Annotated in this window: 107 protein-coding genes, 3 tRNA genes and 1 pseudogene (2 of these 111 running past the window's edge); 52 read left to right on the top strand and 59 right to left on the bottom strand. The window is 66.7% G+C overall.

The genetic code is table 11. The features are described from left to right. From ACN22W_RS10400 to ACN22W_RS10435, 8 genes are all read right to left on the bottom strand, one after another. On the bottom strand, positions 1-674 hold the 5' end (the start) of the coding sequence (locus ACN22W_RS10400) for a replicative DNA helicase (RefSeq protein ID WP_193098530.1). 709 nt of this gene lie to the left of the window's left edge; 674 of the gene's 1,383 nt are visible here — the first part of the coding sequence; the start codon lies at positions 672-674; the stop codon falls past the left edge of the window. Positions 675-813: 139 nt separating this feature from the next. Then, the gene (rplI, locus tag ACN22W_RS10405; protein ID WP_129512309.1) at positions 814-1,266 is read right to left on the bottom strand and encodes a 50S ribosomal protein L9; all 453 of its coding nucleotides are present in this window, start codon (positions 1,264-1,266) and stop codon (positions 814-816) included. A gap of 27 nt (positions 1,267-1,293) precedes the next feature. Next, complete coding sequence (gene rpsR, locus ACN22W_RS10410) at positions 1,294-1,569, bottom strand: 30S ribosomal protein S18 (protein ID WP_047900883.1); 276 nt, start codon at positions 1,567-1,569, stop codon at positions 1,294-1,296. A 4-nt stretch (positions 1,570-1,573) separates the two neighbouring features. Further along, complete coding sequence (gene priB, locus ACN22W_RS10415) at positions 1,574-1,873, bottom strand: primosomal replication protein N (RefSeq protein WP_006486250.1); 300 nt, start codon at positions 1,871-1,873, stop codon at positions 1,574-1,576. A gap of 40 nt (positions 1,874-1,913) precedes the next feature. Then, positions 1,914-2,288 carry a 30S ribosomal protein S6 gene (gene rpsF / locus ACN22W_RS10420; RefSeq protein WP_006402295.1) on the bottom strand — a complete coding sequence of 125 codons (375 nt, stop codon included), beginning with the start codon at positions 2,286-2,288 and terminating at the stop codon, positions 1,914-1,916. Positions 2,289-2,518: 230 nt separating this feature from the next. Continuing rightward, positions 2,519-3,418, bottom strand: coding sequence for a zf-HC2 domain-containing protein (locus tag ACN22W_RS10425; protein ID WP_419684060.1), 900 nt, complete (start codon positions 3,416-3,418; stop codon positions 2,519-2,521). After that, positions 3,408-4,049, bottom strand: coding sequence for an RNA polymerase sigma factor (locus tag ACN22W_RS10430; protein ID WP_048246832.1), 642 nt, complete (start codon positions 4,047-4,049; stop codon positions 3,408-3,410). The genes ACN22W_RS10425 and ACN22W_RS10430 overlap by 11 nt, the downstream gene beginning before the upstream one ends. A 177-nt stretch (positions 4,050-4,226) precedes the next feature. Beyond that, positions 4,227-5,138: a LysR family transcriptional regulator gene (locus ACN22W_RS10435; RefSeq protein ID WP_048246830.1), complete on the bottom strand. Its 912-nt coding sequence runs from the start codon at positions 5,136-5,138 to the stop codon at positions 4,227-4,229. 172 nt (positions 5,139-5,310) lie between these two features. Between ACN22W_RS10435 and gcl the strand changes: the two genes are divergently transcribed. The 4 genes from gcl to lysM all read left to right on the top strand — a co-directional run bounded on the left by gcl (position 5,311) and on the right by lysM (position 9,805). Further along, on the top strand, positions 5,311-7,086 hold the full coding sequence (gene gcl, locus ACN22W_RS10440; protein WP_129512311.1) for a glyoxylate carboligase: 1,776 nt from the start codon (positions 5,311-5,313) through the stop codon (positions 7,084-7,086). Positions 7,087-7,129: 43 nt separating this feature from the next. Continuing rightward, on the top strand, positions 7,130-7,939 hold the full coding sequence (gene hyi / locus ACN22W_RS10445) for a hydroxypyruvate isomerase (protein ID WP_419684063.1): 810 nt from the start codon (positions 7,130-7,132) through the stop codon (positions 7,937-7,939). A 42-nt stretch (positions 7,940-7,981) separates the two neighbouring features. Beyond that, the gene (locus ACN22W_RS10450; RefSeq protein ID WP_048246825.1) at positions 7,982-8,875 is read left to right on the top strand and encodes a 2-hydroxy-3-oxopropionate reductase; all 894 of its coding nucleotides are present in this window, start codon (positions 7,982-7,984) and stop codon (positions 8,873-8,875) included. 459 nt (positions 8,876-9,334) lie between these two features. After that, entirely contained in the window at positions 9,335-9,805 is a 471-nt protein-coding gene (gene lysM, locus ACN22W_RS10455; RefSeq protein ID WP_034181228.1) for a peptidoglycan-binding protein LysM, read from the top strand. Between the two features lie 104 nt (positions 9,806-9,909). Here the strand turns inward: lysM and ACN22W_RS10460 are convergent, their stop codons facing one another. Continuing rightward, positions 9,910-10,932 (bottom strand): asparaginase, encoded by a 1,023-nt coding sequence (locus ACN22W_RS10460; protein ID WP_419684066.1) that lies wholly within the window; start codon positions 10,930-10,932, stop codon positions 9,910-9,912. A 271-nt stretch (positions 10,933-11,203) separates the two neighbouring features. Between ACN22W_RS10460 and ACN22W_RS10465 the strand changes: the two genes are divergently transcribed. The 3 genes from ACN22W_RS10465 (at position 11,204) to ACN22W_RS10475 (ending at position 13,017) form a co-directional block, all read left to right on the top strand. Next, positions 11,204-11,494 carry a PsiF family protein gene (locus ACN22W_RS10465; RefSeq protein WP_048246821.1) on the top strand — a complete coding sequence of 97 codons (291 nt, stop codon included), beginning with the start codon at positions 11,204-11,206 and terminating at the stop codon, positions 11,492-11,494. A gap of 258 nt (positions 11,495-11,752) precedes the next feature. Then, positions 11,753-12,202 carry a hypothetical protein gene (locus ACN22W_RS10470; protein ID WP_193098535.1) on the top strand — a complete coding sequence of 150 codons (450 nt, stop codon included), beginning with the start codon at positions 11,753-11,755 and terminating at the stop codon, positions 12,200-12,202. Between the two features lie 227 nt (positions 12,203-12,429). Further along, a complete protein-coding gene (locus ACN22W_RS10475; protein WP_129512313.1) occupies positions 12,430-13,017 on the top strand; it encodes a YSC84-related protein in 588 nt (195 codons plus the stop codon). A gap of 96 nt (positions 13,018-13,113) precedes the next feature. On the opposite strand, the gene ACN22W_RS10480 is transcribed toward ACN22W_RS10475, so the two are convergent. The 9 genes from ACN22W_RS10480 to mltG all read right to left on the bottom strand — a co-directional run bounded on the left by ACN22W_RS10480 (position 13,114) and on the right by mltG (position 21,775). After that, the gene (locus ACN22W_RS10480) at positions 13,114-14,178 is read right to left on the bottom strand and encodes a glycosyltransferase family 4 protein (RefSeq protein ID WP_129512314.1); all 1,065 of its coding nucleotides are present in this window, start codon (positions 14,176-14,178) and stop codon (positions 13,114-13,116) included. Between the two features lie 282 nt (positions 14,179-14,460). Beyond that, a complete protein-coding gene (locus tag ACN22W_RS10485; RefSeq protein ID WP_419684070.1) occupies positions 14,461-15,636 on the bottom strand; it encodes an AAA family ATPase in 1,176 nt (391 codons plus the stop codon). A gap of 34 nt (positions 15,637-15,670) precedes the next feature. Then, on the bottom strand, positions 15,671-16,843 hold the full coding sequence (locus tag ACN22W_RS10490) for a mechanosensitive ion channel family protein (protein ID WP_419684072.1): 1,173 nt from the start codon (positions 16,841-16,843) through the stop codon (positions 15,671-15,673). A gap of 96 nt (positions 16,844-16,939) precedes the next feature. Next, positions 16,940-17,296 (bottom strand): Rap1a/Tai family immunity protein, encoded by a 357-nt coding sequence (locus ACN22W_RS10495; protein WP_048246810.1) that lies wholly within the window; start codon positions 17,294-17,296, stop codon positions 16,940-16,942. A gap of 119 nt (positions 17,297-17,415) precedes the next feature. Next, the gene (locus ACN22W_RS10500; RefSeq protein ID WP_419684074.1) at positions 17,416-18,123 is read right to left on the bottom strand and encodes an ankyrin repeat domain-containing protein; all 708 of its coding nucleotides are present in this window, start codon (positions 18,121-18,123) and stop codon (positions 17,416-17,418) included. Between the two features lie 43 nt (positions 18,124-18,166). Next, the gene (locus ACN22W_RS10505) at positions 18,167-18,946 is read right to left on the bottom strand and encodes a TatD family hydrolase (RefSeq protein WP_193098538.1); all 780 of its coding nucleotides are present in this window, start codon (positions 18,944-18,946) and stop codon (positions 18,167-18,169) included. A 141-nt stretch (positions 18,947-19,087) separates the two neighbouring features. Next, positions 19,088-20,116, bottom strand: a complete 1,029-nt coding sequence (locus ACN22W_RS10510) for a DNA polymerase III subunit delta' (protein ID WP_048246805.1) — start codon at positions 20,114-20,116, stop codon at positions 19,088-19,090. A gap of 19 nt (positions 20,117-20,135) precedes the next feature. Then, positions 20,136-20,756 carry a dTMP kinase gene (gene tmk, locus ACN22W_RS10515; protein ID WP_129512319.1) on the bottom strand — a complete coding sequence of 207 codons (621 nt, stop codon included), beginning with the start codon at positions 20,754-20,756 and terminating at the stop codon, positions 20,136-20,138. Continuing rightward, positions 20,756-21,775: an endolytic transglycosylase MltG gene (gene mltG / locus ACN22W_RS10520; RefSeq protein ID WP_419684077.1), complete on the bottom strand. Its 1,020-nt coding sequence runs from the start codon at positions 21,773-21,775 to the stop codon at positions 20,756-20,758. The genes tmk and mltG overlap by 1 nt, the downstream gene beginning before the upstream one ends. A 77-nt stretch (positions 21,776-21,852) precedes the next feature. On the opposite strand from mltG, the gene ACN22W_RS10525 reads away from it, so the two are divergent. After that, positions 21,853-22,887 (top strand): YgfZ/GcvT domain-containing protein, encoded by a 1,035-nt coding sequence (locus tag ACN22W_RS10525; protein ID WP_193098539.1) that lies wholly within the window; start codon positions 21,853-21,855, stop codon positions 22,885-22,887. A gap of 73 nt (positions 22,888-22,960) precedes the next feature. Then, positions 22,961-23,806, top strand: a complete 846-nt coding sequence (locus ACN22W_RS10530; protein WP_419684079.1) for an NRDE family protein — start codon at positions 22,961-22,963, stop codon at positions 23,804-23,806. A gap of 14 nt (positions 23,807-23,820) precedes the next feature. Here the strand turns inward: ACN22W_RS10530 and ACN22W_RS10535 are convergent, their stop codons facing one another. The 4 genes from ACN22W_RS10535 to ACN22W_RS10550 all read right to left on the bottom strand — a co-directional run bounded on the left by ACN22W_RS10535 (position 23,821) and on the right by ACN22W_RS10550 (position 26,251). Beyond that, on the bottom strand, positions 23,821-24,261 hold the full coding sequence (locus tag ACN22W_RS10535; protein WP_419684081.1) for a GNAT family N-acetyltransferase: 441 nt from the start codon (positions 24,259-24,261) through the stop codon (positions 23,821-23,823). 42 nt (positions 24,262-24,303) lie between these two features. Next, positions 24,304-25,263, bottom strand: a complete 960-nt coding sequence (locus ACN22W_RS10540) for an alpha/beta hydrolase (protein ID WP_419684083.1) — start codon at positions 25,261-25,263, stop codon at positions 24,304-24,306. Between the two features lie 197 nt (positions 25,264-25,460). Beyond that, positions 25,461-25,940 (bottom strand): PaaI family thioesterase, encoded by a 480-nt coding sequence (locus ACN22W_RS10545; protein ID WP_343492216.1) that lies wholly within the window; start codon positions 25,938-25,940, stop codon positions 25,461-25,463. Continuing rightward, positions 25,937-26,251 (bottom strand): Dabb family protein, encoded by a 315-nt coding sequence (locus ACN22W_RS10550; RefSeq protein ID WP_047900905.1) that lies wholly within the window; start codon positions 26,249-26,251, stop codon positions 25,937-25,939. Before ACN22W_RS10550 ends, ACN22W_RS10545 begins: the two co-directional genes overlap by 4 nt. A gap of 266 nt (positions 26,252-26,517) precedes the next feature. Between ACN22W_RS10550 and ACN22W_RS10555 the strand changes: the two genes are divergently transcribed. Then, positions 26,518-26,583: a hypothetical protein gene (locus ACN22W_RS10555; RefSeq protein WP_419687407.1), complete on the top strand. Its 66-nt coding sequence runs from the start codon at positions 26,518-26,520 to the stop codon at positions 26,581-26,583. Positions 26,584-26,666: 83 nt separating this feature from the next. Here the strand turns inward: ACN22W_RS10555 and ACN22W_RS10560 are convergent, their stop codons facing one another. Together ACN22W_RS10560 and ACN22W_RS10565 are read right to left on the bottom strand one after the other, a co-directional pair. Further along, positions 26,667-27,029, bottom strand: coding sequence for a hypothetical protein (locus ACN22W_RS10560; protein WP_419684086.1), 363 nt, complete (start codon positions 27,027-27,029; stop codon positions 26,667-26,669). Between the two features lie 179 nt (positions 27,030-27,208). Then, positions 27,209-27,646 (bottom strand): hypothetical protein, encoded by a 438-nt coding sequence (locus ACN22W_RS10565; RefSeq protein WP_419684088.1) that lies wholly within the window; start codon positions 27,644-27,646, stop codon positions 27,209-27,211. Positions 27,647-28,508: 862 nt separating this feature from the next. Between ACN22W_RS10565 and ACN22W_RS10570 the strand changes: the two are divergent. After that, positions 28,509-28,922: pseudogene (locus ACN22W_RS10570) on the top strand (IS66 family transposase); the annotation flags it as partial. A 263-nt stretch (positions 28,923-29,185) separates the two neighbouring features. On the opposite strand, the gene ACN22W_RS10575 reads toward ACN22W_RS10570, so the two are convergent. Beyond that, the gene (locus tag ACN22W_RS10575) at positions 29,186-29,563 is read right to left on the bottom strand and encodes a hypothetical protein (RefSeq protein WP_419684090.1); all 378 of its coding nucleotides are present in this window, start codon (positions 29,561-29,563) and stop codon (positions 29,186-29,188) included. A 483-nt stretch (positions 29,564-30,046) separates the two neighbouring features. Between ACN22W_RS10575 and ACN22W_RS10580 the strand changes: the two genes are divergently transcribed. Then, positions 30,047-30,340: a hypothetical protein gene (locus ACN22W_RS10580; protein WP_419684092.1), complete on the top strand. Its 294-nt coding sequence runs from the start codon at positions 30,047-30,049 to the stop codon at positions 30,338-30,340. Between the two features lie 188 nt (positions 30,341-30,528). Here ACN22W_RS10580 and ACN22W_RS10585 read toward each other — a convergent pair whose 3' ends face one another. After that, the gene (locus ACN22W_RS10585; RefSeq protein ID WP_419684094.1) at positions 30,529-30,753 is read right to left on the bottom strand and encodes a hypothetical protein; all 225 of its coding nucleotides are present in this window, start codon (positions 30,751-30,753) and stop codon (positions 30,529-30,531) included. A 648-nt stretch (positions 30,754-31,401) separates the two neighbouring features. Between ACN22W_RS10585 and ACN22W_RS10590 the strand changes: the two genes are divergently transcribed. Next, positions 31,402-33,546, top strand: coding sequence for a hypothetical protein (locus tag ACN22W_RS10590; RefSeq protein WP_419684096.1), 2,145 nt, complete (start codon positions 31,402-31,404; stop codon positions 33,544-33,546). A 70-nt stretch (positions 33,547-33,616) separates the two neighbouring features. Here ACN22W_RS10590 and ACN22W_RS10595 read toward each other — a convergent pair whose 3' ends face one another. Continuing rightward, complete coding sequence (locus ACN22W_RS10595; RefSeq protein ID WP_419684098.1) at positions 33,617-34,630, bottom strand: zinc-dependent alcohol dehydrogenase family protein; 1,014 nt, start codon at positions 34,628-34,630, stop codon at positions 33,617-33,619. A gap of 92 nt (positions 34,631-34,722) precedes the next feature. Here ACN22W_RS10595 and ACN22W_RS10600 point away from each other — a divergent pair, with 92 nt between their 5' ends. Continuing rightward, on the top strand, positions 34,723-35,640 hold the full coding sequence (locus ACN22W_RS10600; protein ID WP_419684100.1) for a LysR substrate-binding domain-containing protein: 918 nt from the start codon (positions 34,723-34,725) through the stop codon (positions 35,638-35,640). A gap of 57 nt (positions 35,641-35,697) precedes the next feature. Here ACN22W_RS10600 and ACN22W_RS10605 read toward each other — a convergent pair whose 3' ends face one another. The 5 genes from ACN22W_RS10605 to ACN22W_RS10625 form a co-directional block, all read right to left on the bottom strand. Beyond that, positions 35,698-37,101, bottom strand: coding sequence for a GGDEF domain-containing protein (locus tag ACN22W_RS10605; protein WP_419684102.1), 1,404 nt, complete (start codon positions 37,099-37,101; stop codon positions 35,698-35,700). Positions 37,102-37,362: 261 nt separating this feature from the next. Then, complete coding sequence (locus ACN22W_RS10610; protein WP_048248469.1) at positions 37,363-38,541, bottom strand: acetyl-CoA C-acyltransferase; 1,179 nt, start codon at positions 38,539-38,541, stop codon at positions 37,363-37,365. Between the two features lie 50 nt (positions 38,542-38,591). Next, positions 38,592-39,224, bottom strand: a complete 633-nt coding sequence (gene pncA, locus ACN22W_RS10615; protein ID WP_048248471.1) for a bifunctional nicotinamidase/pyrazinamidase — start codon at positions 39,222-39,224, stop codon at positions 38,592-38,594. A 35-nt stretch (positions 39,225-39,259) separates the two neighbouring features. Further along, positions 39,260-41,344 (bottom strand): 3-hydroxyacyl-CoA dehydrogenase NAD-binding domain-containing protein, encoded by a 2,085-nt coding sequence (locus tag ACN22W_RS10620; protein ID WP_419684105.1) that lies wholly within the window; start codon positions 41,342-41,344, stop codon positions 39,260-39,262. Between the two features lie 168 nt (positions 41,345-41,512). Further along, complete coding sequence (locus tag ACN22W_RS10625; RefSeq protein WP_419684107.1) at positions 41,513-43,156, bottom strand: 3-(methylthio)propionyl-CoA ligase; 1,644 nt, start codon at positions 43,154-43,156, stop codon at positions 41,513-41,515. Positions 43,157-43,311: 155 nt separating this feature from the next. Between ACN22W_RS10625 and ACN22W_RS10630 the strand changes: the two genes are divergently transcribed. From ACN22W_RS10630 to ACN22W_RS10650, 5 genes are all read left to right on the top strand, one after another. After that, positions 43,312-44,880 (top strand): protein adenylyltransferase SelO, encoded by a 1,569-nt coding sequence (locus ACN22W_RS10630; RefSeq protein WP_419684109.1) that lies wholly within the window; start codon positions 43,312-43,314, stop codon positions 44,878-44,880. Positions 44,881-44,924: 44 nt separating this feature from the next. Beyond that, a complete protein-coding gene (msrB, locus tag ACN22W_RS10635; RefSeq protein WP_129512339.1) occupies positions 44,925-45,356 on the top strand; it encodes a peptide-methionine (R)-S-oxide reductase MsrB in 432 nt (143 codons plus the stop codon). 130 nt (positions 45,357-45,486) lie between these two features. Then, positions 45,487-46,017, top strand: coding sequence for a septation protein A (locus ACN22W_RS10640; protein ID WP_011352350.1), 531 nt, complete (start codon positions 45,487-45,489; stop codon positions 46,015-46,017). Position 46,018: 1 nt separating this feature from the next. Further along, a complete protein-coding gene (locus ACN22W_RS10645; protein WP_048248478.1) occupies positions 46,019-46,327 on the top strand; it encodes a BolA family protein in 309 nt (102 codons plus the stop codon). Positions 46,328-46,345: 18 nt separating this feature from the next. Next, positions 46,346-47,128, top strand: coding sequence for a peptidylprolyl isomerase (locus tag ACN22W_RS10650; RefSeq protein WP_129512340.1), 783 nt, complete (start codon positions 46,346-46,348; stop codon positions 47,126-47,128). Positions 47,129-47,277: 149 nt separating this feature from the next. Here ACN22W_RS10650 and ACN22W_RS10655 read toward each other — a convergent pair whose 3' ends face one another. Further along, positions 47,278-47,823: a GNAT family N-acetyltransferase gene (locus ACN22W_RS10655; protein WP_419684114.1), complete on the bottom strand. Its 546-nt coding sequence runs from the start codon at positions 47,821-47,823 to the stop codon at positions 47,278-47,280. Between the two features lie 5 nt (positions 47,824-47,828). Further along, positions 47,829-51,893 carry a phosphoribosylformylglycinamidine synthase gene (gene purL / locus ACN22W_RS10660; protein WP_419684116.1) on the bottom strand — a complete coding sequence of 1,355 codons (4,065 nt, stop codon included), beginning with the start codon at positions 51,891-51,893 and terminating at the stop codon, positions 47,829-47,831. Between the two features lie 328 nt (positions 51,894-52,221). Between purL and ACN22W_RS10665 the strand changes: the two genes are divergently transcribed. From ACN22W_RS10665 to pgi, 3 genes are all read left to right on the top strand, one after another. Next, the gene (locus ACN22W_RS10665) at positions 52,222-53,523 is read left to right on the top strand and encodes an FAD-dependent oxidoreductase (RefSeq protein WP_419684118.1); all 1,302 of its coding nucleotides are present in this window, start codon (positions 52,222-52,224) and stop codon (positions 53,521-53,523) included. A 53-nt stretch (positions 53,524-53,576) separates the two neighbouring features. After that, complete coding sequence (locus ACN22W_RS10670; protein WP_419684120.1) at positions 53,577-55,121, top strand: NAD(P)H-hydrate dehydratase; 1,545 nt, start codon at positions 53,577-53,579, stop codon at positions 55,119-55,121. A 111-nt stretch (positions 55,122-55,232) separates the two neighbouring features. Then, positions 55,233-56,855, top strand: coding sequence for a glucose-6-phosphate isomerase (gene pgi / locus ACN22W_RS10675; RefSeq protein ID WP_419684122.1), 1,623 nt, complete (start codon positions 55,233-55,235; stop codon positions 56,853-56,855). A 60-nt stretch (positions 56,856-56,915) separates the two neighbouring features. On the opposite strand, the gene ACN22W_RS10680 is transcribed toward pgi, so the two are convergent. After that, positions 56,916-57,629: an ABC transporter ATP-binding protein gene (locus tag ACN22W_RS10680; RefSeq protein WP_419684124.1), complete on the bottom strand. Its 714-nt coding sequence runs from the start codon at positions 57,627-57,629 to the stop codon at positions 56,916-56,918. On the opposite strand from ACN22W_RS10680, the gene ACN22W_RS10685 reads away from it, so the two are divergent. Then, positions 57,628-58,302, top strand: coding sequence for an arylesterase (locus tag ACN22W_RS10685; protein WP_419684126.1), 675 nt, complete (start codon positions 57,628-57,630; stop codon positions 58,300-58,302). The genes ACN22W_RS10680 and ACN22W_RS10685 overlap by 2 nt on opposite strands. A 73-nt stretch (positions 58,303-58,375) precedes the next feature. On the opposite strand, the gene ACN22W_RS10690 is transcribed toward ACN22W_RS10685, so the two are convergent. The 7 genes from ACN22W_RS10690 to tig form a co-directional block, all read right to left on the bottom strand. Further along, positions 58,376-60,310 carry a SurA N-terminal domain-containing protein gene (locus ACN22W_RS10690; protein ID WP_419684128.1) on the bottom strand — a complete coding sequence of 645 codons (1,935 nt, stop codon included), beginning with the start codon at positions 60,308-60,310 and terminating at the stop codon, positions 58,376-58,378. A 322-nt stretch (positions 60,311-60,632) separates the two neighbouring features. Beyond that, positions 60,633-60,709 (bottom strand) — tRNA-Asp (locus ACN22W_RS10695). Positions 60,710-60,732: 23 nt separating this feature from the next. Then, positions 60,733-60,808: transfer RNA gene (locus tag ACN22W_RS10700), tRNA-Val, on the bottom strand. Between the two features lie 207 nt (positions 60,809-61,015). Beyond that, the gene (lon, locus tag ACN22W_RS10705) at positions 61,016-63,439 is read right to left on the bottom strand and encodes an endopeptidase La (RefSeq protein ID WP_048248492.1); all 2,424 of its coding nucleotides are present in this window, start codon (positions 63,437-63,439) and stop codon (positions 61,016-61,018) included. A gap of 197 nt (positions 63,440-63,636) precedes the next feature. After that, the gene (gene clpX / locus ACN22W_RS10710; protein WP_048248493.1) at positions 63,637-64,908 is read right to left on the bottom strand and encodes an ATP-dependent Clp protease ATP-binding subunit ClpX; all 1,272 of its coding nucleotides are present in this window, start codon (positions 64,906-64,908) and stop codon (positions 63,637-63,639) included. 164 nt (positions 64,909-65,072) lie between these two features. Beyond that, positions 65,073-65,726 carry an ATP-dependent Clp endopeptidase proteolytic subunit ClpP gene (gene clpP / locus ACN22W_RS10715; RefSeq protein ID WP_010092137.1) on the bottom strand — a complete coding sequence of 218 codons (654 nt, stop codon included), beginning with the start codon at positions 65,724-65,726 and terminating at the stop codon, positions 65,073-65,075. A 140-nt stretch (positions 65,727-65,866) separates the two neighbouring features. Beyond that, on the bottom strand, positions 65,867-67,213 hold the full coding sequence (gene tig, locus ACN22W_RS10720) for a trigger factor (RefSeq protein WP_129512348.1): 1,347 nt from the start codon (positions 67,211-67,213) through the stop codon (positions 65,867-65,869). 375 nt (positions 67,214-67,588) lie between these two features. On the opposite strand from tig, the gene ACN22W_RS10725 reads away from it, so the two are divergent. Both ACN22W_RS10725 and ACN22W_RS10730 read left to right on the top strand, forming a co-directional pair. Continuing rightward, positions 67,589-68,734: a glycerate kinase gene (locus tag ACN22W_RS10725; RefSeq protein ID WP_419684137.1), complete on the top strand. Its 1,146-nt coding sequence runs from the start codon at positions 67,589-67,591 to the stop codon at positions 68,732-68,734. A gap of 62 nt (positions 68,735-68,796) precedes the next feature. Continuing rightward, positions 68,797-69,246 carry a MarR family winged helix-turn-helix transcriptional regulator gene (locus ACN22W_RS10730; RefSeq protein WP_129512350.1) on the top strand — a complete coding sequence of 150 codons (450 nt, stop codon included), beginning with the start codon at positions 68,797-68,799 and terminating at the stop codon, positions 69,244-69,246. A gap of 188 nt (positions 69,247-69,434) precedes the next feature. Here the strand turns inward: ACN22W_RS10730 and ACN22W_RS10735 are convergent, their stop codons facing one another. Continuing rightward, a complete protein-coding gene (locus ACN22W_RS10735; RefSeq protein ID WP_419684139.1) occupies positions 69,435-70,433 on the bottom strand; it encodes a 2-dehydropantoate 2-reductase in 999 nt (332 codons plus the stop codon). A gap of 91 nt (positions 70,434-70,524) precedes the next feature. Further along, a complete protein-coding gene (locus tag ACN22W_RS10740) occupies positions 70,525-71,679 on the bottom strand; it encodes a response regulator transcription factor (protein WP_419684141.1) in 1,155 nt (384 codons plus the stop codon). 120 nt (positions 71,680-71,799) lie between these two features. On the opposite strand from ACN22W_RS10740, the gene ACN22W_RS10745 reads away from it, so the two are divergent. The 5 genes from ACN22W_RS10745 (at position 71,800) to ACN22W_RS10765 (ending at position 75,726) form a co-directional block, all read left to right on the top strand. Further along, on the top strand, positions 71,800-71,985 hold the full coding sequence (locus tag ACN22W_RS10745) for a hypothetical protein (RefSeq protein WP_419684143.1): 186 nt from the start codon (positions 71,800-71,802) through the stop codon (positions 71,983-71,985). Beyond that, positions 71,982-73,028, top strand: coding sequence for a porin (locus ACN22W_RS10750; protein ID WP_419684145.1), 1,047 nt, complete (start codon positions 71,982-71,984; stop codon positions 73,026-73,028). The genes ACN22W_RS10745 and ACN22W_RS10750 overlap by 4 nt, the downstream gene beginning before the upstream one ends. Before the next feature lie 21 nt (positions 73,029-73,049). Further along, a complete protein-coding gene (locus tag ACN22W_RS10755; RefSeq protein ID WP_419684147.1) occupies positions 73,050-74,258 on the top strand; it encodes an MFS transporter in 1,209 nt (402 codons plus the stop codon). Between the two features lie 16 nt (positions 74,259-74,274). Then, positions 74,275-75,384 (top strand): class II histone deacetylase, encoded by a 1,110-nt coding sequence (locus ACN22W_RS10760; protein WP_419684149.1) that lies wholly within the window; start codon positions 74,275-74,277, stop codon positions 75,382-75,384. Between the two features lie 111 nt (positions 75,385-75,495). Next, positions 75,496-75,726: a hypothetical protein gene (locus ACN22W_RS10765; protein ID WP_048248508.1), complete on the top strand. Its 231-nt coding sequence runs from the start codon at positions 75,496-75,498 to the stop codon at positions 75,724-75,726. 104 nt (positions 75,727-75,830) lie between these two features. On the opposite strand, the gene ACN22W_RS10770 is transcribed toward ACN22W_RS10765, so the two are convergent. Continuing rightward, a complete protein-coding gene (locus tag ACN22W_RS10770; RefSeq protein ID WP_419684151.1) occupies positions 75,831-76,019 on the bottom strand; it encodes a hypothetical protein in 189 nt (62 codons plus the stop codon). Between ACN22W_RS10770 and ACN22W_RS10775 the strand changes: the two genes are divergently transcribed. After that, positions 76,018-76,158 (top strand): hypothetical protein, encoded by a 141-nt coding sequence (locus ACN22W_RS10775; RefSeq protein WP_419684153.1) that lies wholly within the window; start codon positions 76,018-76,020, stop codon positions 76,156-76,158. The genes ACN22W_RS10770 and ACN22W_RS10775 overlap by 2 nt on opposite strands. A 159-nt stretch (positions 76,159-76,317) precedes the next feature. Here the strand turns inward: ACN22W_RS10775 and ACN22W_RS10780 are convergent. Further along, positions 76,318-76,404: transfer RNA gene (locus ACN22W_RS10780), tRNA-Leu, on the bottom strand. Positions 76,405-76,643: 239 nt separating this feature from the next. Between ACN22W_RS10780 and hpnD the strand changes: the two genes are divergently transcribed. Further along, positions 76,644-77,477, top strand: coding sequence for a presqualene diphosphate synthase HpnD (hpnD, locus tag ACN22W_RS10785; RefSeq protein WP_419684155.1), 834 nt, complete (start codon positions 76,644-76,646; stop codon positions 77,475-77,477). 10 nt (positions 77,478-77,487) lie between these two features. Here hpnD and ACN22W_RS10790 read toward each other — a convergent pair whose 3' ends face one another. From ACN22W_RS10790 to ACN22W_RS10800, 3 genes are all read right to left on the bottom strand, one after another. Next, positions 77,488-78,702 (bottom strand): DUF1501 domain-containing protein, encoded by a 1,215-nt coding sequence (locus ACN22W_RS10790; protein ID WP_419684157.1) that lies wholly within the window; start codon positions 78,700-78,702, stop codon positions 77,488-77,490. A gap of 67 nt (positions 78,703-78,769) precedes the next feature. Next, complete coding sequence (locus ACN22W_RS10795; RefSeq protein ID WP_419684159.1) at positions 78,770-80,269, bottom strand: DUF1800 domain-containing protein; 1,500 nt, start codon at positions 80,267-80,269, stop codon at positions 78,770-78,772. Positions 80,270-80,403: 134 nt separating this feature from the next. After that, on the bottom strand, positions 80,404-80,682 hold the full coding sequence (locus ACN22W_RS10800; protein WP_419687408.1) for a hypothetical protein: 279 nt from the start codon (positions 80,680-80,682) through the stop codon (positions 80,404-80,406). Positions 80,683-80,940: 258 nt separating this feature from the next. On the opposite strand from ACN22W_RS10800, the gene ompR reads away from it, so the two are divergent. The 4 genes from ompR (at position 80,941) to ACN22W_RS10820 (ending at position 84,418) form a co-directional block, all read left to right on the top strand. Next, positions 80,941-81,675 carry a two-component system response regulator OmpR gene (gene ompR, locus ACN22W_RS10805; RefSeq protein ID WP_006478565.1) on the top strand — a complete coding sequence of 245 codons (735 nt, stop codon included), beginning with the start codon at positions 80,941-80,943 and terminating at the stop codon, positions 81,673-81,675. Between the two features lie 39 nt (positions 81,676-81,714). Beyond that, positions 81,715-83,076 (top strand): ATP-binding protein, encoded by a 1,362-nt coding sequence (locus ACN22W_RS10810; protein WP_129512361.1) that lies wholly within the window; start codon positions 81,715-81,717, stop codon positions 83,074-83,076. Between the two features lie 189 nt (positions 83,077-83,265). Then, on the top strand, positions 83,266-83,814 hold the full coding sequence (locus ACN22W_RS10815) for a peroxiredoxin (protein ID WP_193098573.1): 549 nt from the start codon (positions 83,266-83,268) through the stop codon (positions 83,812-83,814). Positions 83,815-83,890: 76 nt separating this feature from the next. Continuing rightward, entirely contained in the window at positions 83,891-84,418 is a 528-nt protein-coding gene (locus ACN22W_RS10820; protein WP_048248515.1) for a carboxymuconolactone decarboxylase family protein, read from the top strand. 125 nt (positions 84,419-84,543) lie between these two features. On the opposite strand, the gene ispF is transcribed toward ACN22W_RS10820, so the two are convergent. Beyond that, positions 84,544-85,029: a 2-C-methyl-D-erythritol 2,4-cyclodiphosphate synthase gene (ispF, locus tag ACN22W_RS10825; protein ID WP_419684164.1), complete on the bottom strand. Its 486-nt coding sequence runs from the start codon at positions 85,027-85,029 to the stop codon at positions 84,544-84,546. A gap of 28 nt (positions 85,030-85,057) precedes the next feature. Continuing rightward, entirely contained in the window at positions 85,058-85,768 is a 711-nt protein-coding gene (gene ispD / locus ACN22W_RS10830) for a 2-C-methyl-D-erythritol 4-phosphate cytidylyltransferase (RefSeq protein WP_129512364.1), read from the bottom strand. Between the two features lie 108 nt (positions 85,769-85,876). Here ispD and mfd point away from each other — a divergent pair, with 108 nt between their 5' ends. From mfd to ACN22W_RS10855, 5 genes are all read left to right on the top strand, one after another. Continuing rightward, positions 85,877-89,347, top strand: a complete 3,471-nt coding sequence (mfd, locus tag ACN22W_RS10835) for a transcription-repair coupling factor (protein WP_419684167.1) — start codon at positions 85,877-85,879, stop codon at positions 89,345-89,347. Positions 89,348-89,441: 94 nt separating this feature from the next. Continuing rightward, a complete protein-coding gene (gene argE / locus ACN22W_RS10840; RefSeq protein WP_193098575.1) occupies positions 89,442-90,662 on the top strand; it encodes an acetylornithine deacetylase in 1,221 nt (406 codons plus the stop codon). Between the two features lie 60 nt (positions 90,663-90,722). Further along, on the top strand, positions 90,723-91,742 hold the full coding sequence (locus tag ACN22W_RS10845) for a threonine/serine dehydratase (protein WP_129512367.1): 1,020 nt from the start codon (positions 90,723-90,725) through the stop codon (positions 91,740-91,742). A gap of 153 nt (positions 91,743-91,895) precedes the next feature. Next, the gene (locus tag ACN22W_RS10850; RefSeq protein WP_419684170.1) at positions 91,896-92,366 is read left to right on the top strand and encodes a DUF3574 domain-containing protein; all 471 of its coding nucleotides are present in this window, start codon (positions 91,896-91,898) and stop codon (positions 92,364-92,366) included. Between the two features lie 822 nt (positions 92,367-93,188). Then, positions 93,189-93,566: a hypothetical protein gene (locus tag ACN22W_RS10855; RefSeq protein ID WP_419684171.1), complete on the top strand. Its 378-nt coding sequence runs from the start codon at positions 93,189-93,191 to the stop codon at positions 93,564-93,566. Positions 93,567-93,731: 165 nt separating this feature from the next. On the opposite strand, the gene ACN22W_RS10860 is transcribed toward ACN22W_RS10855, so the two are convergent. Further along, positions 93,732-96,257: a penicillin-binding protein 1A gene (locus ACN22W_RS10860; protein ID WP_193098577.1), complete on the bottom strand. Its 2,526-nt coding sequence runs from the start codon at positions 96,255-96,257 to the stop codon at positions 93,732-93,734. A 443-nt stretch (positions 96,258-96,700) separates the two neighbouring features. Between ACN22W_RS10860 and ACN22W_RS10865 the strand changes: the two genes are divergently transcribed. From ACN22W_RS10865 to ACN22W_RS10880, 4 genes are all read left to right on the top strand, one after another. After that, complete coding sequence (locus tag ACN22W_RS10865; protein WP_048248525.1) at positions 96,701-97,381, top strand: PspA/IM30 family protein; 681 nt, start codon at positions 96,701-96,703, stop codon at positions 97,379-97,381. Between the two features lie 80 nt (positions 97,382-97,461). Continuing rightward, the gene (locus tag ACN22W_RS10870) at positions 97,462-98,619 is read left to right on the top strand and encodes a tetratricopeptide repeat protein (RefSeq protein WP_419684174.1); all 1,158 of its coding nucleotides are present in this window, start codon (positions 97,462-97,464) and stop codon (positions 98,617-98,619) included. 233 nt (positions 98,620-98,852) lie between these two features. Beyond that, positions 98,853-99,284 (top strand): large conductance mechanosensitive channel protein MscL, encoded by a 432-nt coding sequence (mscL, locus tag ACN22W_RS10875; RefSeq protein ID WP_193098579.1) that lies wholly within the window; start codon positions 98,853-98,855, stop codon positions 99,282-99,284. A 333-nt stretch (positions 99,285-99,617) separates the two neighbouring features. Beyond that, positions 99,618-100,064, top strand: a complete 447-nt coding sequence (locus ACN22W_RS10880) for a hypothetical protein (protein WP_419687409.1) — start codon at positions 99,618-99,620, stop codon at positions 100,062-100,064. A 66-nt stretch (positions 100,065-100,130) separates the two neighbouring features. Here ACN22W_RS10880 and ACN22W_RS10885 read toward each other — a convergent pair whose 3' ends face one another. Continuing rightward, entirely contained in the window at positions 100,131-101,024 is an 894-nt protein-coding gene (locus ACN22W_RS10885) for an NAD(P)-dependent oxidoreductase (protein ID WP_419684176.1), read from the bottom strand. A 135-nt stretch (positions 101,025-101,159) separates the two neighbouring features. Here ACN22W_RS10885 and ACN22W_RS10890 point away from each other — a divergent pair, with 135 nt between their 5' ends. Both ACN22W_RS10890 and ACN22W_RS10895 read left to right on the top strand, forming a co-directional pair. After that, entirely contained in the window at positions 101,160-101,369 is a 210-nt protein-coding gene (locus ACN22W_RS10890) for a dodecin (RefSeq protein WP_006493215.1), read from the top strand. A 223-nt stretch (positions 101,370-101,592) separates the two neighbouring features. After that, a complete protein-coding gene (locus ACN22W_RS10895) occupies positions 101,593-102,522 on the top strand; it encodes a LysR substrate-binding domain-containing protein (RefSeq protein ID WP_006762467.1) in 930 nt (309 codons plus the stop codon). Between the two features lie 82 nt (positions 102,523-102,604). Here the strand turns inward: ACN22W_RS10895 and ACN22W_RS10900 are convergent, their stop codons facing one another. Then, a complete protein-coding gene (locus ACN22W_RS10900) occupies positions 102,605-104,017 on the bottom strand; it encodes an 8-oxoguanine deaminase (RefSeq protein WP_048248531.1) in 1,413 nt (470 codons plus the stop codon). Positions 104,018-104,528: 511 nt separating this feature from the next. On the opposite strand from ACN22W_RS10900, the gene uraH reads away from it, so the two are divergent. The 3 genes from uraH to ACN22W_RS10915 all read left to right on the top strand — a co-directional run bounded on the left by uraH (position 104,529) and on the right by ACN22W_RS10915 (position 107,499). Continuing rightward, on the top strand, positions 104,529-104,882 hold the full coding sequence (uraH, locus tag ACN22W_RS10905) for a hydroxyisourate hydrolase (RefSeq protein ID WP_011352401.1): 354 nt from the start codon (positions 104,529-104,531) through the stop codon (positions 104,880-104,882). Between the two features lie 54 nt (positions 104,883-104,936). Continuing rightward, positions 104,937-106,130, top strand: a complete 1,194-nt coding sequence (locus ACN22W_RS10910; protein WP_069745119.1) for a urate hydroxylase PuuD — start codon at positions 104,937-104,939, stop codon at positions 106,128-106,130. A gap of 148 nt (positions 106,131-106,278) precedes the next feature. Next, positions 106,279-107,499 carry an ISL3 family transposase gene (locus tag ACN22W_RS10915; protein WP_419684184.1) on the top strand — a complete coding sequence of 407 codons (1,221 nt, stop codon included), beginning with the start codon at positions 106,279-106,281 and terminating at the stop codon, positions 107,497-107,499. Positions 107,500-107,534: 35 nt separating this feature from the next. Here the strand turns inward: ACN22W_RS10915 and ACN22W_RS10920 are convergent, their stop codons facing one another. Next, positions 107,535-107,945 carry an ACT domain-containing protein gene (locus ACN22W_RS10920; RefSeq protein ID WP_419684186.1) on the bottom strand — a complete coding sequence of 137 codons (411 nt, stop codon included), beginning with the start codon at positions 107,943-107,945 and terminating at the stop codon, positions 107,535-107,537. A gap of 71 nt (positions 107,946-108,016) precedes the next feature. Continuing rightward, the gene (locus ACN22W_RS10925; protein WP_419684188.1) at positions 108,017-108,937 is read right to left on the bottom strand and encodes a LysR substrate-binding domain-containing protein; all 921 of its coding nucleotides are present in this window, start codon (positions 108,935-108,937) and stop codon (positions 108,017-108,019) included. Positions 108,938-109,071: 134 nt separating this feature from the next. Between ACN22W_RS10925 and ACN22W_RS10930 the strand changes: the two genes are divergently transcribed. Then, positions 109,072-109,887, top strand: coding sequence for an aminotransferase class IV family protein (locus tag ACN22W_RS10930; protein ID WP_419684190.1), 816 nt, complete (start codon positions 109,072-109,074; stop codon positions 109,885-109,887). Between the two features lie 42 nt (positions 109,888-109,929). Here the strand turns inward: ACN22W_RS10930 and ACN22W_RS10935 are convergent, their stop codons facing one another. Beyond that, positions 109,930-110,334, bottom strand: a complete 405-nt coding sequence (locus tag ACN22W_RS10935) for a RidA family protein (RefSeq protein WP_419684192.1) — start codon at positions 110,332-110,334, stop codon at positions 109,930-109,932. Between the two features lie 152 nt (positions 110,335-110,486). On the opposite strand from ACN22W_RS10935, the gene ACN22W_RS10940 reads away from it, so the two are divergent. Then, complete coding sequence (locus ACN22W_RS10940; protein WP_419684194.1) at positions 110,487-111,452, top strand: LysR substrate-binding domain-containing protein; 966 nt, start codon at positions 110,487-110,489, stop codon at positions 111,450-111,452. A gap of 82 nt (positions 111,453-111,534) precedes the next feature. Here the strand turns inward: ACN22W_RS10940 and ACN22W_RS10945 are convergent, their stop codons facing one another. Both ACN22W_RS10945 and alc read right to left on the bottom strand, forming a co-directional pair. Next, complete coding sequence (locus ACN22W_RS10945; RefSeq protein WP_412021640.1) at positions 111,535-112,047, bottom strand: ureidoglycolate lyase; 513 nt, start codon at positions 112,045-112,047, stop codon at positions 111,535-111,537. Next, positions 112,044-112,883: the 3' portion of an allantoicase gene (gene alc, locus ACN22W_RS10950; RefSeq protein ID WP_048248546.1), read on the bottom strand. 174 nt of this gene lie beyond the right edge of the window; 840 of the gene's 1,014 nt are visible here — the last part of the coding sequence; its start codon lies off the right edge, out of view; the stop codon is at positions 112,044-112,046. Before alc ends, ACN22W_RS10945 begins: the two co-directional genes overlap by 4 nt.

The raw sequence follows: 112,883 nt of genomic DNA on the forward strand, positions 1-112,883 counted from the left end.
CCCATCGACGGACGCCCCGCGACGATGATCAGCTCGCCGCCGTGCATCCCGGAAGTCATCCGGTCGAGGTCGACGAAGCCCGTCGGCGTGCCCGTGACGTCGCTCGGGTTCGCGGTGTGGTACAGCGTGTCGATGCGCTCGACGACCTGCGTGAGCAGCGGGCCGACCTCGAGGAAGCCCTGGTTGCCGCGCGCGCCCTCTTCGGCGATCGAGAACACCTTCGACTCGGCTTCGTCGAGCAGCTGACGCACTTCCTTGCCCTGCGGATTGAATGCGTCCGCCGAGATTTCGTCGGCGACCGACACGAGCCGGCGCAGCACCGCGCGGTCGCGCACGATTTCCGCATAACGGCGGATGTTCGCCGCGCTCGGCGTGTTCTGCGCGAGCGCGTTCAGGTACGCGAGCCCGCCGACGTCGTCGGCCTTGCCGGACGTGACCATCGCTTCGTACACGGTCACGACGTCGGCCGGGCGCGTCGACGCGATCAGCCGGCCGATGTGCTCGTAGATGATCCGGTGGTCGTAGCGATAGAAATCGCCCTGCGACAGGAAGTCGGCAATCCGGTCCCATGCCGCGTTGTCGAGCAACAGGCCGCCGAGCACCGACTGTTCGGCTTCGACCGAATGCGGCGGGACTTTCAGCGATTCGATTTGGGGATCTTGCGGCGCGTTCATGGGTTGGGATTATCGCGAATTACACAGGACGGCGCCATACCGGCCACCAGCGAACGGGCAATAAAAAAGGCAGGCCCCGGTTGCCCGGGCGCCTGCCCTTGTCCGGACAGCGGAAGCCGCCCGGGAAGCTTGCGTACGCTTACGCGTGGTCGCCGATCACGTTGACCGTGACGTCAACGATGACGTCCGTGTGCAGTGCGATCTGGACGTTGTGCTCGCCGATCATCTTCAGCGGGCCTTCCGGCATACGAACTTGCAGCTTCTCGACTTCGAAACCTGCCTTCTTCAGCAGTTCCGCGACGTCGCCGTTCGTGACCGAGCCGAACAGACGGCCGTCAACGCCCGACTTCTGCGTGATTTCGAACGATTGGCCGTTCAGCTTTTCGCCGACTGCCTGCGATGCTGCCAGCTTTTCAGCGGCGATCTTTTCGAGTTCCGCGCGGCGGACTTCGAATTCAGCGATCGCTTCCTTCGTTGCACGACGAGCCTTGCGGTTCGGGATCAGGAAGTTGCGAGCGTAACCGTCCTTGACCTTGACGATGTCGCCGAGGTTGCCCAGGTTGGCGACTTTTTCCAACAGAATGATTTGCATTCGAATTCTCCTTATTGCGTCGCCTGATTACGCCTTGTGCTGATCGGTGTACGGCATCAGCGCGAGGAAACGCGCGCGCTTGATTGCCGTGTCCAGCTGACGCTGATAGTGCGCCTTCGTACCCGTCAGACGAGCCGGCGTGATCTTGCCGTTTTCGCCGATGAAGTCCTTCAGCGTTTCCGTGTCCTTGTAGTCGATCTGCTCGACGCCGGCAGCCGTGAAACGGCAGAACTTCTTGCGCTTGAAGAGCGGGTTTTGTTGCTGACGACGCTTGTCGAATTTCTTACCAGTCGGGCGGGGCATGATTTCAGTCCTTTCCAATGTCCTGCAATGCTGTGATGTGAAACACCAAGGTTCTCGCGTTGCGGCTTTTCTTTGCCAGGAAGCCCGTGAACAGCGTTTCGACGCCCATTTCACGACTTTCCAGCTTGCCGCTCGCCTCACCGGCCGCCACCGCCTCGATCGTCATTTCGACCTGACGGGGAATGCCTGCTTCGACGACTTCCGTGCGGTGGTGCAACGTGGCGCTTGCGATCGGAACACCTGCCGGCGTATATCGCACCGGTGCGCGTTCGACGACGCTCGCCGTCAATTGCAACCTGTTCACGTGAGTAGCGCGCTCCTTGATGGCTTAATGAATGACGAACTTAAGCCTGCGCTTCGGTCGGCTGAGCTGCAGCCGCCTTCTTGGCTTCTTCGCGCTGAACTTCCTTCATCATCGGCGACGGGCCGGTTTCGGCCTTCTTCATCTTGACGATGAGGTGGCGCAGCACGGCGTCGTTGAACTTGAACGCGTGTTCGAGTTCGTCGAGCGTCGTCTGGTCGCACTCGATGTTCATGCAGACGTAGTGAGCCTTCGCGAGTTTCTCGATCATGTAGGCCAGTTGGCGACGGCCCCAGTCTTCGACGCGGTGGATCTGACCGCCGTGCGACGTGATCGTGGTCTTGTAACGCTCGATCATCGCGGGCACTTGCTCGCTCTGATCGGGGTGCACGATGAATACGATTTCGTAATGACGCATTACACACTCCTTGTGGATTAAAGCCACCCGGGCGTCTGAACCGGTGTGGCAAGTGAGAAGCCGAAGATTCTAACCCGGATACGGGGCTCGTGCAAGGCCAATCGACGGCTCGCGGCTGGATTCAGCCGTGTTTTCAAAGACTTGAAGGGCCGGGCTCGCGTTATCGGCTGCGTTGCGGCCTTTTTGAGATCGGGGCCGGATCCCGGGCGGACCCGTGCCCCGTCGCGCCGTCACTCGGTGTGCGTGCCGGCGAGCCGCGTGTCGAGCGCCGTCCTGAACGCCGCGAGCGCCGACGGCTCCGCGTCGGTCACGGCCCACCACGTCATCCCGGCCGCGTCCCAGCGGTCGAGCGCATAACCCTGCGACACGGTCGTGTACGGCGCGTTTGCCTGCCCTTCTCCGGCCGGCCGCACGTAGACGTCGATCACGTGCTGCCGGTAGCGGTACACGAGCACCGCGACGCGGCGACGCCCGACATAGTCGAGCCGGCCGCCGACCAGCGCGAAGCCGCTCGCCGCGAGATCCTCGACCGGCGGCGCATAGTCGAGCCGGCCGTTGAACCACGGCTTGACCGTGTGCCGGTCAGTCGAGATCACGTCGATGTCGCGCGCCGACAGGTCGGCCCGCACGTGGCTCGAGACCAGTTCGTCGACCGTGCGGTCGGTGTCGGCGTGGCGCGCGGACAGCGCCATCCCGGCCGCCGCGGCGAGCGCCACCAGCAGCGCGACGCCCCAGCCGAGCCCGGGCAGCGCGGCGACGCGCGGCCCCGTGCCGGCAGGCGCCGGGCGTAGCGGCACGCCGCTGCCGGTCGGCCAGAAGAACCAGCGGCGGCCGCGCGGCGGCGCTTTGGGTTGCGCTTGCGGCGCGGGCCGCGGTTCCGCCCGCGAAGGTTCGCTGGCCCGCCCGACGTCCGCCACCGGCAACGCCGCGAGGATGCTCGCCCGCAGCGCATCCGGCGCGCGGTGATAGTCGGCCTGCCGCACCGCCTGCACCAGCGTGACGATCCGCGCACGTTCGCGGCGGCACGCGTCGCACCCTTCGACATGCTGCTGGACCCGCAACGCATCGGGCGCCGACAGCTCGCGGTCGACGTCCGCGTCCAGCAACGCTCGCGCTTCGTTACAGTCCATCGATAGCCTCCGATGCATTTCCACCCGCCGGCGTACGGCCCGGCTTGCCGCCGGCCGCCGGCGCCGGCGCGCCGCCCAGCAGCGCGGCCAACCTGCGGCGGCCACGCGCGAGCCGCGACATCACCGTGCCGACCGGCACGTCCGCGATCGCCGCGATCTCGCGGTAGCTCAAATCCTCCATCTCGCGCAGCACGAGCACCTCGCGGTATTCGGGCGGCAGCTTCGCGAGCGCCGCATTCACGAGCCGCACATTCTCGCCGCGCAGCAGCTGCGCGAGCGGATCCTCGGTCGCGGGCTGCCAGTCGTCGAGCGCCTCGGTGTCGTCGAGCGTGTCGGGCAGCGCGACCTCGTGCGCATGCGTGCGGCGGCGCCATTCGGTGTACCAGGTGTGGCGCACGATCGTCAGCAGCCACGGCCGCGCGTTGTCGCCGCGACACGAATCGACGAAGCGCAGCGCGCGCATGCACGCGTCCTGGACGACATCGTCCGCATCGCTGGCGCTGCCGCTCAGCCAGCGCGCGAGGTTGTACGCGGCGTCAAGATGCGGCAGCACGAGCGTGCGAAACCGCTCGCCGCGCGCTACCGCGTCGTCCGCCACCTGCTCATCGACCGCCTGTCCGGCTTGCCCCACATGGCCTCCCTGGTCCCGGCGGCCGACGCCGCGCCCGTTCCGCGCACGATGCCCGGACAGACCGGCAACGTGCACGCTCGATGACCTTACCGTCGTTGCGTCGAGTTTATTCCCGCGCCGCGCGCACGAAGCGTAAAAAAATCGCCGGACGGCCTTGCGGCCCGGCCGCCCGCCCCGCTACGGCGTGGTGCTCCAGTAGCCCGGAAGCGCGTATGCGGCGCGCAGGTAGTCGATGAAATAGCGCACGCGCGCCGGCACGTAGCGCTGCTGCGGGTAGACCGCCAGGATGTCGTAGTCGGGCAGCGCATACTCGTCGAGCACGGTCTCGAGCTCGCCCGTTTCGAGCTGCGCGGCGATTTCCCAGGTCGAGCGCCAGCCGAGCCCGAGGCCCTCGGCCACCCAGCGGTGCAGCAGCTCGCCGTCGTTGCAGTCGAGATTGCCGGCCACGCGCATCGTCGCGATCTTGCCGTGGCGCTGGAAATACCAGCCGCGGTTCTGCCCGCCCTGCAGGTTGAAGGCCAGGCAGTTGTGCTTGAGCAGGTCGTCGAGCGACTTCGGCCGGCCGTGCCGGCGGAAATAGTCGGGCGTACCGCACACGACGCGCCGGTTCGACGCGAGCTTCACCGCGACGAAGTTCGGATCCACGGCGCCGCCGATCCGGATCGACAGGTCATAGCCTTCGCGCACGAGATCGACGACCCGGTCGGTCAGGTTGAACGACAGCTGCATCTCGGGCTTGTCGGCGAGAAAGCCGGGCGCGTGCGGCGCGACGTGCTTGCGCCCGAACGCGGCCGGCGCGGACACGATCAGGTGCCCGCTGACCGCGCGCCGCCCGGCGGCCAGTTCGTTTTCGGCCTGGTCCCATTCGGACAGCAGCCCGCGGCAGCGCTCGAGGAACGCGGCGCCCTCCTCGCTGACCACCAGGCGCCGCGTCGAGCGGTACATCAGCTTCACGCCGAGGCGCTTCTCGAGCGCGTCGATGCGCCGCCCGAGCACCACCGGCGACACACCCTCCTCGAGCGCCGCGGCCGCGAGGCTGCCGGCATCCGCGACCCGCACGAACGTCTCGATCTGCTTGAAGCGATCCATCTCCCGTCTCCGTCTCGGTTCCGACACCGGCGGGAAACCCCGTCCGGCCGTCATTCCATACTTTTAGTTTCGAAATAAGCGACTCCGGCTGATCTTATCAAACCTTTCCTGCATCCCTAAAGTGTTCCCAACAGACCCATTTGCAAGATCCACCCCATTCAAGGAGACATTCATGGCCAAGATGAGAGCCGTCGACGCAGCTGTGCTCGTGCTCGAGAAAGAAGGCATCCAGACCGCGTTCGGCGTGCCGGGTGCAGCCATCAACCCGTTCTACTCCGCCATGCGCAAGTCGGGTGGCATCAGCCACGTGCTGGCGCGCCACGTCGAAGGCGCATCGCACATGGCCGAAGGCTTCACGCGTGCCGCGCCGGGCAACATCGGCGTGTGTATCGGCACGTCGGGCCCCGCCGGCACCGACATGATCACGGGCCTCTACTCCGCGTCGGCCGACTCGATTCCGATCCTCGCGATCACGGGCCAGGCACCGCGTGCCCGCCTGTACAAGGAAGACTTCCAGGCCGTCGACATCGAGTCGATCGCGAAGCCCGTCACCAAGTGGGCCGTCACCGTGCGCGAGCCGGCGCTCGTGCCGCGCGTGTTCCAGCAGGCTTTCCACCTGATGCGCTCGGGTCGTCCGGGTCCGGTGCTGGTCGACCTGCCGATCGACGTGCAGCTCGCCGAAATCGAATTCGATATCGACACGTATGAACCGCTGCCGATCTACAAGCCCGCGGCATCCCGCGCGCAGATCGAGAAGGCGCTCACGATGCTCAACGACGCGGACAAGCCGCTGATCGTGTCGGGCGGCGGCGTGCTCAACGCAGCGGCCGAAGACCTGCTGGTCCAGTTCGCCGAAACGATCGGCGTGCCGGTGATCCCGACGCTGATGTCGTGGGGCGCGATTCCGGACGACCATCCGCTGATGGCCGGCATGGTCGGCCTGCAGACGTCGCACCGCTACGGCAACGCGACGATGCTCGCGTCCGACTTCGTGCTCGGCATCGGCAACCGCTGGGCGAACCGCCACACGGGCAGCGTCGAGGTCTATACGAAGGGCCGCAAGTTCGTGCACGTCGACATCGAGCCGACGCAGATCGGCCGCGTGTTCGGCCCGGATCTCGGCATCGTGTCCGACGCGAAGGCGGCACTCGAGCTGTTCGTCGCGGTCGCGCAGGAATGGAAGGCCGCCGGCAAGCTGAAGGATCGCAGCGCATGGGTGGCCGACTGCCAGGAACGCAAGCGCACGCTGCAGCGCAAGACGCACTTCGACAACGTGCCGGTCAAGCCGCAGCGCGTGTACGAAGAGATGAACAAGGTGTTCGGCCGCGATACCTGCTACGTCAGCACGATCGGCCTGTCGCAGATCGCCGCCGCGCAGTTCCTGCACGTGTTCAAGGCACGCAACTGGATCAACTGCGGCCAGGCCGGCCCGCTCGGCTGGACGATCCCCGCCGCGCTCGGCGTGCGTGCCGCCGATCCGAGCCGTCCGATCGTCGCGCTGTCCGGCGACTACGACTTCCAGTTCATGATCGAGGAACTGGCAGCGGGCGCGCAGTTCAAGCTGCCGTACGTGCACGTCGTCGTGAACAACTCGTACCTCGGGCTGATCCGCCAGGCACAGCGTGCGTTCGACATGGACTACTGCGTGCAGCTCGCGTTCGACAACGTGAACGCACCGGAGCTGAACGGTTATGGCGTCGATCACGTGGCCGTTGCGGAAGGCCTCGGCTGCAAGGCGCTGCGCGTGTTCAAGCCGGAAGAGATCGAGCCGGCCCTGCGCCAGGCGCAGACGCTCGCGGAAGAGTTCAGCGTGCCGGTGGTCGTCGAAGTGATTCTCGAGCGCGTGACGAACATCTCGATGGGCACCGAAATCGACGCGATCAACGAGTTCGAGGATCTCGCCGAAAAGGCCGAGCACGCACCGACCGCCATCTCGATGCTCGACTGATCCGCAACACATTCCAGACTGACCGACCGAAGAGGCTTAGCTCATGCCGAAGTTTGCTGCAAACCTGACCATGCTGTTCAACGAAGTGCCGTTCCTCGACCGCTTCAAGGCGGCCGCGGACGCGGGCTTCGACGCCGTCGAGTTCCTGTTCCCGTATCCGTACGCGAAAGAGGAACTCGCCGAGCAACTCGAGACGCACCGCCTGCGCCTCGTGCTGCACAACCTGCCTGCCGGCAACTGGGACCAGGGCGAGCGCGGCATCGCGTGCCTGCCCGATCGCGTCGGCGAGTTCCAGGAAGGTGTGGGCCGCGCGATCGAGTACGCAAAGGCACTGAAGGTACCGCAGCTGAACTGCCTGGTCGGCATCCCGTCGGCCAGCACGGCGCGCGACAAGACGTTCGTCACGATCGTCGACAACCTGCGCTTTGCCGCCGATGCACTGAAGCGCGAAGGCATCCGCCTGCTCGTCGAGCCGTGCAACAGCTTCGACATCCCGGGCTTCGCGCTGAACCGCTCGTCCGAAGGGCTCGACGTGATCCGCGCGGTCGGCTCGGACAACCTGTTCCTGCAGTACGACATCTATCACATGCAGCGCATGGAAGGCGAACTGGCCGCGACGATCGAACGCAACCTCGCATCGATCGGCCACGTCCAGCTCGCGGACAACCCGGGCCGTAACGAGCCGGGCACGGGCGAGATCAACTACGCGTTCCTGTTCGCGCTGCTCGACCGGCTCGGTTATGCCGGCCACGTCGGCTGCGAATACAAGCCCCGTACCACCACGACGGAAGGCCTCGGCTGGCTGCAAAGCGTCGCCGGCTGCGCACCGGGCTCGGCGCGCCGCGCCGCCTGAGATCCGCCCTTCCCGTTTTCGCCCCTATAGGAGACATTCAACATGGCAACCATCGGTTTCATCGGCCTCGGCATCATGGGCGCGCACATGGCGCGCAACCTGCTCAAGGGCGACCACCAGCTCGTCGTGAACGGTGCGTTCCCGATTCCGGACGACCTGCGCACCAGCGCGAAGGTCGTCGCGAACTCGACCGAAGTCGCGCAGAACGCGGACGTCATCGTCGTGATGGTGCCGGACACGCCCGACGTGCGTAACGTGCTGTTCGCCGACGACGGCGTCGCCAAGGGCCTCACGGCCGGCAAGCTCGTGATCGACATGAGCTCGATCTCGCCGCTCGACACGCAGGAATTCGCGAAGCAGATCAATGCACTCGGTTGCGACTACCTCGACGCGCCGGTGTCCGGCGGCGAAGTCGGTGCCCGCGAAGCCTCGCTGACGATCATGGTCGGCGGCCCGGAGCAGGCATTCGAGCGCGCGAAGCCGCTGTTCGAGAAGATGGGCAAGAACATCACGCTCGTCGGCGACAACGGCGCGGGCCAGACCTGCAAGGTCGCGAACCAGATCATCGTCGCGCTGAACATCGAAGCCGTCGGCGAAGCGCTGCTGTTCGCCGCACGCTCGGGCGCGGACCCGGAGCGCGTTCGCCAGGCGCTGATGGGCGGCTTCGCCGCGTCGCGCATCCTCGAAGTGCACGGCGCGCGGATGACCAAGCGCACGTTCGATCCGGGCTTCCGCATCGAGCTGCACCAGAAGGACCTGAACCTCGCGCTCGACGGCGCACGCAAGCTCGGCCTCGCGCTGCCGCACACCGCGAGCGCGCAGCAGCTGTTCAGCGTGTGCGCGTCGCACGGCGGCAAGGCATGGGATCACTCGGCACTCGTGCGCGCGCTCGAAATCATGTCGAACTTCGAAATCGGCCAGACGCCGGCCGCGTAACGCGGATGCAACAACGCGCGTTTCCGCTGCAATGGCGGAAACGCGCGACAGACACGCGCGATTCGGCCACGGCCGGTCGCATCGATGCGCGACGTGCTCGCGCATCACGGTGGGGCGCCCCGCCACGCATCGCCAACGGCATGCGGGACGGGGCGAAAAACGCCGCTCTGGGCTGAGAGCGGCGTGGTGGGGTCCGCAGCGGCACCCGGCGGCGCCGGGGAAGCCTTGGTCGGTCAGACGTCGTCGTCGGGTGTCCGCCTGTCGGATTTCGCGTATTACATTTCTTTACGTTCGAGCGTGCGATTTTTCATGCAATCGTCGCGTTGAACGCCTACACTTTCGCCACGCCTTTCGAGAAAACCGCCGCGCTTGCGCTCACCCCGGTGAACGCGCCCAGCGCGGTGTTTTTTTCGCCACTTCACGGCGCGTTTTCTTTTCAACCACCTAAGGAGTGCAACGATGGGTCTTCTTTCGTTTATCAAAGAGGCGGGTGAAAAACTGCTGGGTCATGCCGACGCGCAAGCGGCGGAAGATCCGAATGCCGCAAACCAGACCGCGGCCGATGCCATCAAGAACTACATCAGCACGCAAGGTCTCGACACGTCGAACCTGACCGTCGCATTCGACGGCGCATCGCGCACCGTCACGCTGTCGGGCAGCGTCGCCGACCTCGACACGAAGGCCAAGGTCAAGGTCGCGGCCGGCAACGTGCAGGGCGTCGCGGGCGTCAACGACGACGACCTCCAGCCGGACGATCCGGAAGTGCAGTACCACGACGTGAAGCCGGGCGACACGCTGTCGGCGATCGCCAAGGAAGTGTATGGCGACGCGAACAAGTACCCGGCGATCTTCGAAGCGAACAAGCCGATGCTGTCGAGCCCGGACCGGATCTACCCGGGCCAGAAGCTCGTGATTCCGCCGCAGTCCTGAGCATTCTTGCCGGATTGACGCAAAAAAGGCAGGCCGATGGCCTGCCTTTTTTCATGGGTGACGCGCCCGCCCGATCGGCGCGTATCGGTCACCGCATCACTGCATCACTGCGTATCGAACAGGCGCTGCAGTTCGTCGCGTGCCCGGATACCGTTTGCCAGCGCGAGCATCAGCAGCACGCGCGCCTTGAACGGATTCAGCGAACCCGCGCTCACGAAGCCGAGCACATCGTCGTTCGCGGCGCCGTTGCGCATCACGTGCCCCGAACCGACGCGCGACGCGCGAACCACGGCGACACCCGCGTTCGCCGCATCGGCCAGCGCCGCCTGCAGCGTCGCATGGATCGAGCCGTTGCCCGTGCCCGCGACAACGAGACCGCGCACGCCGGCCGCGACCAGCGCGTCGACGGCCGTGCGCGTCACGCCCGCATAACTCACGACGACTTCGACGGACGGCCAGGTTGCCGCAATCGCCAGTGGCGTGTCGCGCGACCGCGTGACGCGGCGCGCGAATTCGACGCGGCCGTCCTGCACCCAGCCGAGTGCGCCGAGTTCCGGCGACTGGAATGCGTCGACCGCATAGGTGCTCGTCTTCACGACGTCGCGCGCGCCATGGATCCGGTTGTTGAACGCGACGAGCACGCCCTGCCCGCGCGCCAACGGCTGCGCGGCCACCGTCACCGCGTTCAGCAGGTTCAGCGGGCCGTCCGACGACAGCGCGGTCGCCGGACGCATCGCGGCCGTCAGCACGACCGGCTTGTCGCCCCGGACGACCAGATGCAGCGCGTACGCGGTTTCCTCGAGCGTGTCGGTGCCGTGCGTGATCACGATGCCGTCGATCGCCGGATCGGCCATCAACGCGTCGATCCGCGCGGCGAGCGTGTTCCACAGCGGCAGCGCGAGATCCTTGCTGTCGATGCTGGCGATCTGCTCGGCATCGATGCGCGCGACCGACGCGAGCGCCGGCACCGCGTCGACCAGGAAATTGACGCCGAGCGCGCCGGCCTGGTAGCCGGCCGTGCTGGCCGCGTCGGGTGCGGCGCCGGCGATCGTGCCGCCGGTGGCGAGCACGGCGATGCGCGGCAGCGCCGCCGTGGACGGAGAGGATGCGGGATTCGGAGTATTCATGGCGGGGATTGTAATGGCTCGCGGCCGGGATCCGGCGGGTTCCGGCACGGCGGGCGATACCGGCGGCCGCGCGTCATGGTTTGTCCCGATCGCCGTTTCGGGCGCGTCGTCAACGGCGGTGGCGCACACAACGTTATAGAAAGTGCCGTTTTGGTGTTTTCACATTGATTTGCCATAATCGGAGCACGCCGCGCGATGCGACCCTATCCACATCGTGTCGTGCTGCGTGACGGCGTCGATAAAACGCAATTCACCCCATGGGAGTGTCGAAATGAAAATCCAATCGCTCGTAGCCGCAGTGCTTCTCGGCGGCATGCTGGCTTCCCCCGCGTTCGCGGCGAACAGCCAGCAGGACAAGATGAAGGCCTGTAACACCCAGGCAACCGGCAAGACGGGCGACGAACGCAAGGCGTTCATGAAGGACTGCCTGTCGGCGAAGCCCGCGAAGGCGATGTCGCAGCAGGACAAGATGAAGGCGTGCAACACGCAGGCCACCGGCAAGAAGGGCGACGACCGCAAGGCGTTCATGAAGAGCTGCCTGAGCAACCAGCCGGCCGCCTGAGCCCCGGCGCTCCCGTATCGAATGCCGCGCACCGCTTCGGCGGGCGCGGCATTTTTGTTTTGGTTGCACGCGCATCGACGCGCGCGTTCCGCCCCCTCCGGCCCCGCTTTCCCGTCCCACCCTACCGGCGCCGCCACATGGTGCGGCAATTCGCCGCGTTTTCTTCTATGATGGCTGCAACGCGGCCCACCCAAGTACAAGAAGCGCCATCGGGCCGCCCTCGAGACGAACGCGCATGCGCGTCAAACGGAGGCATGGATGGCATGGAGACAACACCGCTGGTTCCGCCGCTGGCTGATCGTGATCGTGTTCTGGGCCGTGCCCGTCGCGATCGTGGCCGTCCGCGAGATCCGCGAGGAAATGGCCTACAACAAGGCGGACCTGCAGCTCGCGCTGACCACCTGGCAGCTCACCGATGCGCAACAGGCCGCCGGCGCCGCCGCGAAGTGCCACGGGGATGCTGACGAGGCGCGCGCGGCCGGCTGCCCGGCCGACGTGCTCGCCGCCAATGCGCCGCGCCAGCAGGCGGCCCGCGACGAATACGTGGTGCGCCGCAATACGCTTGCGGGCTACCTGTGGCATGCGTTCGTCGGCTACTGGGTCGTGCCGGCCGCGTTCCTGTTCGCCTGCGGCGTCGTGATCGCGTTGATCCGCCGCGCGCTGCGCCGCCCGCCGATCAAGCCGCCCGTCCCGCCGGTCCCGCACTGATGCGCCCCACGGGCGCCATCCGATTCGTCGTCGCGCTCCCCTCGCGCCGTCCGGTGCCCGGCGCGCGGGCGCGCGTCCGTCCGTTGGCGCGCCGCGACATACCCAAGCGATTTGTCGCCTTTTCTTGCGGCGACGAAAAGGGGTTGTAATCCACTGTGATATAACTGCCGACGTGATCCGCTCCTTGAGCGAGACTCACTCCGAACGTCATCCGATGGAGAAGAACGATGCAAAAACGGAATCTCGTGCTGAAAGCCGCCGCGGCACTCATCGTCGGTAGCCTCGCGCTCACCGGTTGCACCACCACCCCGGACAAGCCGGACAACGCCGCGACCAACGCGTCGAAGCGTCAGGCGATCGACTCGAGCGTCGACGCCACGCTGTCGCGCCTGTATTCGACGGTCAAGGGTTCGCGTGAGCTCGTCGCGAAGTCGCGCGGCGTGCTGGTCTTCCCGGACGTGATCCAGGCAGGCTTCATCGTCGGCGGCCAGTCGGGCAACGGCTCGTTGCGCGTCGGCGGCAGCACGGTCGGCTACTACAACACGTCGTCGCTGTCGGTCGGCCTGCAGGCCGGCGCGCAGTCGAAGGCGATCGTGTTCCTGTTCATGACGCAGGAAGCGCTCGACGAATTCCGTGGCTCGGACGGCTGGGCCGCCGGCGCCGGCGCATCGGTCGCGCTCGTGAAGATGGGCGCGAACGGCGCGATCGACACGACCACGGCCACCGCACCGGTCCAGGTCGTCGTGCTGACGAACGCCGGTCTGATGGGCGACGTGTCGATCAACGGCACGAAGGTCACGAAACTCAAGATCTGACGCTGACGCACTGCCCGTGCGCACCGCGCGCGGGCCATGCGCAAACGGCGATGTCCTTGCGGGCATCGCCGTTTTTTTATCCGCCCGCGTCCGTCGTCAGGTCGTCGAATCGATCACCTTGAAGCGCGAGCGCTTCTGCGCACGGATCACCGACTGGTAGACGTCGACGTACTGCTGCGCCATCCGGCGCGACGTGAAGCGCGCCTCGAAGCGCTGCCGCACGCGCGCACGCGGCAGCAGGTGCAGCCGGTTCACCGCGGCCACCGCGCTGATTTCGTCCTCGACGATGAAACCCGACACGCCTTCGTCCACCACTTCGGGCACCGCGCCGCGATTGAAGGCGATCACCGGCGTGCCGCACGACATCGCCTCGATCATCACGAGGCCGAACGGCTCCGGCCAGTCGATCGGAAACAGCAGCGCATGCGCGCCCGACAGGAATTCGGCCTTCTGGTGATCGGCGATCTCGCCGATGTATTCGACGTGCGGCAACGCGAAGAGCGGCTTGATCTCGCGGTCGAAGTACTCCTGGTCGGCCGCATCGATCTTCGCCGCGATTCGGATCGGCAGCCCGCACTGGGCGGCGATGCGGATCGCCGTGTCGACCCGCTTTTCCGGCGAGATGCGGCCGAGGAACGCGAGATAGCGCGGCTCGACGGGCTGCGGCATGTACAGCGTGTCGGGCAGCCCGTGGTAGACGGTCGTCAGCCATTTCGCCTGCGGCAGCGGCTGGCGCTGCGAGTTCGAAATCGAGATCACCGGCGCGGTGTTGAACGTGTCGAACACCGGCTGCTGCTCGGGCAGGTCGAGCCGGCCGTGCAGCGTCGTCACGTAAGGCGTTTCCTGCCGGTTGAAGACCGAGAACGAGTAGTAGTCCATGTGGAAATGGAGCACGTCGAAGTCCTTCGCGCGGCGTGCGACCGTCTCCATCAGCAGCATGTGCGGCGCGACCCGGTCACGGATCGACGAGTCGAGCCGCAGCGCGCGCGGCCAGACGGGCTCGAGCTTCGCCCGCGTCGTGGAATCACCGCTGGCGAACAGCGTCACATCATGGCCGAGATCGACGAGCGCCTCGGTGATGTAGGACACGACGCGCTCCGTGCCGCCGTACAGCTTCGGCGGTACGGATTCGGTCAGCGGGGCGATCTGCGCAATTCTCATGGTCCACGTCTCCAGTGTCCTGTCCGTTGCCGCACGGCCGGCGGGCGGATGCGCTTGCGCGCTCCCCGCGTCTCCCTGCAGCGCTGGCCGGCACGGCGCCAGCCGGTTATCTCATTATTATTCGCGATCCCGATGCCCGGGACCGCCCGTCTTTCATTTTATGGGCGTTGTTACAGACAGGATACATTCCGCCGGTCCGACCCGATCGCAGCGCATCGGGTGCAGCGGGGCCGATTCGACCCTCGACGCGCCGCTCGCGGCGACCGCGCGCCGCCCCGCCCGTCAACGCGACGGCCACTTCCATGCCGGCAGGTCGCGCATGTCGGCATCGACGAGCGCGGTCGCGCCAAGCTGCTTGTCGAGTACCAGCGATTCGCAGCCGGCCTCGCGCTCGAGCGTCGCGATGAGCCGCGCCGCATGCGACACGACGAGCACCTGCGAGCGCTGCGCGGCCTGCGCGATCAGGCGGCCGAGTGCCGGCAGCAGATCGGGATGCAGGCTCGTCTCCGGTTCGTTCAGCACCATCAGCGCCGGCGGTCGCGGCGTCAGCAGCGCAGCCGCGAGCAGCAGGTAGCGCAGCGTGCCGTCGGACAGCTCGGCCGCCGCGAGCGGCCGCAGCAGCCCCGGCTGGCGCATCAGCACGTCGAAACGGCCACGGCCGCCCGGATTGTCGATCTCGACGGACGCGCCGGGAAACGCGTCGTCGATCGCCGCATCGAGTGCCGCGCCGTCACCGATTTCGCGGATCGTCTGCAGCGCGGCGGCCAGGTCGGCACCGTCGTCCGCCAGCACCGGCGTATGAGTGCCGATGTGCGATTGCCGTGCCGGCGCCTGCGCATCGGTCCGGAAATGGTCGTAGAAACGCCACGAGCGGATCCGCTCACGCACCGCGATCATCTCGGGCGCGCCGGTCGGATCGGCAAACTCGGTCATCATGCTGTCGAAGCTCGCGACCGGCTGCGGAATCGTCTGCCAGTCGCCCGACGCGGTGCGCGCGCGGATCTGCGCGCCCTGCCGGTCGACCAACAGCGTCGACGGGCGCAGCAGCGCGCCGCCCCAGATGCATTCGCGCTTGACCACCGGATCGAGCGCGAACTGCGAGTGGCTCGGCAGCGGCAGGCCGAGATCGATCGAATAGCCGAAATCGTCGCACGCGAATCCGAGTTTCAGGCTCACTGGCCCCTTGCGCACGGTGCCGGTCACCGGCACATCGCCGGCCAGCATCGCCCGCGAGAAGCGCTCGGGGCCGGCCCACAGCGTCGACGGCAACCCGCCCTCGCGGGCGAGCGACGGGATCACGCGGCCCAGCGCGGTGTCGGCGAGCAACCGCAGCGCGCGGTACACGCTCGACTTGCCGCTGCCGTTCGGCCCGGTGACGACGTTGAGCGCCGCGAGCGGCACGATCAGCTCGCGCAGCGAGCGGTAATTGGCGATGGCGAGCGTTTTCAGCGCGGTCATGACAAGGGAAGGCGGGCAGGCATGCGGGCCGCGTTCAGCGGCCTTCGCCGGCCTGCGGATCGGCTGCGGTGTTGGCCGCCGTGCTGGCGGCAGGCGGCCGCGCGTGCGGCCGTTCGGGATTCGGCGCGTCGGGCGCGGAATCATGCGGATACAGCTCCATCCGGCTGCGCGGCAGGCATTGCGGATAGCGGTCCTGCAGGTACGCGATCAGCCCTTCGCGCACGCGGCAGCGCAGATCCCAGCACGACGACGAATCGGCCGCGCTGACGAGCGCGCGCAACTGCATCGCGCGCTCCGTCGCGTCGGTCACCTGCAGCACCTGCACGCGACCGTCCCACTCGGGCGCCGCATGGACGAGCCGCGCGAGTTCCTCGCGCAGCGGCGCGAGCGGCGTGCGGTAGTCGACCGACAGGAAGACCGTGCCGATGATCTCCGAACTGTTACGCGTCCAGTTCGTAAACGGATTCTCGATGATCCATTGCAGCGGCACGACGAGGCGCCGCTGGTCCCACAACCGCACCGACACGAACGAACCAGTGATTTCCTCGATGCGGCCCCACTCGCCCTGGATCACGACCACGTCGTCGAGCCGGATCGGCTGCGTGAGTGCAATCTGCAGCCCGGCGATCAGGTTGCCGAGCACCGGCCGCGCGGCGATACCGGCGACCAGGCCCGCGACGCCGGCCGACGCCAGCAGGCTCGCGCCCACCTGCCGCACATTCGGGAACGTCATCAGCGCGGCACCCGTGCCGATGATCACGATCAGCACCATCACGGTCCGCACGAGCACCCTGGCCTGCGTATGGATGCGCCGCGCCTGCAGGTTGTCGGCCGTATCGATCGGATGCGCCTGGATGATCGCGTCGCCGACGCCGGCCGCGAGCCGCACCAGCAGCCACGTGAGCGACACGATGGAGCCGACCGCCGCCGCGGTGCGCATGCCGCGCACGAACGACATGCCGTCGTCCGCCTGGACCCACAGGAATTCGAGCGCCAGCAGCGCGAGCACGACGAGCGACGGCTTGTCGATGTAGCGCAGCATCACGCTCATCAGCGGATACGGCTGCGCGACGCGCTTGACGATGCGTGCGCCGAGACGATGCACGATCGCGACGACCAGTACGACGATGACCGACACGCCCAGCGTGCCGAGCCACGAATGCAGCGGCGCATCGGCGATGCGCTGCAGTTCCTCGATTGAAATCATCGGCGCCCGGGATGTCTAGGTTATGAGGCGCGCACGCCTCGTCCTGGATGCGTCGGCGATATCCGGGCAACGCACGCGCCCGGACACGGCGTCAAATCAGTTGCCGCTCCTGCAGGGAAACGCCTTGCCGAGACCGAGCGACACCGCGGTGCTCGCGTTGTAGTCGGCCAGCTTCGGATTTTCCGCGATGTACTTGCGCACCGCGTCGGTCATCTGCTGCGCCCGGATGTCGGGCGGCAGGCAGAAGTACTGGCCGACACGCGGCCCTGTGGTGCCGCCAATCGCGTCGATGGTGTTGTAGACGCCGTCGGCGGCGCCTTCGATGTAGGCCGCGCACGACGCCCGCGACTTGACGTCCGTCTTCGCGCACAGCCGGTCGAGATCCGCGCCCGTGAAAGCCGCCGCCGACAACGGCACGGCAAACGCCACGGCACAAAACATTGCGCGCAACATGGTGTTCCTTATGTCAATGCGGCCCGAGGCCGCCTGCTGCCTTGGCCGGCGCGGCGCCGGGGCACGCTGTTCCGGCCGGAAACCGGCCGGGCGCGCCCCGCCTGCCACGCCGAAAACCGTCATTTTGCACTCTTTTGCGCATCGGCCGGCGCCGACCCGCCGACGCGTACCGTCCGCTTGCTCAGGATCTCGATCGCGTCCGGCGCCTTGTAGTGCTTCGCGAACTCGAGCGCGGTGATGCCGAGCTGGTTCTTCACCTGCGGATCGGCACCCTGGTCGAGCAGCAGGTTGACCGTCGTCGCATGGTTGCCGCGCGCGGCCATCATCAGCGGCGTCGTGCCGTTCGGCGATGCGGTATCGATATACGCGTCGTGATCGAGCAGCAGCTTGACGACCGCGTCCTGGCCATTGGTCGCCGCGTAGTGCAGCGGCGCCCAACCCTTCTTGCTGACTTCCGCGCCCTTGTCGATCAGCAGCTTGGCGAGGCCGACATCGCCGTTCAGCGACGCGAGCATCAGCGCGTTCTCGCCAGCCTTGTCTTCCTTCTCGAGGTCGACGTTCGGCGTCGTGGCGATCGCCGCCACGACCTTGTCGGACTTCTCGCGCGCGGCGATCACCAGCAGCGGATCGCCGTTCGGCGCGAGCGTGTTCGGATCGAGGCCGTTCTTCAGTTGCTTGCCGATGTCAGCGATGTCGTCGAACTTGACCGCCTTGACGATCGCGTCGAGCGACTCGGCATGCGCGCCGGCCGCGGCGAACAGGCTGCTCGCGACGAGTGCGGCGGCAACGAGTGCGCGTTTGGGCAGATGGTTGGTCGGCTTCGTCATTGTTGTGGGCTCCTTCCCTGGGTTGTCGGCTGCGCGCGCGTCGTTAGCGGGCGATCTTGAACAGCCGGAAAAAATTCTGCGTCGTCGCATCGGCAAGCGCCTCGACGGCGATCCCGCGCTCGGATGCGATAAAGCGTCCGACATGGCTGACGTACGCAGGTTCATTCGGCTTGCCGCGATACGGCACCGGCGCGAGGTACGGCGAGTCGGTCTCGATCAGCAGCCGGTCGAGCGGCACGCGCCGCGCGACGTCCTGCACGTCGGTCGCGTTCTTGAACGTGACGATGCCCGACAGCGAGATATGGAAGTTCTGCGCGAGCGCCTGCTCGGCGACCGACCACGGCTCGGTGAAGCAGTGCATCACGCCGCCCGGCACGTCCGCGCGCTCCTCGGCCATGATCCGCAGCGTGTCCTCCGACGACGACCGCGTGTGGACGATCAGCGGCTTCATCGTCGCGGTCGCGGCGCGGATGTGCGTGCGAAAGCGTTCGCGCTGCCACTCCATGTCGGCGATCGAGCGGCCTTCGAGACGGTAGTAGTCGAGGCCCGTTTCGCCGATCGCGACGACCTTCGGGTGCGCGGCCAGCTCGACGAGCTCCGCGAGCGTCGGCTCCCGCGCGTCCTCGTGATCGGGATGCACGCCGACCGACGCGTAGACGTTGTCGTGCGCGTCCGCGATCGCGAGGACCTCCGGCAGCGTCTCGAAATCGACGGACACGCACAGCGCGTGCGTGACGTCATGCTCGCGCATGTTCTCGAGAACGGCCGGCAGGCGGTCGGCCAGGCCCTTGAAATTGATGTGGCAATGAGAATCGACGAACATCGTGTTTCCTGAATACGTAAGGCCAGCGCTCATGCGCTCGCCGGCATGCGGCAACGGGCGGCGTTCGCGGGCCGGCCGGCCACGGTCGCGTCGCTGCGTGAGCCGTTCATCGTTTCGCAACCCATTGGAAACAATACCGGATCACGCGAATATTTCCCGATATCCGAGAAACAATTCCTCGAATACGAGCCGCGCGTTGAGCGGATGGTTCTCGACCGTCCGCTGGCGCGTCACGGCTTTCATGAAGCGCGCGAACGCGTTCGCGTCGACCGACTCCGCGCAGCGCGCGAGCGCCGCCGCGTGCATCGGGAAGTAGCGCGGCGCACCCGCCATCCGCTGCGCAAGCAGATCGTACAACCAGCGCTGCAGCCAGCCGAGCACCAGCGGCACCGGCAGTTTCTGCAGCGTCTCGCCGCACGCGAACGGGTCGCATGCCGCGCCGGCCGCGAGCTGCCCGAGCGTGTAGTCGCGCAGCGGGCGGTTCTCGTCGCTCGCGAGCGCCAGCGCCGCGAGCGGTGCGCCACCGGCTTCGGCGAGCAGCGCGCTCGCATGGTCGACGCCCTGCGCGGCGAGCCACGCCGCGGCCGCGTCGGGCGCCGGCACGGACATCGGCCACTGCCGGCAGCGGCTGATGATGGTCGGCAACAGGCGGTCGATGCGCGCCGACACGAGCAGGAACACGACGCCGGACGGCGGTTCCTCCAGCGTTTTCAGCAGCGCATTCGACGCGGCGACGTTGAGCGCCTCGGCCGGATACAGCACGACGACGCGCGCGCCGCCGCGGTGCGAACCGACCCCGCAGAAGTCGAGCAGCGCGCGCACCTGCTCGATCTTGATTTCCTTGCTCGGCGCGCGCGTTTTCTTGCCGCCTTCGTCCGCGTCGGCCGGCTTCGCGTCGTCTGCAGCGCCCGGCGCCTCGCCGGCCAGCGCCTCGGGCAGCACGATCCGGTAATCCGGATGGTTACCCTGCGAGAACCAGTTGCAGGCCGCGCAAGCGCCGCACGGCTCGCCGTTCGGCTTCGGCGATTCGCACAGGAAGCCCTGCGCGAGATGCTGTGCGAACTGCAGCTTGCCGATCCCGGCCTGGCCGTGCAGCAGCAGCGCATGCGGCCATTGCGCGCGCAGTTGCTGCAGGCGGTTCCAGTCGTCGGTCTGCCACGGATAGATCATGTGGTGCGTTCCTTGCGTGTTACAGCGCGGCGAGCACGCGTTCGAGCTGCTGGCGGATCTCGGGAATCGACTGCGTCGCGTCGACGATCGCGAAACGGTGCGGCGCTTCTTCCGCACGCCGCAGGTATTCGCCGCGCGTGCGCGCGAAGAACGCGTCGGACTCGCTTTCGAATTTGTCGGGCATGCGCGCGGCACCGCGGCGCTCGCTCGCAACGTGCGGCGCGACGTCGAACAGCACCGTGAGGTCGGGCTGGAAGCCGCCCTGCACCCAGCGCTCGAGCGCCTCGAGCTTGTCACGCGGCAGCCCGCGGCCACCGCCCTGGTACGCGAACGTCGCGTCGGTGAAGCGATCGGACACGACCCAGTCGCCGCGCGCGAGCGCGGGCTCGATCACGAGCGCCAGATGCTCGCGGCGCGCGGCGAACATCAGCAGCGCTTCCGTCTCGAGATCCATCGGCTGGTTCAGCAGGATCTCGCGCAGTTTCTCGCCGAGCTGCGTGCCGCCCGGTTCGCGGGTGACGACGACCTGCCGGCCGGCCGCGGCCAGCTTGCCCTGGAGGCGTTCGCAGAACCACTGCAGGTGGGTGGTCTTCCCCGCCCCGTCGATCCCTTCGAACGTGATGAATTTACCGCTCGCCATTATTGACCTCGTATGTACTTGTCCACGGCCTTGTTGTGGTCGCCGAGCGTGTCCGAGAACACGCTCGTGCCGTCGCCCTTCGCGACGAAATAGAGCGCGCTCGTCTGCGCCGGATTGATCGCCGCCTGCAGCGCGGCAACGCCCGGCAACGCGATCGGCGTCGGCGGCAACCCGCGTCGGGTGTAGGTATTGTAAGGAGTGTCGGCCTGCAGGTCGCGCTTGCGCAGGCGGCCGTCGTACGCATCGCCGAGTCCGTAGATCACCGACGGATCGGTCTGCAGCGGCATGCCGATGCGCAACCGGTTCGCGAACACGGCCGCGACGAATGCGCGGTCGGCCGCGTGGCCCGTTTCCTTCTCGATGATCGACGCGATCGTCAGCGCTTCGTAAGGCGACTTGTACGGCAACCCCGGCACGCGGGCGACCCAGGCTTCGTCGAGACGCGTCTGCATCAGGTGGTACGCGCGCCGGTAGATGTTCAGGTCGCTCGTGCCCTTGTCGAACAGGTAGGTATCCGGGAAGAACAGCCCCTCGCCGCTGCCGCGCTGCACGGCGTTGTCCGACGCGCCGATCGCGCGCAACAGCTCGGCGTCGCTCATGCCGGCCGTCGAGTGCGCGAGATCGGGGTTCGCGTCGAGTTCCGCGCGCATCCGCTTGAAGGTCCAGCCTTCGATGACCGTCGCGACGTATTCGTTCACGTCGCCGCGCGCGATCTTCTGCAGCACGTCGTAAGGCGTGATGCCGGTCTTGAATTCGTAGTTGCCGGACTTGAGCCGGCTCGACAGCCCGAGCACGCGCGTCATCGCGACGAAACCGAGCGGCTCGACCGGCACGCCGCCGCGCCGCAATTGCAGCGCGACGCTCTTCACGCTGCTGCGCGGCTTGATCGTGACGTCGAGCGATGCCGAACCCAGCAACAGCGGCCGGGTTGCCCAGTAATACCCGCCGCCCGCGCCGGCAGCGGCCACAACGACGACCAGCGCCACGATCGTCGCGGCGCATTTCTTCAGTAGGGACATGGAAACGTGACTCAGGTAAGACCCATATAATACTTGCTCGCCTTCGTCAAAGTCAGGGTTGACTGTTCCCTCATTCCATGAGCACACCGTTCGCTTCACCGGCTGCCCAGGCCGCACCCGCCTCGCTCCCCGTTTTCCCCCGCCCGTCCGCCGCCGATTTCGACGCGCCGGGCGCCTGCATGCCGTTGCCGCAGTTCGGTGTGATCGACGTCGCCGGCGACGACGCCGCGACGTTCCTGCACAGCCAGCTGACCAACGACATCGAGCATCTCGATGCCGCGACCGCACGGCTGTCCGGTTATTGCTCGCCGAAGGGGCGCCTCCTCGGGTCGTTCCTCACGTGGCGTGCCGGCCACGGCGTGCGCCTGCTGGTGTCGAAGGACGTGCAGCCTGCCGTGCAAAAGCGGCTGTCGATGTTCGTGCTGCGCGCGAAGGCAAAGCTCACCGACGCGAGCGACGCGCTCGCCGTGGTCGGCTTCGCGGGCGACGTGCGCAACGCGCTCTCGGGCATCTTCGATGCGCTGCCGGACGGCGTGCACGTGAAGGTCGACGGCCCGGCCGGCGCGCTGATCCGCGTGCCCGATGCGGCCGGCCGCAAGCGCTATCTGTGGATCGGCCCGCGCGCGGAAGTCGATGCGCGCGTCGCCGCGCTCGCCGGCACGCTGCCGATCGTGTCGCCGGCCGTGTGGGACTGGCTCGACGTTCGCGCGGGCGAGCCGCGCATCACGCAGCCGGCCGTCGAGCAGTTTGTGCCGCAGATGGTCAACTTCGACGTGATCGGCGCCGTTAACTTTCGCAAGGGGTGCTACCCGGGCCAGGAAATCGTCGCGCGCAGCCAGTACCGCGGCACGATCAAGCGCCGCACCGCGCTCGCGCACGTCGCCGGCGAGACCGATACCGTGCATGCCGGCGTCGAGCTGTTCCACAGCGACGATCCCGGCCAGCCGTGCGGGATGATCGTCAATGCGGCAGCCGCGCCCGCCGGCGGCGTTGACGCGCTCGTCGAGATCAAGCTCGCCGCGCTCGACAACGGCACCGTGCATCTCGGTTCGGCCGACGGCCCGGTGCTCGCGTTCGACGCACTCCCGTACGCATGGCCGACGGAAGCATGACGCACTGACAACCCGTTCGCGCGCCGGCTCGCAAGTCGCCGGCGCCCGATGTTTCCTGCGAGAGATTCGCCTGATGTGTCTGATCGCTTTCGACTGGCAGCCTGATACCGCCGCCGGTCCCGTCTTTACCCTGGCCGCCAACCGCGACGAGTTCTTTCGCCGCACGAGCGCGCCGCTCTCGTGGTGGGAAGATGTACCGGGCGTGCTGGCCGGTCGCGATCTCGAAGCAGGCGGCACGTGGCTCGGCGTATCGCGCGACGGCCGCTTCGCGGCGCTGACGAACTACCGCGCGCCGTTCGACATCCGCGCGGGCGCGCCGACCCGCGGCAAGCTCGTGTCCGATTTCCTCGGCGGTCCGTCCGTCGCGCCCCTCGACTACCTCGGACAGCTTGCCGAGCATGCGGCCGTGTACAACGGCTTCAACCTGCTCGTCGGCGACTGGAAGCGGCGCGAACTCGCGTGGTTCTGCAACCGCGCGCCCGAGGGCGAAAGCAGTGTCGCCGCGCCCGTCGCGGTCACGCCCGGCGTGCATGCGCTGTCGAATGCGCGGCTCGATACGCCCTGGCCGAAAGTGGTGCGCAAGCGCGCGGAGCTCGGCACGCTGCTCACCGACAACCCGACCCCGTCGCTCGACGAACTGATCGATCTGATGCGCGATCCGCATGTCGCGGACGACGAAGCCCTGCCGCACACGGGCATTCCGATCGAGCGCGAGCGTGCGTTGTCGGCCGCGTTCATCGAGACGCCCGAGTACGGCACGCGCGGCACGACCGCGCTGCGCGTCACAATGAAGGAAGGCGTGCGGCTGACGGTCGAGATCAAGGAGCGCTGCGACGACGACGGCTCGCACCGCACCGTCCGCCCGGGCACGTTCGAACGCGCGTTCACGTTCGATATCGACGCAACGCGGCCGCGCTGAACGCGCGTGCCGCGCTACGGCGCGCGCGCCATCTCGACGTGCGGCACCCCGGCTTCGACGAACGGTTCGCCGACCGCCGCGAAACCGTGTTGCACGTAGAACGACACCGCCGACGCCTGCGCATAGAGCCGCACGACGGTTTCGCCGCGGCGCCGTGCGGCGTCGAGCAGCGCGTTCAGCACCGCTGACCCGACACCCTGCCCGCGCGCGTCGGCCAGCACGGCGACGCGGCCGATCGTGCCGGACGGCAGCAACCGCCCCGTCGCGACCGCACGGCGGATTCCCGTCACCGCATCGATCCGGTACGCAACCGCATGGAGCGACAGCGGATCGTCGTCGTCGAGCTCCCATTCCGGCGGAATCCGCTGCTCGCGCACGAACACCGCATCGCGGATCCGCGCGGCGTCGCCGCCCAGGACCGTCCAGTCGCCCGTTTCCACCACGCCGTCCGTCATCGCTGCCCCCCATGCGGCGCGCACGCCGTCAAACGCCAGTCGTCAAACGTCGTCGAATGCGGCCTTCAGCGCCGCGACCGCGTCCGCATGCGCGGCTCGCACTTCCGGCACGTAGCCGCCCATCTTGAAGAATTCGTGGATCATCCCCGGATAGCAGACCAGCGTAACCGCGTTGCCGGCCGCACGCAGCTTGTCCGCGTACGCGGCGCCCTCGTCGCTCAGCGGATCGTACTCGGCCGTCGCGATCCACGCCGGCGCGACACCCGCGAACGACGGCGCGCCGCGCGTGCCGTCGAGCGGCGCGAAGCGCCAGTCGTCGCGGTCCCCGGAATCGCGCACGTATTGCGCGAAGAACCACTGGATCGTGTCCTGCGACAGCAGGTAGCCGTTTGCGAGCCGCGCGTGAGACTCGGTGTCCTGGTGGCCCGTCACGCCCGGGTAGATCAGCATTTGCAGCGCGAGGTGAATGCCGGCGTCGCGCGCGAGCACCGCGCAGACGGTCGCGAGCGTGCCGCCCGCGCTGTCGCCGCCGACCGCCAGCCGTGCTGCGTCGATGCCGAACGTGGCGGCCTCGCGATGCAGCCATCGCAATGCGTCGTCGGCGTCGTTCACCGCGGTCGGGAACCGATGTTCGGGCGCGAGCCGGTAGCCAACCGACAGCACCGCGCATTGCGCATCGCGCGCGAACATCCGGCACAGCGCATCGTGCGTGTCGACGCTGCCGACCGTGAAGCCGCCGCCGTGGTAGTAGACGAGCGCGGGCAGCGGCTCCGCGAGGCTCGGCGCGACCGGCAAGTACAGCCGCGCGCCGATCGTGCGACCGTCGCGCGTCGGCACGACGCATTCCTCGACCGAATGCATCGTCGCCGGTGCGACGTCGAGAATCGGCGCGCTCTTCTCATACGCGGCGCGCGCCTGCTGCGGCGTCTGGTGGTGATAGGACGGACGTTTCGCGCGCTCGATCATGTCGAGCACCTGGGCGATCTTCGGATTCAGCGGCATCGGTGAGGACGGCGCGTGCGCGGCGCCGTAAGCGGACAAGCGTCACATGATGCCACGCCCGCGGCGGACGGGCGGTACACGCTGCTTGCCGAAATGACGACCCTTCGGCGTTCCGTGAAACGCGTCCGGCGCGCGCATCAGCGACACCAAACAAAACGGCCCTGCCTCGGGAAAGGCAGGGCCGTGCGTCCGGGTGCTTACGCGTCGCTCGGGCCGGGCTGCGCGTCCGGCGCTGTGCGCGAGCGCTGCCGCTTGATGTCGCGGCCCACCGCGATCCGCCGCATGTACTTGAACGTACCGAGCGCCTTCGCGACGAAATTGCCGTCGCTGTCGCGCACTTCTCCTTCGCAGTAGGCCATCGTCGTCGAGCGATGCATCACGCGCCCGTATGCGCGCAACTCGCCACGACCCGGTTGCATGAAGTTCACCTTCATCTCGACCGTCACGACGCCGATGCCGTCGTCGGTCAGGCTGCGCGCGGCCATCGCGAGCGCGATGTCCGCAAGCGTCATCGTCACGCCGCCGTGCGCGATGCTCCACGTGTTCATGTGCCGCTCTTCGAGCGGCAGCACGATCTCGCTCGCACCGTCCTTCGCGGACACGAGTCGCACGCCGAGCATGTCGACGAACGGGCTTTCGATCGACGGGACGTCCGCCGGGGATGCCGCGTCGCTCATCGTGCGCTGTCGACGATGTAGTCGACGCACTCGCGCGATTCAGCCACCGCGACGACGAATTTCTTCACTTCCTGGTGAACCGGGTGCACCTGGTACGCGTCGAGCGCGGCCTTGTCCGTGAAATCGGACACGAGCACGATGTCGGAGGTCGCGTCGAGGCCGGGTGTCGCCACGCCGACATCGATCTGCAGGATGCCCGGCACGAGATCGCGGCAGCCTTCGAGCTTTTCCTTCAGCTTCAGCGCGTTCTGCGCGCGCGTCGCGCCTTCTGCCGATTCCTTCAACTTCCACATCACAATATGTCTGATCACTTCGTTCGCTCCAGTTCGTCTTGGTGCCGCGATTTTCCTAGAATTCTTGCCGACCGGGCATCCTGAGCCCTTCCACCGTTCGCTTGCGTTCGCCGGGAATCATGTCCCGCCCGGGGTAAAAGCGGGTATCGGAGCGGGCATCGTTTCAAGCCGCCGAAGGTGATACCCGCGTTTTCACCGCGCTGCTTACCGACGTCAAGATCCGACAAGCAAAGGCAGGCGACTAGCCTACCAAACTTACCGACGGCAATGGGCTGTATCTGTTGGTGATTCCGTCCGGCGCCAAGCTCTGGCGATACAAGTACAGCATTGCCGGGAAGAAGAACCTCTAGCTGCTGCTTGATCTGCTGGAACACCTTGCAGCAGACTCAGCCGTCTTTAAGAAATCGTCTCTAAGCGATCACGATAGTTCTTGCTATTGGCGAGCGCTCTTACAAACGAGCGGCTGCAAATCCTGCACCGGCCGGCGCGTCACGCCCGTGGCATCGGATTCGAGTGTGCTTACTTTCAGCCAGCATCGGACATCACTGCCGGTCAACTCAACCTCATACTGCTGGCCGGCGCCCGCTCTGAAGCTAAGCCCCCCGAGGCAGGAATTGCGAAGCGCACCTCTGTTGCCGCCGATGCCCACGTTGATAACCTGGTTCGGTGCAAAAGCAAACTCGGCAACGTTTCTGTCCAAAGGATCTTTGGAGGCCATCATTCCAACGCGCCTTGGATTTCCCTCTGAAACCGCACGTACTACATTGGCTATTACGTTGTCGTTGATGATGTTCATGCCGTTATTGCACTCGTCTTCCGGGTATAGATCGATCCACGCAGAATCGGCTCCATTAACGAAGCGCACCTTCGATGCATCGGATTGGTTCGAGAGGGCGATAGGAGGGGCAATGCTCACGCAGCTTGTGAGGCTGATCGCAGTTCCCATTATTACCGCTGTCTTTATAAACGTAGCCATCATTCTTCGGGGGTCGAGTCAGCGCTCGTCTCCACTGGGAGATACTCCACACGCACCGCCTTGCCATTCAGCACGATGCTGCTCGTGAAGAGATAGGTTTTCCCTGCCTCGACTTGCAACGTGACTTTCGGGAAAGCCGGGGCGTAGTTGTAAGAGTAGACTTTCAGTTGCACCGTATAGGTGCCCGGCGCGATCTTGATCTTGTAATAGTCGTGAAAACCACGCGACTCAAGCAAAGCGACCCCGTTCACGTCGGCGATCGCATTAAGTTGCGGCGTTAGTCCGTTAGATTTCACCGACCGATCGATTTTTAAAACGGCAACTTGATCTGGAGGGAGAGTCGCCGCCGAAGGCATCTCCAAGCTTTGGGAGGCGCAGCCCGTCAAGGCAAAGGCGATCGCAAGCCCCGAAGTCACCGAAAGTATTGTTTTTTTCATTTGCTCTGGTTTCCGCTCAATTAAACAGTGTCACCTATCCGCTGCAGGCACACGCAAAATACCCATCTTCTCGATAGCGTGCTGTAGCGTCTGTGGGATTGGTCTGAAAATCTGCAGATTTATCTCAACCGCAGATGTATGTCGAATGACCATCAGTCTTGGACTGCCCGATGCCGCTAAAACATTCGCCGCTCTCGTCTGGCACGAGATGATGGGTATAGGTTCGTTTTGAGGCCGCGTTGACCCCGCCAACCCCGCCCCCTGCGTCCCCCGATCGACAAATTGGAGCCTTGTTGTCGGCCCGGTCAGGTGCGCCGCGTCGTCACCCGCACCGTCGTCCGGCAATTCCTATGCGAAGCTCTGCCCACGCTGGCCGCGATGCGTCAGCAGATACTCGAGTTCCACCAACCGCTCAGGTTTGCGCAGGCCCGCTTTTCGCCCTTGCCCCCCGCGCCCCGCCGGCACTCATGAACGTGCCGATGCAAGCAGCAACTAGACGAATATCACGAACCCGTATATTACATATCATTACAATATATTACAGCCTCCCCCCAAAAAAATTATAACGAAACAAATACTGGCTCTTTTGACAGATCTGTAGGATGGCGGGGGGATGCGTGATTTCCGCATCGTCATCAGATTCTCGCCGGTATGCGGTCCGCTAACGACGTCCTTGTCCAAAAATCGCTTCGCTCTGATGCTACGTGTCCACGTAGACGGCTGGTATCAGAGTGCATGAGTGAGAAACGAGACCTGCGTAGCCGACTGGTCATCTGCCGAAAGCGAAATGGGCGCCGAGAATATGACGATGCTGCTCGAGACGAACTGGTACAGATCTGCCCGCAGCCCGGCGTTTCAATAGCGCGGACACGTGAGGCAGGGAAAGAGCAAGCCGTTGCTCGCGAAGTTCGAAGTGACGATCAGGGCCAAACTCGCGACGCTGTCGACGAAGTCCACGCTCGCCCAGGCGATCAACTACTCGCTCAACCACTGGGCAGCCCTCGCGTTCTACTGCGAGGACAGTCGGGCCGAGATCAGCAACGTGCTGGCCGAAAACGCCCTGCGGTGCGTCGCGGTCGGACGCAAAACTTATCTGTTCGTCGGCTCCGACAGCAGGGGCGAGCGTGCCGCTGCAATGTATAGCTTGATCGGGACGTGTAAGCTCGACGAGATCAACCTGCGTGCCTACCTGGAATACGTCCTGACCCATATCGCTGATCACAAGATCTCACGAATTGACGAATTGCTGCCCTGGAATGTGGCCGACAAGTTGTAGCCAGCCGCCCCGTCCACATCCTCAACCGGGTAGATCTGGATAGATCGTGTCCACGATCGCCGATCACGGACACGATCCCCCTGATCTACACGGACTTAACCACGCCATCGCCATCATGCCCCGCGCGCACGCGATCGGGGAAACGGCCGGGCCGAGCCGCTTACTGATCAGGTCTGAAATTACTTGGATGTGCCCTCATCAGGGCCGTGATCGACCAGTAGGGGAAGTACGCCGGTGAAATCTCGGCGCCGAAAAGCAGTCGCTCAGCTCCCGCTGAACCGTTGCTCGTAGCGAGCAACGTGCTCCGGAAATAGTTCGCCGTAGAGGGCATACGGTATGCCTAACACGGTCGCTTCGACGTACGCTGGTTCACCGTCCTCGACGTGATTCGAGTAGTCCAGGATCGCAACCCCGGCACATGGCACCAAGCCTCCTGCCGGCGTCTTTACGCTCAAGGCGAGCCCCGATTGATCGCCATGGTTCGTCTGGCAGTCGTGCTGAATTTCTCCGTACGCGTCAGCAGCGACAAATTTGCCGAACGCAACACCCATGGGCGGATCGCCCAGCTCTAGAGCGGAATATCCAACCAGAATGTCTTTGGCGTAGATTGCAAACATCATCATGTCCTCGGTCGAAGCCATCGTATCAGGCCAGTGTGGCATATCCCTTCCGGAAGCAGCCGTCGCGACAGGCAGTTCTTGGCCCATTGCGGCCAAAGCTGATCGCGCTTGCATCGGCTAGATGCAGTAGACCGTAGACTGTCGAAACAACAGCTTGCAAATCCGCGGCGTTCATATATGTCTTTTCGTGGCCTTGCATCCGCCCCATAAAAAAGCCGCCCGAGCCAGCTCGAACGGCATCCAGAATACTCAACAGAAGTCACATTCCCTTCAATATATTGACCAATCAAAATCAAAAAACAATTCTTCCAAAGAGAACAAAATCACAATATTCAAGCGATAAAACCCACTTTAACCAGCGGTTTACTTTCATACAATCAAGACCTACCATCAAAACTCCAATGTGATCCATATGCGATTTTTCGCACTCCGAATTTATTGATCGCATTGGCGCAAGCCATCCAGATATGGCACATTTTTACATCGACCACACCGGAGGCAATAATGGCTCGTATCGTTTGGGGCACCATCGACAAAAACGGATCCATTCTCAACGGCAGCGGGGATTTCACCGTCGAGAACGTCAGCTCCGGCAAATATTCGATCTCCTTCAGCCCCGGATTCTCGGCACTTCCCGGGCTTGTCGGATCTCAAAACAACTTCAACGAAACAGGACAGGCTAATTCCGACGGCGTAGCCTTCCCGTTCGTCAACAAGAATTCCTGCCAGGCCAATACCGGCAATAATTCAGGCAGCCTTCAAAACAGAAGCTTTGCATTCGTCGCGATTGGCAATTAGCAACTCATAAATCGTGCCGCACCGGCCCTTGCCGAGGATCCGCTACGAACCGGCTGGCGAATCCGTCGTAAAGATCGAGCAAGGGCCGGAGCACACGAGCGGACACATTGAACGCACCATCGACGATGCTCGAAACGGCTTCCTGGAAAAATTGTTAGCTGAAAGGCGGGCGAATCGTCTGCCCGGTACTACTCCGGCGTCGGACCAACACGGTTGGTCTTCTTGCCCGGCTTCTTCCCGCGTCCGACCTTCACCTTCCCGTTGGTCCCTCTGTTCGACGTAACGACCGTGAGCCACCCTCGCGACGCGAACGTGTGTTCGTCCGACTCGATCGGAAACGCATCATCAAGCCCCATCTTGAACGCCTTCAGCGCGATCGTCTTTTCGGCCGACAGATCGGCTCGGCTGTGCATCGTGAGGCGGCTCGACGACTCAGGCCGCCGTCGACCATAGGTTCGGTTATCGGAATCACGCTTCGAAACCGACACGGCGCTCGTCCCGGGTTGAATCGCAGGAACACGGCTTGCACGACAACCTCCTGCACGAACGCGACGATTCGTTTCCTGTCCGGAATCAATTGCCCGAATGAAACGTCATTGCCAATCATTTCATCGCTTGATAAGCGGATTCCATTACCCACTCCCATTAAATCGCATATTTTACCGATTCGACGAGTAATAATTGCGCGACGATATCAATCGAATATCATAAAATCTCGAAAACGTTATTGACTTCGACTTTCCCGCAAATTTAGAATCCCCTACGACGGCTTACGTTTCGTTTTCTCCCGCCGTACACGAACCGTCGTTCGCCCACGCGAAGGCCATCCGCATTGCCTTTCCCCGTGCGGCACCGCAGGGCGACGCCCTCTGGTATTTCAGTTTTCGGCATTTATCGGCCATTCGTTTATTTGCCGCTCAATTCGCTTGCCGCAGAAGCATCAATACCTGATTAACGCCCGGCATTCACCCACATGCCCGCGACACAAAACGAAACGGACAGAAGATCCGTTCACTCGACCATTCCGATAAAAATCGCCAGTCATCAGGAGGGACATCAACATGCATCGCCTTGCGAAGTCGCTGTGTCTCGGGTTCGTCTGCGCCGCCCTGCTCGCGGCCTGCAACGACGACGACGTCCAGTCGAGCGGCACACCGTCGAACAACGCCGCGCTGTCGTTCCGCATGGACGCCGGCGGCCAGATCAACGCGTTCTACCGGCAGGACAAGGTGGCTGCGCATCTGCTGGTGCGCTCGTCGACGAAACCGCGCCTGCTCGTGGTCTTCCCCGCCGGCAACAGCGGCACGGGGCTGTGGTTCGACGACACCGCGCAGCCGGTGAACTGGAGCCTCGACACGCCGCCGTCCACGCTGTCGGCGCCCGACACGCACGGCCGCCCGCTGTACGGCATCGGCGCCGACGTGTCGGTGGACACCAGCACGCTGACGATCCGCCAGGGCGTGCTCAGCAACGTGCGCTTCCTGCGCGACTTCAACGGCGGCGCAACGATTCCGCAGCAGATCGTCACGGCGCCGACGATCCAGGGCAACGCCGCGCAATGGCAACGCGACCGGATCGACGGCGCGCCCGGTTATGCGCTGCGCATCACGCTGCGCGACGGCGGCAGCATCGCGCCGGCCGCGGGCGGCAAGCTCGTGCTGAGCGCACCGGCCGGCTCGCGCACGCTGAGGCTGCATGTCGATGCGCTGTCGGGCGAGACGCCGCTGTTGCCGATCACGCGCGCCGAGCTGCTCGCGCCGTCCGTGAACCCCGATCCGGTGAGCCAGAACGTGCTCGAATTCCTGAGCTTCAACGACAAGCTGCTGGCCGGCTCGTGGCAATACGACACGTACTTCGGCCGCGACACGCTGATCTCGGTCCGCATGCTGATGCCCGTGCTCGCCCCCGCGGCGATCGAGGCCGGCTTGTCGTCGGTGCTGAGCCGCCTGTCGGTCGACGGCAAGGTCGCGCACGAGGAAGGGATCGGCGAATTCGCGCTGGTCGACAACCAGAAGAACGGGCGGCCGAACGATCCGACGCCGACCTACGACTACAAGATGATCGACAGCGACTACCTGCTCGCGCCGATCGCGGCCGCGTGGCTGATCGACGATACGCGTGGCCAGGCGCGCGCGGCCGCTTATCTGGCGCAGCGCGGCAGCGACGGCCAGACCAACGGCGCCCGCCTGGTCGTCAACCTGCTGCACGTCGCGACGACCGCGCAGCCGTTCGCACAGCAGCCGTCGGTCGCGAACCTGATCCACCTGCGGCCCGGCGAGATCGTCGGCAACTGGCGCGACAGCACCGACGGGCTCGGCGGCGGCGTGTACCCGTACGACGTAAACGCGGTGCTCGTGCCGGCCGCGCTGCGCGCGGCAAGCGCGTTCCTCACGCGCGGCCTGCTCGATCCGTACCTCGATGCCGGGCAGCGCGCGACGCTCGCCAACACGGCGAACCAGGCTGCCACGTGGGAAACGCAGGCGCCGCCGCTGTTCCAGGTCAGCGTGCCGGCCGCGCAGGCGGCCACCGACGTGTCGGCCTATGCGCCGTCCGCCGGTGTGCCGGCCGGCGCCGCGCCCGGGGCACCGCTGTCGTTCTACGCGCTGTCGCTCGATCAGCAGGGCAATCCGGTTCCGGTGATGAATTCCGACGGCGGCTTCGCGCTGCTGTTCGGCACGCCGCCGGACGACCAGCTCCAGCGGATCGTCACCGACGTCACGCGACCGTTCCCGGCCGGGCTCGTGACCGATGCGGGGATGTTGATCGCGAACCCGGCGTATGCGAACTCGTCGCTGTGGCCGAAGTTCACGAGCTCCGCGTATCACGGCACGGTGATCTGGTCGTGGCAGCAGGCGATGTGGGTGGCCGGGCTCGATCGCCAGCTCGCGCGCCAGGACCTGTCGGCCACGACCCGCGCGTTGCTCACGCAGGCACGGCAGACGATCTGGCAGGTGATCTCGAACGGACGCGACATGCGCACGTCGGAGATGTGGACGTGGTCCTATGTGAACGGGCAGTACCAGACCGATGCGTTCGGCACGCGCAGCGCGGACGCCACCGAAGCCAACGCGGCGCAGCTGTGGAGTACGACGTATCTCGCGATCCGCGATCCGCAGCAGCGCGCGGGCAAGTACTGGTGGCAGGCGTCGCAGCGCATGCAGGATGTGCGGCCGACAAACGCGGCGGCGGCCGTCGCGTCGCGATAGCGCCTCGCGCGCGGAAAATGCAAAAGCCCCGGGGCGCCTCGCCTCGGGGCTTCAGTGCGTACGAAACCGCTCAACGCATCCGCACGACCACCTTGCCGAACGCGCCGCGTTCGAGGTGGTCGAGCGCGGCCGGTAGCGCGTCGAACCCATACTCGCGCTCGACCACCGGCTTCAGCTTCAGCCAGTCCACCGCGCGCACGAGATCCTCGAGCGCGCGCCGGTGTGCGACGCCGATCCCCTGCACGGTCGCACGCCCCGTCAGCAGCGGATACACGGACGTCGTCAGCGCATCACCACCCAGATTGCCGATCACCGACACGCGGCCGCCCTGCACGAGCGACGACAGCGAACGCCCGAAATTGTCCGCGCCCGCGAGTTCCAGCACGTGATCGGCGCCGCGCCCGCCGGTCAGCGCGCGCACTTCGGCTGCCCAGTCCGACGTGCGCGTGCGGTTGATCCCGTCGTGCGCGCCGAGCCGTTTCGCGCGCTCGAGCTTCTCGTCGCTGCCCGACACGACGATCACGCGCGCCCCCTGCGCATGGGCGATCTGCACGGCGAACAATGCCACACCGCCCGTACCGATCACGACCACCGTATCGCCCGGCCGTGTCGTCGATGCGTCGGCAAGTGCATACCACGCGGTCAACCCTGCACAGGTGAGCGTGCTGGCCTGCGCGGCGTCGAGCGTGCGCGGCGCGGCCACCAGCGAATCGGCGCCGAGCACCACGTACTCGGACAGCATCCCCGGCCCCGGCACGCCGAGCGGCACGCTGCCGCGCGGCTGGAGGCCGTCCTGCCAACCGGTGAAGAACGTGCTGATCACCGCGTCGCCCGGCGCGAAGTCCGTCACGTCGGCCCCTGTCGCGACAACCTCGCCGCGCATGTCCGAACCGGGCACCAGCGGGAACGGCACGGCCATCCCCATCCCGTCGCGCAACACCAGCAGGTCGCGATAGTTCAGCGCGACCGCATCCACGCGCACCAGCACGTCGCGCGGGCCCGGCGTCGGAATCGGTACGGCCGCGAGTTGCAGGTGTTGACGGCCGAAAGCCGGCGATTGCCAGCGATGCATGAGTGACGACATGGCGACTCCGATAACGAAAACAGAGGAGTTGGCAGGATAATGATTCCCGCAATCGCCATGTGACGCTAATTTATCGACCTATAGTAGACAAGATGGAACCAATCTCGCACGACAGGCTGGCCGGTATCAGTGCATTCGTCGCGGCGGTCGACGCCGGCAGCTTCGCGCAGGCGGCCGCCCGGCTCGGACAGACGCGCTCGGCGGTCGGCAAGGCGATCGGCCGGCTCGAAGCGCGGCTCGGGACGCGGCTGTTCGTGCGAACCACGCGCAGTCTCGCGTTGACCGACGACGGCCACGCGTTCTACGAGCAATGCGCGCAGGCGCTGGAGGCGCTCGATGCCGCGCAGCACATGCTCGAAGCCGGCCGCGGCGAGGCAACCGGGCGGATTCGCGTGAGCGCGCCCGTCGTGTTCGGCCGCCACCACGTGACGCCGCTGCTGCTCGATCTGGCGGAGCAGCATCCGCAACTGCAGGTCGAAGGGCATTTCACCGATCGCGTGGTCGATTTTGCGGATGAAGGCATCGATCTCGCCATTCGCAGCGGCGCGCTGCCCGACAGCGATACGCTGATCGCCCGCCCGCTCGGCGTGCAATCGATGGCGGTCTGTGCGTCGCCCGCGTATCTGAGCACGCGGGGCACGCCGCGCGATACGAACGAACTCGCCGCTCATCGCTGCATCGTTTACCTGCGCGGCGGCCGCGCGAATCCGTGGACGCTGGCAGGGCCGGACGGCCGCATCGTGCAGCCCGCGCTGCACTACCGGCTCGGCTTCGACGACATCGACAGCCTGATCGCGGCCGCCATGCGCGGCGCGGGGCTGGTTCACGTGCCCGAATGGCTCGTGCGCGATGCGTTGCGCACGGGGGCGCTGGTGCGCGTGCTGGAACACGTGTCGTCGCCCGGCACGCCGATGCATGTGGTGTGGCCCGCGACGCGGTTCCTGCCGCACAAGCTGAGAGTGGCGATCGATGCGGTGCTTGCGGCGATTCCGCCGCTGCTCGCGTCGTAGGCAGCCGATTTCGACGGGCCGTGCGCGGCCCGTCCCGGCCGCTGATGCGTCAACGCGTCACCGCGACACGACCCGGTTCCGCCCTTCCCGCTTCGCCTGGTACAGCCGCTCGTCGACCACGCGCAGCAACGAGTCGACCGTGCTGCCGTCGACCCCGTATTGCGCGACGCCGACGCTGACCGTCACCTGCACGCGCTTGAAATCGAGCCCGAACGGCGAACTCGCGATCGACGAGCGCACGCGCTCGGCCGTCATGCGCGCACCTTCGAGCGGCATCTCCGGCAGCAGCGCCATGAACTCCTCGCCGCCGACCCGCGCGAGGCCGCCCGCCGGCCGGATCGCCTCGAGGCACTGGCGTACGACGCCGCGCAGCACCTCGTCGCCGATCTGGTGCCCGTACGCATCGTTGATGTTCTTGAAATTGTCGAGATCGAGCGCGAGCAGGCAAAACGGCGTGCCGTCGCGCTCGGCCCGCACCATCTCGCGCTCGACCTGCGCGATGAACTGCCGGCGGTTCGACGCGCCCGTCATCGGATCGGTCGCGGCCATGTACTCGAGCTTCTGGTTCGTGCGCCGCAGTTCCTGCAGCGCGCTCTCGGTGCGCGCCATCGATTCCGACAGCCGGCTCATCAGGTCTTCCTGGCTGTAGATCGCCGAGAACGAGCGGGTCGTCTGCAACGCCTGCACGACGCCGTAGCTGAGCAGGAAGAACCCGCCCGCGAAAATCGCGTGCGCGAGCCACCACATGTGATTCCACGGCTTGCCGAGAATGAATGCGAGCGACGACAGCGCGAACGCCATGATCGACACGCCGTAGATCACCATCAGCGGCGAGCGGATCCTCCGCGCGAGCAGCACGCCGACGTTCAGCAGCGAGAACACGAGCGCGCCGCCTTCCATCGACAGCCGCGTGCCCAGCGCGCCCGCGACCGGCGAATACGCGATGTACGCGACGGCCACGTTGACGATCACGAAGAACACGATCCACGGCAGCCACGTCCGCACGCTGGTGCGCCTGTCGAAGCGATCGGGCGGACGCGAATACGACATCAGGCCCGTGAGCAGCAGGATCGACATCACGAGCCGCGACGCGGGCCCGTACAGCAGGAACAGCCAGATATTGTGATGCGCCATCCCGGTGAACGCACCGTGCAGCGCATAGATCATCGCGAAGCCGAGAAAGCCGAGTGTAAGCCAGCGCAGCAGCGGCTCGCCGGACGACCGGTAGCACACCCACGTCACATAGGTGACGAAAGCGCCCTCGAGGGTCGCGGCCGCGATCGCGATTTCATGGAAAATGTGGCTCTCGAACACGACGTGCGGGTCGCTGAAGAACCACAGATAGGCGATCAGATACGCAGGCAGCAACGCGAATCCGACCAGCAGGCATTTCGCGTAGAGCCTCGCGGCCGCGCTGACGACGCGCGGCGGTTCCCCCCCGGCTGCATAGGTCGTACTCATTCGGTCCCCGGTCGGTCTGCTGCGTTGGTTCGAACCTTCGCGGCACGGATCGCGCAACGCACGATCCGGCCCATCGTGCCGAAAGGCAAATGTCAGAGCAAGTATAGGTGGGGCAATTTGTTTGACAAGTAAGGGGAAACGGCATTGCCGGGCGCATGCCTTTTGCTTCCCGGTCGTTCCGAATGGCGGCCTTGCCGCGCCGATTCGCGTCGCGGCCGCCTGCTTCGCCGAACCGAAGCCGCGGCCGCCACCGGTCAAAAATCAGAGGATTTCGAACAGGCCGGCCGCCCCCTGCCCGCCGCCGATGCACATCGTGACGACCACGTACTTCACGCCGCGCCGCTTGCCTTCGATCAACGCATGGCCCGTCAGGCGCGCGCCCGACACGCCGTACGGATGGCCGACCGCGATCGCGCCGCCGTTCACGTTCAGGCGATCCTCAGGAATCCCGAGCGTATCGCGGCAGTACAGCACCTGCACCGCGAACGCCTCGTTCAGTTCCCACAAGCCGATGTCGTCGACCTTCAGCCCCGCCTGCTTCAGCAGCTTGGGCACCGCGAACACGGGGCCGATGCCCATCTCGTCCGGCTCGCAGCCGGCCACCGCGAAGCCGCGGAACACGCCCAGCGGCTGCAGCCCTTCGCGCTGCGCGACCTCGGCGTTCATCACGACGCAGGCCGACGCGCCGTCCGAGAACTGGCTCGCGTTGCCGGCGGTGATCACGCCGCCCGGTACGGCCGAACGGATCTTCGACACGCCTTCGAGCGTCGTGTCCGGGCGAATGCCTTCGTCGGCCGAGACCGTTACTTCCTTCGTGAACAGGCGGCCCGTCGCCTTGTCGGCGATACCCGCGAGCACGGTGATCGGCACGATCTCGTCACGAAAGAGACCGGCTTCCTGGGCGGCCGCGGCGCGCAGCTGCGACTGCACGCCGTACTCGTCCTGCCGTTCCTTCGCGATCCCGTAGCGCTTCGCGACGTTCTCGGCCGTCTGCAGCATGTTCCAGTAGATCTCGGGCTTGTGCTCGACGAGCCAGCCTTCCTGGATCATGTGCCGGTTCATCTCGTTCTGCACGCACGAGATCGATTCGACGCCGCCCGCGACATACACGTCGCCTTCGCCCGCGATGATCCGCTGCGCGGCGAGCGCGATGGTCTGCAGCCCCGACGAGCAGAAACGGTTCACCGTCATCCCCGGCACGGTGACGGGCAGCCCCGCGCGCAGCGCGATCTGCCGCGCGATGTTGGCGCCGGTCGCGCCTTCGGGGTTCGCGCAGCCCATGATCACGTCCTCGACGCGCGCGGGATCGAGCTTCGCGCGTTCGAGCGCGGCCGCGACCACGTGGCCGCCGAGCGTCGCCCCATGCGTCATGTTGAATGCGCCGCGCCAGGATTTCGCCAGCGGCGTGCGTGCGGTCGATACGATTACGGCTTCGGTCATGCGAGTCTCCTTCGGTCCTGCTTCATGTCCTGAATCGGATGGGGAATGCGCTACGCCGCCGGGCGCGCGCCCGCGGACGTCGCATGCGCGACGCCCGCTGCCTGCATCTGCTGCCATGCGTGCGCGAGCGACCCGTTCAGGTCGATGGCGCGGCACGCATCGTTGATCACCGCGGCTTCGAAACCGGCCGCGCGCGCATCGAGCGCCGACCACGCGACGCAATAGTCGGTCGCGAGCCCGCAGCACCACACGCGCTTCGCGCCGAGTTCGCGCAGATAGCCCGCGAGCCCCGTGCGTGTCGTGCGGTCGGCCTCGACGAACGCGGAATAACTGTCGACCTGCGCGTCGCCGCCCTTGCGGATCACGAGCCGCGCCTGCGGGATGTCGAGGTCGCGATGCAGCGCCGCGCCGTCGGTGTCCCGCACGCAGTGCACGGGCCACAGCACCTGCTCGCCGTACGGCAGCGCGAGCGTGGAGAACGGTTCGCGGCCCGGATGGTTCGCCGCGAACGACACGTGGTCGCGCGGGTGCCAGTCCTGCGTCAGCACGACCTGGTCGAAGCGTCGCGCGAGCGCGTTGATCACCGGCACGACCGCGTCGCCGTCCGGCACCGCGAGCGCGCCGCCCGGCATGAAGTCGTATTGCACGTCGATCACGAGCAACACGTCGTCGGTGCGTTTCATTGCGTTTCTCCTTGCAGCGCCGCCATGCGGCATCGTCAGCCGTTGAACCCGCGGCCGGCCTTCGCAAGCTCGGCGATCGACGGCGCGAGCTGCCACGCGTCGCCGTTCGGCGCGGCCGCGTAGCGGCGAATCGCGCGCTCGACGTTGTACAGGCCGACCACGTCCGCGTACAGCATCGGGCCGCCGCGCCACAACGGGAAGCCATAACCGGTCAGATAGACCATGTCGATGTCGGACGCCTTCGATGCGATCTTCTCTTCAAGGATCTTCGCGCCTTCGTTGACGAGCGCGAACACCAGCCGCTCGACGATCTCGTCGTCGCCAATCTTGCGCCGCTCGACGCCGCGCTCCTTCGAATACGCGACGACCATCTCGTCGACGAGCGACGACGGTTTCGCCTTGCGCTCGCCCGGCACGTAGTCGTACCAGCCGGCGCCCGTCTTCTGGCCGAAGCGGCCCTGCTCGCACAGGCGGTCGGCGATCTTCGAATACTGCAGATCGGGCTTCTCGACGTAACGACGCTTGCGGATCGCCCAGCCGATGTCGTTGCCGGCGAGGTCGCTCATCCGGAACGGCCCCATCGCGAAACCGAACTTCTCGATCGCGCGATCGACCTGCGCGGGCAGCGCGCCTTCCTCGAGCATGAAGAGTGCCTGGCGGATGTACTGCTCAATCATCCGGTTGCCGATGAAGCCGTCGCACACGCCCGACACGACCGCCGTCTTGCGGATCTTCTTCGCCACCGCCATCACGGTCGCGAGCACGTCCTTCGCGGTCTGCGCGCCGCGCACGACCTCGAGCAGCTTCATCACGTTCGCCGGGCTGAAGAAGTGCATGCCGACGACGTCCTGCGGACGCTTCGTGAACGCCGCGATCTTGTCGACGTCGAGCGTCGACGTGTTGGACGCGAGGATCGCGCCCGGCTTCGCGACTTCGTCGAGTTTGCGGAACACCTGTTCCTTCACGCCGAGTTCCTCGAACACGGCCTCGACGATCAGGTCCGCCTCCTTCAGGTCGTCGTAGGACAGCGTCGGCGTGATCAGCGCCATGCGCGCGTCGAGCTTCTCCTGCGTGAGCTTGCCCTTCTTCACCTGCGCGTCGTAGTTCTTGCGGATCGTCGCGACACCGCGCTCGAGCGCTTCCTGTTTCGTCTCGAGCAGCGTGACGGGCAAGCCCGCGTTGACGAAGTTCATCGCGATCCCGCCGCCCATCGTGCCCGCGCCGATCACGCCGACACGGCGGATCTCGCGCAGCGGCGTATCGGCCGGCACGTCGGGAATCTTGCTCGCCGCGCGCTCGCCGAAGAACGCATGGCGCAGCGCGCGGCTTTCCGGCGTCATCATCAGCGCGACGAAACCTTCGCGCTCGGCGACGCTGCCCTTGTCGAAGCCGTTCAGCACGCCGGCCTCGATCGCATCGATGCACTTGTGCGGCGCGGGGAAATTCGGCGCGGCGGCCTGCGCGGAATTGCGCGCGAACTGGATGAAGCCCGCGGCGTTCGCGTGGACGATCTTGCGATCGCGCACGCGCGGATGCGGCCCCTTCTGTGCGCCGACCTTGCGTGCGAACGCGACGGCCGCGTCGAGCAGGTCGCCGTCGGCCATGTCGTCGAACAGCCCGCTCTTCGCCAGCTGTTCCGACGGCACGGGCGCGCCCGACACGATCATGTTCAGCGCGGTTTCGAGCCCCACCGCGCGCGGCAGACGCTGCGTGCCGCCCGCGCCCGGCAGCAGGCCGAGCTTCACTTCGGGCAGCGCGACCTGCGCGCCGGGCGCCGCGACGCGATAGTGCGCACCGAGCGCGAGCTCGAGGCCGCCGCCCATCACAACGCTGTGCAGCGCCGCGACGACAGGCTTCGCGCTCGCCTCCACCGCGCGGATCACGGTGTGCAGCGTCGGCTCCTGCAGCGCCTTCGGCGTGCTGAATTCGGTGATGTCGGCACCGCCCGAGAACGCGCGGCCGGCACCCGTCAGCACGATCGCCGTGACCGACGGATCCTGCGCGGCGCGCTCGAGCGCGTCCATGATGCCGAGCCGGGTCGACAGGCCGAGCCCGTTGACGGGCGGATTGTTGAGCGTAAGGACGGCCACGCCGTCGCGAGTCGAGTAATCCACTGCCATCTGCCTGCCTCCATGCATCGCGCGCCGGGGTGGCTGCGCTTCATTGTGCGCGGTCGAACAGCCGCATGTCCGGATCGAACGCAGGCAGCATACAACGAAAAAGCACGGTCGTTCAATTTGAATTTTTATCCCGATCCGGGGACGGATCGGGCGACCGGATCGCGGGCGTTACGGCTCGCCCACCGCCGTCGGCAACACGTAATCGCGGAACGTCTCGCGCAGTTTCAGCTTCTGCAGCTTGCCGGTCGCGGTGTGCGGCAGCGATTCGACGAACACGACGTCGTCGGGAATCCACCATTTCGCGACCTTGCCTTCGTAGAACGCGAGCAGCGCGTCGCGGCTCAGGTTCGCGCCTTCGCGCGGCACCACGACGAGCAGCGGGCGCTCGGTCCATTTCGGGTGCGCGCACGCGATGCAGGCGGCTTCGGCCACGCCCGGGTGCGCGATCGCGACGTTTTCGATATCGATCGAGCTGATCCACTCGCCGCCCGACTTGATCACGTCCTTGCTGCGGTCGGTGATCTGCAGGAAGCCATCGGGGTCGATCGTCGCGACGTCGCCGGTCGGGAACCAGCCGTCCGACAGTGGCGACGCATCGCCGCGGAAGTAGTGGTCGATCACCCACGGCCCGCGCACCTGCAGTTCGCCGAACGCGACGCCGTCCCACGGCAGTTCATGACCGTCCTCGCCGACGATCCGCATGTCGACGCCGCAGATCACGCGCCCCTGCTTCTCGAGCAGCCGGCGCTGCGCGTCGAGCGGCCGCTGCGACTGCGCCCAGTTGAGCTTCGCGAGCGTGCCGAGCGGCGACAGCTCGGTCATGCCCCACGCATGGATCACGCGCACGCCGTATTCGTCCTCGAACGTGCGCAGCATCGCGGGCGGACACGCGGAGCCGCCGATCACCGTGCGGTTCAGCGTCGAGAAACGCACGCCGGCTTCGCGCATGTAGTTCAGCAGGCCGAGCCACACGGTCGGCACGCCCGCGGAAAACGTCACGCGCTCGGCCTCCATCAGCTCGTACAGCGATTTCCCGTCGAGATCCTTGCCGGGCAGCACGAGCTTGCCGCCCGTGAGCGGCACCGCGTACGGCAGCCCCCACGCGTTGACGTGGAACATCGGCACGACGGGCAGCACGGCGTCCATCGCGGACAGGTTCATCGCGTCGGGCAGCGCGGCGCCGTACGCGTGCAGCACGGTCGAGCGATTCGAATACAGCACGCCTTTCGGATTGCCGGTCGTGCCCGACGTGTAGCACAGCCCCGACGCCTGCTGTTCGTCGAGATGCGGCCAGTCGTAACGGCCGTCCTCGGCTTCGACGAGCGTTTCGTAGCAGAGGAACGGCGTCGCGCCGGACGGCAGGTGCGCCGCATCCGTCATCGCGATCCAGCCTTTCACGTGCGGACACTGCGGCGCGATCGCGTCGACGAGCGGCGCGAAATTGATGTCGAAGAGGACGTAGCGGTCTTCCGCGTGATTGACGATGTACGCGATCTGCTCGGGGAACAGGCGCGGGTTGATCATGTGGCACACCGCGCCCATTCCGCCGATCCCGTAATACGCTTCCAGATGCCGGTAGCCGTTCCACGCCAGCGTGCCGACGCGGTCACCGGTTTCGATGCCGAGCCGCGCGAGCGCCTGCGCAAGCTGCTTCGCGCGGCGTTCGCAATCGCGATACGTGTAGCGATGCAGGTCGCCTTCCACGCGCTTCGACACGATCTCCGTATCGCCGGCGTGCCGCGCGGCATGCGTAATCAGCGAGGACACCAGCAACGGCACGTCCATCATCTGGCCCAGCAACGGCTTACCCATCGTCTTGTTCTCCCTGAAGGACGCGAATCGGTGAAGCGCCTCGAACCGGCGTGCGCCCGTCAGCGGCCCGGACAGGCGTGGCGCACGGTGCGCGGGCCGTCATGCGGGCGGCGCGGCGCCGCCTTACAATATCGGCTTACCCAGAGGCGCTCAACATGTCGTTTTCCCGAAGCGCAGCCGATACGGCTGACACCCTCCCCGACCTCGCCGCCACGCTCGGCGCGCCTGCCGACGGCGCGTTCGTGCAGCTCGGCGACGCGTTTCATACGCGGCTGCCGGCCGCGCCGCTTGCCGCGCCGTACGTCGTCGGCTTTTCCGGCGAAGTCGCGCAGCTGCTCGACCTGCCGCCATCCATCGCCGCGCAACCCGCGTTCGCCGAGCTGTTCGCCGGCAACCCGACGCGCGACTGGCCCGCGGGCGCGATGCCGTACGCATCGGTGTATTCCGGCCACCAGTTCGGTGTGTGGGCCGGCCAGCTCGGCGACGGCCGCGCGCTGACGATCGGCGAGCGCACCGGCACCGACGGCCGCCGCTACGAGCTGCAACTGAAAGGCAGCGGCCGCACGCCGTATTCGCGGATGGGCGACGGCCGCGCGGTGCTGCGCTCGTCGATCCGCGAGTTCCTGTGCTCGGAGGCGATGCATCACCTCGGCATCCCGACCACGCGCGCGCTGACGGTGATCGGCTCCGACCAGCCGGTGGTCCGCGAGGAGATCGAGACGTCGGCCGTCGTCACGCGCGTGTCGGAGAGCTTCGTGCGCTTCGGCCACTTCGAGCACTTCTTCTCGAACGATCGCCCCGACCTGCTGCGCCAGCTCGCCGATCACGTGATCGACCGCTTCTATCCGGCATGCCGCGACGCGGACGATCCGTATCTCGCGCTGCTCGAAGCCGCGACGCTGCGCACCGCCGATCTCGTCGCGCAGTGGCAGGCCGTCGGCTTCTGCCACGGCGTGATGAACACCGACAACATGTCGATCCTCGGCGTGACGATCGACTACGGCCCGTTCGGCTTCGTCGATGCGTTCGACGCGAACCACATCTGCAACCACTCGGATACAAGCGGCCGTTACGCATACCGGATGCAGCCGCGCATCGCGCACTGGAACTGCTACTGCCTCGCGCAGGCACTGCTGCCGCTGATCGGGCTGCAGCACGGCATCGCGGACGACGACGCGCGCGCCGAGCGCGCGGTGGACGACGCACAGGCCGTGCTCGCGAAGTTTCCGGAACGGTTCGGCCCCGCGCTCGAACGCGCGATGCGCGCGAAGCTCGGCCTCGAGCTCGAACGCGAGAACGATGCCGAACTCGCCAACAAGCTGCTCGAGACGATGCATGCGAGCCACGCGGATTTCACGCTGACGTTCCGCCGGCTCGCGCAGCTGTCGAAGCACGATGCGAGCCGCGACGCGCCCGTACGCGACCTGTTCATCGACCGCGACGCGTTCGATGCGTGGGCGAACCTCTACCGCGCGCGGCTGTCCGAGGAAACGCGCGACGACGCGGCACGTGCGGCCGCGATGAACCGCGCAAACCCGAAATACGTGCTGCGCAACCATCTGGCCGAAGTCGCGATCCGACGCGCGAAGGAAAAGGATTTTTCCGAAGTCGAGCGGCTCGCCCAGGTGCTGCGCCGGCCGTTCGACGAACAACCGGAACACGAAGCCTACGCGGCGTTGCCGCCCGACTGGGCCGGGTCGCTCGAAGTGAGCTGCTCGTCCTGAAGCCCCAACCCGCGCGTATCGACCGACCGATCAGGAGAACCCCCATGTCCCACGATTCCGACGACAAGACCTTCCCGTACAAGAAGGACGACACCGAGCTGCGTCGCCGGCTCACGCCGATGCAGTACGAGGTCACGCAGCATGCGGCGACCGAGCGCGCATTCACCGGCGAATACACCGACACCGAGGACGCCGGCATCTACAAATGCGTCGTCTGCAGCACGCCGCTGTTCGAATCCGGTTCCAAATTCCACTCGGGCTGCGGCTGGCCCAGCTACTTCAAGCCGCTCAACGGCGAGGTGATCGACGAGAAGGTCGACTACTCGCACGGAATGGTCCGCGTCGAGGTCCGCTGCAACCATTGCGGCGCGCATCTCGGCCACGTCTTCGAGGACGGCCCGCGCGACCAGACCGGTTTGCGGTACTGCATCAATTCGGCTGCGTTAAACTTCGAGTCCCGACCCGAAAACGAATGAGCGGCGCCGGGCGGATCGACGGGGCGGCCAGCTCTCGGGCAGGCCGCCCCGATCCGCGACGGCGGTGCCTGGCGGGTCCCTACAACGGTGAAAGGCCGCGCAAGCGGCCTTTCACGCAGCTGCGAGCGCCATGAAATTTCTGTTCGATCTGTTTCCGATCATCCTGTTTTTCGCCGCCTTCAAGGTCTGGGGCATCTTTACCGCCACCGCCGTCGCGATCGTCGCGACGCTGGCCCAGGTCGCGTGGGTCGCCTTCCGGCACCGGAAGGTCGACACGATGCTGTGGGTCAGCCTCGGCGTGATCGTCGTCTTCGGCGGCGCCACCCTCGTCCTGCATGACGAGAAATTCATTCAATGGAAACCGACTGTGCTGTACTGGCTGTTTGCGATCGGGCTGCTCGCCGCGCGTTATGCGTTCGGCAACAACCTGATCGAGAAGATGATGGGCAAGCAGCTCACGCTGCCGCACCCCGTGTGGGACAAGCTGAACGTCGCCTGGGCGCTGTTCTTCGCGGTGCTCGGCGTCGCGAACCTGTACGTGGTGCACAACTTCACCGAATCGCAATGGGTGAACTTCAAGCTGTTCGGTACGACGGGCGCGATGGTCGTGTTCATCATCCTGCAGAGCTTGTGGCTCACGAAGTACCTGAAGGACGAATGACATGACGGACGCCTTTCTCCACGCGTCGCCCGACGAACGCATCGCGCTGATCGAAGCGCGCCTCACCGCGTCGCTCGCCCCCGTGTCGCTCACCGTGCGCGACGACAGCGCGCAGCACGCGGGCCACGCCGGTGCAGCCTCCGGCGGCCACTTCACGGTCACGATCGTGTCGGCCGCCTTCGCGGGCAAGCCGCGCGTCGCGCGGCACCGGCTGGTGTATGATGCGCTCGCTGATGCGATGCAGCGCGGCATTCACGCGCTCGCGATCGTGGCTTACACGCCCGAAGAATTCAACGAATCTTCTATCTAGTCTCATTAGGAATTCCCGATGATCCTGAAATCCCCTCGCCTGTGGGTCGCGGCGGCTGCATTCGCAGCGGCGCCGGCATTCGCCCAGAACATCGCCGTCGTGAACGGCACGCCGATTCCGAAGTCGCGCGCCGACGCGATGGTCGCGCAACTCGTCCAGCAAGGCCAGACCGATAGCCCGCAACTGCAGCAGGCCGTGCGCCAGGAACTCGTGAACCGCGAAATCCTGATGCAGGAAGCGATCCGCGAAGGCATCCCGAATCGTCCGGACGTGAAGGCGCAGGTCGCCGTCGCCCAGCAGACCGTCGTGCTGCGTTCGATGATCGAGAGCTTCCTGAAGAAAAACCAGCCGACCGACGCCGAAGTGAAGGCGCGTTACGACGACCTCGTCAAGGGCGCCGGCGGCAACCGCGAATATCACCTGCACCACATCCTCGTCGACAACGAGCAGCAGGCGAAGGACCTGATCGCGAAGATCAAGGCCGGCGCGAAGTTCGAGGATCTCGCGAAGCAATACTCGAAGGATCCGGGTTCGGGCAAGAACGGCGGCGATCTCGACTGGTCGGACCCGAAGGCATACGTGCCGGAATTCGCGGCGGCCGCGCAGAAGCTGCAGAAAGGCCAGATGACCGATGCGCCGGTGAAAACGCAGTTCGGCTGGCACATCATCCGCGTCGACGACATCCGCGACATCGCACCGCCGCCGTTCGACCAGGTGAAGGCGCAGATCGCGCAGCAGCTCGTGCAGCAGAAGCTGCAGGCGTTCGAGGAAGGCTTGCGCCAGCAGGCAAAGATTCAGTAACGTCGGCGCCAGTCGCCCGCGCATCGAAAGGCCGCTCTTTGGAGCGGCCTTTTTTCATGGTCGTTCGGGAAAAGCACGAGAAAAAGCCGCTCCGAAGAGCGGCTTTTTGAGGGATCGGGCGCAAGCTGCGCGGCCGTGATCGCTACGCGTTACGCGGGATAAAACACGTCGTGGTAACGAACGTCGCCCGCAGGCCGCGGCACCGATTCGTCGAACGACAGCGCGAGGAAATACTCGGGCGGCACGCCGGGAAACACGATGTCGCCGGACGGCGCGAACCCGAAGCGCGTGTAGTACGCGGGATCGCCGAGCACGACGCAGCCGCGCGCGCCGAACCGGTGCAACGCGTCGAGCCCCGTGCGCACGAGCCCCGCGCCGATGCTCTGCCGCTGGCAGTCGGGCCGCACCGCGAGCGGCGCCAGCCCGTACCACTGCTGCGTGCCGGCCGGCTCGCCGCCGATCGCGACCGGCGAGTACGCGACGTGCCCGATGATGCGGCTGTCGCGCTCCGCGACGAGCGACACGCTCAGCGCGCCGTCCGCGCGCAACGCGTCGACGATCCGCCGTTCGAACTGGCCGCCCTGCGGCTCGCCCGCGAACGCCTCGACGATCACGCGGCCGATCGCGTCGGCCTCACTCTTGCGCTCGTCGCGCAGCGTGACGACCTCGACCGGTGCGTTCGGGTCGAACATCATCCGGATCAGCCGATCCAGCGACGCGCGTTACGGAACACGCGCAGCCACGGGCTCGCTTCACCCCAGCTTTCCGGGTGCCAGCTCATCGCGACCGTGCGGTGCACGCGCTCCATGTGCGGCATCAGCACCGAGAAGCGCCCGTCGGCCGTCGTGACCGACGTGATGCCGGCCGGCGAGCCGTTCGGGTTGAACGGATAACGCTCGGTCGCTTCGCCACGGTGGTCGACGAACCGCATCGAAACCGCGACGCGATCGATGTCGCCCTGTTGCGAGAAGTCCGCATAACCTTCGCCGTGCGCGACCGCGACCGGAATCCGCGAGCCTTCCATCCCCGCGAAGAAGATCGACGGCGACTTCTCCACTTCGACGAACGAGAAGCGTGCCTCGAACTGCTCGGACTTGTTGCGCGTGAACTTCGGCCACGCTTCCGCACCCGGAATCATCGACGCGAGGCTCGACATCATCTGGCAGCCATTGCAGATACCGAGCGCGAACGTGTCGGGACGCGCGAAGAATGCCGAGAACATGTCGGCGAGGTTCGCGTTGAAGCGGACCGTCTTCGCCCAGCCTTCACCCGCGCCCAGCACGTCGCCGTACGAGAAGCCGCCGCACGCGACCGCGCCCGCGAAATCGGCGAGCGTTGCGCGGCCCGCGAGCAGATCGCTCATGTGCACGTCGTGCGCATCGAAGCCCGCGCGGTCGAACGCGTAGGCCGTTTCCAGATGCGAGTTCACGCCCTGCTCGCGCAGGATCGCGACGCGCGGGCGAGCGCCCGTCGCGATGAACGGCGCGGCGATGTCGTCGGCCGGATCGAAGCTCAGCACCGGCGAGATGCCCGGATCGGCCGCGTCGAGCAGCGCGTCGTATTCGGCGTCCGCGCAGGCGGGGTTGTCGCGCAGGCGCGCGATGCGCCAGCTCACTTCGCCCCACGCACGATGGAGTTCGGTGCGCGGCGCGTCGAAGATCTTCTTCGCGTCGCGGTACACCTCAATCACGTCGCGGTCGTTGACCGCGCCGATCACGTGCGAGCACGCCGACAGGCCGAATTCGCGCAGCGCGCCGAGCACCGCGTCGCGGTCGGTCGTGCGCACCTGCACGACGGCGCCGAGTTCCTCGGAGAACAGCGCGCGCAGCGTGCGATCGTCGCGACGGCCGCTCGTCTGCTTCGCCCAGTCCTTCGCGTCGCCGTAGTCGGATTCGTGATTCGGGTCGAGCGTCAGCATGTCGACGTTCAGCGACACGCCCGCGTGGCCCGCGAACGCCATTTCGCACACCGTCGCCCACAGGCCGCCGTCCGAGCGGTCGTGGTACGCGAGCAGCTTGTCCTGCGCATTGAGCGACTGGATCGCGTTGAAGAAGCGCTTCAGGTCTTCCGCGTCGTCGACGTCCGGCGTCGTGTCGCCGACCTGCTGCGTGACCTGCGCGAAGATGCTGCCGCCCATCCGGTTCTTGCCGCGGCCGAGATCGATCGCGATCAGCACGCTGTCGCCTGCGTCTGCGACGCGGCGCAGTTGCGGCGTCAGGTGGCGGCGCACGTCCTCGACCGGCGCGAACGCGGAGATGATCAGCGACACCGGCGAAACCACTTCCTTCGCGACGCCCTGCTCGTCCCACTTCGTCTTCATCGACAGCGAGTCCTTGCCGACCGGGATGCCGATCCCGAGCGCCGGGCACAGCTCCATGCCGATCGCCTTGACCGTGTCGAACAGCGCGGCGTCTTCGCCGGCCGTGCCGCACGCGGCCATCCAGTTCGCCGACAGCTTCAGCTTGTCGAGCGACGCGATCGGCGCGCTCGCGATGTTCGTGATCGCCTCGCCGACCGCAATGCGGCCCGATGCCGGCGCGTCGATCACCGCGAGCGGCGTGCGCTCGGCCATCGTCATCGCCTCGCCCTTGAAGCCCGCATAGTCGAGCGCGGTAATCGCGCAGTCGGCCACCGGCACCTGCCACGGGCCGACCATCTGGTCGCGCACCGACGTGCCGCCGACCGAACGGTCGCCGATCGTGATCAGGAACGACTTGCTGCCGACCGTCGGGTGCTTCAGCACGTCGACCGCGACTTCCGACAGCGCGATGCCCGTCACGTCGACCGGCGCGCGCTCGGTCGCGACGCGCGCGACGTCGCGGTGCATGCGCGGCGGCTTGCCGAGCAGCACTTCCATCGGCATGTCGACCGGGTATTCGTCGGTGCCCGTCGCTTCGTCATCGACGAGCTGCAACTGGCGCTCGTCGGTCGCGACACCGACCACCGCGAACGGGCAGCGCTCGCGCGCGCAGATCGCTTCGAAACGCGGCAGGTCGGCGGGCGCGATCGCGAGCACGTAGCGCTCCTGCGCCTCGTTCGACCAGATTTCGCGCGGCGACAGGCCCGATTCCTCGAGCGCGACCTTGCGCAGTTCGAAGCGGGCGCCCTTGCCCGCGCCGTCTACGATCTCGGGGAACGCGTTCGACAGGCCGCCCGCGCCGACGTCGTGGATGCTCAGGATCGGGTTTTCCGCGCCGAGTTGCCAGCAGCCGTTGATCACTTCCTGCGCGCGACGCTCGATTTCGGGGTTGCCGCGCTGCACCGAGTCGAAGTCGAGTTCGGCCGTATTCGCGCCGGTCGCCATCGAGCTCGCCGCGCCGCCGCCCATCCCGATCCGCATGCCGGGGCCGCCGATCTGGATCAGCAGCGAGCCGGCCGGCACGTCGTGCTTGTGCGTGTGCTGGTCGGCGATGTTGCCGAGGCCGCCCGCGATCATGATCGGCTTGTGATAACCGCGCACCTGGCCGTCGACGTTCTGCTCGTACACGCGGAAGTAGCCGCCGAGGTTCGGGCGGCCGAATTCGTTGTTGAACGCGGCGCCGCCGAGCGGTCCGTCGATCATGATCTGCAGCGGCGACGCGATGCGGTCCGGACGGCCGTACGGGCCGTGCGCGTCATTCGGGTTGCGCTCGCCGACCGGCTGCGCCGCGTCGCGCGCGTTTTCCCACGACTGGCGTGCGTCGGGCAGGTCGAGGTTCGACACGGTGAAGCCCGTGAGACCGGCCTTCGGACGCGCGCCGCGGCCCGTCGCGCCTTCGTCGCGGATCTCGCCGCCCGCGCCGGTCGCCGCGCCCGGGAACGGCGAGATCGCCGTCGGGTGGTTGTGCGTCTCGACCTTCATCAGCGTGTGCGTGAGCTCGGTGTGGCGGCCATAACGCTCGCCCGGCTCGCCGGCCGCGCCCGCGTTGCGCGGGAACCAGCGTTCGGCCTCGGCGCCGACCATGATCGACGAGTTGTCCGAATACGCGACGATCGTGCCTTGCGGGTTGAGCTTCTCGGTGTTGCGGATCATCGCGAACAGCGACATGTCCTGCGCTTCGCCGTCGATCGTCCACTGCGCGTTGAAGATCTTGTGGCGGCAGTGCTCGCTGTTCGCCTGCGCGAACATCATCAATTCCACGTCGGTCGGGTTGCGTTCGAGCTTGCGGAACGCGTCGACCAGGTAGTCGATCTCGTCGTCGGCGAGCGCGAGGCCCAGCTCGACGTTCGCGCGCTCCAGCGCGCCGCGGCCGACGCCCAGCACGTCGACGCTCGCGAGCGGCTTGGCCGGCAGTTCGTCGAACAGGTGCTTCGCATCGTCGCGCGCGGCGACCACGCTTTCGGTCATCCGGTCATGCAGCGCGGCCACGACGGCCGTGCGCGCGTCGTCGGACAGTGCCTTCTTGCCGCCGAGCAGGCCCGACTTCAGCGTGACCGTGAATTCGACGCCGCGCTCGATGCGGCGCACGTGCGTGAGGCCGCAGTGCTGCGCGATGTCGGTCGCCTTGCTCGCCCACGGCGAAACCGTGCCGAAGCGCGGCAGCACGACGAAGGTCTCGGCCGTCCCCTTCTCGGCCGCCGGCTCGAACGGCGCGCCGTAGTGCATCAGCGCGTCGATGCGCGCGCTGTCGTCGGCCGACAGCGGCTCGGCCGCATTGACGAAGTGCAGGAACTGCCCGCGCACCGCGACGATGTTGGCGTCGATTTGCCTGAGCGTGTCGAGCAGACGGGTTTGACGGAAATCGGAGAGGGCCGAAGCGCCGGGAAAACACGAGAAGTGAGCCATGGGCTGGACTGACGTCGATGAGTCGCGCGAGGTGGCGACGTGGGGCGAAAGAAGGCCGTAATTATACCCGGAAGTCGGTCGCCCAAGACCGGCCGATCGGTAGCCCGCATGCACCGCAACGGTGCCCCGGTGTGCGCCGTGCACGGCCCGCCCGCCGGGCCGGCCCGCGCGGACGCGACAGCCGGCGGCCACGGCGAGGCCGCACGGAACGCGCTCGCCCGACGCCGGCTCCCGCGATTTTGGCGCTATCATTCCGGGTTCACCGGGCCGGAGCCCTCAGCGAATTCTCACCGGGCGGCGTGCGCGCCGCCCGTCATCGAAGCAATCCATGGATGTCATCGTCATCGGCGGCGGAATCAGCGGCGTCGCCACCGCCTACCAGTTGCGCGCGGCCGGCCACCGCGTGTGCGTGATCGAACGCCACGCGACCGTCGCGCAGGGCGCGACCTACGGCGACGGCGGCGCCCTGCTGCCGAGCCCGCTCGACGTCTGGTTCGGCCCGACCTTCATGCGCCAGCGCCAGCCGCGCGACAGCGGCATCGTCTACAAGCCGGGCTTCAACGGCGGCGTGCGCCGCTTCGTCAAGCAGCTCGGCACGCTGCGCGAGCCCGACGCGTTCGCCGCGCAGTACGCGCGGCTGCGCCCGCTGATCGATGCGTCGCGCGACATGCTCGCCGACATCGAGGCGCGCCTCGAACTCGAATTCGAGCAGAAGCCCGGCATCCTGCACGTCGTGCGCGATCCGCGCGACTGGGACGCGATGCAGCCCGCGCTCGACCTGCTGCGCACGCTCGACCAGCCGTATCGCACGCTGAGCGCCGACGAATGCGCGGCGCTCGAGCCGTCGGTGCCGGCCGAGCCCGGTTTCGCCGGCGGCGTGCTGCTCGAGACCGAGCGCACCGGGAACTGTCCGCTGTTCGCGAAACTGGTCAAGCAGACGCTCGACGAGCACGGCGTGCAGTTTCGCTTCGGCGCGGACGTCGCCGCGATCCGTGTCGACACCGGCCGCGCCGCGGTCGAGCTCGTACCGACCGGCGACCGGCACGCGTCGAACGCGCGCGAGGTCGACGTGATTTCCGCCGATGCGATCGTGGTCGCCGCCGGCGCCGGCAGCCTGCCGCTGCTCGACCGGCTCGGCTGGCGCCTGCCGCTGCACCCGGTGCGTGTCCATACGCTCACCGCACCGGTCGCGTACGAAGAACACGCGCCGCACCTGAGCGTCGTCGACTCGATCAAGCGGATCTCGATCACGCGCACCCACCAGCGGCTGCGCGTCGGCGGCGCCGGCGTGCTGCAGAGCCTGCCCGACACCGCGAAGCCGCTCGCCGAGCCGCTGTCCGAGGCGGCGCTCGCGCTGCTCGGCCAGGCCGTCCACGACTGGGTGCCCGGTGCCGCCAGGATCTCGGCCGCGCTGTCGTGGCAAGGCACGCAACTGCTGTCGCCGGACGGCTTGCCGGTCGTGGGTCCGACCCCGCATCCGCGCGTGTTCGTCAATTTCGGGCACGGCCCGGCCGGCTGGGGGCTCGCGTGCGGGTCTGCTAAAGTGGTGACCGACTATCTGGGCGGCGACGTGCAGCACTGGCCCGCCGACACGCTCGCCGCGCTGCGCGCCGGGCGCTTCACGACCTGACCGCCGCGGGCCCGTCCCGGGCGGCCATCCTTGCCAGCCGCCACGACCCCGCGATGACCGTTACCCGCCCGTTTCCCGATTCCGATCCGATCGCGCTGCTGCGCGTCGCCGACCTGCGCGCGGCCGAAGCCGACGCGAGCGCGGCGCTGCCGCCGCACACGCTGATGGGCCGCGCGGGCGCCGCCGCCGCGCGCTGGCTGTCCGAGCGCGTCGCCGGCGACGACCGCCCCGTGTGGTTCGCGGTCGGCCCCGGCAACAACGGCGGCGACGCGCTGGTGGCCGCCGCGCACCTCCAGCAGCTCGGCGTCGCGACGCAGGCATGGATGCCCGTGCCGGTCAGGCCGGACGACGCGCAATGGGCACTCGGCCTCGCACGCACGGCCGGCGTGCCGCTGTCGGCCACGCCGCCCGCGTCGCTGGACGGTTATGCGTGGGTTGTCGACGGGCTGTTCGGCATCGGCCTCGGCCGCGCGCTCGACGGTGCGTTTGCCGAGCAGGCCGCGCGCATCGCCGCGCATGCGCGCAGCGGCGGCCGCGTGCTCGCGCTCGACGTGCCGAGCGGGCTCGACAGCGACACAGGCCAAATCGTCGGCGCGGGTGTTGCCGTCGCGGCTACCCACACGCTCACCTTCATCGGCGCGAAACCGGGCCTCTATACGGGCGACGGCCGCGACCTCGCCGGCGAGATCGAGGTCGCGTCGCTCGACGTTGCGCCGCCCGCCGCGCCGGCCATCGTGTTGAATGCACCCGCGCGGTTCGCCGCGGCCCTGCCCGCGCGCGCGTTCGCATCCCACAAGGGCACGTACGGCAGCCTCGCGGTGCTCGGCGGCGACACGGGCATGTGTGGCGCGCCGATCCTGGCCGCGCGCGCCGCACTGTTCGCGGGCGCCGGCAAGGTGCACGTCGGTTTCCTCGGCACCGGCGCGCCGCCATACGACCCGCCGTTCCCCGAACTGATGCTGCATCCGGCCGACGGCCTCGATCTCGGCGCGATGACCGCGATCGCGGCCGGCTGCGGCCTCGGCACGCGCGAGGCCGCGGCGACGCTCGTGCGCGACGCGCTCGCGCACGACACCGCGACGCTGCTCGATGCCGACGCACTGAACCTCGTCGCGACGCACGCGGATCTCGCGGCCGCCGTCGCCACGCGCGGCGCGCGCGGCAATGCGTGCGTGCTGACGCCACATCCGCTCGAGGCCGCGCGGCTGCTCGGCAGCGACACGGCGACCGTGCAGCACGACCGCGTCGCGGCCGCGCAGGCGCTCGCCGCACGTTATGCGGCGATCGTCGTGCTGAAAGGCTCGGGCACGGTGATTGCGGCACCCGACGGCCGCGTGACGATCAATCCGACCGGCAACGCGGCGCTCGCCACGGGCGGCACCGGCGACGTGCTCGGCGGCCTGATCGGCGCATGGCTCGCGCAGCGCGTCGCACCGTACGAAGCGGCGCTCGCGGGCGTCTACCTGCACGGCCTCGCGGCCGACACGCTGACCGCGCACGGCACGGGCCCGGCCGGGCTCACCGCGGGCGAGCTCGCGCCGATGGTGCGCACGCTGGTCAATCGCCTTTTTTATGCGTCGCCGCGCGCCGACACGTAACGCCGCTATACTGACTGCCCCGCCGCACGGCGGGCCTTCTCGTCCGCCGGCTTTCCGATCCCGATGAGCCGGCGCGGCATTCCTCCCGATTCACGCTTCACTCGAACCGCCATGACGCTGAATTCGCTCCCCGCCTGGACTGCCCTTCAATCCCACTTCGAACAGATCCGCCACGCCCGGCTGCGCGACTGGTTCGCGCCCGAAAACGATCGCGCGCCGACCCGCGCCGAACGCTTCACGATCCCGGGCGGCGGTCTCGCGGCCGATCTCTCGAAGAACCGCATCAATGACGAAACGTTGCGCCTGCTGGTGCAACTCGCGCGCGACGCCGGCGTCGAAGCGCGCCGCGACGCGATGTTCGCGGGCGAGATCGTGAACCCGACCGAAGGCCGTGCCGCGTTGCATACCGCGCTGCGCGCGACCGATCCGCAAGCGCCGTTCCACGCACAGGTGAGCGCCGAGCGCGCGAAGATGGCGACCTTCGCACGTGCCGTGCGCAGCGGCGCCTGGACGGGCTACACGGGCAAGCGCATCCGCCACGTGATCAACATCGGCATCGGCGGTTCCGATCTCGGGCCGAAGATGGTCGTGCATGCGCTGCACCACGTCGCGACGCCCGACATCTCGACCCACTTCGTGTCGAACGTCGACGGCGCCGATCTCGCGCGCGTGCTCGAACAGGTCGATCCGGAGGAAACGCTCGCAATCATCGTGTCGAAGACCTTCACGACGCTCGAGACGATGACGAACGCACGCTCGCTGCGCGACTGGTTCGTCGCGCACGGCTGCCCCGAGGACGCGCTCGCGAAGCACTTCGTCGGCGTGTCGGCGAACCCGGCCGAAGTCGTGAAGTTCGGCATCGCCGCGGAAAACGTGTTCGAAATGTGGGATTGGGTCGGCGGCCGTTATTCGCTGTGGTCGGCGGTCGGGCTGTCGATCATGATCGCGATCGGCCCCGAACAGTTCGACGAGCTGCTGGCCGGCGCGAACGACATGGATCGCCATTTCCGCGAAGCGCCGCTCGAGCGCAACCTGCCGGTGCTGCTCGGCCTGATCGGCATCTGGTACCGAAATTTCTTCGGCTCGCAGAGCTATCTCGTCGCGCCGTACTCGGAAGCGCTGCACTACCTGCCGTCGTACCTGCAGCAGCTCGAAATGGAGAGCAACGGCAAATCCGCGCGCCTGGACGGCACCTTCGTCGATTACCCGACCTCGGCCGTCACGTGGGGCGAGCCGGGCACCAACGGCCAGCATGCGTTCTTCCAGATGCTGCACCAGGGGCCGACGATCGTGCCGATCGACTTCATTGCGGTGCTGACGCCCGAGCACGCGCTCGCGAGCCATCATCCGAAGCTGCTCGCGAACTGCTTCGCGCAGAGCGAGGCACTGATGCTCGGCCGCACGCTCGAAGAAGCGCGCAAGGTCGCCGGGCCCGGCAAGGAGACGCTCGCGCCGCACCTGACGTTCCCGGGCAACCGCCCGACCACGACGCTGCTCGTCGATGCGCTGACGCCGCGCGCGCTCGGCGCGCTGATCGCGCTTTACGAGCACAAGGTGCTCGTGCAGGCGACGGTGTGGGACATCAATCCGTTCGACCAGTGGGGCGTCGAGCTCGGCAAGATTCTCGGCAAGGTCGTCGAAGCCGACCTGTCGGCCGAGTCGCTCGATCCCGCGAAGCACGACTCGTCGACCACGGCGCTGATCGAGCGCGCCCGCGCGGCGCTCAAGCGCTGACGCTACCGCGTCATGCCCATGCCGGCCGTGCAGCCCGACCTGCGCGGCCGGCAGGAAAATTCAGGCGCCGCGCTGCGCCGCGTGCGGCGCAACGATGTGCCCGGAGTCGAGCGTGACGGTCGTCGCGCAGCGGCGCGCGAGTTCGGCATCATGCGTGACGAGCACAAGCGTCGCGCCGTGCGTGCGGTTCAGTTCGAACATCAGGTCGATGACCGCATGCCCCGTCGCCGCGTCGAGGCTGCCGGTCGGCTCGTCGGCAAACAGGATCGCCGGGCGCGTGACGAAGGCACGCGCGAGCGCGACGCGCTGCTGCTCGCCGCCCGACAGCAGTTTCGGATAATGCGCGGTGCGTTCGCCGAGACCGACCTGCACGAGCAGCGCCCGTGCGCGGTCGGCCGCGTCGCGCGCGCTGATGCCACCCTGCAGTTCGAGCGGCAGCATCACGTTCTCGAGCGCCGTCAGGTGCGGCATCAGTTGGAACGACTGGAACACGAACCCGACTGCGCCGTTGCGCAGCGCGGCGCGCTCGTCCTCGTCGAGCTGGTCGAGCGCGCGGCCGAGCAGGCGAACCGTGCCGCTCGTCGCGCTGTCCAACCCCGCAAGCAGGCCGAGCAGCGTCGATTTGCCCGACCCCGACGCGCCGACGATCGCAAGGCTGCTGCCCGGCCGCACGGCGAGCGTGATGCCGTCGAGAATCGTCAACTCGCCCGTTGCGTCGGCGACCCGTTTGCACACGTCATGGACTTCGATGATCGGATCGGTAATCTTGAACATGGACACGACATTTCGCTGGAAAAGGCGCGCGGCGGTCGCCGCGCTGCTGGGTACCCTGCTGGCCGCCACAGCGCCTGCGCGCGCGGTGACGGCGCCGGCGCCGACATCGGGCCAGCCTGTGATCGTCGTGCTCGGCGACAGCCTGTCGGCCGAATACGGGCTGCCGCGCGACACGGGCTGGGTTGCATTGCTTCGGCAACGGCTCACGACCGAGCGAATCGATTATAGCGTCGCGAACGCCAGCGTCAGCGGCGATACCACGAGCGGCGGCCGCGCGCGGCTGCCCGCGGTGCTGCAGCGGCTCAAGCCGTCGATCGTCGTCGTCGAGCTCGGCTCGAACGACGCGCTGCGCGGCGTGCCGCTCGCGACGACCGAGCAGAACCTGCGCGACATCATCGCCGGCGCGCGGCAAGCCCAGGCGAAGGTCGTGCTGGTCGGCATGTACGTACCGCCCAACTACGGGCCCGACTACACGCAGAAATTCCACGCGGTCTATACGCGGCTGTCGAAGGATCTCGGCGTGCCGCTCGTGCCGTTCCTGCTGGCCGGCATCGAGAACAAGCCCGAGATGTTCCAGTCCGACCAGATGCATCCCGCGCAGCAGGCGCAGGGCATCCTGCTCGACAACGTATGGCCGGCGCTGAAGCCGCTGCTCGGCAAGCCGCGCGGCTGACCACTCAGCCTCGCCGCAAAACAAAAAGCCCCGCTCGAAGCGGGGCTTTTTATTGTTGCGTGCGAAACGAGGCTCAGTTGTCGCCGTCTTGCGACTGGCTGGTCGTCGTACCGTACAGCTTCACCTTCGAGCGATCGCGCAGCGCGGTGAGATACGCCTCGCCTTCGCTCTGCGCGTCGACCTGTGCCATCTGCTGCTGTGCGGCCGCCAGTTGCTGCGGATCGACCGCCGAACCCGGGATCACCGCGTTCACGCGGTAGATCGCGTAGCCGTCCGCGCCGAGATCGACACCGACGTAGGCCGGCAACGTCTTCGCATCGACCTTGTAGACGGCGCTCAGCGCAGCCGGCGTCAGGCCCTGCGACTGCGTGCGCGACACCTTCTGCGCGGGCATGAAGCCGTCGGCCGACTTCGACTTCTGCAGTTCGGCGAGCTTCGCCACGCCGTCCTTCTTCGCGAGTTCCGCGGCCTGCTCGGCGACGACCTTCTGGCGTACGGCGTCCTTGATCGTGTCGAGCGCGGGCACGGCAGCCGGCTTGTACTCGGTCACGCGTGCCGAGATCAGCGTGTTGTTGCCGATGTCGATCGCTTGCGTGTTGTTCTGGTTCTTCACCGCATCGTTCGCGAATACGGCGGCCAGGAACTTCGGATTGTTCAGCGGGCTCGTCGGCGGCAGTTGCGGATTCGGCGTCGGCGTGACGGTGGCCGTCTGGATCGTCAGCTTGTACTTGTCCGCGGCCGGCTGCAGCGTCTTCGCCTTTTCATAGACGGTCGACGTGAAGCCTTCCGCGTTGTCCGAGAACGCCTTTGATGCGTACTGCTGCTTCAGTTCGGCCGCGATCTGATCCTTCACGTCCGCGAACGGCTTGACAGCCGCGGGCTTCACTTCGGTCGCCTTCAGGATGTGGAAGCCGAGATCCGACTGCACGACACCGCTCACATCGCCCTGCTTGAGCGCGAACGCGGCATCGTCGAACGCCTTGCCGCCCGCCGTCGAACCGCGCGTGATGAAACCGAGGTCGCCGCCCTTCGCTGCCGACGGCGCGTCCTGCGAGTTCTTCTGCGCGATCTGCGCGAACTGATCCGGATGCGCCTTCACGTCGGCGAGCACTTGCTCGGCCTTCGTCTTCGCGGCGGCCTTGTCGGCCGCGCTTGCGCTGCTCGCCGCGGCGATGAAGATGTGGCTGACGCGAACCTGCGCTTCGGTACGGAAGTGCGTCGGATTGTCGTCGTAGAATTTCCTGACGTCCGCATCGGTCGGCTGCGCGCTCGCGGCCGCTGCGGCTGGCGAATAAACGAGGTACTGGATCGTCGCCGTCTCCGGCGTCGCGAAGCTCTGCTTGTGCGCGTCATAGTACGCGGCGAGCTGCGCGTCGGTCGGCTGGACCTTCGATGCGAAGTCGCTCGTCTTCAGCACGAGCGACTGCACTTCGCGCTGCTGCGCGGCCAGTTCGGACAGATGCTGCGCGAGGCTCTTCGGCGTGAACGCGCTCGACACGATGCTGGCCGGAATCTGCTGCAGCGAGAGGCTGTAGCGCACGCGCTCCTGGTACTGCTCGGGCGTCATCCCCTGGAACGACAGCAGTTGCGCATAACGCTCGACATCGATCGAACCGTCGGGCTTCTTCAGCGACGCGATCATCGGGTCGCTCATCAGCGCTTCGCGCACGGCATTGTCGGAGGCGGTCAGGTGCAGACGCTGCGTCTCGTCGGCCAGCACGCGTTGCTGGATCAGGCCGTCGAGCACCTGCTTGCGATGGTCGGGCGTATCGAACATCTTGATGTCGAACTGCCCGCCGAGCGCCTGACGCGCCTGGTCGATCTGCTGGCGGAACGCGCCGTCGAATTCGACCCGCGTGATCTTGTGCCCGTTGACTGCCGCGACGTTCGCACTATCGTCGAAGAAGCCGCGGAAACCTTGGATCCCGACGAAACCCAGCCCCGGCAACACGATCAGGAGCAGGAGCGCCATCATCAGGCGCTGGTGATTACGGAAGAAATCGAGCATGCGTGACGGGAAAATTGGACAAAACGTCCGATATTACAACATACGGGGTGGGACGGGAGAAAAGCAGACGCGGTACGCGTGGGCGCAACCAGAAACGCAAATGAAAAAGCCCGCACAAGGCGGGCTTCTTCATTTTTTTGGCGGAGCGGACGGGACTCGCCTACATCCCGCAGGCCGCGGTTGCGCTTGCAAGCGCAACCCTTCGAGTCCCGCCGGAAGCCGCGCAGGCGGCTTCCTCCACTCCGCAGTCACGCGCCCGCCAGCGGGCGCAACGAGAGACGCAAATGAAAAAGCCCGCACAAGGCGGGCTTCTTCATTTTTTTGGCGGAGCGGACGGGACTCGAACCCGCGACCCCCGGCGTGACAGGCCGGTATTCTAACCGACTGAACTACCGCTCCTTGGTCTGGCTGAATCAGGAAACTGGTGGGTGCTGAGGGGTTCGAACCCCCGACCTACGCCTTGTAAGGGCGCCGCTCTACCAGCTGAGCTAAGCACCCGTTCCCGATTCGTTCTGGCTGCGATCTGCGTTTCCGCATCAACAACCAGCGAGCCCGCAAGTTTAATTCATCCCCGATCACTTTGCCAAGCCTGGATGCGAATTTTTTTTCTACCGCGCCCGCGCACGATTTCGACACGCATAAAAAAACCCGCGGACACACCGCGGGTTTCGTGAACGACCGTCAAGAACGACGACGTTCAGGGTCTCAGTGCTTGACGACTTCCGTCGAGCCGGCATCCTTCGCCGCCTCACCGACCGGCGCCGCTGCCTTCGCTTCTTCTTCCGGCGGCAGCGGAGTCGGCGAACGCTCGAGCGCGAGCTCCAGCACCTTGTCGATCCAGCGGACCGGCACGATCTCGATCGCGTTCTTCACGTTGTCCGGAATGTCCGCGAGATCCTTCACGTTCTCTTCCGGGATCAGCACGAGCTTGATGCCGCCGCGATGCGCGGCAAGCAGCTTTTCCTTCAGCCCGCCGATCGGCAGCACTTCGCCACGCAACGTGATTTCGCCCGTCATCGCGACATCGGCACGCACGGGGATACCCGTCAGCACCGACACCAGCGCGGTCGTCATCGCACCGCCGGCGGACGGACCGTCCTTCGGCGTCGCGCCTTCCGGCACGTGGATGTGGATGTCCTGCTTCTCGAACGCTTCGTCCTTGATGCCCAGACGGCGCGAACGCGAGCGCACGACCGAACGTGCAGCCTCGACCGACTCCTTCATCACGTCGCCGAGCGAACCCGTGCGGATCACGTTGCCCTTGCCCGGCATCACCGCGGCTTCGATCGTCAGCAGGTCGCCGCCGACTTCCGTCCACGCGAGGCCCGTCACCTGACCGACCTGGTTTTCCTTCGCCGCGAGGCCGAAGTCGTACTTGCGCACGCCGAGGAACGTATCGAGGTTCTCGCCATCGACCTTGATCGCGCCCGATGCCTTCTTCAGCAGCAGCATCTTCACGACCTTGCGGCAGATCTTCGACACTTCCCGCTCGAGCGAACGCACACCGGCTTCACGCGTGTAGTAGCGGATGATGTCGCGGATCGCCTGTTCGGTGACGTCGATCTCGCCTTCCTTCAGCCCGTTGTTCTTCTTCTGCTTCGGCAGCAGGTAACGCTGGGCAATGCTGACCTTCTCGTCTTCCGTGTAGCCCGACAGACGGATCACTTCCATCCGGTCGAGCAGCGGCGGCGGGATGTTCAGCGAGTTCGACGTCGCGACGAACATCACGTCCGACAGATCGAAGTCGACCTCGATGTAGTGGTCAGCGAACGTGTGGTTTTGTTCCGGATCGAGCACTTCGAGCAGCGCCGACGACGGATCGCCGCGGAAATCCATGCCCATCTTGTCGACTTCGTCGAGCAGGAAGAGCGGATTGCGCACGCCGACCTTCGCGAGGCTTTGCAGGATCTTGCCCGGCATCGAACCGATATACGTGCGGCGGTGGCCGCGGATCTCGGCTTCGTCACGCACGCCGCCAAGCGCCATCCGGACGAACTTGCGGTTCGTCGCACGGGCGATCGACTGGCCGAGCGAGGTCTTGCCGACACCCGGAGGCCCGACGAGACACAGGATCGGTGCCTTGACCTTGTCGACGCGCTGTTGCACCGCGAGATACTCGAGGATGCGTTCCTTGACCTTCTCGAGGCCGAAGTGATCCTCGTCAAGCACCTGCTCGGCGTTCGACAGGTCGTTGTTGACCTTGCTCTTCTTGCGCCACGGCAGGCCGATCAGCGTGTCGATGTAGTTGCGCACGACGGTGGCTTCCGCCGACATCGGCGACATCAGCTTCAGCTTCTTCAGCTCGGCGTCGGCCTTCTTCTTCGCTTCCTTCGGCATGCGCGCGGCGTTGATGCGCTTCTCGAGTTCCTCGAGATCGGCACCTTCTTCGCCCTCGCCCAGTTCCTTCTGGATCGCCTTGACCTGTTCGTTCAGGTAGTACTCGCGCTGGCTCTTTTCCATCTGGCGCTTCACGCGCCCGCGGATGCGCTTTTCGACCTGCAGGATGTCGATTTCGGCTTCGAGCTGCGCGAGCAGATGCTCGAGGCGCTCGATGACCGGGAACATCTCGAGGATGTGCTGCTTCTGGTCGAGCTTCAGCGGCAGGCGCTCGGCGATCATGTCCGCGAGACGGCCTGCTTCATCGATACCCGACAGCGACGTGAGAATCTCCGGCGGGATCTTCTTGTTCAGCTTCACGTACTGGTCGAACTGCGACACGATCGCGCGGCGCAGCGCTTCCGTTTCAGCGCTGTCGGCATGATCGGGCTCGAGCGGCATCACGTCGCAGGAGAACTGCGTCTCCTGTTCTTCGATCGACAACGCCTTCGCGCGCTGCAGGCCCTCGACGAGCACCTTCACGGTGCCGTCCGGCAGCTTCAGCATCTGCAGAATGTTGGCGATACAACCGACCTCGTACATGTCCTTTTCGGTCGGTTCGTCCTTGGCCGCGGTTTTCTGGGCGACGAGCATGATGTGCTTGCCGCCTTCCATCGCTGCTTCGAGGGCCTTGATCGATTTCGGCCGGCCCACGAAGAGCGGAATCACCATGTGCGGGAAAACGACGACGTCCCGCAGCGGCAGCAGCGGGAGCGTGATGCGTTCCGGCGGGAGAAGTTGGGTGCCTGACATTTCATTTCCCCATGAGTGGAATCAATTGTTCGGTAATTGAGGCCGCCACAACGAATTGCAAGCCTTCAAGTGCGGGAAATATTCGGTAAGAAAGTAACCACCGCGTGTCGAGTCAGAGTTACCCACAAGATAAACGAAAAAAAGCCGCCCACGGTCTCATGAACGGCCTTTTTCGCAGAACATCGTCGGCAAGCCGGTCAGTTCGAACCCGCCACCTTCGGCGTGTCCTCGTAGATCAGCAAAGGCTTGCCGTCGCCCTCGATGACGTTCTCGTCGATGATGACCTTGCTGACCCCTTTCATCGTCGGCAGTTCGTACATCACGTCGAGCAGCGCCTGTTCGATGATCGAACGCAAACCGCGCGCGCCGGTCTTGCGACGGATCGCCTTGCGGGCAACCGCCTGCAGCGCGCCCGGCCGGATTTCCAGCTCGACGCGCTCCATCGCGAACAGCTTGTGATACTGCTTCACGAGCGCGTTCTTCGGCTCGACCAGGATCTTCATCAGCGCGGCTTCATCGAGCTTGCCGAGCGTCGCGACCACCGGCAAACGGCCGATCAATTCGGGGATCAGACCGAATTTGATCAGGTCTTCCGGTTCCGTTTCGCGCAGCACTTCGCCCGCGTCGCGTTCCTGCTTGCTCTTGACCGTCGCGCCGAAGCCGATGCCGGTTTTCTCGGTACGATCGGTGATCACCTTTTCGAGACCGTCGAACGCGCCGCCGCAGATGAACAGGATGTTGGTCGTGTCGACCTGGATGAAATCCTGGTTCGGGTGCTTGCGGCCGCCCTGCGGCGGCACCGACGCCATCGTGCCCTCGACGAGCTTCAGCAGTGCCTGCTGGACACCCTCGCCCGACACGTCGCGCGTGATCGACGGGTTGTCCGACTTGCGGCTGATCTTGTCGATTTCGTCGATGTAGACGATCCCGCGCTGGGCCTTGTCGACCTCGTAGTTGCAGTTCTGCAACAGCTTCTGGATGATGTTCTCGACGTCCTCGCCGACGTAGCCGGCTTCGGTCAGCGTCGTCGCATCGGCGATCACGAACGGCACGTTGAGCAACCGCGCGAGCGTCTGCGCGAGCAGCGTCTTGCCGGAGCCCGTCGGGCCGATCAGCAGGATGTTGCTCTTCGACAGCTCGACGTCGTCCTTCTTGTCGAGATGCTTCAGGCGCTTGTAGTGGTTGTACACGGCCACCGCGAGGATTTTCTTCGCGCGCTCCTGGCCGATCACGTACTGATCGAGGATGTCGCGAATTTCCTGCGGGCTCGGCAGATCCGACCGGGACAGGCTGGCCTCGACGCCGGCGGCAGCCGCCTCGTCGCGAATGATCTCGTTGCAGAGGTCGATACATTCATCGCAAATGAACACCGACGGGCCCGCGATGAGTTTTTTCACCTCATGCTGGCTTTTCCCGCAAAACGAGCAATACAACAGCTTCTCGCTGTTCGAACCTTTTTTGTCCGCCATGAATGTAGAGCCTCCGGACAGGTAAATGACATGATACGCCGAATGCTCCGAACGCCGCGCCTAGGGCGCGACCGGAGCGGGCCGAATGCGCTTGCCGCAGATGCTCGGGGCGTGCGGGATATCGCCGGGGCGCCGCGCGAATCGGGGCGGCACCCCACTTAAATTCACGGGCGCTTCAGGAGCACCTGATCGATCAGCCCGTACGCCTTCGCGTCTTCGCTCGACATGAAGTTATCACGGTCGGTGTCGCGCGCGATGCGCTCGACGTCCTGGCCCGTGTGCTGCGCGAGCAACTGGTTCAGCCGCTCCTTCAGGTAGAGGATTTCGCGCGCCTGGATCTCGATGTCGGATGCCTGGCCACGTGCGCCGCCGAGCGGCTGGTGAATCATCACGCGCGAGTTCGGCAGCGCGAAACGCTTGCCCTTCGCACCCGACGCGAGCAGGAACGCGCCCATGCTGGCCGCGAGCCCCATGCACAGCGTCGACACGTCCGGCTTGATGAACTGCATCGTGTCGTAGATCGCCATGCCGGCCGACACCGACCCGCCCGGGCTGTTGATGTAGAGGCTGATGTCCTTGTCGGGATTCTCGCTCTCGAGGAACAGCAATTGCGCGACCACGAGGTTGGCGGTCTGGTCGTTCACTTCGCCGACCATGAACACCAGGCGCTCCTTCAGGAGACGCGAATAGATATCGTACGAACGCTCGCCGCGGCCGCTCGTTTCGACGACGATCGGCACCAGCCCCAGTGCTTGAGCCTCGAAACCCTGCGGCGCGTTCGAAGCAAGCATGTCCAGCAATTCAGCGCGAGTGATCATTCAATGAACCTTGTTCGAATGGAAAATTGAACGGAAGGAAGCCGCCCGCTCAATCGCCATATTAATGGCAACCGTGCGCTTGACGTAAAAACGGCGTGCGGGCCGTCGCTCCGACAGCCGGCACGCCGCTAGAGCGACACTTACGCTTGCGCCGATGCGCTCGCGAGTGCCTCGAAGCTCACTTCCTTGTCCGTCACCTTCGCCTTGCCCAGCACGAAATCGACGACGTTGCTTTCAACGACGAACGCTTCCATCTCGGCGAGGCGCTGCTGGTTGGAATAATACCAGCGGACCACTTCCTTCGGGTCTTCGTAGCTCTTGGCGAACTCGTCGACTTCCGCGCGGATCTGTTCCGGCTTCGCTTCGAGGTTGTTCGACTTCACGAGCTCGGCCAGCACGAGGCCCAGCTTCACGCGACGCTCGGCCTGCTCGGCGAACATCTCGGCCGGGATCGGTGCGTCCTTCGCGTTCGGCACGCCGCGCTGCGCCAGATCCTGGCGAGCCATTTCGACGAGGCGTTGCTGGTCCTGCTCGATCAGCGCCTTCGGCACGTCGAGTTCGGAAATCTTCAGCAGCGCGTCCATCACCTGGTTCTTGACGATGGATTGCGTGCGGCGCTTCGCTTCGCGTTCGAGGTTTTCCTTGATCTCGCCGCGCATCTTCGTGAGGTCGCCGTCTTCGATGCCGAGCGACTTCGCGAATTCGCCGTCGATTTCCGGCAGGTGCGGCCACTCGATCTTCTTCATCGTGACCGTGAATTGCGCGGTCTTGCCCGCCACGTCAGCACCGTGGTAGTCGTCCGGGAACTTCAGGTCGAACGTGCGCGCTTCGCCGGCCTTCAGGCCCAGCGCCGCGGTTTCGAATTCCGGCAGCATGCGGCCTTCGCCGAGCACGAACGGGAAATCTTCAGCGGTGCCGCCCTGGAACGCGACGTCGTCGATCTTGCCGACGAAGTCGACCGTCACGCGGTCGCCGTTCTTGGCTGCGGTGTCCGCGCCGCCGTCACCATGGTCGCCGGCTTCGCCGCGTGCGTGGAAGTGCACGCGCTGCTTGCGCAGGATGTCCAGCGTGCGGTCGATTTCGGCGTCGCCGATCGACGTCGTCGAGCGCTCGACTTCAGCCGTCGCCAGATCGCCGATCTTCACTTCCGGGTAGACCTCGAACGTCGCGTCGAACGCGTACGCATCTTCAGCCTGTTCCTGCTTCGGCTCGAAGCTCGGCTGGCCGGCGACGCGCAGGTTTTCCGCGCGGCTGATCGTGAAGAATTCCTGGCCGATCTTGTCGCTCAGCACTTCCGCCTCGACCTGACCCGCGTACTGTTGCGCGACCATCTTCAGCGGCACCTTGCCCGGGCGGAAACCCGGCATGCGCACGGTCTTCGCGAGTTTCTGGATACGGGTGTCGATTTCCTTCTGCACGGTGTCTTTCGGCAGGGAAATCGTCACGCGGCGTTCAAGCTTGCCGAGGTTCTCAACAACGTTAGCCATGGCTTCAATCGTCCTAAAATTATTCGAGCGAATCGGGTTTTCCTTGCCGTGCCTGCCTGCGGCATTGCATACGCCGCGCCGGAGCGCCACGCCATCCCTGCACGTGCCGAATGGCTAGCGCAAGCGGCTCGGAGCACGGCTTTGGCCGGAAGAATCGACTATTCTAGCAAACAATTTTCCTCACACCGCCAGATCGGCGCGACGCGCATGCGTCCCCGCCGTGTCGGCAACCCGTTGCACGGCAATGCGCGCGGATCGCCGCTATGCCGAACGCCGTATCCACCACGGGCCCGCCATCCTGTAAGCTCCGATTGAGGGTGAGGCGCCGTCGCGCCCCCATTATTCTTCACACCAATCACGCCTTCCGGAGACACCATGCCGCAACACCCGTCCGCGCCTGTCGTCGTCATCGCGCCCGATTCGTTCAAAGGCTCGCTTTCCGCCGAGCAGGTCGCGGATGCGATCGCCACCGGCATCCGCCGCGCCCGCCCCGATGCGGTCGTGCGCTGCTGCCCGATGGCCGACGGCGGCGAAGGCACGCTCGATGCGATGCTGGCAGGCGGCGGTACGCGGCGCGCGCTGCGGGTGGCCGGCGCCTCGCTCGCGGCACGCGACGCGGCGGTCGGCGTGATCGACGCGCGCACCGCGATCGTCGAGACGGCCGAGATCGTCGGCATTACGGACCCGGTCGGCATGAGCGTGCCGGTGGATGCGCGCAGCACGCGCGGAATGGGCGAGGCAATCCGCACGCTGCTCGACGACGGCGTGCGCCGCTTCTTCGTCGCGCTCGGCGGCAGCAGCACCAACGACGCGGGCGCCGGGCTGCTCGCGGGCCTCGGCCTGCAGTGCTTCGACGCCGGCGGCCAGCCGGTCGAGCCCGTGCCGTCGCGACTCGCCGACATCGCGCGCATCGACGCGTCGGGGCTCGACCCGCGCCTGAAGGAAACGGAATTCGTCGGCATGTCCGACGTCGACAACCCGCTGACGGGCGCGCACGGCGCAACCGCCGTGTTCGGCCCGCAAAAAGGCGTGACGCCCGAGCAGGTTGCGACGCTCGACGCCGCACTCGGCCGCTTCGCCGACCTGCTTGAGGCGGCGCTCGACCGGCGTGGCCGCGATCTGCCGGGCGCCGGCGCCGCGGGCGGCCTCGGTTTCGCGCTGCACATGCTCGGCGCGCAGTTCGAAGCCGGCGCCGAAGTGGTCGCGCGGCAGGTCGGGCTCGACGCAGCGCTTGCCGGCGCCGACTGGCTGATCACCGGCGAAGGCCGCTCCGACGTGCAGACGCTGCACGGCAAGGCGCCGTTCATCGCGTGCCGGCATGCGCAGGCCGCCGGCGTGCCGGCGTCGCTGTTGTCGGGCGCGGTCGACCCGGCCGCGCTGCCGCGCCTGTCCGAACATTTTTCCGGCTGCTTCTCGCCGGCTCCCGGGCCGATCACGCTCGACGTCGCGATCCGCGACGCGGCGAACCTGCTCGCGAACGAAGCGGAGCAATTGACGCGCCTGAAATACGGCGCACACTGACCGTTGACCCGAGCGCGCGATACAGGAACAATCGGGCCCGCCCTTTTTCTTCAGGATTCGACATGAAAGGCCGTCAAGCCGGGCTCGATCAGTTTCTGACCTATCGCCTCCACGCGCTCACGAAGCGATCCGACCGCGGGATCGGCGAGGTGTATCGGCACAAGCTCGACATCTCGCTGCCCGAGGCGCGCGTGATCGCCGCCGTCGGCGCCTTCGGTCCGTTCTCGATCATGGATCTCGCGCGCCACACCAATCTCGACAAGAGCCAGGCGAGCCGCGCGGCCGAAGCGCTGCTGCGCCAGGGGCTGCTCGAGCGCAGCGCGAGCGACGAGGATGGCCGGATCGTGCTGATCGCGCTGACCGCCGACGGCCGCGCGCTGCATCGCAAGATCATGCCGATCGTGCGCAAGTGGAACGACGGCTTGCTCGCATGCCTGTCCGACAGCGAACGCCAGACGTTCGAACGGCTGCTCGACAAGGTCGTCGCGCACGCGACCGAGCGGGACGACTGAGCCGCGTTGCGGGTTCGGCGCCGGCACGCGGCCGAACCCTGCCGGCGGTATTGATCAGATGAATTCGACGGGCCACCCGGGTCGCATCACCAGCGGCGCGGGCGGCCCGCTTTGCATCGTGCGGCGGCGCCGAAAGGTTCGCGGTTCGCCGCCGGGCCGAGGCCGCGCATGCTGCGGCCGCGCACACGCTACAGGCCGCTGTTTACCGCGCGCTGGCGCACCAGCCCGAGCACCGCGTCGCAATACGGCGTCGGCACGTCGAGCTTGCGCCCGAGTTCCGGAAACACGCCGAGGATCGGCCCGATCTCGAGCGAACGCCCCGCTTCGAAATCCTGCAGCATCGACGTCTTGAACGCACCCAGCTTGCGCGTGACCGCGATCCGCTCGGGCCCGCTCATCCCTGTCGACAAACCGAGCTTCGCGCCGATCGCGGTGGCCTCTTCCATCATCCGCAGCGCGAGATCCTGCGTGAACGGATCGTCGAGCAACTGCTCGGCCGTCGACCCCGTCAGCGCGCTCAACGGATTCATGTTCATGTTGCCCCACAGCTTCGTCCAGATCTCGGTCCGGATCGCGGGTGTCGACTCGACATCGAAACCGCCTGCTGCGAGCGCCGCGGCAAACCGCGCGGTGGCCGCGTCGAGCCGCGCATCGGAGGCACCGACGATCAGCCGGTTGCCGCGACCGCGGCGCACGACGCCCGGCGCGTCGGTGCTCGACGACAGGTGCACGACGCAGCCGATCGCCTGCGCGGGCGGCAACGCCGCCGACACGGCGCCAGCCGGATCGACCGCGTCGAGCGGCACGCCGTCAAGCGGCCCTTCGAGCGCGTGCGTGAACCACCACGGCAGCCCGTTCATCGCGGCGACGATCACGGTGTGCGGCCCGACCAGCGGCGCAATGCGCGCGGCCAGCGCCGGCAGCGCCTGCGCCTTCAGCGCGATCACCACGTAGTCCTGCACGCCGAGCGCGGCCGCATCGTCGCTCGCACGCACCGGAACCGACGAAACAACGCCCGCCTCGTCGATCACGCGCACGCCGTGCGTGTTCAGCGCATCGAGCGTTGCGCCGCGCGCGTACGCGCTCACGGTCATGCCGGCCCGCGATAGCGCGGCCGCGAGCAATCCGCCGATCGCGCCCACACCGACCACCGCTGCGCGCACCGACCCTGAATTCGTGTCGTTCATGATGGAATTCCGTCTCCTGGGAGCTGACGAGGATAACGCTCAATGGTTGCGGGCACAACCATTCACATGACGGCGTGCGGCGCGCCCGCGCTCACCCGCTTCGGCGTGGCTCGCCGCCGGCTGCCACCGGCTCGTCGTCGGCCGCGCCGCCCGTCGCACCGAGCACGCCCGCGATCTGACTCTTGTCGTGCATGCCGAGCTTGCGGTACGCGCAGCGCAGGTAATGGCGCACGGTCGTCGGCGAAATCGCCATCTGCTGCGCGACTTCCTTGTGCGAACGCCCGGCGCCGTAATAACGGATCGCCGCGAGTTCGCGCGGGCTTAACCGGTCGAGCAGCGAGCGTGGCCGCGCCTCGATCTGGAACAGCCCCGCGACGGGCACGCACTGGATGCGCAATGCCTCGCCGACGAACGGCTGACCCGACTGGCGCCGCAGGTGTGCGACGAGGGGCTCCGGCACGCGCGCGCCGGCCCATGCCGGCCATTCGGTGCGCAGCACGTCGTCGAAACCGTGATCGGCATGATGCAGCACGCCGAAGTTGTCGCACAGCGCGCGCGCCGCCGGCGCAACCGCATCGCCGCGTTCGCGCGTGAGCTGCGCGGCGCGATTGATCGTGAGCGCGGCCGCCAGATGCGGAATCACTTCCTCGAAACGGTGCGCATCGTCGTCGCTGAACGGGCGATTCAGGCCTTGGCGGTAGATCGACATGAACGTCGTCAGGCCGAAGCGGCGATCGAGCGTGCACACGCACATCAGTTGCGCGAGCCCGTACTTCACGCACCAATCGCGAAACCGCGCATCGAGCCCCGGCTCGACGACCGACAGCCGCACCGCGCGACCGTGCGCGCCGTGCAACGTGCGGTGCGCAAGCGGGTCGCAATCGCGCACGCGTTTCCAGTCGCTGAAGAACGCGTGCGGCAGGCGAAACAGGAAGCTGTTATGCATCACCGGGCCGGTCGGCGCATGCGTCGCGACGCCGGTCCATGCGGCATCGAACGGAACGAGCGCCTGCAGCAGCGAAAAGAAGCGGTATTCGAATTCGCCGATGCCGGACTGCGCGGCTACCGCGTACAGGTCGAGCAGCATCAGCCCGAGTTCGCGCTGTGACGCGTCGCCCCGCGTGACGCCGTCGAAATCGGCACGGCGCGACGGCCGCGGCGGCCACGCGAATTCGTCGAGCACGATGGCGGCCGGCACGTCGCGCAGCGCATCGAGATCCTGCCCGATATCCGTCGTGATCCTCACCTTCCGCTCCCCTGCCCGATCGGGCTGCTGATGTGCGCAACGACACCGGCCGATTATAGCGAGCGGCTTTTTTGGCGGGCCACGGTGCCGGAACGGGCATCAACCCCATCCATTTGAACGGTGCGCGACACGTTGCTGCTGCGCAGCACGCCGCGTCGCGGCATCGCGCTGCGTCCATGCCGCACACCGCGGGTTTTCCGCACCGTTCATCTGTACGACTGTTCGACAGTTTTCCCGCTGCGGACACTGCGTCGCGACAACACCAACGACAAACCGATGCAGGACGGTATGGAGAACCCGACGTGACGAAACCCCGCTTCATCCGCACGGCCGCGGCCGCCGCGACGCTCGCCGCGTGCGGCGCCGCCGCGCACGCGCAGTCGACCCTCACGCTGTACGGCGCGCTCGACGCCGGCGTGCAATACCTGACGCACGCCGACGGGCGCCACGCGGCCGTGCAGTTGCAGAACTACGGCATCCTGCCTTCGCAGATCGGGCTGAAGGGCAACGAGGATCTCGGCGGCGGCTGGCGTGCGCTGTTCAAGCTCGAACAGGGCCTCAACCTCAACGACGGCACCGCGACCGTGCCCGGCTACGCGTTCTTCCGCGGCGCGTACGTCGGCATCGCGGGGCCGGTCGGCACCGTCACGCTCGGCCGGCAATTCAGCGTGCTGTTCGACAAGACGTTGTTCTACGACCCGCTCTGGTATGCGTCGTACAGCGGCCAGGGCGTGATCGTGCCGATGACCGCGAACTTCATCGACCACTCGGTCAAGTACCAGTCGCCGACGTTCGCCGGCTTCGACGTCGAGGCGCTTGCCGCGACGTCCGGCGTCGCCGGCAATACGCGCGCCGGACGCGTGCTCGAACTCGGCGGCCAGTACACGAGCAACGGCCTGTCGGTCAGCGCTGTGCTGCATCAGGCGCACGGCGACGTGTCGGGGGCCGACGACACGTCGGCGCGACGGCGCGAACTCGGCACGCTCGCCGCGCGCTACGCATTCGCCACCTTGCCGCTCACCGTCTATGCCGGCGTCGAGCGCCTGACGGGCGACCTCGATGCGGCGCGCACGATCGTCTGGGGCGGTGCGCGTTACCTGACGTCGAACGGGATCGGCCTGAACGCGGGCGTGTACCACACCGACTCGCGCACGCCGGCGATCGGCCATCCGACGCTCTTCATCGCGAGCACCACGTACGCGCTGTCGAAACGCACCGTCGCATACATGAACCTCGGTTACGCGCGCAACAGCGGCCAGAGCTCGCAGACCGTCTACGAATACGACCCGACGCCGCTCGCCGGCGCGTCGCAGTTCGGCGCGATGGTCGGCATGTACCACCTGTTCTGATTCCCCACACGAGAACCCGCCATGAAAACCCTGTCCCCGGATGCCGCACTTTCGCCCGACGGCCGCGCGTCGACCTTCGCGCGCTCGACGCTCGTCGCGCTCGTCGTGTTCGCGGCCATCACGCCGCTGCTGCTGCTCGTGGCGCCGGCCGTCGCCGGCCAGCTCGCGACGCAGCTCGGGCTGTCCGCGTCGCAGATCGGCACCTACTTCTTCGTCGAACTCGGTGCGTTCAGCCTCGCGACCGTGCCGTCGTACCTGTGGCTCGGCCGTGTCGACGCGCGCCGCGTCGCCGCGTTCGCGATCGCACTGTTCGGCGCGGGCAACCTGCTGACCGCGCTGTGGATGCCGGACTTCGCCGTGCTGCTCGCGCTGCGCGCCGTCACGGCGCTCGGCGGCGGCTCGCTGATGGTGCTCTGCATGACGAGCGCGGCAACCAGCGACAACAGCGACCGCGTGTACGGCCTGTGGGTCGTCGGCCAGTTGATTGCGGGCGCGATCGGCCTGTTCTTGCTGCCGCATGTGTTCGCCGCGTTCGGGCTGCGCGCGCTGTATGTCGTGCTCGCCGCACTCGCGCTGCTCGCGGCGCCGCTGTCGCGCGGCTTTCCGTCGTCGCTCGGCGTGCGGACGGCGTCCGCACAAACCGCGCGTGGAAATGCAACGCATACGCCGCGGCATTTCATTGCGCTCGCGATCGGAGCGGTGCTGACGTTCTATCTCGCGATCGGCAGCGTGTGGACCTTCGCGAGCCGCGCTGCAACGGAAGCCGGACTCGACCCGCAGTCGACCGGCAACGTGCTCGCGATCGCGAGCGTGATGGGGATCGCCGGCGCGGCGCTCGCGTCGTGCGCAGGCGGCCGGCTTGCGCGGCGCGCGATGCTGGCCGCCGGTTACGCGCTGCTCGCGGCGTCTCTCATTGCGCTCGCCGCGATGCGGCACGCGGGCGGCTACAGCGCGGCGATCTTCGCGTTCAAGTTCGCGTGGACGTTCGTGCTGCCGTTCATCCTCGCGACCGTCGCGCAGATCGACTCGTCGGGCCGCCTCGTCGCGACGCTCAATTTCGTGATCGGCGCCGGCCTCGCGGCCGGCCCGCTGCTCGCCGGGTTGATGCTCGACGCCGGCGGCACGATGCGCGCGCTGTTCTCGGCCGCGACGGCCGTCGCAATCGTCTCGTTCGCCGCGCTGCGCCATCTCGATCGCCGCGCACGCGCTTCCGTTTCCTCCCAACCGTGACAGGTCACAAACGTCCATGAACCGCACTGCCTTCTTCACCGACGAACGCACTTTCTGGCATACCGGCGGCACGCACGCGCTGTTCTTCCCGGTCGGCGGCTGGGTCCAGCCGCCATCGAGCGCGGGTTACGCGGAATCCCCCGATTCGAAGCGCCGCTTCCTGTCGCTCGTGCAGGCCTCGGGGCTGGCCGCACAGCTCGACCTGCGCGGCGCCGCGCCGGCGTCGCCCGCCGACCTGCTGCGCATTCATCCCGCGCGTTATCTCGACGCGTTCCGCGCACTCAGCGACGCGAACGGCGGCGACCTCGGCGATCTCGCGCCGTTCGGCAAAGGCAGCTACGAGATCGCCGCGCTGTCGGCCGGCCTCGCGATCGCGGCCGTCGACACCGTCGTCGCCGAGCACGCGGCCAATGCGTTCTCGCTGTCGCGGCCGCCCGGCCATCACTGCCTGCGCGACCGGCCGATGGGCTTCTGCCTGCTGGCGAACATCCCGATCGCAATCGAGGCCGCCCGAGCAAAACACGGCATCGAGCGCGTCGCGGTGATTGATTGGGACGTGCATCACGGCAACGGCACGCAGTCGATTTACTACGACGATCCGGACACGCTGACGATCTCGCTGCACCAGGACCGCTGCTTCCCGCCCGGCTACAGCGGCGCGGACGATCGCGGCGAGGGCGCGGGCGTCGGCGCGAACCTGAACGTGCCGCTGCTCGCGGGCAGCGGCGACGACGCGTATCGCTACGCGTTCGAGCGAATCGTGCTGCCGGCGCTGGAGCGTTTCCGGCCCGAGCTGATCGTCGTCGCGAGCGGCCTCGACGCGAGCGCGGTCGATCCGCTTGCGCGCATGCAACTGCACACCGACAGCTACCGGTTCATGACGCACGCTGTGAAGGATGCCGCGCAGCGCCATTGCGGCGGACGGCTCGTGATCGTTCATGAAGGCGGGTATTCGGAAGCGTACGTGCCGTTCTGCGGGCTCGCGATCGTCGAGGAACTGGCCGGCATCCGCACCGACGTCGCCGATCCGATGCTCGATCTCGCGATCGCACAGCAGCCGGGCGAGCGGTTCGTCACGTTCCAGCGCGAACTGCTCGATGAGCTGGCTTCGGCGTTCGGGTTGTAACGCGCGGGAACCCGCGTGACGGGGCCGGCACGCGCCGGCCCTTGCGCGATCCGTGCGGATGGGGTTTCCTGTGCATTTACCCCTGTTCCGGCCCGAAGCCGCACTCTTCCGATGAAATCGTCCCCGCGCGATAACAACGACAATGCCAAGACGCGCCGCCAGCCTTCGAAGCTGGTCCTGAACATTGCCGCCGTGACGGTCGGCCTCATCACGTTCGCGATCGGCGCGGCGTGGGTGATCTATAGCTGGGTCGTCGATCGCGAAGCGCAGTATTTCGCGATCCCGCTGGTGTTCTCGGTGCCGGTGATCGTGGCGGTCGCGATCCGAAGCTTCTGGGAGTAGGCGCGCCTGAAATGACAAAGCGCCGCGGTCGGGCGACGCGCGGCGCTTGTTATCGAGCTTGTTTCAGATGAAGCGGCGATCCATGCGGTTCGCTTGCGAACCGGTCACAGGCCGGGGCGCGGGCACGGATTGGGGGCTGCGCCCTGATATCCGCCGGCGACAGCGCCCAGCGCGGCGCCGGCCAGCGACGTGCCGAACGCTTTCAGTACGGATTCCGTCGACGGCGGCTCGCCGCTCGAGATCGGCCGCCCCGAGTAGGCGGAGCACGCCGGCGACGCTGCAACCGTCTGCATGGGTTTGGCGCTCCATGCGACGTTTTCGGCGGGCGTAGACGCAAATGCCGGCGCGGCCAGCATCAGCGCGAAAATGGAAATCGGCAAGCGTGCGGTGTTCTTCATCGGTGGCCCTCAGCGTAATGTGCTTCTTATATGAAAAGTGATCACGATATTACACGCGGCCGACGTTCCGTGAGCGCTCGTTAGTGCCCGCATTCCAGAGAAAGCGCCAGCATCAAAAGAAAAAGCGCTGCGGTCAGCCGACCGGCAGCGCTTTTTCCGGAACACGCATCCTGGCGGGTACGTGTTCGACTTCTGGTGCGTGAGGCCGGACTCGAACCGGCACACCCTTGCGGGCGTCAGGACCTAAACCTGGTGCGTCTACCAATTTCGCCACTCACGCGTATTTTCTGTCGCCTGACCGCGCGGCACGCAAGATGCGTTCTCCACGCGCCCGGGACGTCACGCCGGCCCGAAAACCGGCACGCCCGATTAGGCGAGCGCGAGATTCTACCCGATCCGTGCGGCCTTGTCTCGCCCCGCCGGCACCCGTCGTGCGGCGGTGCTAGAATGCCGCGCTCGACGTTTCGGCACCGTGCCGTCGCGCGTCCCCCGAACCCGCCCCCCCACACGATTCCGCCCGTGAACTTCGACGACTACTGTCAGCAAAAGGCCGCCCCCGCGGGCTCCAGCGTCTATTACGCGTTGCGTCAGGCGCCGCTCGCCGCGCAACCGCGCCTGACGGCGCTGTTCGCGCTGCGTCGCGAACTCGAGGAAACCGTCAAGGAAACCAGCGACCCGACCGTCGGACACACGAAGCTCGCGTGGTGGCACAAGGAACTCGCGGCGCTGGCCGCCGGAGAACCGTCGCACCCCGTCACGAAGGCGCTCGCGCAGCATCATCCGGCGATCGCCACCGAGGCCGACGCACTGCGCACGCTCGTCAACGGCTACGGGATGGACCTCGAACAGGCGCGCTACCTCGATTTCCCGAACCTGCAGCGCTACATCGCACAGGCCGGCGGCACCTTCGCGTCGCTGGTCGCGCGCGCCGGCGCCGCGAACCCGGCCGACCCGCAACCGTGGGCCGCGGACGCCGGCCACGCGCTGATGCTCGCGCAATTCGTGCAGGAACTCGGCAACGACGCGCGCCACGGCCGCATCTACCTGCCGATCGACGAACTGCAGCGCTACAACGTGACCGCGGCCGACCTGCTGAACCGCCGCTACAGCCCGGCCTTCACCGAATTGCTGCAATTCCAGACGGCCCGCGCGCGCGAGGCGCTTGCCGCCGCTGAAGCGGCGATCCCTTCATCCGAACGCCGCGCGCAGCGCACGCTGCGTGCGCAGATCGCACTGGCCGGCGCGCTGCTCGACGAAATCGAACGCGGCGGTTACCAGGTGCTGCACCAGCGCATCGCGCTGACGCCGATCCGCAAGCTGTGGATCGCGTGGCGCGCCGCGCGCCGGCGCTGAACCCGGCGCATCACGCCTTCAACAACGGCAGCGTGTCGAAGCGCTGCTGCAGTACGCGCGTCGCGTCGAGCCCCCACCACGGACCCAGCACGGTCGCGTAGAGCTGGCGGAAATCGACCGCGACCGGCAGGTTGCCGTTGCCGTCGAGCCGCCCGAGCGCCGGCGGCGCGCCATACAGCCCGCCGGCCACACGGCCCCCCATCACGAAATGCGGCGCGGCCGTGCCGTGATCGGTGCCGTTGCTCTGGTTCTCGCGCACGCGCCGCCCGAATTCCGCATACGTCATCACGAGCGTCTGGTTCCAGCGCCCGAGCTCGATCAGCGCGCCGCGCATCGCGCTCATCCCTTCCGCGAACTGCTTGAGCAGCGCGGCCTGCTGCCCCGGCTGGTTCTGGTGCGTGTCGAAGCCGTTGAGCGTCAGTCGCAGCACCGCGACACCATCCTGCGCGCCGGGCCCGGACGCTTCGCACGCGGCCAGCACCTGCATCGCGGTCTTGACCGACGTGCCGAACGCGCCGGCCGGAAATGCCGTCTTGAATTCACGCATCCCGCCGCGCGGACGCAACCGGTCGGCCGCCTTCACGATGTCGTTCTCGACGTCGATGATGTGCGCGAGCGCCGGGTTCTGCTCGCGCAGCGACGACGGCTCGGCAAGCCGGGCCGCACGGATGAACTGCGCGGGATTGACGAGCGCGATCGCGCGCGAGCCATTCGCGAGCGGCCCCATCTCGGCGCTGCCGAGCACGACGCCGTCCGCCGCGAAACCGGGCGGCACGGGCGCCTGCGCGAACGTGCGCGTGAGCCAGCCTTCGTGCAGATACTGGTCCGAGCGCGACGCGGTATCCCAGATCTCGATCGAGCGGAAATGCGACAGGTTCGGCTGCGGATAACCGACGCCCTGCACGACCGCGACCTGTCCGTCGCGCCACAGCGGCATCAGCGGCGCGAGCGACGGGTGCAGCCCCGTGTGTGCGTCGAGCTGCAGCACCTGCTCGCGCTTGATGCCGATGCTGCGCCGGAACTGGTAATACAGCGGGTCCGCATACGGCACCACCGTGTTGAGGCCGTCGTTACCGCCCTTCAGCTCGACGAGGATCAGCACGTTCGCGTACCCGGCCGCCGGTTGCCGTCCCGTCGATGCGGCCGCCAGCGCGGGCGACTGCCACATCGACACGCCGGCCGCGGCCGCCGCGCCCGTCAGCGTCAGAAAATCACGTCGGTTCATCGCGCATCCTTTGGTTCGCCGCCCGGCACCTTTGCCGCACCGGCTCCCCGATTCGTCGTCGTTTGCATCATTTCAGTTGATAGGCCGGATCCATCAGCAGCGCTTCGAGATACGCACTGCCGGTCGAATCCGTGTCGATCGCCGCGACCGGTGAAAGTTGCAGCACCGCATGCTGCAACTGCAGCTCGGTCGACAATCCCGCGATCGCCTGCGGCCGCGCGCGATATTGCGCAAGCCAGCGCTCGAGATCGAAGCGCAGGCCGGCGCGCGCGGGCTTGGCCGGCCCGCGCATGCCGGCGGCGGATGCGGTGTCGGCCACCGGCATCGCGTGCGCACGGGCATTCGGCGACGGCGCCATTGCGGGAGCGGGCGGCCGCATGCCGGCCGTCTCCGTCGCGCGGAACAGTTGCTCGACGAACTGCTTGCGCGCGAGCAGCGTGGTGCTGTTGATCCATAACGCGCCACCGGGCCAGCCCTTCACGTTCGGCGGATAGAACAGGTTCTGCCCGAGCGTGCGCACGGTGTTCGCGAGCATCTGCGGATCGCCGTAGGCGACGTCGAACAGCCGCACCGACCCGACGACGAACTCGGCCGGCGACTTGACGAGCACGCCGCGGTTGCGCGGATCCCAGAACGCGTCGGTCGACCACAGCGCGGCGAGCGCCGCGCGAATGTCGTAGCCGCTCGCGCGAAACCGGTCGGCCACCGCATCGAGCGCGCTTGCGTCGGGCGTATCGGACACGAACTCGCGCCACAGCTTGCCGACGATGAAGCGCGCGGTGCCCGGCCGCTTCAGCAGGATGTCGAGAAAGGCGTCGCCGTCGAACGGCCCCGTTTCCCCGAGAATCGTCTTGATGCCCGCGTCGTGCAGATCCGGCCGCACCTCGAAGCGCAGCGTATCGGGATCGACCGTCCAGCCCGTCATCGCGCGCGCGGCTTCGGTCACATCGTATTGCGTGTAGTGTCCCTCGCCGAGCGTGAACAGCTCCATTACCTCGCGTGCGAAGTTCTCGTTCGGGCGCCCCTTCCGATTGCTCGCGCCGTCGAGATACTGCAGCATCGCCGGATCCTTCGCGACCGCGTGCAGCAGCGTGCCGAAGTTGCCAAGCGCCTCGCTGCGAAACAGCGCGTTCTGCGCGGCCATCGTCTGCGGGTAAGGTACCTTGTCCTGCCCCGACGTGAAGTGCCCGTGCCAGAACAGCGTCATGCGCTCGGTCAGCGGCGACGGCGTGACGACCATCTCGTTGACCCAGGCCGCGCGCAACGCATCGTAACGGCGATTGCGCTCGTTCTGTTCGTCGCGCCGCATGTCGGGCGTCAGCGCCTGACGCTGCGCGCGCGTCGGCGGCAACGTGCCGATCCAGTCCGGCCAGGTCGTGACGGGTTCGCGGCGAACGTTGCCGAGCGTGTCGGCAACGACCTGCGCGCGCGTCATGCCGACGACGCGCGCGACATCGGCGGGCGCGGGAGAAAAACCGGTGCGACTCAGGAAAAACAATGCATCGTCGGCGTCGAGCGGCGACTGCATAGCGGGCGACGGCGCCGGTACGGCAGCGTTCGCTTTCATCGTCATGGACTCCCGGAACGCACCGGCGGTGCGGATGCCGATACAACGGCATTCGACAGGCGAAAGTTGACGGAAAAATTGCTACGAATTTTTTCCGCGCGGGATTTTCCGCGCAATACGAAAGACGGCGCGTGTCAGCGCTTGTACAACTCGCGAACGGCGTCTTCGATGTGCTGGCGCAAGAGGTGACGTTCTTCGGGCGTCATATGCCCGTCACGGCGGCGCTGTTCGAGATCGGGAGGCACGGCGGAACGGACCGTCATCTCGGCGGGACGATCGGGCTGCGGCGCCTTGCCGCGCGGCAGTTTGCGCGCCGGGGCGCCCTGCTCGGGACGTTGCGCATACGCGAAGTTCGACGCATACGGACCGGCGAGCGCGATCGTCAGCATCAGTGCAATCCGGACAGATCGCATGACCGTCCTCGCTTCTTTGGTCGATTTGTTCCCTTCGTCACGCGGCAACCGGCTACCTCTGGTACTTGAAAAACCCTGCGGAAATCGGGTGTGCAAAGATGAAAGATGGAGTGCTGGGGAGTATCTACCGAATTTCAGCTTCGAGTAAAGGAATCTCTATAGCCTGCCTTTACTCTGCGCGACACTACGGGTAAATTTTGTAACTGACTGTAACGCACGAAAATACGTGGCCGTGCGTCAATTCCCATTCGCGATAAGATGCCGATCATGGAAACGAAAAACCCCTCCAAGATTCTCGTCGTCGACGACGACCCGCGCCTGCGCGATCTGCTGCGCCGCTATCTCGGCGAGCAGGGTTTCAACGTATATGTCGCGGAAAACGCGACCGCGATGAACAAGCTCTGGGTACGCGAGCGTTTCGACCTGCTCGTGCTCGACCTGATGCTCCCCGGCGAAGACGGCCTGTCGATCTGCCGCCGCCTGCGCGGCAGCAACGACCGCACGCCGATCATCATGCTCACCGCGAAGGGCGAGGATGTCGATCGCATCGTCGGCCTCGAGATGGGCGCCGACGATTACCTGCCGAAGCCGTTCAACCCGCGCGAGCTCGTCGCGCGCATTCATGCGGTGCTGCGCCGCCAGGCGCCGGCCGAACTGCCGGGCGCGCCGTCGGAAACCACCGAGGTGTTCGAGTTCGGCGAGTTCTCGCTGAATCTCGCGACGCGCACGCTGACGAAGTCCGGCCAGGAAATTCCGCTGACGACCGGCGAATTCTCGGTGCTGAAGGTGTTCGCACGCCATCCGCGCCAGCCGCTGTCGCGCGAGAAGCTGATGGAGCTCGCGCGCGGCCGTGAATACGAAGTGTTCGACCGCAGCCTCGACGTGCAGATTTCGCGCCTGCGCAAGCTGATCGAACCGGATCCGGGCAGCCCGCGTTTCATCCAGACCGTCTGGGGCCTCGGCTACGTGTTCATCCCGGACGGCGCCGCCTGATCTTTTTCTTTTCCGGTTTCGCCCCCCACGGCCCGTCCCATGCGTATTGACCGGCGCCTCCTGCAGCTCGCGTTCGGCGGGCTGTTCTGGCGCACCTTCCTGCTGATCGCGCTGCTGATCTCGGTCAGTCTCGCCGCGTGGTTCCAGAGCTTTCGCGTCATCGAGCGCGAGCCGCGTGCGCAGCGCGTCGCGCTGCAGCTCGTCGCGATCGTGAAGCTCACGCGCACCGCCCTGCTCTATTCCGATCCCGATCTGCGGCGTGCGCTGCTGCAGGATCTCGAGAGCAACGAGGGCGTGCGCGTTTACCCGCGCGAGAAAACCGACAAGTTCAAGCTGCAGCCCGACGAATCGCTGAACCGCCTGATCGAACACGACATCCGCAGCCGCCTCGGCGACGACACCGTGATCGCGCAATCGGTCAACGACATTCCCGGCGTGTGGATCAGCTTCAAGATCGACGACGACGATTACTGGGTCGCGCTCGACCGCGACCAGCTCGACAACGTCACGGGCCTGCAGTGGGCCGGCTGGGGGCTGTTCGCGCTCGCGCTGTCGTTGTTCGGCTCCGCGTTCATCACGAGCCTCGTGAACCGGCCGTTCGCGCGGCTGGCGCTCGCCGCGCGCCAGATCGGCTCGGGCCAGACGCCCGAGCGGCTGCCCGAGCGCGGGATGGGCGTCGCGGCCGACACCAACCGCAGCTTCAACCAAATGGTGCGCGACCTCGAACAGCTCGAGGCCGACCGCGCGCTGATGCTCGCGGGCATCTCGCACGACCTGCGCACGCCGCTCGCGCGGCTGCGCCTCGAAACCGAGATGAGCCCGTCCGACCAGGCGACCAAGGACGCGATGGTCGACGACATCGAGCAGATGGACCGCATCATCGCAGCCTTCATCGACTACGCGCGCCCGTCGCAGCGCAGGCCCGAGCCCGTCGACCTGTCGTCGATCGCGCAGGAAGTCGCCGCGCGCGTGTCGGGCGAGGACGGCGTCGAGATCCGCACGCGGCTCGCGCCGAGCGCGATCATCGAAGCCGACGAGACCGACATGCGCCGCGTGATCGGCAACCTCGTCGAGAACGCACGCAAGTACGGCCAGAGCAAGCAGGACGGCATCTCGCGCATCACGCTCGAGACGCGCGTGTCGCACGCGCGCGTCGAGCTGTCGGTGAGCGACGAAGGCCCCGGCATCCCCGAGGATCAGCTGCCGCTCGTGATGCGACCGTTCTATCGCGTCGACACCGCGCGCACCAAGGCGGACGGCACGGGCCTCGGGATGGCGATCGTGCTGCGGCTCGTCGGTCGCTATCGCGGCGCGCTGCGCCTGCGCAACCGCAACCCCGAAGCGGGCCTCGAAGTCACGGTCGAATTCCCCGGCGCCGGCAAGGCGCGTGCGACCGCGTGACGCGCTCGCCCACGCCGTTCTCACTTCACACTATCGATCCAGTTGAAAAAAACTATGAAGATCGTTAGCTAAAATCTATTGAAGTGTTTTATTAATAGTGTTAGAGTCATCCCCATGCTGTCACATCAGCGTTGCAGCACCGAGGTAGCTTGACTCAGTCTTCTTCCCAACTCATACAGGAGTATCCGCATGAAAACCGTGGGCGATAAACTCGAAGCTTTCACCGTCGTAGCCGCGAAGCCGGGCTTCAATCATCACGAGGAAAACGGCCAGTCGGCGTTCGAGACCGTCACCGAAGCGTCGTTCCCGGGCAAGTGGAAGATCATCTACTTCTATCCGAAGGATTTCACGTTCGTGTGCCCGACGGAAATCGTCGAGTTCGCGAAGCTCACGAAGCAGTTCGAAGAGCGCGACGCCGTCCTGCTCGGCGGCAGCTCGGACAACGAATTCGTCAAGCTCGCATGGCGCCGTGAGCACAAGGACCTGGACAAGCTGAACCACTACGCGTTCGGCGACGTCAAGGGCGAGCTGATCGACCAGCTCGGCGTGCGCGACAAGGAAGCCGGCGTGGCCCTGCGTGCAACGTTCATCATCGATCCGGACAACACGATCCAGCACGTTTCGGTGAACAACCTGAACGTCGGCCGTAGCCCGGCAGAAGTCCTGCGTATTCTGGACGGCCTGCAAACGGACGAACTGTGCCCGTGCAACCGTGCAGTCGGCGGCGCAACGCTGTAAGCGCATCGATGCACGAAGCCCGCGGCGCACGTCCTGCCTGCGGGCTTTTTTAACGGCCAACCCATAGGAGATATCAATGGAATTCATCGATTCGATTAAGGCACGTATTCCCGACTACGCGAAGGACATTCGCCTGAACCTCGACGGCACGATCTCGCGCTCGTCGCTCGAAGGCACGGACGCGGTCGGCGTCGCGCTGGCAGCGGCGATCGCGGCGAAGAGCAGCGTGCTCGTGAAGACGATCCGCGAGGCCGGCGTGCTGTCGCCCGAAGAAACGAACGCCGTGCTGACGGCGGCCGCGCTGATGGGGATGAACAACACCTGGTATCCATATGTCGAGATGGCCGACGACGCCGACCTGAAGACGCAGCGCGCCGAGCTGCGGATGGGCGCGTATGCGACGCACGGCGGCGTCGACAAGCGCAAGTTCGAGATGTACGCGCTCGCCGCGTCGATCGTCGGCAAGTGCCACTTCTGCGTGAAGTCGCACTATGCGCTGCTGAAGAACGAGCAAGGGATGACCGTCACGCAGTTGCGCGACGTCGGCCGCATCGCGTCGGTGATCAACGCCGCCGCGCAAGTGATCGCTGCCGAAGGCGAGTGATTCGCCGCATGAGCGGTTGCGCCGCGCGGCCGCCGCTGCAAACGAAAATGCCACGCTGAAGCGTGGCATTTTTCATTTCCGCACCACGGCGCGCGGAGCGAACCGCGCACCGCGACGGCCGGGCGTCAGCCGCCCTGCTTCACGAGCAACGCGGCGGCCTGCGCCTCGATCCCGTCGCCGCGGCCGAGATAGCCGAGCTTCTCGTTGGTCTTCGCCTTCACGTTCACGCGATCGAGCGGCAGCCCGAGATCGGCCGCGATGTTCGCGCGCATGCCGTCGATGTGCGGCGCGAGCTTCGGCGCCTGCGCGATCACGGTGCTGTCGACGTTCTGGATCGTGAAGCCGGCCGCCTTGACCCGTGCGACGCACTCGCGCAGCAGCACGCGGCTGTCAGCGCCCTTGAACGCCGCGTCCGTGTCGGAGAAATGACGGCCGATGTCGCCGAGTGCGGCCGCGCCGAACAGCGCGTCGGTGATCGCGTGCAGCAGCACGTCCGCGTCCGAGTGGCCGAGCAGGCCGCGCTCGTACGGAATCGTCACGCCGCCGATGATGAGGGGGCGCCCCGGGACGAGCTGGTGCACGTCGTAGCCTTGTCCGATTCTGAAATCCATGCGTGTTCCGATTGAGATGGGGTAAAAGTCAGGAAGCGTTCGCGGGGCGCGCGAGGATCGCTTCCGCGAGCGCGAAATCTTCCGGGTACGTGACCTTGAAATTGCGCAGGCTGCCCTGCACGACGCGCGGCGTATGGCCGGCCCATTCGATCGCGCTCGCTTCGTCGGTCAGGTCGTGCCCTTCGCGCTGCGCGCGCAGGATCGCCTCGCGCAGCATGCCGATGCGGAACATCTGCGGCGTCTGCGCCTGCCACAGCGCGTCGCGCGACTCGGTGCGCGCGATCGCGTCGCCGCCGGCCGGCACGCGCTTGAGCGTATCGGCCACCGGCAGCGCGACGATGCCGCCGACCGGGTCGTCCTTCAGCGTCGCGACGAGCGTGCGGATCAGCTCCGGCGTGATGCCCGGGCGCGCGGCGTCGTGCACGAGCACCCAGTCGTGATCGGTCGCGCCGAATTCGCCCAGCTCGAGCAGCCCGTTCAGCACCGACGCCTGCCGCGAGCCGCCGCCGCAGCGGCGCACCGCGAAGCGCAGGCCCGCGAAGCGGCGCGCGTCGAAATGGGAATCGTCGGGCGCGAGGACGACGAGCGTCTGCGCGAATTCGCTGCACGCGTCGAACGCGGCGAGCGTGTAATGCAGGAGCGCGCGGCCGGCCACCGTGCGGTATTGCTTCGGCACGGCCGAACCGGAACGGCTGCCCGTGCCGGCACAGGGAATCAGGGCGAAAAGTCGGGGAGTCACGAAAGGAAAACGCCGGAAAGATGAAATCGAGAAGCGGATTTTATAATAGGTCTTTCGTCTCGACCGGCGCACCGCGCTGCGCCCGTGCACGCCACCCCTGCCGTCCCTATGCCAGATAACGCTTCCACCCCGTCCGCCTCGCCCGTAGCGCGCGTCAAACCCGGCCAGCGCTTTGCCTTCGACGGCGCGCATGGCTCCGCCGACGCGCTCGCCATCGCCCGTTATCTCGCCGACAACCGCCCGGACGTGCCGCTCCTCGCCGTGATCTGCGCGAACGCGGTCGACGCCCAGCGGCTTTCGCAGGAAATCCCCTATTTCTCGCCCGACGCGCGCGTGCGCCTGCTGCCGGACTGGGAAACGCTGCCGTACGACACGTTCTCGCCGCACCAGGACCTCGTGTCGGAGCGTCTCGCGACGCTGCACGACCTCGGCGAGGGCCGCTGCGACATCCTGCTGGTGCCCGCCACCACCGCGCTGTACCGGATGCCGCCCGCGTCGTTCATGGCCGCGTACACGTTCGCGTTCGCGCAGGGCGAGCGGCTCGACGAGGCGAAACTGAAGGCGCAGCTCACGCTGGCCGGCTACGAGCACGTGAGCCAGGTCGTGCGGCCCGGCGAATACTGCGTGCGCGGCTCGCTGATCGACCTGTATCCGATGGGTTCGCCGCTGCCGTACCGGATCGACCTGTTCGACGACCAGGTCGACTCGATCCGCGCGTTCGATCCCGACACGCAGCGCAGCCTCTACCCGGTGCGCGACGTGCGGCTGCTGCCCGGCCGCGAGTTTCCGTTCGACGAAGCCGCGCGCACGGCCTTCCGCAGCCGCTGGCGCGAGACCTTCGAAGGCGACCCGAGCCGCGCGCCGATCTACAAGGACATCGGCAACGGCGTGCCGTCGGCCGGCATCGAGTATTACCTGCCGCTCTTCTTCGACGAGACGGCCACGCTGTTCCATTACCTGCCGCAGGACGCGCACCTCGTGTTCGCCGGCGATCTCGACGCGTCGATCCGCCGCTTCACGGCCGATACGAAGCAACGCCACGCGTTCCTGTCACACGATCGCGAGCGGCCGATCCTCGAGCCGCAGCGCCTGTTCCTGTCCGACGAGGATTTCTTCGCGTTCGCGAAGCCGTTCGCGCGCGTCGTGCTGCCCGCGCAACCGGCCGGCGGTTGGGCGACGGGGCTGCCCGAACTCACCGTCGACCGCCATGCGGACGATCCGCTCGCGTCGCTGCGCACGTTCGTCGAATCGTCGGGCAAGCGCGTACTGCTGACCGTCGAATCGGCCGGCCGCCGCGAAACGATCCTGCAGCTGCTCGCCGAGCATCACCTGCGCCCCGTATCGAACGACCACTTCGCGGGCTGGCTCGCGAGCGACGAACGCTTCGCGCTCGGCGTCGCGCCGCTGTCGAGCGGTTTCTCGGTGCCGGGCGAAGGCTACGCGATCGTCACCGAAACCGAGCTGTACGGCGCGCTCGGCCGCCGCGCGGGCCGCCGCCGGCAGGAACAGGCCAGCAACGTCGACGCGATGGTGCGCGACCTGTCGGAGCTGAAGGTCGGCGACCCGGTCGTCCACGCGCAGCACGGCATCGGCCGCTACATGGGCCTCGTGTCGATGGATCTCGGCGAAGGCGACACCGAATTCCTGCATCTCGAATACTCGGGCGAGAGCAAGCTCTACGTGCCCGTCGCGCAATTGCACGTGATCTCGCGCTACAGCGGCGCCGATCCCGACAGCGCCCCGCTGCACGCGCTCGGTTCCGGCCAGTGGGAGCGCGCGAAGCGCAAGGCCGCGCAGCAGATCCGCGACACGGCCGCCGAGCTGCTGAACCTGTACGCGCGCCGCGCGGCCCGTGAAGGCCATGCGTTCGCGCTCGACCCGCGCGACTACGTGAAATTCGCGGAAAGCTTCGGCTTCGAGGAAACGCCCGACCAGGCCGCGGCGATCGCCGCCGTGATCGGCGACATGACGAGCGGCAAGCCGATGGATCGCCTCGTGTGCGGCGACGTCGGCTTCGGCAAGACCGAGGTCGCGCTGCGCGCCGCGTTCATCGCGGTGATGGGCGGCAAGCAGGTCGCGCTGCTGTCGCCCACGACGCTGCTCGCCGAGCAGCACACGCAGACCTTCGTCGACCGCTTCGCGGACTGGCCGGTGCGGATCGTCGAGCTGTCGCGCTTCAAGACCACGAAGGAAGTGAACACGGCGATCGCGCAGATCAACGAAGGCAGCGTCGACATCGTGATCGGCACGCACAAGCTGCTGTCGTCGGACGTGCAGTTCAAACGCCTCGGCCTCGTGATCATCGACGAGGAACACCGTTTCGGCGTGCGCCAGAAGGAAGCGCTGAAGGCGCTGCGCGCGGAAGTCGACGTGCTGACGCTCACCGCGACGCCGATCCCGCGTACGCTCGGGATGGCGCTCGAAGGGTTGCGCGATTTCTCGGTGATCGCGACCGCGCCGCAGAAGCGGCTCGCGATCAAGACCTTCGTGCGTCGCGAGGAGGAAAGCGTGATCCGCGAGGCGATGCTGCGCGAGCTCAAGCGCGGCGGCCAGGTGTATTTCCTGCACAACGAGGTCGAGACGATCGAGAACCGCAAGGCGATGCTCGAGGCGCTCGTGCCCGAAGCGCGCATCGTGATCGCGCACGGCCAGATGCACGAGCGCGAGCTCGAACGCGTGATGCGCGATTTCGTCGCGCAGCGCGCGAACGTGCTGCTGTGCACGACCATCATCGAGACCGGCATCGACGTGCCGAGCGCGAACACGATCATCATGCACCGCTCGGACAAGTTCGGCCTCGCGCAGCTCCACCAGCTGCGCGGCCGCGTCGGCCGCTCGCATCACCAGGCCTACGCGTACCTGCTGGTCCACGATCCGCAGGCGCTCACCAAGCAGGCGCAGCGCCGGCTCGAGGCGATTCAGCAGATGGAGGAACTCGGTTCGGGCTTCTATCTCGCGATGCACGACCTCGAGATCCGCGGCACCGGCGAAGTGCTCGGCGACAAGCAGTCGGGAGAGATCCACGAGATCGGCTTCCAGCTCTATACGGACATGCTGAACGACGCGGTGAAGGCGCTGAAGAACGGCAAGGAGCCCGACCTCACCGCGCCGCTCGCCGCGACGACGGAAATCAACCTGCATGCGCCCGCGATCCTGCCGGCCGACTACTGCGCGGATGTGCAGGAACGGCTGTCGCTGTACAAGCGCCTCGCGAACTGCGAGCACGGCGACTCGATCGACGGCATCCAGGAAGAACTGATCGACCGCTTCGGCAAGCTGCCGCCGCAGGCGCACGCGCTGGTCGAGACGCACCGGCTGCGCATCGCCGCGAAGCCGCTCGGCATCGTGAAGATCGACGCGAGCGAGGTCGCGATCGGGCTGCAGTTCGAGCCGAACCCGCCGATCGATCCGATGCGGATCATCGAGATGGTGCAGAAGCACCGGCACATCAAGCTCGCGGGCCAGGACAAGCTGCGCATCGAGACGCGCTCGCCCGATCTCGCGATCCGCGTGTCGACGATCAAGGAAACGCTGCGCGCGCTCGGCCCGAAGCAGGGAGCGGCGGCCGCGGCGCGCTGACGGCCGCGGCGATGCTGCACCGCACCGCGCCCGGCGCGGGCGGCCCGGCGCGTTTTTGAGTATGATTTTCCCATTCATCAGACGGAGTTTTGCCATGTCCACTCTCGACGCGACCGCGCCGTCCGCCGCACCCCAAGGCGACGCATCGCTCGTTTGCCTGCCCTGGGTCAAGCAACTGGTATCGATGGACACGACGAGCCGCGTGCCGAATCTCGGTCTGATCGAAACGGTGCGCGACGCGCTCGCCGCGAAGGGCATCGCATCGACGATCACGCACGATCCGCGCGAGGGCTGGGCCAACCTGTTCGCGACCGTGCCCGCGCACGACGGCTCGACGAACGGCGGCATCGTGCTGTCGGGGCACACCGACGTCGTGCCGGTCGACGGCCAGCAATGGGACAGCAACCCGTTCGCGCCGGAGATCCGCGACGGCCGGCTGTACGGCCGCGGCACCTGCGACATGAAGGGCTTCATCGGCACGGCGCTGGCGCTGTTGCCCGAGATGCAGGCAACCAAACTCGCGCAGCCGATCCATTTCGCGCTGTCCTACGACGAAGAAATCGGCTGTGCGGGCGCGCCGCTGATGATCGCCGACCTCGTCAAGCGCGGCGTGCAACCGTCCGGCTGCATCGTCGGCGAACCGACCAGCATGCGGCCGATCATCGCGCACAAGGGCATCAACGCGTACCGCTGCTGCGTGCGCGGCCACGCGGCGCACTCGTCGCTGACGCCGAAGGGGCTGAACGCGATCGAGTACGCGGCGCGCCTCATCTGCCACATCCGCGACCTCGCCGAGCGCTTCCGCGCCGAAGGCCCGTTCGACGAGCTGTACGACGTGCCGTTCACGACCGCGCAGACGAGCACGATCCAGGGCGGCAACGCGATCAACACGGTGCCGGCCGAATGCCGGTTCGACTTCGAGTTCCGCAACCTGCCGACGCTCGATCCCGAGCAGATCTTCACGCGCATCGAAGCGTATGCGCACGAAACGCTGCTGCCGCAGATGCGCCGCGAGCATCCGAATGCCGCGATCGAGTTCTCGAAGATCGCCGCGGCGCCCGGCCTCGACGCGACCGAACAGGCCGCGATCACGCAGCTGGTGCGCGCGCTGACGGCCGACCAGGACAAGCGCAAGGTCGCGTACGGCACCGAGGCCGGCCTGTTCGCACGCGCGGGCATCCCGAGCGTCGTCTGCGGGCCCGGCAACATCGAGCAGGCGCACAAGCCGAACGAGTATGTCGAGCTCGCGCAGCTCGCCGGCTGCGAGCAGTTCCTGCGCAAGTTCATCCGCAGCATGTCGGTCGACGCGCACTGACTGCCTCCCGCCACGCCGGCCCGCGTGTGCGGGCTGGCCCACTCCGCCACCCGCCACGCCATGTCGACTGAACAACAGCGCAATGCCCATACGACGATCGACGGCGAGCCGATTCCGACGCTCGACGAAATCGCCGCGCAGCATTTTGCGTTGTCGCCCTGGGTCGCGCGCACGCCCGTGTTCGAGCGCGCCGACCTGCCGTCCCTCGAGGGCACGCACGTCAACTTCAAGTTCGAGTTGCTGCAGGTGAGCGGCAGCTTCAAGGCACGCGGCGCATTCACGCACCTGCTCGCGCTCGACGAGGCGCGCAAGGACGCCGGCGTCACCTGCGTGTCGGCCGGCAATCACGCGGCGGCCGTCGCGTATGCGGCGATGCGGCTCGGCAGCAGCGCGAAGGTCGTGATGTTCCATACCGCGAACTCGACGCGCATCGCGCAGTGCAAGCAGTACCGCGCGGAAGTCGTGCTCGCGGGCAGCGCGTCGCAGGCGTTCGATCTCGTGCGGCGGATCGAGGCCGAGGAAGGCCGCTTCTTCATTCATCCGTTCAACGGCTATCACACGATACTCGGCACCGCGACGCTCGGCTACGAATGGGCGACGCAGACCCCGGACCTCGACGCGGTGATCGTGCCGATCGGCGGCGGCGGGCTCGCGGCCGGCATGGCGACCGCGCTGCGGCTCGCGAATCCGCGCGTGCACGTGTACGGCGTCGAGCCGGAAGGCGCCGACGCGATGAGCCGCAGCTTCGCGGCGAATCACACGATCAAGATGAGCGCGATGCAGACCATTGCCGATTCGCTGATGGCGCCGCATACCGAGGAATACAGCTACCAGCTGTGCCGGCGCCACATCGACCGCATCGTCACCGTGTCCGACGACGCGCTGCGCGACGCGATGCTGTTCCTGTTCTCGCACCTGAAACTGTCGGTCGAACCGGCCTGCGCGGCCGCGCTCGCCGCGCTGCTCGGCCCGCTGCGCGAGACGCTGCAGGGCAAGCGCGTCGGCGTGCTGCTGTCGGGCACGAATACCGACCCGGGCACGCTCGGCATGCATCTCGCGCACGCGAAACTGCGGCACTGACCCCGCGCGGGCACACGTGGACCAACCTAGGGTTATCCCCAGATTATGTTGACAGCCCTGTTGATAACCCGCCGGACAAGCACGCAAGTGGTTGAGCGCGCAGCGTTTTGCGCGCGCGAAGGTCGATCGACGCGAAATGGGCAGATTGGGCGGATGCGGCCGCTGCACGCACGGGCTGCGACGTGGCGGCACCGCGTGCTGCCGCTGGTCGGCGCCGTGGCGATCGCGCTGCTCGCCGGCTGCGCGGCACCGCCCTCGCCCGTCGTCGGCGCGCAGCCGGCCTGCACGCAGCCGGGCGAGAACCGCATGCTGCAGGCCGACCTGCTGTTCGGGCGCGACATCGCGGGGCGCGGCCCCGTGACCGATGCGGAACGCACGGCGTTCCTCGCCGATACGGTCACGCCGCGTTTCCCAGACGACCTCACCTACTGGGACACGCATGGCCAGTGGCGCGACCGCGCAAGCGGCGGGATCACGCGCGAAGACAGCTTCGTGATCCGTATCATCGCCGACGATACGCCCGACACGCGCGCGCGGCTCGCCGCGATCCGGCAAGCGTATGTGGCGCGATTCCGGCAGGAGTCGGTCGGCATGACGGTCGTGCCGGCCTGCGCGTCGTTCTGATTCTTCTGGTTTCCCCAAGCCACGATCGGTAAAGATCGGTCGGCCATCGTCTACAGACGGACCGTGACGGTTCGCAACATTCAAGGATGGAGCGGCATTGGCTGCGACGTGTGCGTCGACCTGGTTCGGTTTTCGTCGTGCCGTAGCACACGCCAGCGATCGTCAAAAACCAATCGAGAGACCGCACGGATGGCGCGCTGATCTGCCCGTCACATCCAGATTCCGCAGGCGGTCATCCGGACCGACCGGACTCAGATTCGCGTCGTTGGCACCGCAGAAAATCGCCACTGTCGCTTCCGGAGCGGGTACGCAGCGTTGATCACGATGAGAATGCGATTCATTATCACCGAAGCCGTTTGCCATTCGAGGCAAGCGGCATCTCCGTCAATTTAGTCAAGGAGTCCTGAATCAGGTTCACATTGAGCGAGCAGCAAACAGCGCAAGTTTCGGGGGCGGGACTTGCCGGAACCGTTGCCGGCGGCGTCGCTGGAACCGTGGCTGGACAGTATCTGGGGGCAGGAATCGGTGCAGGATTTGGAGCCGCGGCAGGATCCGTCGTTCCGGGAGTCGGTACGCTGGGCGGAGCAATAGTCGGTGGCGCGATCGGCATGTTGTACGGTCCAATTGTCGGTGCGCTTACCGGTGCCTACGTACTCGATCGCATTCAGGAACATGGCTGGTCGTATTTCTTCCCTCGCGGCGTCTCGTTCGAGCAGCTATGGGAGGCGACCAGCAGTCTGTAGTTGAAGGACGCATACCAATCGCCAAAAAATTCCAGCGCGGTTCCGCTGCAATCATTCAACTCCTTTCTGTCTGAATGCCATGTTGATCCCGGTCAGGCGCTTCCTCGAAACGGCCATTGTTCGATTGTTCGCTGCACAACTTGCGATCATCGCTGCATTTGCGCTGCTCGCTCAAGATCGAACTGCCGAATACCTCGTGCTTTGTGCGAGCTGTTTTGCCGGCACGTTCATTGTCGGGCGCCTGACCCGTTTCCGTGGACGGCACGGTTACGACAGCCTGCCCTACTATCCGCGCTGGCTTTCGTTGCAGAGCGTAATCGTCAATCTCGGTCTATCACTTGTTGCCCTGGCCACCGGTCCGGATGGCCGGATATGTGCCGTCACACTTCCTGCCACGCTCGGCCTCGTTTGCAGCGACTACCTGTACTTGCGACATCACGACCATTTGAAGCGCTAGTCGCGCCGACCGGCGTGAGCGTTTGCGATACGGGCCAGCGCCCCGATGCACGGAGAACGCGTATCGATGCGCCTGTTGCGGTCTGGCTGCTGGCGAATTTGGCCACGCGCAAAAAAAACGGGCGCCCGAAGGCGCCCGTCGCATGCCGGAACAGCGGCGTACCGCTTACTTGTTCTCGAACATGTCCATGATCTGCTGCTTCTCCTGCGCCGTGACGGGCGGCGGCGCGAGCCCTGCCGCGCCAGCCGAGCCGAGTGCGTCGTTCGCGCTGATCGCGTTCTCGGCCGGGTTGATGTCGACGTTCGCGACGAAGCCGTTGCCCGGCGTGCGATCGGCGTAGTACAGCTCGCCGTCGAGCGAGGTCAGGCCGTCCGGCATCGGCATCTGCTGCTCGGGCACGCCGTTCAGCGCGGTGCGCATGTAGTTCACCCAGATCGGCAACGCGAGCTGCGCGCCGAATTCGCGGCTGCCGAGGCTCTTCGGCTGGTCGAAGCCCATCCACGCAACCGCGACGAGCGACTGCTGGTAACCGGCGAACCAGCCGTCCTTCGCATCGTTCGTCGTACCCGTCTTGCCCTGCAGGTCGCTGCGGCCCAGTGCGTTGGTCCCCGCGCCCGTGCCGGCCGTCGCGACCGAATGCAGCAGGCTGTTCATCACGTACGCGTTGCGGCCTTCGATCGTGCGCGGCGCCGTGCTGCCCGCGATCACCGGCTGCGACTTCTGCAGCGCCTGGCCGCGCGCGTCGTCGACTTCGGCGATCAGGTACGGGTCGACCTTGTAGCCGCCGTTCGCGAACACCGCGTAGCCGGTCGCGAGCTGCAGCGGCGTCACGAGGCCCGCGCCGAGCGCCATCGGCAGATACGGCGGCGTCTTCGCGGGATCGAAGCCGAAGCGCTGCGTCACGTACTGCTGCGCATACTGCGTGCCGATCGACGCGAGGATCCGGATCGACACGAGGTTCTTCGAACGCTGCAGGCCCGTGCGCATCGTCATCGGACCATCAGGCTGGTCGTCGTCCTTCGGCTCCCACGCGGTGCCGCCCGGCACGCTCGGCGGGAAGTACAGCGGCGCGTCGTTGATCATCGTCGCCGGCCCCATGCCCTTGTCGAGCGAGGCCGAGTAGATGAACGGCTTGAACGACGAGCCCGGCTGCCGCCATGCCTGCGTCACGTGGTTGAACTTGCTCTTGTTGAAGTCGAAGCCGCCGACGAGCGAGCGGATCGCGCCGTCCTGCGGCGCGATCGCGACGAGCGCGCCTTCGACCTGCGGCAGCTGCACGACCTGCCAGCCCGTCTTGCCGTCCTTCAGCACGCGCACGATCGAGCCCGGCTTGATGCGCAGCGCGTTGTTCGCACGGGCCCCAAGCGCGGCCGACACGAAGCGCAGCCCGGCCGGACCGATCGTCGTCGTCGCGCCGCCGACGAACTGCACCTCGACCGCGTTCGGCGAGGCCGACAGCACGACCGCCGACTGCAGGTCGCCGTTGTCCGGGTGATCGGCGAGCGCGTCGTCGATCGCCTCGTCGCGGTCGTCGCCGGCCGCGGGCAGGTTGATCGACGCTTCGGGCCCGCGATAACCGTGGCGGCGCTCGTAGTCGAGAATGCCACGACGCACGGCCTGGTACGCGGCCTCCTGGTCGGCCGAGTTGATCGTCGTCGTGACGGTCAGCCCGCGCGTATAGGTTTCGTCCTTGTACTGCTGGTACATCATCTGCCGCACCATCTCGGCGACGTATTCGCCGTGCACCGCGTACTGGTTGCCCGGCGTGCGCACGTGAATCTCTTCCTTCACGGCTTCGTCGTACTGCGGCTGCGTGATGTAGCCGACCTCGAGCATGCGCTTCAGGATGTATTCCTGGCGCACCTTCGCGCGCTTCGGATTGACGACCGGGTTATACGCGGACGGCGCCTTCGGCAGCCCCGCGAGCATCGCCGCTTCCGCGAGCGTGATGTCCTTCAGGTCCTTGCCGAAATACACGCGCGCGGCGGCCGCGAAGCCGTACGAGCGCTGGCCGAGATAGATCTGGTTCATGTACAGCTCGAGGATCTGGTCCTTCGTCAGGGCCTTCTCGATCTTGTACGCGAGCAGCATTTCGTAGATCTTGCGCGTGTAGGTCTTCTCGCTCGACAGGAAGAAGTTGCGCGCGACCTGCATCGTGATCGTGCTCGCGCCCTGGCGCGCGCCGCCGTGCATCAGGTCGGCGACACCCGCGCGCAGGATGCCGACGAAGTCGACGCCGCCGTGCTCGTAGAAGCGGTAGTCCTCGATCGCGAGCACGGCCTTCTTCATCACGTCCGGAATGTCCTGGAAGCGCACGAGGCTGCGGCGCTCCTCGCCGAATTCGCCGATCAGCACGTGATCGGCCGTGAACACGCGCAGCGGCACCTTCGGCTGGTAGTTGGTCAGCGCATCGAGCGACGGCAGTTGCGGCGCCATCACGACCAGCGCGTAACCGACGATCAGCGCGCCGACGATCGCCAGCGTCACGAACAGGCCGGCGAACCACAGCGCGACGCGCGAGCCGAACGAGCGACGGCCCCCGCCGCCGCCGCTGCGCTGTGCGCGGCGGTCGTCGTTGCGAGGGTCGCGTTCGTCGTCATCGGGGTAATAGGCTCCGGACGGCGAACGGCGCAGCGTGTAGTGGGGTTCGTTCCTGTCGGAAGAAGAAGGCGGTCGTTTGATAATTGGCATGTCGGAATGGCGGGCGTACGTGGCGCCCTCGGACGCATGCGGAAATGCAAGCGAATGAATCAGAGTGGGTGCATCGAGATGCGGCTGTCACGTCGACAGACCCCGCCGCGCGGCGATCCGTTCCCGCGACGTGACAGCGCATTTTAATGAAATCGACCGGGCCCCTTCGCGATTTTTTGTAAAAATTCCCGCAATACCGTGATTTCCGGAACGTATTGTCATCCTCCTCGGCCTATCATGGACACGCAATGCGGGGTCCGCGGCCGATTTTCTTTCAATCGCGAAAGGTTCGACATCCTGATGCCCATGCCGCTTGAACTCGCGCGTTTAAGCCGTATTTAAGTGAACCGGTGGTGTAATATCCGCCGGCTCACGCGGGTCGCGAACGGCTCGCGACGGGCATTGCCGCGGTGACGCGGCGCCTTTTAATCACGGAGGATTTCATGTCGCTTTTCGACTCTGTTTCGCGCACGATCAAAGGCCTGCTGAACGATGCGGCCGATTCGGTACAGGATCCGTCGCGCGACGCACGGCAGATCGTGCGGGAGCTCGACGACAGCATCGGCCGTGCCGAGAATTCGCTGATCGAGATCGAGGCACAGGTCGCGACCCAGCGCAGCAAGCGCGATGCGGCCGACGACAAGGTGAAGAAGTACGAGGACGGCGCGAAACGCGCGCTGCAGGGCGGCGACGAAGCACTCGCACGCGAGGCACTCGCCGCGCAGTCGAACGCGGAAGCCGAGCGCGACGCGCTCGCGGCCGAGCTGACGACGCTCGAACCGTCGGTCGACAAGCTGAAGGGGCAGATCGCCGACATGCGCCAGCGCCGCAACGACCTGAACGCGCGCTCGAACATCCTGCAGGCCAAGCAGGAAATCGCACAGGCGAAGGACGTCGCGGCCAGCGCCTTGGGCGGCATCGGCGGCAAGAACCTGTCCGAGGATTTCCAGAAGCTCGAGGACAAGGTCGCACTGCAGAACGCACGCTCGGACGCGCGCCTCAATTCGGCCGACACGTCGAGCGGCAAGGCGCTCGACGACAAGCTCGCCGCACTGAACAAGGGCCCGTCGGTCGAGGACCGCCTCGCCGCGCTGAAGAAGCAGCTCGACACGCCCGCGCAGTAACGGCCACCGCGCCGCGGCCCGCCCCGGGCACGCGGCGCGAACCGATCGTCAGGAGACGGGCGCCCGCGCCCGGTTCGACCATGAAGAAATCTCTCGCCGCACTCGGCCTCTCGCTGATGTTGCTGTCGTCCGCCGCGTTCGCGGTACCGTCGCTTCAGCAGATCGAGCAGTCGATCGCACAGCACAACTGGCAACAAGCCGACACGCAGCTGTCGCAAGTCATCGACGCCCATCCGAACAACGCGCACGCGCGCTATCTGTATGCGCAGGTGCTGGACAGTGAAGGCCGCGCGTCCGATGCGCTCGCGCAACTGCAGCGTGCGAAGTCGCTCGATCCGCAACTGCGCTTCACCGACGCGTCGCACTTCGCGCAGACCGAGTCGCGCATCCGCGCCGACGCCGCGCGCGTGAGCGGCAACAGGCCGTCGGCCACGCAGGCCGGCACGCTGCAACCGTCGCTCGCGCCCGCCGCGCCTGCCGAAAAACACGGCCCGTCGACCGCCATGTGGGTCGGCCTCGGGCTGATCGTCGCGATGATCGCGCTGGTGCTGCGCTGGACGCTGCGGCGCGCGCGCACGGCCGACGACGGCCGCGCCGACGACGAACGCCGCACGCAGCTCAAGCGTGCGACCGACGTGCTGAACGACATCCGTCCGCTGAAACTCGATGCGAAGCTGTCGACGGCGCCCGGCGCCGCGGCGCTCACGGGCGAACTCGACGCGCTCGAGGCCGATGCGCGCACGCTCGTCGAGGCGCTGTCGAACGGCAAGAATCCGGTGCCGCCGTATCGCGTCGATGAACTCGAACAGCGCCATGCAAGCGTGAAGGCGCGTGTCGAAGGCCGCCCCGACCCGGCCGCGCAACCCGCGGCGCCGGCAAACGGCAGCGGCTCCGTGTACGCGCAGGAAGCCGATCGCATGACGGGCGCGCAGGGCCAGCCGTATCCGCAGCAGCCCTACCCGCAACAGCAGCCGCCCGTCGTGATCCAGCAAGGCGGCGGCGGTTTCGGCGGCGGGATGGGCGGGCTGCTGACCGGCGTGCTGCTCGGCGAGGCGATGTCGGGCGGCCGCGAACGCGTGGTCGAACGCGACGTGATCGTCGACGGCGAGCGCCGCCGGCAGGATACCGACCCGGGCTTCGACCTCGGCCGCGGCGACGCGTCGAACTGGAGCGACGGCGGCAGCGGCAACGTCGATCTCGGCAGCAACGACGACGGCTGGACCGACGACAACACCTGACCCTGCGCAGCGCGTCGACGCACGACACGACGCGCTGCAACGCACGCCCCGCTCCCCTGCATGACCGGCCGCGCCGACGCGCGGATTTGTCAATCATTTCAAGATGGACTACCGGCAATGGGGAGCGTTCGCTATCATGCGGCCATCGGCGTGCCACCGACCCTCATTCGACGCAATGCATCCCTGCGCGTCGCGGCACGCCTCCCTTCGCCCCAACAAGGAGAAAGCCGCTCATGAGCATCATCAAGGAATTCAAGGAGTTCGCCGTCAAGGGCAACGTGATGGATCTCGCCGTCGGCGTGATCATCGGCGGCGCGTTCTCGAAGATCGTCGACTCGATCGTGAAAGATCTCATCATGCCGGTCATCGGCGTGCTGACCGGCGGTCTGGATTTCTCGAACAAGTTCGTTCTGCTCGGCACCATCCCCCCGACGTTCAAGGGTAATCCCGATTCGTTCAAGGACCTGCAGGCCGCCGGTGTCGCCGCGTTCGGTTACGGCTCGTTCATCACGGTCGCGATCAATTTCGTCATCCTCGCGTTCATCATTTTCCTGATGGTGAAATTCATCAACAAGCTGCGCAAGCCGGACGAAGCCGCGCCGGCCGTGACGCCGGAAGACACCGTGCTGCTGCGCGAGATCCGCGATTCGCTCAAGCAGCGCTGAGCGCCAAGCGCCCCGCCCGCCAGGCCCGCCCCGTGCGGGCCTTTTTATTGCGCGCGCCGCGCACCGCCGCATGCGGCCTATCTCACTTTTTTGTGACGCGCGAATGCACGCACGGGGAAAGCAGGTCTATGATGGAGACTAAACGACAGTACGGGCGCCAAGACGCTGGCTGTGTCGATCATGGCGAGCAGGTCGACGGGAGACATTGATCGTCGTACTGCACGAATGCAGCATTTTCGTGTGCTATAAAGGATCGACATGCGGCGTACATAGCCGGGAGTGGGTCGCATGAAAGTGCCGCATTTCTTGCAATTGTTTTTGAGGCGAGTGTTTATGTCCTTCCCGAAAAAACGTCGGCGTGCCCAACAGGATGACCAGGAGTCATTCCTCGCGGTTTTGCGCCACTCGAAACCGTTTGCCCAGCTCGACACCAAGATTGCCCGCGCCCGTGCGCAGGACGAACCCGTCCTGTACGCGCATGTGCTGCCCGGTCTCGACGTGCTCCTGTGCAGCGTGCGCGGCGCGCAGCCGCCCTATCCGGCCATTGCCGAGCTGCGCAAGCGCTGCATCGAATCGATCGCCAACGCGCTCGAGCAGCCACTGGACGGCCTCGAAAACGGCGGATACTGGTACGAAGCGAACGGTTTCGGTTTCCTGGTATTCGCGAGCCGGGCGCGCGCGCGCATCCTGCCCGAGTTTGGTGCAGGTACGAAAGCGAGCCTGCGCGGCGGGCTCGGTCGCCAGAACGCAGGCGACACGACGCCACGCTCGCTCGGCTGATCCGCCAGCCATTCGATGGGCCGCCTCCGGGCGGCCCATCTGCCGTTTACGCGCCCCGCTAGCTCGTCACCCCGCCTGCTGACGCCCGTTGCCGGGCCGCACGATGTCGATGAACGCGGCGAAATCGGCGCCAGCGAGCCCCTGCGCGGCGCCAAGCCGCAGCACCTGCTGCACCGTGGCCGATACCGGCATCACCGCGCCCGTGTCGCGCGCCGCGTCGGCGATCGCATCGACATCCTTCTGGAACGTGCTGAGCGCGCCGATCGGCGCGTGGCCGCCCGACGTCATGCGCGGCACGAACGTCTGCAGCAGCACCGAATCGGCCCAGCCGCCAGCCAGCGCCTCGGCCAGGCGCGCGGCGTCGATGCCGCTCGCCTGTGCAAGACCGACGGCCTCGGCGATCGCGGTCACCGTCGCGGTGACGATCGCCTGGTTGCACAGCTTCGCCGTCTGGCCCGCACCCGCGTCGCCCAGGTGCGTGATGCGCGACGCATACGCGCCGATCAGCGGCCGTACCGCGTCGAGATCGGCCGCGCGGCCGCCGGCCATCACCGCGAGCGTGCCGGCCTGCGCGCCCGGCACACCGCCCGATACGGGCGCATCGACCCAGCCGACGCCGAGCGCGGCCGCGCGCGCCGCGTAGTCGCGGGTTGCGGCGGGCGGAATGCTCGAGTGATCGACGATGCGCTGCAGGCGGCGCGCAGCGGCGTCGCCGGAGAGCAGCCCGTGCTCACCAAACACGACGTCGCCGACCGCACGGCCGTCGAGCACGCACACGAATACCGTATCGACGCGTTCCGCCAGTTCGCGCGGCGTGCCGACCACCTGCGCGCCGTCCTTCACGAGCGCCTCGGCCTTGTCGCGCGAGCGATTCCACACGCTGACCCGATGCCCGGCCGCCAGCAAATGCCGAATCATCGGCGCGCCCATCAATCCCGGTCCGCAAAATCCGACTTCCACGATATTCCTCGTCTCCGATATGGGTTGCACTTGCCGCCCATCATACCTATCACTCAAGAAGCCGGGCACGCGCGGCGCAGCTTCGGGACCGCGACCTGCACCGACGATATATGTCGATATCCCAGGGAGCGCATCATGAGCGACCACGTGTACAAGATGATCGAGCTGACCGGTTCGTCGCGGCAATCGAGCGACGATGCCATCCGCAATGCGATCTCGAAAGCCGGCAAGACGCTGCACAACCTGCACTGGTTCCAGGTGACCGAAACGCGCGGCCACATCGAAGGCGATCAAGTCGTTCACTGGCAGGTCACGCTGAAGGTCGGCATGCGCATCGACGACTGACACGCGCGCTGCATCACGCGCCGCGATCCGGATCCGCGTAACGCGCATCCGGACGGCACCGCGCGCTCCGCACCCTGCATCTCACCCCGTTCGGGCCCCTTGTCGAGGCCTGAGCGGCGGGTACCTGCGGGTATCCATCTCTTGACGCTGGCCCAGCTTCATATTAAAAACGATATATCCCCCCTGCCCCTCGATCAGCCCAGACATATAAAACGGAGATATCATGAGTCAGCAACGCGAGGCGATCGACACGTACCTCTTGCGCGTCTTGCACACCTTGTTGATGGAGCGCAGCGTCACGCGCGCGGCCGTCAAACTGAACCAGTCGCAACCGGCGATCAGTGCCGCACTGCGGCGCCTGCGCGACATCACCGGCGACCCGCTGCTCGTACGCGGCAAGTCCGGCATGGTGCCGACCGAATACGGGCTGCGCCTGCTCGAGCCCGTGCAGAACGCACTGCGTGAAATCGAGCGCATCAAGTTCCAGCAGCACAACTTCGACCCGGCCACGTCGATCCGCTGCTATCGGATCGGCTGCCCCGACTACCTGAACGTGCTGTTCGTGCCGACCGTCGTGGAACGCTTCCGCCAGGCCGCGCCGAACGCGACGCTCGAGTTCCACTCGCTCGGCCCCGCCTTCGACTACGAGCTCGCGCTGGAGGACGGCAAGCTCGACATCGTCGTCGGCAACTGGCCGGAACCGCCCGAGCAACTGCACCTGTCGAACCTGTTCGTCGACGAAATCGTCTGCCTGATGAGCAACACGCACCCGTTCGCGAAGCGCGGCGGGCTCACGCTCGACCAGTACCTGAACGCACCGCATCTCGCGCCGACGCCGTACTCGGTCGGCCAGCGCGGCGCGATCGACGTGCATCTCGCGCGCGAACGGCTCAAGCGCCACGTGGTCGTCACGCTGCCGTACTTCAACCTTGCACCGTACGTGCTCGTGAAGTCGGACCTGATCTTCACGACGACGCGCCTGTTCGCCGATCACTACGCGAAGTTCCTGCCGCTGTCGGTCGTGCCGGCGCCGCTCGACTTCCCGCCGATGCAGTACTACCAGCTGTGGCACGAGCGCTGCCATTACTCCGACGAAGTGCGCTGGCTGCGCAGCCTCGTCGCCGAAGCCACCCGTACGCTGATCGAGGCGTAACGACACACGCCGCCCGCGCCATCGCGGCGCGGCGACGGCGGCACGCCCGGCAAGGCGGCCGCCGCACGGCGTCAGCGTTCGTTCAGCGCGAGGCCTCGACGAGCGCGTGCGCGAGCGCGTTATGGCGCTCGATGACGGGCGGCAGATCGAGCGTCGCCAGTCGCCCTTCCCGCACCACCACCTTCCCGTTCACCACCGTGTACGCCGTCTGCGACGGCGCGCAGAACACGAGCGCCGCGACCGGATCGTGCAGCGCGCCCGCGAACAGCGGCTGGCGCAGGTCGAACGCGGCGAAGTCCGCGGCCATGCCGGGCTTCAGCGCGCCGATATCGTCACGGTTCAGCACCTTCGCGCCGCCGAGCGTCGCGATCTCGAGCGCTTCGCGCGCCGTCATCGCATCGGGCCCGAAGCCGACCCGCTGCAGCAGCAGCGCCTGCCGCACTTCCGCGACCATCTGCGCGCCGTCGTTCGACGCGGAGCCGTCGACGCCGAGGCCGACCGGCACACCCGCGAGACGCATCTTCTTCACCGGTGCGATGCCCGACGCGAGCCGCATGTTCGAGCACGGGCAATGCGCGACGCCGGTGCCGGTGCGCGCGAACAGGCCGATGCCCGCATCGTCGAGCTGCACGCAGTGCGCATGCCACACGTCGTGGCCGACCCAGCCGAGATCTTCCGCATATTCGGCGGGCGTCATCCCGAACTTCTCGCGGCTGTACGCGATGTCGTTGACGTTCTCCGCGAGGTGCGTGTGCAGCGACACGCCGTACTCGCGCGCGAGCACGGCCGCGTCGCGCATCAACTCGCGGCTCACCGAGAACGGCGAGCACGGCGCCACCACCACGCGCAGCATCGCGTAGCGGCCTTCGTCGTGATAGGTCTCGATCAGGCGCTGCGCATCGCGCAGGATGTCCGGTTCGCGCTCGACGACCGAATCGGGCGGCAGCCCGCCGTCGCGCTGGCCGACGCTCATCGCGCCGCGGCTCGCGTGAAAACGCATGCCGATCCGCTGCGCGGCGCCGATGCTGTCGTCGAGCCGGCTGCCGTTCGGGTAGATGTACAGGTGGTCGCTCGACGTCGTACAGCCCGACTGCAGCAGCTCGGCCATCGCGGTGAGCGTCGACACCTCGATCATCTCGGGCGTCAGGTGCGCCCAGATCCGGTACAGGTTCGTGAGCCAGCCGAACAGCTCGGCGTTCTGCGCGGCCGGCACCGCGCGCGTGAGGCTCTGGTACATGTGGTGATGCGTGTTCACGAGCCCCGGGATCACGAGGTGGCCGCGCAGGTCGAGCACTTCGTCGGCCGTGTCGGGCAGCTCGGCGGTCGGGCCGACCGCGACGATCCGGTTGTCTTCGATGTAGAGCCCTGCGTCGCGCAATTCGCGGCGCGTGTCGTCCATGGTCACGAGCACGTCGGCGTGCTTGACCAGCAGGGTTTTCGGGCGGGATGGGGATGCGTTCGGCGCGCGTGCGCCAGCGTGCTGCTCGAGGTTCATGCGTTCTCCGCGTCGGTCTGCCCCCAGGGTTGAATCCTGGGGACGGTCACACAGCCGTTCGAACGCTGAATCGCGGCACGTCCCGGTGCCTGCGTCCGTTCGAACGCCCTGGCCCGGTTACCCGGCGTGCTCGCCGTCTTCGGGGTACGCGCGGGCCACAGGCCGACGCGCACGGCGGGAGGATCGCCCAAGCGCGCGCCACGCACAATGCGCGATCCCGAATACCGCGTTTCACGGTTCCGATATGGTACGCCGCGCGCAGGCCCGCGAGGCACCCGAAACGTACGCCCAAAGCCGCATCCGGCGTGCCGTCGACAGCCGCTCATGCGCGGCGCATTATCTTTGATATCGCGCCCGTATTTGCGCGGGGAACCTTTTTACAATGCCTGCACGGCGCTCGCTTCAACTTCGCCGACGGGTATGTAGCCACGTGACGTGGAGCCTCGATCCGCCGCACAGTCAATGGATCGAGTCGCCGCCGAACCTCGCATTCACACAAGGACAATTGCGAATGGGAAAGCTCACTACCCACGTACTCGATACGGCGCACGGTCGTCCCGGCGCCGCAATCAAGGTCGACCTCTACGCGCTGGACGGCGAATCGCGCCGCGCGATCAAGACCGTGCTGACCAATAGCGACGGCCGCTGCGACGAGCCCCTGCTCGAAGGCGCCGCGCTCGCCGCCGGCGAATACGAACTCGTGTTCCATGCCGGCGACTACTTCGCGTCGCTCGGCGTGAAGGTGCCCGAACCCCGTTTCGTCGACCGCGTCGTGCTGCGCTTCGGCATCGCCGACACCGGCTCGCACTACCACGTGCCGCTGCTCGTGTCGCCGTGGTCGTACAGCACCTATCGCGGCAGCTGACATACGTATCAGCGCCCACATCAAAGACAAACGATCTGAGTCTGGAGGAGTTTCATGGAAGGCTTCATCACCGACTGGCTGAACCTCGCGCTGCGATGGCTGCACGTCATCGTCGCCATTGCGTGGATCGGCGAGTCGTTCTATTTCGTCGCGCTCGACAACAGCCTGAAACCGCCGACCGACCCGAACCAGCGCAAGCGCGGTGTGTTCGGCGAGCTGTGGCACGTCCACGGCGGCGGTTTCTACAACATGCAGAAGTACACGGTTGCCCCGCCGGAAATGCCGGATGACCTGCACTGGTCGAAGTGGCCGTCGTACACGACCTGGCTGTCGGGCTTCTCGCTGTTCTTCGTGCTGTACCTGCTCGCGCCGAACACGTACCTGATCGACAAGAGCGTGCTCGACATGGGCCCGGTGGTCGCCGTGGCATCCGCGCTCGGCTTCCTCGCCGCCGGCTGGATCGTCTACGACTCGCTGTGCCGCATCCTCGGCACCAACGACCGCGTGCTCGGCATTTGCGTCGGTATCTATGTCGTTGTCGCGGCGTACCTCGCGTGCCACATCTTCTCGGGCCGTGCCGCCTACCTGATCGTCGGCGCGATGCTCGCGACGATCATGTCGGCGAACGTGTTCTTCGTGATCATCCCCGGCCAGCGCAAGATGGTCGACAAGATGCTCAAGGGCGAAGAACCGAACCCGATCTACGGCAAGCGCGGCAAGCAACGCTCGGTGCACAACACGTACTTCACGCTGCCGGTCGTGTTCGCGATGCTGTCGAACCACTATGCGATGACGTACACGAACAAGTTCAACTGGGTCGTGCTCGTGCTGATCATGCTGGCCGGCGCGCTGATCCGCCAGTTCTTCGTGATGCGTCACCGCGGCAAGCAGCTGTGGTACCTGCCGATCGGCGGCGTCGCGCTGCTGTCGGGCGCGCTGGTGTGGACGATGCCGAAGCCGGTCGCACCGGAAGCGCAAGCTGCGAACGCGCCGAAGATCGTGATCAACGACATCATGCCGATCCTGCAGCAGCGCTGCGTCGAGTGCCACTCGGCGAAGCCGACGCTGATGGGCAGCGCACCCGCGGGCGTGATGTTCGACACGCCGGACGAAGTGTCGAAGAACGCGCAGCGTATCTACGAACAGGCCGTGCGCCTGAAGGCGATGCCGATCGGCAACGTCACGCACATGACCGACGACGAGCGCACCAAGCTCGCCGCCTGGTTCGAGGGTGGCGCGGTCAAGTAAGCCGCCGTGCGCCGGTTGCCGGCGCAATCCTTTCCGTTCGCGGGCCCGGTAACGGGCCCGTTTTTTTGGTTCATCGCAGGAAACCGTGGAGCGTTTTCGAGCGATTGCATAATCTGACACATGATTTTAAGGATGTCGGAGGAAGCAATTGCTCGATCGAAAGGCACTTCAGGCGCTGGGCTGCTGGACCGGCTATCGGTTGGAACGGGTGGAATGGCCGCAAGGAGAAGAGCGCACGCTGTCGCTATATCTGAGGCCGGTCAGCAAGGTCATGTACTGCGAGCAATGCGGTGCACGCTGCCAGCAAATCCATGAGACGGTGGTTCGTCGAGTGCGCGATCTGCCGCTGTTCGAATATCGGGTGGTGCTGCACGTTCCCCGTCGCCGGGTCTGGTGCGAACACTGCGGCGGCCCGCGACTGGAGAAGCTGGCGTGGCTGGGCCGCTACCAGCGAGTGACGGAGCGGTTCGCCAAGGCTTGCGAGAAGTTGCTGCAAGCGGCCAGCGTACAAGCGGTGGCGGGCTTCTACGATCTGGGCTGGCACACGGTCAAATCGATCGACAAGATGCGCCTGCGAGCACGCGTGGCCGAGCCGGACTGGTCGACGATCCGCTATCTGGCGATGGACGAGTTCGCGCTGCACAAAGGCCATCGCTACGCCACGGTGGTGGTTGATCCGATCGGCCGGCAGGTGCTCTGGGTCGGGCCAGGACGTTCGCGCGAAACGGCGCGAGCCTTCTTCGAACAACTCCCTGAAGGCGTGGCCGAGCGTATCGAAGCAGTTGCGATCGACATGACCACGGCCTACGAGCTGGAGATCAAGGAACAGTGCCCGCAGGCGGAAATCGTCTTCGATCTGTACCACGTCGTGGCCAAGTACGGGCGCGAAGTGATCGACCGAGTTCGGGTGGATCAGGCCAACCAACTGCGAGATGACAAACCAGCGCGGAAGGTTCTGAAGTCCAGCCGCTGGCTGTTGCTGCGCAACCGCCATAACTTGAAACCAGAACAGGCGGTACACCTGAAGGAACTGCTGGCCGCCAATCAATCGCTGCTATGCGTCTATGTGCTGCGCGACGAACTCAAGCGGCTCTGGTTCTACCGAAAGCCAGCCTGGGCGGAAAAAGCCTGGGGGCAATGGTTCGAACAGGCCCAGCAAAGCGGGATTGCCGCCCTGCAAAAGTTCGCCCAGCGCTTGCAGGGGTATTGGCATGGAATCGTGACTCGCTGCCGCCATCCGCTCAATACCAGCGTTGTTGAAGGCATCAACAACACTATCAAGGTCATCAAGCGCAGGGCTTACGGGTACCGCGACGAGGAATACTTCTTCCTCAAGATCCGCGCCGCGTTCCCCGGAATTCCGCGATGAACCGTTTTTTTTGCCTGTCCGGAACCCCTCGCCCGCTAACCGTGCATCGCGTCGCGCTGAAGCGCAACGAGCGCATCGAGCGCACGCGGGCCGTCGTCGAACGGCACGAAGATGTGGTCGTGATACGCGGCGGCCATCACGTTGCAGCTGATGCCGGCCGCGCCGAGCGCCCGCGCGAACGCCGCCGTGAGGCCGACGGCCGCGAGGTCGGAATGCACTGTCAGCGTGATCCACGCGGCACGGAACAGCACGGGCCAGCCGCGACGTGCGGCCGCTTCCTCATCGACGACGACCGTCAGTCCTTCCGTTTCGCGGAAGGTCGCGATCGTTTCGGATAACGATACATCTGCGTCAGGCGGCAGCGATACGAAGGCATACGCACCGGGATGCAGTTCGGGTTGCATCGTGCGCAGCAGGATCGCGAGGTCGTTTTCAGGTTGGCTCATCGAAGGGGCGCGCCCGGAACCGGGCGCCGTGCGGTGGCGATGCAGGCAAGATAGCACGCGCGACGATCGCGTCACGCGCGCACCATCGCGACTTCGTCCGCGAGCCAGCCGCGGAACGCGACGATGCGTGGATCGTCCTGCGCGCGCTCCGGATACACGACGTGATACGCGACCTCGGGCGACAGCGCGACGCTCACGTCGAACAGCCGCACGATGCGCCCGTCCGCGAGTTCTCGCGCGATCATGTGCGGCTCCGCGAGGCCGACCGCCGCGCCGTCCGTCACGGCCTGCACCACATGGCTCGAATCCGGAAACGCGACACACCGGCTGTCGTCGAAACCGTCGACGCCGGCCGCGGCCATCCATGCCGACCAGCGCGGCCAGATCACACCATCGACTTCGCAGTCCACGTGGCAAAGCGTCTGGCGCAGCAGGTCACGCGGCCCGCGCAACGGCGGCCCGGCCGACAGCAGCGCCGGGCCGCAGACCGCGACGACCGACGTGCCGAACAGGCGCTGCGCGCACGCGTCGCGATAACGCCCGGTGCCGAAGCGGATCGCGACATCCACGTCGTCGTCATCGAAGTCGCGCAACCGGTCGGTGATGTCGAACGTCAGTTCGAGCGTCGGATGCGCGGCCCTGAAACGCGGCAGGCGCGGCAGCAGCCAGTGCGTCGCAAAGCGCGCGCCGACCGACACGCGCAGTTCCGTCTGCTCCCGCGCGATACGGCGCGCCCGGGCGGTCGCACGCTGCAGGCCCGCCAGCGCTTCGGCGGCCGCACCGGCCAGCACGACGCCCGCCGGCGTCAGCCGGATGCTGCGGCTCGTGCGGACGAACAGCGCCATGCCGAGCTGCGCCTCGATTTCCTTGATCTGGTGACTGACCGCCGCCGGCGTCAGCCCGACCTCGTCGGCCGCCCGCGAGAAATTCAGGTGCCGCGCCGCCGCATCGAACGTCCTCAGCGCGCGCGTACCGGGCCACATGCGTTCCATCGATCTTCAAAAAGAATTTGATGACCGTTCCAAAACTACTCGTTTTTCATGACGCCATCAATCGGCAAACAATAGGCTTTCTTGAAGATGCCGCGGGCCGCACCGTGCCCGCGGCCAAACCCGGAGATTTGCCGATGACCGCTGCCCCGTTCCCGTCCGTCGCCCAGCTCAACGGCGTGACCGCGCCGCCAGACGCGCTCGCCGCGCTGGCGTTCGCGGGCCATGCGCATTTCACCGCGATGCAGGTACGCGACGGCCGCGTGCGCGGCCTCGACCTGCACCTGGCACGGCTGCGCGACGCATCGCATGCACTGTTCGGCCATGCGCTGCCCGACGACCGGATTCGCGCGTTCCTGCGCGCCGCGCTCGAGCGCGCGCCGTCGGCGCTGTCGCTGACGGCGACCGTTCATGCGACGACCGGGGAATTCGTCGCGGCGCGCGACGACGAAGCGCTCGACGTGCTGGTCCGCACCGCCGCGCCGTCGTCGGGGCCGGCTGGCCCGCTCGATCTCGCGCTGTTCGAATACGAGCGCGTGCTGCCGGACATCAAGCACGTCGGCGAAGTCGCGAAGACGCACTTCCTGCGCCGCGCGGTCGCGCAGGGTTTCGACGACGCGGCGTTCACCGATCGCCACGGGCGCATCAGCGAGGGCTCGATCTGGAATCTGGCGTTCTGGAGCGGCGACGCGGTCGTGTGGCCGGTGGCGGGCATGCTCGGCGGCGTCACGATGCGCATCGTGCGCCGGCAACTGGCGAGCCTCGGCGTGGCGCAGCACGAGCGCGAGGTGACACCGGCCGACCTGCCGTCGATGGCCGGCGCTGTCGTGATGAATTCGTGGACACCCGGTGTCGCCGTGCGCCGGTTCGGCGCGGCGACGCTGCCCGATTCGCCGTCGCTCGCCGCGTTGCTGCATCGCGCGTATGAACGGGAGCCGCTCGTCGCACCGTGAAGCGCACCGACGCCACGCGGCGCGGGTGCGCTGGTTGTCACCTCACGCTTCGACGGACTCCGGCAGCCGTGCGATCGCCTTGATCTCGAACTGGAACCCATACAGCCAGGTCACGCCGACGGCAGTCAGCGTCGGATGCGGTGCAGCGCCCCAGTATTCGGGGACGATCGCCCAGACCCGCTCGAACGTCGCTTCGGGATCGACGAGGAAAACCGTCACGTCGACGACGTCGTCGAACGTACAGCCGGCCGCGCGCAGCACCGCATTCAGGTTGTCGAACGCGCGGCGGACCTGCGCGCCCAGTTCCGGCTCGGGCGAACCGTCCTCACGGCTGCCGACCTGCCCGGACACGAACAGAAAACCGTTCGCGCGCAGCGCCGGTGAATAGCGGTTGCGGTCATACAGCGCCTGGCGACCGGGCGGAAAAACTACGCTACGCTTTGCCATTCAACACCTCCATCAGTCAGTGGGGCAAAACCGCCCCTGCATCAACGATGAAGGCACTTTAAGGACCGTTGCCCGGCGGATAAACGGGCAACCCTGTCCAACACTGTTTGCGCGACCCAAACAATTTCCGACCGACGCGGAGCCCTGACCCGATGGATCGATTCGACGCAATGCAGGCGTTCGCCCGCGTGGTGGAAGCCGGCAGCTTCACGAAGGCGGCCGAGACGCTGCACATGAGCCGCACCACCGTCACGCAACTGGTGCAGCAGCTCGAAGCGCGGCTGCGCGTGAAGCTGTTCAACCGCACGACGCGCAAGGTCGTCGTCACGGCCGACGGCGCCGCGTACTACGACCGCGTGGTGCGGCTGCTGGCCGACATGGACGACGCCGAAACGAGCCTGTCCGTTGCGTCCGCATCGCCCAGGGGGCGGCTGCGCGTGGACGTGCCCAGCCCGTTCGCGCGCCTGATCCTGATTCCCGCGCTGCCCGCGTTCCACGCGCGCCATCCGGACATCCAGCTCGACATGGGCGTGAGCGACCGCGTGGTGGACGTGATCGGTGAAAACGTCGATTGCGTCGTGCGCGGCGGCGAGCCGACCGACCGGTCGCTGGTCGCGCGCCACGTCGGCGACCTCCGGCTCGGCGTGTATGCGTCGCCGGCCTATCTCGCGCGCGCCGGCACGCCTTCGCATCCGGACGAACTGGAAGACACCCGGCACCGGATCGTCGGCTTCCTGTGGGCGCGCACCGGCAAGGCACTGCCGTTCGCGATGGAATGCGACGGCGAGCACGTCAACGTGCGCGGACGCTACGTGCTGGCGGTCGACGACGGCAACGCGTATCTCGAGGCCGGCCTCGCCGGACTGGGCATCCTGTGGCTGCCCGACTACATGGCCGCCGCGTATCGCGCCCGCGGCGAACTGGTGCCGCTGTTCGAACGATGGCGGCTCGAACCGATGCCGATGTACGTCGCGTTTCCGCCGAACCGGCACGTCAGTGCGAAGCTGCGCGTATTCGTCGACTGGATCGCCGACCTGATGGCGCAGCATGCGCCGGTCGCGAACCGGCGTCGCGGCGGCGGCGGTTCGCGCGACACGCGCAAAGCCGTGGCGACCTGAACCGCGCGACCAGCGCCGGCGCATAAAAAAACCCGCGCAACGTGCGCGGATTTCGACAGGATGGCGGCGAAACGCCGGCGACTCAGGCAGTCAGCGCGGTGAGCGCCTCATCGGTGAGCCACAGCGATTCCTGCAGATCCTGCTCGTTGAGGTTCAGGCCGTCGCCGCCGCGATCGACGACGATAAAGTCGCTGACGCCGCCGAGTGCGATCAGCGGGTGATGCCACACGCCCTTCGCATAGTTGACGCCCTGCCACCCGCTCGTCACGAACGCGCGGATCTTGGCCGGATCGAGATCGCCCGCGGGCGCCACGACGACGAGATACGGCTGGTCGTTCAGCGGCACGAAGGCCTGACTGCCGAGCGGGTGCCGTTCGAGCATCTTCACTTCGAACGGCAGCGTGCGCGGCTGGCCACGAAACAGGTTGACGAGCGTACGGCCGTCTTCATCCGTCACGTCGACCTTCGCGAGATCGTGAAAACGGATCGTCGTGCCGAGGTTGATCGGGATCTGCTTCGCCCCTTCCGTTTCGATCACGTCGCCGAACGGCGCGAACGCTTCCTTGGTCAGCGCTTCGATAACAAGCGTCTTCATTTGTCGAGCGTCCCCCACAGACGCAGGCGCGACACGCCGCCGTCCGGAATGATGTTCAGTCGCACGTGCGTGACGGGGCCCAGCGACGCGATGCCTTGTTCGAAGTAATGCTGCTTGTCCATCTGCAGCTTCTGTTCGCCGAGCAGCACCGGCCAGAACATCGACTGCGTGATCAGCGAGCTGTCGGTGCCGCCCGAAACGTAGGCGGCCTGGATCGAGCAGCGGTCCGGGAAGTTGCCCTTGAAGAAAGCGGTATCGACTTCGATCTTGCGGATCACGCCCGGCTGCGCGAGCGCGATGATCGCCCAGTCGTTGCCTGGTTCGCGGCGGCGGCGGGTTTCCCAGCCGTCGCCCATGTTCACGCCGCGGCCCGGCAGCAGCAGGTTCGACGCGACGCCGAAGTGCTGGTTGTTCGCGGCCACGACATAACCGCCGTTTTCCATCGCCGCGAGATCGAACTGCTCGGTCGCGCTCGCGCCGGCCCAGTCGAGTTGCGGCTGGCCGTACACGCGCAGGCGCGCGATGCCGCCGTCCGGGTAGATGTTCACGCGCAGGTGCGTGAACGCCCGGGCGTCGCTCGCATCGACGTAGTGATGGCTGTTGCCCTGCAACGTCGTCGACGGCACGATCTCGACCCACTCGGTCGCGTGCGTCGGCGCGCCGTCGGCCACGAAGGCGGCCTCGATCGACGCGGCCGGCGGGAAGTTGCCGGTGAAGTGGCTCGTATCGATGTCGAAGCCCTTGATCACGCCCGGACGCGCGAGCTTGACGATGCACCAGTCGTAGCCCGTCGTGCGCTTGCGGCGCGTTTCCCAGCCGTCCATCCACTTGCCGTG

The sequence above is a fragment of the Burkholderia theae genome, from assembly GCF_048565265.1.
Taxonomy (GTDB): domain Bacteria; phylum Pseudomonadota; class Gammaproteobacteria; order Burkholderiales; family Burkholderiaceae; genus Burkholderia; species Burkholderia theae.

Bases quoted from the DNA above. Each gene is read 5' to 3' on its own strand.
- rplI (WP_129512309.1), bottom strand. From the start codon at position 1,266: ATGCAAATCATTCTGTTGGAAAAAGTCGCCAACCTGGGCAACCTCGGC.
- rpsR (WP_047900883.1), bottom strand. From the start codon at position 1,569: ATGCCCCGCCCGACTGGTAAGAAATTCGACAAGCGTCGTCAGCAACAA.
- rpsF (WP_006402295.1), bottom strand. From the start codon at position 2,288: ATGCGTCATTACGAAATCGTATTCATCGTGCACCCCGATCAGAGCGAG.
- ACN22W_RS10425 (WP_419684060.1), bottom strand. From the start codon at position 3,418: ATGGACTGTAACGAAGCGCGAGCGTTGCTGGACGCGGACGTCGACCGC.
- ACN22W_RS10435 (WP_048246830.1), bottom strand. From the start codon at position 5,138: ATGGATCGCTTCAAGCAGATCGAGACGTTCGTGCGGGTCGCGGATGCC.
- gcl (WP_129512311.1), top strand. From the start codon at position 5,311: ATGGCCAAGATGAGAGCCGTCGACGCAGCTGTGCTCGTGCTCGAGAAA.
- hyi (WP_419684063.1), top strand. From the start codon at position 7,130: ATGCCGAAGTTTGCTGCAAACCTGACCATGCTGTTCAACGAAGTGCCG.
- ACN22W_RS10450 (WP_048246825.1), top strand. From the start codon at position 7,982: ATGGCAACCATCGGTTTCATCGGCCTCGGCATCATGGGCGCGCACATG.
- lysM (WP_034181228.1), top strand. From the start codon at position 9,335: ATGGGTCTTCTTTCGTTTATCAAAGAGGCGGGTGAAAAACTGCTGGGT.
- ACN22W_RS10460 (WP_419684066.1), bottom strand. From the start codon at position 10,932: ATGAATACTCCGAATCCCGCATCCTCTCCGTCCACGGCGGCGCTGCCG.
- ACN22W_RS10465 (WP_048246821.1), top strand. From the start codon at position 11,204: ATGAAAATCCAATCGCTCGTAGCCGCAGTGCTTCTCGGCGGCATGCTG.
- ACN22W_RS10470 (WP_193098535.1), top strand. From the start codon at position 11,753: ATGGCATGGAGACAACACCGCTGGTTCCGCCGCTGGCTGATCGTGATC.
- ACN22W_RS10475 (WP_129512313.1), top strand. From the start codon at position 12,430: ATGCAAAAACGGAATCTCGTGCTGAAAGCCGCCGCGGCACTCATCGTC.
- ACN22W_RS10480 (WP_129512314.1), bottom strand. From the start codon at position 14,178: ATGAGAATTGCGCAGATCGCCCCGCTGACCGAATCCGTACCGCCGAAG.
- ACN22W_RS10485 (WP_419684070.1), bottom strand. From the start codon at position 15,636: ATGACCGCGCTGAAAACGCTCGCCATCGCCAATTACCGCTCGCTGCGC.
- ACN22W_RS10490 (WP_419684072.1), bottom strand. From the start codon at position 16,843: ATGATTTCAATCGAGGAACTGCAGCGCATCGCCGATGCGCCGCTGCAT.
- ACN22W_RS10495 (WP_048246810.1), bottom strand. From the start codon at position 17,296: ATGTTGCGCGCAATGTTTTGTGCCGTGGCGTTTGCCGTGCCGTTGTCG.
- ACN22W_RS10500 (WP_419684074.1), bottom strand. From the start codon at position 18,123: ATGACGAAGCCGACCAACCATCTGCCCAAACGCGCACTCGTTGCCGCC.
- ACN22W_RS10505 (WP_193098538.1), bottom strand. From the start codon at position 18,946: ATGTTCGTCGATTCTCATTGCCACATCAATTTCAAGGGCCTGGCCGAC.
- ACN22W_RS10510 (WP_048246805.1), bottom strand. From the start codon at position 20,116: ATGATCTATCCGTGGCAGACCGACGACTGGAACCGCCTGCAGCAACTG.
- tmk (WP_129512319.1), bottom strand. From the start codon at position 20,756: ATGGCGAGCGGTAAATTCATCACGTTCGAAGGGATCGACGGGGCGGGG.
- mltG (WP_419684077.1), bottom strand. From the start codon at position 21,775: ATGTCCCTACTGAAGAAATGCGCCGCGACGATCGTGGCGCTGGTCGTC.
- ACN22W_RS10525 (WP_193098539.1), top strand. From the start codon at position 21,853: ATGAGCACACCGTTCGCTTCACCGGCTGCCCAGGCCGCACCCGCCTCG.
- ACN22W_RS10530 (WP_419684079.1), top strand. From the start codon at position 22,961: ATGTGTCTGATCGCTTTCGACTGGCAGCCTGATACCGCCGCCGGTCCC.
- ACN22W_RS10535 (WP_419684081.1), bottom strand. From the start codon at position 24,261: ATGACGGACGGCGTGGTGGAAACGGGCGACTGGACGGTCCTGGGCGGC.
- ACN22W_RS10540 (WP_419684083.1), bottom strand. From the start codon at position 25,263: ATGCCGCTGAATCCGAAGATCGCCCAGGTGCTCGACATGATCGAGCGC.
- ACN22W_RS10545 (WP_343492216.1), bottom strand. From the start codon at position 25,940: ATGAGCGACGCGGCATCCCCGGCGGACGTCCCGTCGATCGAAAGCCCG.
- ACN22W_RS10560 (WP_419684086.1), bottom strand. From the start codon at position 27,029: ATGAACATCATCAACGACAACGTAATAGCCAATGTAGTACGTGCGGTT.
- ACN22W_RS10565 (WP_419684088.1), bottom strand. From the start codon at position 27,646: ATGAAAAAAACAATACTTTCGGTGACTTCGGGGCTTGCGATCGCCTTT.
- ACN22W_RS10575 (WP_419684090.1), bottom strand. From the start codon at position 29,563: ATGGCTTCGACCGAGGACATGATGATGTTTGCAATCTACGCCAAAGAC.
- ACN22W_RS10580 (WP_419684092.1), top strand. From the start codon at position 30,047: ATGGCTCGTATCGTTTGGGGCACCATCGACAAAAACGGATCCATTCTC.
- ACN22W_RS10585 (WP_419684094.1), bottom strand. From the start codon at position 30,753: ATGCACAGCCGAGCCGATCTGTCGGCCGAAAAGACGATCGCGCTGAAG.
- ACN22W_RS10590 (WP_419684096.1), top strand. From the start codon at position 31,402: ATGCATCGCCTTGCGAAGTCGCTGTGTCTCGGGTTCGTCTGCGCCGCC.
- ACN22W_RS10595 (WP_419684098.1), bottom strand. From the start codon at position 34,630: ATGTCGTCACTCATGCATCGCTGGCAATCGCCGGCTTTCGGCCGTCAA.
- ACN22W_RS10600 (WP_419684100.1), top strand. From the start codon at position 34,723: ATGGAACCAATCTCGCACGACAGGCTGGCCGGTATCAGTGCATTCGTC.
- ACN22W_RS10605 (WP_419684102.1), bottom strand. From the start codon at position 37,101: ATGAGTACGACCTATGCAGCCGGGGGGGAACCGCCGCGCGTCGTCAGC.
- ACN22W_RS10610 (WP_048248469.1), bottom strand. From the start codon at position 38,541: ATGACCGAAGCCGTAATCGTATCGACCGCACGCACGCCGCTGGCGAAA.
- pncA (WP_048248471.1), bottom strand. From the start codon at position 39,224: ATGAAACGCACCGACGACGTGTTGCTCGTGATCGACGTGCAATACGAC.
- ACN22W_RS10620 (WP_419684105.1), bottom strand. From the start codon at position 41,344: ATGGCAGTGGATTACTCGACTCGCGACGGCGTGGCCGTCCTTACGCTC.
- ACN22W_RS10625 (WP_419684107.1), bottom strand. From the start codon at position 43,156: ATGGGTAAGCCGTTGCTGGGCCAGATGATGGACGTGCCGTTGCTGGTG.
- ACN22W_RS10630 (WP_419684109.1), top strand. From the start codon at position 43,312: ATGTCGTTTTCCCGAAGCGCAGCCGATACGGCTGACACCCTCCCCGAC.
- msrB (WP_129512339.1), top strand. From the start codon at position 44,925: ATGTCCCACGATTCCGACGACAAGACCTTCCCGTACAAGAAGGACGAC.
- ACN22W_RS10640 (WP_011352350.1), top strand. From the start codon at position 45,487: ATGAAATTTCTGTTCGATCTGTTTCCGATCATCCTGTTTTTCGCCGCC.
- ACN22W_RS10645 (WP_048248478.1), top strand. From the start codon at position 46,019: ATGACGGACGCCTTTCTCCACGCGTCGCCCGACGAACGCATCGCGCTG.
- ACN22W_RS10650 (WP_129512340.1), top strand. From the start codon at position 46,346: ATGATCCTGAAATCCCCTCGCCTGTGGGTCGCGGCGGCTGCATTCGCA.
- ACN22W_RS10655 (WP_419684114.1), bottom strand. From the start codon at position 47,823: ATGATGTTCGACCCGAACGCACCGGTCGAGGTCGTCACGCTGCGCGAC.
- purL (WP_419684116.1), bottom strand. From the start codon at position 51,893: ATGGCTCACTTCTCGTGTTTTCCCGGCGCTTCGGCCCTCTCCGATTTC.
- ACN22W_RS10665 (WP_419684118.1), top strand. From the start codon at position 52,222: ATGGATGTCATCGTCATCGGCGGCGGAATCAGCGGCGTCGCCACCGCC.
- ACN22W_RS10670 (WP_419684120.1), top strand. From the start codon at position 53,577: ATGACCGTTACCCGCCCGTTTCCCGATTCCGATCCGATCGCGCTGCTG.
- pgi (WP_419684122.1), top strand. From the start codon at position 55,233: ATGACGCTGAATTCGCTCCCCGCCTGGACTGCCCTTCAATCCCACTTC.
- ACN22W_RS10685 (WP_419684126.1), top strand. From the start codon at position 57,628: ATGGACACGACATTTCGCTGGAAAAGGCGCGCGGCGGTCGCCGCGCTG.
- ACN22W_RS10680 (WP_419684124.1), bottom strand. From the start codon at position 57,629: ATGTTCAAGATTACCGATCCGATCATCGAAGTCCATGACGTGTGCAAA.
- ACN22W_RS10690 (WP_419684128.1), bottom strand. From the start codon at position 60,310: ATGCTCGATTTCTTCCGTAATCACCAGCGCCTGATGATGGCGCTCCTG.
- lon (WP_048248492.1), bottom strand. From the start codon at position 63,439: ATGTCAGGCACCCAACTTCTCCCGCCGGAACGCATCACGCTCCCGCTG.
- clpX (WP_048248493.1), bottom strand. From the start codon at position 64,908: ATGGCGGACAAAAAAGGTTCGAACAGCGAGAAGCTGTTGTATTGCTCG.
- clpP (WP_010092137.1), bottom strand. From the start codon at position 65,726: ATGATCACTCGCGCTGAATTGCTGGACATGCTTGCTTCGAACGCGCCG.
- tig (WP_129512348.1), bottom strand. From the start codon at position 67,213: ATGGCTAACGTTGTTGAGAACCTCGGCAAGCTTGAACGCCGCGTGACG.
- ACN22W_RS10725 (WP_419684137.1), top strand. From the start codon at position 67,589: ATGCCGCAACACCCGTCCGCGCCTGTCGTCGTCATCGCGCCCGATTCG.
- ACN22W_RS10730 (WP_129512350.1), top strand. From the start codon at position 68,797: ATGAAAGGCCGTCAAGCCGGGCTCGATCAGTTTCTGACCTATCGCCTC.
- ACN22W_RS10735 (WP_419684139.1), bottom strand. From the start codon at position 70,433: ATGAACGACACGAATTCAGGGTCGGTGCGCGCAGCGGTGGTCGGTGTG.
- ACN22W_RS10755 (WP_419684147.1), top strand. From the start codon at position 73,050: ATGAAAACCCTGTCCCCGGATGCCGCACTTTCGCCCGACGGCCGCGCG.
- ACN22W_RS10760 (WP_419684149.1), top strand. From the start codon at position 74,275: ATGAACCGCACTGCCTTCTTCACCGACGAACGCACTTTCTGGCATACC.
- ACN22W_RS10765 (WP_048248508.1), top strand. From the start codon at position 75,496: ATGAAATCGTCCCCGCGCGATAACAACGACAATGCCAAGACGCGCCGC.
- ACN22W_RS10775 (WP_419684153.1), top strand. From the start codon at position 76,018: ATGGGTTTGGCGCTCCATGCGACGTTTTCGGCGGGCGTAGACGCAAAT.
- ACN22W_RS10770 (WP_419684151.1), bottom strand. From the start codon at position 76,019: ATGCAGACGGTTGCAGCGTCGCCGGCGTGCTCCGCCTACTCGGGGCGG.
- ACN22W_RS10790 (WP_419684157.1), bottom strand. From the start codon at position 78,702: ATGAACCGACGTGATTTTCTGACGCTGACGGGCGCGGCGGCCGCGGCC.
- ACN22W_RS10795 (WP_419684159.1), bottom strand. From the start codon at position 80,269: ATGAAAGCGAACGCTGCCGTACCGGCGCCGTCGCCCGCTATGCAGTCG.
- ACN22W_RS10800 (WP_419687408.1), bottom strand. From the start codon at position 80,682: ATGCGATCTGTCCGGATTGCACTGATGCTGACGATCGCGCTCGCCGGT.
- ompR (WP_006478565.1), top strand. From the start codon at position 80,941: ATGCCGATCATGGAAACGAAAAACCCCTCCAAGATTCTCGTCGTCGAC.
- ACN22W_RS10810 (WP_129512361.1), top strand. From the start codon at position 81,715: ATGCGTATTGACCGGCGCCTCCTGCAGCTCGCGTTCGGCGGGCTGTTC.
- ACN22W_RS10815 (WP_193098573.1), top strand. From the start codon at position 83,266: ATGAAAACCGTGGGCGATAAACTCGAAGCTTTCACCGTCGTAGCCGCG.
- ACN22W_RS10820 (WP_048248515.1), top strand. From the start codon at position 83,891: ATGGAATTCATCGATTCGATTAAGGCACGTATTCCCGACTACGCGAAG.
- ispF (WP_419684164.1), bottom strand. From the start codon at position 85,029: ATGGATTTCAGAATCGGACAAGGCTACGACGTGCACCAGCTCGTCCCG.
- mfd (WP_419684167.1), top strand. From the start codon at position 85,877: ATGCCAGATAACGCTTCCACCCCGTCCGCCTCGCCCGTAGCGCGCGTC.
- argE (WP_193098575.1), top strand. From the start codon at position 89,442: ATGTCCACTCTCGACGCGACCGCGCCGTCCGCCGCACCCCAAGGCGAC.
- ACN22W_RS10845 (WP_129512367.1), top strand. From the start codon at position 90,723: ATGTCGACTGAACAACAGCGCAATGCCCATACGACGATCGACGGCGAG.
- ACN22W_RS10850 (WP_419684170.1), top strand. From the start codon at position 91,896: ATGCGGCCGCTGCACGCACGGGCTGCGACGTGGCGGCACCGCGTGCTG.
- ACN22W_RS10855 (WP_419684171.1), top strand. From the start codon at position 93,189: ATGTTGATCCCGGTCAGGCGCTTCCTCGAAACGGCCATTGTTCGATTG.
- ACN22W_RS10860 (WP_193098577.1), bottom strand. From the start codon at position 96,257: ATGCCAATTATCAAACGACCGCCTTCTTCTTCCGACAGGAACGAACCC.
- ACN22W_RS10865 (WP_048248525.1), top strand. From the start codon at position 96,701: ATGTCGCTTTTCGACTCTGTTTCGCGCACGATCAAAGGCCTGCTGAAC.
- ACN22W_RS10870 (WP_419684174.1), top strand. From the start codon at position 97,462: ATGAAGAAATCTCTCGCCGCACTCGGCCTCTCGCTGATGTTGCTGTCG.
- mscL (WP_193098579.1), top strand. From the start codon at position 98,853: ATGAGCATCATCAAGGAATTCAAGGAGTTCGCCGTCAAGGGCAACGTG.
- ACN22W_RS10880 (WP_419687409.1), top strand. From the start codon at position 99,618: ATGTCCTTCCCGAAAAAACGTCGGCGTGCCCAACAGGATGACCAGGAG.
- ACN22W_RS10890 (WP_006493215.1), top strand. From the start codon at position 101,160: ATGAGCGACCACGTGTACAAGATGATCGAGCTGACCGGTTCGTCGCGG.
- ACN22W_RS10895 (WP_006762467.1), top strand. From the start codon at position 101,593: ATGAGTCAGCAACGCGAGGCGATCGACACGTACCTCTTGCGCGTCTTG.
- ACN22W_RS10900 (WP_048248531.1), bottom strand. From the start codon at position 104,017: ATGAACCTCGAGCAGCACGCTGGCGCACGCGCGCCGAACGCATCCCCA.
- uraH (WP_011352401.1), top strand. From the start codon at position 104,529: ATGGGAAAGCTCACTACCCACGTACTCGATACGGCGCACGGTCGTCCC.
- ACN22W_RS10910 (WP_069745119.1), top strand. From the start codon at position 104,937: ATGGAAGGCTTCATCACCGACTGGCTGAACCTCGCGCTGCGATGGCTG.
- ACN22W_RS10920 (WP_419684186.1), bottom strand. From the start codon at position 107,945: ATGAGCCAACCTGAAAACGACCTCGCGATCCTGCTGCGCACGATGCAA.
- ACN22W_RS10925 (WP_419684188.1), bottom strand. From the start codon at position 108,937: ATGGAACGCATGTGGCCCGGTACGCGCGCGCTGAGGACGTTCGATGCG.
- ACN22W_RS10930 (WP_419684190.1), top strand. From the start codon at position 109,072: ATGACCGCTGCCCCGTTCCCGTCCGTCGCCCAGCTCAACGGCGTGACC.
- ACN22W_RS10935 (WP_419684192.1), bottom strand. From the start codon at position 110,334: ATGGCAAAGCGTAGCGTAGTTTTTCCGCCCGGTCGCCAGGCGCTGTAT.
- ACN22W_RS10940 (WP_419684194.1), top strand. From the start codon at position 110,487: ATGGATCGATTCGACGCAATGCAGGCGTTCGCCCGCGTGGTGGAAGCC.
- ACN22W_RS10945 (WP_412021640.1), bottom strand. From the start codon at position 112,047: ATGAAGACGCTTGTTATCGAAGCGCTGACCAAGGAAGCGTTCGCGCCG.